The sequence below is a fragment of the Microbacterium faecale genome, assembly GCF_014640975.1.
In the GTDB taxonomy this organism is placed as follows: domain Bacteria; phylum Actinomycetota; class Actinomycetes; order Actinomycetales; family Microbacteriaceae; genus Microbacterium; species Microbacterium faecale.
Genome location: NZ_BMHO01000001.1, coordinates 538,223 through 653,565, shown reverse-complemented (window position 1 = coordinate 653,565; position 115,343 = coordinate 538,223). Strand labels below are relative to the sequence as shown.

Annotated in this window: 103 protein-coding genes (2 of these 103 running past the window's edge); 45 read left to right on the top strand and 58 right to left on the bottom strand. The window is 68.9% G+C overall.

Translation table 11 applies throughout. The features are described 5' to 3' along the window. The 5 genes from IEW87_RS02980 to IEW87_RS02960 all read left to right on the top strand — a co-directional run. Nucleotides 1-311 carry the 3' end of an aminomethyl transferase family protein gene (locus IEW87_RS02980; protein ID WP_229730879.1) on the top strand. 1,063 nt of this gene lie to the left of the window's left edge, so the window shows 311 of its 1,374 coding nt (coding positions 1,064-1,374); its start codon lies off the left edge, out of view; the stop codon is at nt 309-311. A gap of 131 nt (nt 312-442) precedes the next feature. Further along, nucleotides 443-1,291, top strand: coding sequence for a methylenetetrahydrofolate reductase (locus IEW87_RS02975; protein WP_229730877.1), 849 nt, complete (start codon nt 443-445; stop codon nt 1,289-1,291). Further along, nucleotides 1,288-2,169: a formyltetrahydrofolate deformylase gene (gene purU, locus IEW87_RS02970; RefSeq protein WP_188710813.1), complete on the top strand. Its 882-nt coding sequence runs from the start codon at nt 1,288-1,290 to the stop codon at nt 2,167-2,169. The genes IEW87_RS02975 and purU overlap by 4 nt, the downstream gene beginning before the upstream one ends. Nucleotides 2,170-2,200: 31 nt before the next feature. Then, nucleotides 2,201-3,610: a vanillate/3-O-methylgallate O-demethylase gene (gene ligM / locus IEW87_RS02965; RefSeq protein ID WP_188710812.1), complete on the top strand. Its 1,410-nt coding sequence runs from the start codon at nt 2,201-2,203 to the stop codon at nt 3,608-3,610. Between the two features lie 58 nt (nt 3,611-3,668). Beyond that, complete coding sequence (locus IEW87_RS02960) at nt 3,669-4,256, top strand: PadR family transcriptional regulator (protein WP_188710811.1); 588 nt, start codon at nt 3,669-3,671, stop codon at nt 4,254-4,256. A gap of 98 nt (nt 4,257-4,354) precedes the next feature. On the opposite strand, the gene IEW87_RS02955 is transcribed toward IEW87_RS02960, so the two are convergent. Continuing rightward, nucleotides 4,355-5,683, bottom strand: a complete 1,329-nt coding sequence (locus IEW87_RS02955; RefSeq protein WP_188710810.1) for an alpha/beta fold hydrolase — start codon at nt 5,681-5,683, stop codon at nt 4,355-4,357. Nucleotides 5,684-5,936: 253 nt separating this feature from the next. On the opposite strand from IEW87_RS02955, the gene IEW87_RS02950 reads away from it, so the two are divergent. Then, entirely contained in the window at nt 5,937-7,142 is a 1,206-nt protein-coding gene (locus tag IEW87_RS02950; RefSeq protein ID WP_188710809.1) for a cytochrome P450, read from the top strand. Further along, nucleotides 7,139-8,359, top strand: coding sequence for a cytochrome P450 (locus tag IEW87_RS02945; RefSeq protein ID WP_188710808.1), 1,221 nt, complete (start codon nt 7,139-7,141; stop codon nt 8,357-8,359). Before IEW87_RS02950 ends, IEW87_RS02945 begins: the two co-directional genes overlap by 4 nt. Nucleotides 8,360-8,410: 51 nt before the next feature. On the opposite strand, the gene IEW87_RS02940 is transcribed toward IEW87_RS02945, so the two are convergent. The 6 genes from IEW87_RS02940 to IEW87_RS02915 form a co-directional block, all read right to left on the bottom strand. Beyond that, nucleotides 8,411-9,433 carry an ABC transporter substrate-binding protein gene (locus IEW87_RS02940; RefSeq protein ID WP_188710807.1) on the bottom strand — a complete coding sequence of 341 codons (1,023 nt, stop codon included), beginning with the start codon at nt 9,431-9,433 and terminating at the stop codon, nt 8,411-8,413. 13 nt (nt 9,434-9,446) lie between these two features. Then, on the bottom strand, nt 9,447-10,301 hold the full coding sequence (locus IEW87_RS02935; RefSeq protein WP_188710806.1) for an MBL fold metallo-hydrolase: 855 nt from the start codon (nt 10,299-10,301) through the stop codon (nt 9,447-9,449). Beyond that, nucleotides 10,301-12,049, bottom strand: coding sequence for an ABC transporter permease (locus tag IEW87_RS02930; RefSeq protein WP_188710805.1), 1,749 nt, complete (start codon nt 12,047-12,049; stop codon nt 10,301-10,303). The genes IEW87_RS02935 and IEW87_RS02930 overlap by 1 nt, the downstream gene beginning before the upstream one ends. Continuing rightward, nucleotides 12,046-13,245: an ABC transporter ATP-binding protein gene (locus IEW87_RS02925; protein WP_188710804.1), complete on the bottom strand. Its 1,200-nt coding sequence runs from the start codon at nt 13,243-13,245 to the stop codon at nt 12,046-12,048. Before IEW87_RS02925 ends, IEW87_RS02930 begins: the two co-directional genes overlap by 4 nt. A gap of 175 nt (nt 13,246-13,420) precedes the next feature. Continuing rightward, nucleotides 13,421-14,407 (bottom strand): PaaX family transcriptional regulator, encoded by a 987-nt coding sequence (locus tag IEW87_RS02920; protein WP_188710803.1) that lies wholly within the window; start codon nt 14,405-14,407, stop codon nt 13,421-13,423. Continuing rightward, nucleotides 14,404-14,916 (bottom strand): HtaA domain-containing protein, encoded by a 513-nt coding sequence (locus IEW87_RS02915; protein WP_188710802.1) that lies wholly within the window; start codon nt 14,914-14,916, stop codon nt 14,404-14,406. The genes IEW87_RS02920 and IEW87_RS02915 overlap by 4 nt, the downstream gene beginning before the upstream one ends. An 84-nt stretch (nt 14,917-15,000) precedes the next feature. Here IEW87_RS02915 and IEW87_RS02910 point away from each other — a divergent pair, with 84 nt between their 5' ends. From IEW87_RS02910 to IEW87_RS02895, 4 genes are all read left to right on the top strand, one after another. Then, the gene (locus tag IEW87_RS02910) at nt 15,001-15,585 is read left to right on the top strand and encodes a MarR family winged helix-turn-helix transcriptional regulator (protein WP_188710801.1); all 585 of its coding nucleotides are present in this window, start codon (nt 15,001-15,003) and stop codon (nt 15,583-15,585) included. Nucleotides 15,586-15,664: 79 nt separating this feature from the next. Then, complete coding sequence (locus IEW87_RS02905) at nt 15,665-16,786, top strand: CapA family protein (RefSeq protein ID WP_188710800.1); 1,122 nt, start codon at nt 15,665-15,667, stop codon at nt 16,784-16,786. A 110-nt stretch (nt 16,787-16,896) separates the two neighbouring features. Then, complete coding sequence (locus IEW87_RS02900; protein ID WP_188710799.1) at nt 16,897-18,216, top strand: alpha/beta hydrolase domain-containing protein; 1,320 nt, start codon at nt 16,897-16,899, stop codon at nt 18,214-18,216. A gap of 8 nt (nt 18,217-18,224) precedes the next feature. Further along, nucleotides 18,225-19,121 (top strand): PaaX family transcriptional regulator, encoded by an 897-nt coding sequence (locus IEW87_RS02895; RefSeq protein ID WP_188710798.1) that lies wholly within the window; start codon nt 18,225-18,227, stop codon nt 19,119-19,121. Here the strand turns inward: IEW87_RS02895 and IEW87_RS02890 are convergent. Beyond that, nucleotides 19,095-20,507, bottom strand: coding sequence for an MmgE/PrpD family protein (locus IEW87_RS02890; protein ID WP_188710797.1), 1,413 nt, complete (start codon nt 20,505-20,507; stop codon nt 19,095-19,097). The genes IEW87_RS02895 and IEW87_RS02890 overlap by 27 nt on opposite strands. Nucleotides 20,508-20,632: 125 nt before the next feature. On the opposite strand from IEW87_RS02890, the gene IEW87_RS02885 reads away from it, so the two are divergent. From IEW87_RS02885 to IEW87_RS02875, 3 genes are all read left to right on the top strand, one after another. Further along, complete coding sequence (locus IEW87_RS02885) at nt 20,633-22,168, top strand: carboxylesterase/lipase family protein (RefSeq protein WP_188710796.1); 1,536 nt, start codon at nt 20,633-20,635, stop codon at nt 22,166-22,168. Nucleotides 22,169-22,276: 108 nt separating this feature from the next. Further along, nucleotides 22,277-23,863, top strand: a complete 1,587-nt coding sequence (locus IEW87_RS02880; RefSeq protein ID WP_188710795.1) for an ABC transporter substrate-binding protein — start codon at nt 22,277-22,279, stop codon at nt 23,861-23,863. Further along, nucleotides 23,860-25,005: a CapA family protein gene (locus tag IEW87_RS02875; protein WP_188710794.1), complete on the top strand. Its 1,146-nt coding sequence runs from the start codon at nt 23,860-23,862 to the stop codon at nt 25,003-25,005. The genes IEW87_RS02880 and IEW87_RS02875 overlap by 4 nt, the downstream gene beginning before the upstream one ends. A gap of 106 nt (nt 25,006-25,111) precedes the next feature. Here IEW87_RS02875 and IEW87_RS02870 read toward each other — a convergent pair whose 3' ends face one another. The 15 genes from IEW87_RS02870 to IEW87_RS02800 form a co-directional block, all read right to left on the bottom strand. Next, nucleotides 25,112-26,725, bottom strand: coding sequence for an ABC transporter substrate-binding protein (locus IEW87_RS02870; RefSeq protein ID WP_188710793.1), 1,614 nt, complete (start codon nt 26,723-26,725; stop codon nt 25,112-25,114). Next, entirely contained in the window at nt 26,722-27,621 is a 900-nt protein-coding gene (locus IEW87_RS02865) for an alpha/beta fold hydrolase (protein WP_188710792.1), read from the bottom strand. The genes IEW87_RS02870 and IEW87_RS02865 overlap by 4 nt, the downstream gene beginning before the upstream one ends. Nucleotides 27,622-27,669: 48 nt before the next feature. Continuing rightward, nucleotides 27,670-28,524 carry an ATP-binding cassette domain-containing protein gene (locus tag IEW87_RS02860; protein WP_188710791.1) on the bottom strand — a complete coding sequence of 285 codons (855 nt, stop codon included), beginning with the start codon at nt 28,522-28,524 and terminating at the stop codon, nt 27,670-27,672. Beyond that, complete coding sequence (locus IEW87_RS02855) at nt 28,521-30,464, bottom strand: dipeptide/oligopeptide/nickel ABC transporter permease/ATP-binding protein (protein ID WP_188710790.1); 1,944 nt, start codon at nt 30,462-30,464, stop codon at nt 28,521-28,523. Before IEW87_RS02855 ends, IEW87_RS02860 begins: the two co-directional genes overlap by 4 nt. Continuing rightward, nucleotides 30,461-31,402: an ABC transporter permease gene (locus tag IEW87_RS02850; protein WP_188710789.1), complete on the bottom strand. Its 942-nt coding sequence runs from the start codon at nt 31,400-31,402 to the stop codon at nt 30,461-30,463. The genes IEW87_RS02855 and IEW87_RS02850 overlap by 4 nt, the downstream gene beginning before the upstream one ends. A gap of 100 nt (nt 31,403-31,502) precedes the next feature. Continuing rightward, complete coding sequence (locus IEW87_RS02845) at nt 31,503-33,086, bottom strand: ABC transporter substrate-binding protein (RefSeq protein ID WP_188710788.1); 1,584 nt, start codon at nt 33,084-33,086, stop codon at nt 31,503-31,505. A 12-nt stretch (nt 33,087-33,098) separates the two neighbouring features. Then, nucleotides 33,099-34,232 carry a CapA family protein gene (locus tag IEW87_RS02840; RefSeq protein WP_188710787.1) on the bottom strand — a complete coding sequence of 378 codons (1,134 nt, stop codon included), beginning with the start codon at nt 34,230-34,232 and terminating at the stop codon, nt 33,099-33,101. Continuing rightward, complete coding sequence (locus IEW87_RS02835) at nt 34,229-35,770, bottom strand: carboxylesterase/lipase family protein (protein ID WP_188710786.1); 1,542 nt, start codon at nt 35,768-35,770, stop codon at nt 34,229-34,231. The genes IEW87_RS02840 and IEW87_RS02835 overlap by 4 nt, the downstream gene beginning before the upstream one ends. A 106-nt stretch (nt 35,771-35,876) precedes the next feature. Next, the gene (locus IEW87_RS02830; RefSeq protein WP_188710785.1) at nt 35,877-37,082 is read right to left on the bottom strand and encodes an MFS transporter; all 1,206 of its coding nucleotides are present in this window, start codon (nt 37,080-37,082) and stop codon (nt 35,877-35,879) included. 3 nt (nt 37,083-37,085) lie between these two features. Then, nucleotides 37,086-38,336 carry a 2-hydroxyacyl-CoA dehydratase family protein gene (locus IEW87_RS02825; protein ID WP_188710784.1) on the bottom strand — a complete coding sequence of 417 codons (1,251 nt, stop codon included), beginning with the start codon at nt 38,334-38,336 and terminating at the stop codon, nt 37,086-37,088. Beyond that, nucleotides 38,333-39,388: a 2-hydroxyacyl-CoA dehydratase family protein gene (locus IEW87_RS02820; RefSeq protein ID WP_188710783.1), complete on the bottom strand. Its 1,056-nt coding sequence runs from the start codon at nt 39,386-39,388 to the stop codon at nt 38,333-38,335. The genes IEW87_RS02825 and IEW87_RS02820 overlap by 4 nt, the downstream gene beginning before the upstream one ends. Continuing rightward, nucleotides 39,385-40,620, bottom strand: a complete 1,236-nt coding sequence (locus tag IEW87_RS02815) for a CaiB/BaiF CoA transferase family protein (RefSeq protein WP_188710782.1) — start codon at nt 40,618-40,620, stop codon at nt 39,385-39,387. The genes IEW87_RS02820 and IEW87_RS02815 overlap by 4 nt, the downstream gene beginning before the upstream one ends. A gap of 64 nt (nt 40,621-40,684) precedes the next feature. Continuing rightward, entirely contained in the window at nt 40,685-41,515 is an 831-nt protein-coding gene (locus IEW87_RS02810) for an amino acid ABC transporter ATP-binding protein (RefSeq protein WP_308420908.1), read from the bottom strand. Next, the gene (locus tag IEW87_RS02805; protein WP_188710781.1) at nt 41,515-42,423 is read right to left on the bottom strand and encodes an amino acid ABC transporter permease; all 909 of its coding nucleotides are present in this window, start codon (nt 42,421-42,423) and stop codon (nt 41,515-41,517) included. Before IEW87_RS02805 ends, IEW87_RS02810 begins: the two co-directional genes overlap by 1 nt. 7 nt (nt 42,424-42,430) lie before the next feature. Next, a complete protein-coding gene (locus tag IEW87_RS02800) occupies nt 42,431-43,357 on the bottom strand; it encodes a transporter substrate-binding domain-containing protein (RefSeq protein WP_229730875.1) in 927 nt (308 codons plus the stop codon). A gap of 162 nt (nt 43,358-43,519) precedes the next feature. On the opposite strand from IEW87_RS02800, the gene IEW87_RS02795 reads away from it, so the two are divergent. Continuing rightward, nucleotides 43,520-44,233, top strand: coding sequence for a Pr6Pr family membrane protein (locus IEW87_RS02795; protein ID WP_229730874.1), 714 nt, complete (start codon nt 43,520-43,522; stop codon nt 44,231-44,233). Then, nucleotides 44,230-45,438, top strand: a complete 1,209-nt coding sequence (locus IEW87_RS02790; RefSeq protein ID WP_188710780.1) for a cobalamin-independent methionine synthase II family protein — start codon at nt 44,230-44,232, stop codon at nt 45,436-45,438. Before IEW87_RS02795 ends, IEW87_RS02790 begins: the two co-directional genes overlap by 4 nt. 144 nt (nt 45,439-45,582) lie before the next feature. Here the strand turns inward: IEW87_RS02790 and IEW87_RS15175 are convergent, their stop codons facing one another. Further along, nucleotides 45,583-47,037, bottom strand: coding sequence for a flavin monoamine oxidase family protein (locus tag IEW87_RS15175; RefSeq protein WP_188710779.1), 1,455 nt, complete (start codon nt 47,035-47,037; stop codon nt 45,583-45,585). A gap of 80 nt (nt 47,038-47,117) precedes the next feature. Here IEW87_RS15175 and IEW87_RS02780 point away from each other — a divergent pair, with 80 nt between their 5' ends. Beyond that, nucleotides 47,118-48,398, top strand: a complete 1,281-nt coding sequence (locus IEW87_RS02780; RefSeq protein WP_188710778.1) for an L-fuconate dehydratase — start codon at nt 47,118-47,120, stop codon at nt 48,396-48,398. Continuing rightward, nucleotides 48,391-49,365 carry an aldo/keto reductase gene (locus IEW87_RS02775; RefSeq protein WP_188710777.1) on the top strand — a complete coding sequence of 325 codons (975 nt, stop codon included), beginning with the start codon at nt 48,391-48,393 and terminating at the stop codon, nt 49,363-49,365. Before IEW87_RS02780 ends, IEW87_RS02775 begins: the two co-directional genes overlap by 8 nt. Nucleotides 49,366-49,460: 95 nt before the next feature. Here IEW87_RS02775 and IEW87_RS02770 read toward each other — a convergent pair whose 3' ends face one another. After that, nucleotides 49,461-50,213, bottom strand: a complete 753-nt coding sequence (locus IEW87_RS02770) for an SDR family NAD(P)-dependent oxidoreductase (RefSeq protein WP_188710776.1) — start codon at nt 50,211-50,213, stop codon at nt 49,461-49,463. After that, complete coding sequence (locus tag IEW87_RS02765) at nt 50,210-51,049, bottom strand: fumarylacetoacetate hydrolase family protein (RefSeq protein WP_188710775.1); 840 nt, start codon at nt 51,047-51,049, stop codon at nt 50,210-50,212. Before IEW87_RS02765 ends, IEW87_RS02770 begins: the two co-directional genes overlap by 4 nt. Nucleotides 51,050-51,285: 236 nt before the next feature. On the opposite strand from IEW87_RS02765, the gene IEW87_RS02760 reads away from it, so the two are divergent. Beyond that, the gene (locus tag IEW87_RS02760) at nt 51,286-51,681 is read left to right on the top strand and encodes a cupin domain-containing protein (protein ID WP_188710774.1); all 396 of its coding nucleotides are present in this window, start codon (nt 51,286-51,288) and stop codon (nt 51,679-51,681) included. A 30-nt stretch (nt 51,682-51,711) separates the two neighbouring features. Here the strand turns inward: IEW87_RS02760 and IEW87_RS02755 are convergent, their stop codons facing one another. From IEW87_RS02755 to IEW87_RS02740, 4 genes are all read right to left on the bottom strand, one after another. Beyond that, a complete protein-coding gene (locus tag IEW87_RS02755) occupies nt 51,712-52,386 on the bottom strand; it encodes a FadR/GntR family transcriptional regulator (RefSeq protein ID WP_188710773.1) in 675 nt (224 codons plus the stop codon). 9 nt (nt 52,387-52,395) lie between these two features. Next, nucleotides 52,396-53,352 (bottom strand): ribokinase, encoded by a 957-nt coding sequence (locus IEW87_RS02750; RefSeq protein ID WP_188710772.1) that lies wholly within the window; start codon nt 53,350-53,352, stop codon nt 52,396-52,398. 51 nt (nt 53,353-53,403) lie between these two features. Next, nucleotides 53,404-54,159 (bottom strand): M56 family metallopeptidase, encoded by a 756-nt coding sequence (locus IEW87_RS02745; RefSeq protein WP_188710771.1) that lies wholly within the window; start codon nt 54,157-54,159, stop codon nt 53,404-53,406. Between the two features lie 205 nt (nt 54,160-54,364). Continuing rightward, on the bottom strand, nt 54,365-54,715 hold the full coding sequence (locus IEW87_RS02740) for a BlaI/MecI/CopY family transcriptional regulator (protein ID WP_188710770.1): 351 nt from the start codon (nt 54,713-54,715) through the stop codon (nt 54,365-54,367). A gap of 166 nt (nt 54,716-54,881) precedes the next feature. Here IEW87_RS02740 and IEW87_RS02735 point away from each other — a divergent pair, with 166 nt between their 5' ends. The 4 genes from IEW87_RS02735 (at nt 54,882) to IEW87_RS02720 (ending at nt 62,674) form a co-directional block, all read left to right on the top strand. Next, nucleotides 54,882-56,450: a cytochrome ubiquinol oxidase subunit I gene (locus tag IEW87_RS02735; RefSeq protein WP_188710769.1), complete on the top strand. Its 1,569-nt coding sequence runs from the start codon at nt 54,882-54,884 to the stop codon at nt 56,448-56,450. A 13-nt stretch (nt 56,451-56,463) separates the two neighbouring features. Beyond that, nucleotides 56,464-57,501 carry a cytochrome d ubiquinol oxidase subunit II gene (gene cydB / locus IEW87_RS02730; RefSeq protein WP_188710768.1) on the top strand — a complete coding sequence of 346 codons (1,038 nt, stop codon included), beginning with the start codon at nt 56,464-56,466 and terminating at the stop codon, nt 57,499-57,501. Nucleotides 57,502-57,752: 251 nt separating this feature from the next. Continuing rightward, entirely contained in the window at nt 57,753-61,391 is a 3,639-nt protein-coding gene (cydC, locus tag IEW87_RS02725; RefSeq protein WP_188710767.1) for a thiol reductant ABC exporter subunit CydC, read from the top strand. Between the two features lie 62 nt (nt 61,392-61,453). Next, the gene (locus IEW87_RS02720) at nt 61,454-62,674 is read left to right on the top strand and encodes an MFS transporter (RefSeq protein WP_229730872.1); all 1,221 of its coding nucleotides are present in this window, start codon (nt 61,454-61,456) and stop codon (nt 62,672-62,674) included. 22 nt (nt 62,675-62,696) lie between these two features. Here the strand turns inward: IEW87_RS02720 and IEW87_RS02715 are convergent, their stop codons facing one another. Next, nucleotides 62,697-64,661: a M13 family metallopeptidase gene (locus IEW87_RS02715; protein ID WP_188710766.1), complete on the bottom strand. Its 1,965-nt coding sequence runs from the start codon at nt 64,659-64,661 to the stop codon at nt 62,697-62,699. 30 nt (nt 64,662-64,691) lie between these two features. Between IEW87_RS02715 and IEW87_RS02710 the strand changes: the two genes are divergently transcribed. Continuing rightward, nucleotides 64,692-66,008 (top strand): MATE family efflux transporter, encoded by a 1,317-nt coding sequence (locus tag IEW87_RS02710; RefSeq protein ID WP_188710765.1) that lies wholly within the window; start codon nt 64,692-64,694, stop codon nt 66,006-66,008. 10 nt (nt 66,009-66,018) lie between these two features. On the opposite strand, the gene IEW87_RS02705 is transcribed toward IEW87_RS02710, so the two are convergent. Then, nucleotides 66,019-66,660 (bottom strand): GntR family transcriptional regulator, encoded by a 642-nt coding sequence (locus IEW87_RS02705; RefSeq protein ID WP_188710764.1) that lies wholly within the window; start codon nt 66,658-66,660, stop codon nt 66,019-66,021. A gap of 40 nt (nt 66,661-66,700) precedes the next feature. Further along, nucleotides 66,701-68,173 carry an FAD-dependent tricarballylate dehydrogenase TcuA gene (tcuA, locus tag IEW87_RS02700; protein WP_188710763.1) on the bottom strand — a complete coding sequence of 491 codons (1,473 nt, stop codon included), beginning with the start codon at nt 68,171-68,173 and terminating at the stop codon, nt 66,701-66,703. Nucleotides 68,174-68,373: 200 nt separating this feature from the next. Between tcuA and IEW87_RS02695 the strand changes: the two genes are divergently transcribed. Beyond that, nucleotides 68,374-69,018, top strand: a complete 645-nt coding sequence (locus tag IEW87_RS02695; RefSeq protein WP_188710762.1) for a GntR family transcriptional regulator — start codon at nt 68,374-68,376, stop codon at nt 69,016-69,018. On the opposite strand, the gene IEW87_RS02690 is transcribed toward IEW87_RS02695, so the two are convergent. The 6 genes from IEW87_RS02690 to IEW87_RS02665 all read right to left on the bottom strand — a co-directional run bounded on the left by IEW87_RS02690 (nt 68,982) and on the right by IEW87_RS02665 (nt 75,636). Next, nucleotides 68,982-69,836, bottom strand: a complete 855-nt coding sequence (locus IEW87_RS02690) for an N-acyl homoserine lactonase family protein (protein WP_188710761.1) — start codon at nt 69,834-69,836, stop codon at nt 68,982-68,984. The two genes, IEW87_RS02695 and IEW87_RS02690, sit on opposite strands and share 37 nt — an antisense overlap. Further along, on the bottom strand, nt 69,833-70,732 hold the full coding sequence (locus tag IEW87_RS02685) for an NAD(P)-dependent oxidoreductase (RefSeq protein ID WP_188710760.1): 900 nt from the start codon (nt 70,730-70,732) through the stop codon (nt 69,833-69,835). Before IEW87_RS02685 ends, IEW87_RS02690 begins: the two co-directional genes overlap by 4 nt. An 8-nt stretch (nt 70,733-70,740) precedes the next feature. Next, nucleotides 70,741-72,228, bottom strand: coding sequence for an aldehyde dehydrogenase (locus tag IEW87_RS02680; RefSeq protein ID WP_229730870.1), 1,488 nt, complete (start codon nt 72,226-72,228; stop codon nt 70,741-70,743). Next, the gene (locus IEW87_RS02675) at nt 72,221-73,471 is read right to left on the bottom strand and encodes an alpha/beta fold hydrolase (RefSeq protein WP_188710759.1); all 1,251 of its coding nucleotides are present in this window, start codon (nt 73,469-73,471) and stop codon (nt 72,221-72,223) included. Before IEW87_RS02675 ends, IEW87_RS02680 begins: the two co-directional genes overlap by 8 nt. Then, nucleotides 73,471-74,832, bottom strand: a complete 1,362-nt coding sequence (locus tag IEW87_RS02670) for an MFS transporter (RefSeq protein ID WP_229730868.1) — start codon at nt 74,830-74,832, stop codon at nt 73,471-73,473. Before IEW87_RS02670 ends, IEW87_RS02675 begins: the two co-directional genes overlap by 1 nt. A gap of 213 nt (nt 74,833-75,045) precedes the next feature. Continuing rightward, entirely contained in the window at nt 75,046-75,636 is a 591-nt protein-coding gene (locus IEW87_RS02665; protein WP_188712625.1) for a TrmH family RNA methyltransferase, read from the bottom strand. 151 nt (nt 75,637-75,787) lie between these two features. Between IEW87_RS02665 and IEW87_RS02660 the strand changes: the two genes are divergently transcribed. Further along, on the top strand, nt 75,788-77,020 hold the full coding sequence (locus tag IEW87_RS02660) for an Nramp family divalent metal transporter (protein WP_188710758.1): 1,233 nt from the start codon (nt 75,788-75,790) through the stop codon (nt 77,018-77,020). Between the two features lie 64 nt (nt 77,021-77,084). Here IEW87_RS02660 and IEW87_RS02655 read toward each other — a convergent pair whose 3' ends face one another. From IEW87_RS02655 to IEW87_RS02640, 4 genes are all read right to left on the bottom strand, one after another. Continuing rightward, nucleotides 77,085-78,347, bottom strand: a complete 1,263-nt coding sequence (locus IEW87_RS02655) for an RNA polymerase sigma factor (RefSeq protein WP_188712624.1) — start codon at nt 78,345-78,347, stop codon at nt 77,085-77,087. A gap of 82 nt (nt 78,348-78,429) precedes the next feature. After that, nucleotides 78,430-78,849, bottom strand: coding sequence for a YciI family protein (locus tag IEW87_RS02650; protein WP_188710757.1), 420 nt, complete (start codon nt 78,847-78,849; stop codon nt 78,430-78,432). A gap of 221 nt (nt 78,850-79,070) precedes the next feature. Beyond that, nucleotides 79,071-79,706 carry a metal-dependent transcriptional regulator gene (locus IEW87_RS02645; protein ID WP_188710756.1) on the bottom strand — a complete coding sequence of 212 codons (636 nt, stop codon included), beginning with the start codon at nt 79,704-79,706 and terminating at the stop codon, nt 79,071-79,073. Between the two features lie 9 nt (nt 79,707-79,715). Continuing rightward, nucleotides 79,716-80,702 carry an SDR family NAD(P)-dependent oxidoreductase gene (locus tag IEW87_RS02640; protein WP_229730864.1) on the bottom strand — a complete coding sequence of 329 codons (987 nt, stop codon included), beginning with the start codon at nt 80,700-80,702 and terminating at the stop codon, nt 79,716-79,718. A gap of 63 nt (nt 80,703-80,765) precedes the next feature. On the opposite strand from IEW87_RS02640, the gene IEW87_RS15130 reads away from it, so the two are divergent. The 3 genes from IEW87_RS15130 to IEW87_RS02630 all read left to right on the top strand — a co-directional run bounded on the left by IEW87_RS15130 (nt 80,766) and on the right by IEW87_RS02630 (nt 82,466). Continuing rightward, nucleotides 80,766-80,891, top strand: coding sequence for a hypothetical protein (locus IEW87_RS15130; RefSeq protein WP_268234587.1), 126 nt, complete (start codon nt 80,766-80,768; stop codon nt 80,889-80,891). A 395-nt stretch (nt 80,892-81,286) separates the two neighbouring features. After that, nucleotides 81,287-81,544: a hypothetical protein gene (locus IEW87_RS02635; RefSeq protein ID WP_188710754.1), complete on the top strand. Its 258-nt coding sequence runs from the start codon at nt 81,287-81,289 to the stop codon at nt 81,542-81,544. Nucleotides 81,545-82,319: 775 nt separating this feature from the next. Then, nucleotides 82,320-82,466 carry a hypothetical protein gene (locus IEW87_RS02630; RefSeq protein WP_188712809.1) on the top strand — a complete coding sequence of 49 codons (147 nt, stop codon included), beginning with the start codon at nt 82,320-82,322 and terminating at the stop codon, nt 82,464-82,466. 110 nt (nt 82,467-82,576) lie between these two features. On the opposite strand, the gene IEW87_RS02625 is transcribed toward IEW87_RS02630, so the two are convergent. Together IEW87_RS02625 and pyrE are read right to left on the bottom strand one after the other, a co-directional pair. Further along, a complete protein-coding gene (locus tag IEW87_RS02625) occupies nt 82,577-83,491 on the bottom strand; it encodes an ROK family protein (protein ID WP_188710753.1) in 915 nt (304 codons plus the stop codon). A gap of 41 nt (nt 83,492-83,532) precedes the next feature. Further along, the gene (pyrE, locus tag IEW87_RS02620; protein ID WP_188710752.1) at nt 83,533-84,111 is read right to left on the bottom strand and encodes an orotate phosphoribosyltransferase; all 579 of its coding nucleotides are present in this window, start codon (nt 84,109-84,111) and stop codon (nt 83,533-83,535) included. 66 nt (nt 84,112-84,177) lie between these two features. Between pyrE and IEW87_RS02615 the strand changes: the two genes are divergently transcribed. Further along, a complete protein-coding gene (locus IEW87_RS02615; RefSeq protein WP_188710751.1) occupies nt 84,178-84,447 on the top strand; it encodes a hypothetical protein in 270 nt (89 codons plus the stop codon). 9 nt (nt 84,448-84,456) lie between these two features. Further along, on the top strand, nt 84,457-85,296 hold the full coding sequence (locus tag IEW87_RS02610) for an exodeoxyribonuclease III (RefSeq protein ID WP_188710750.1): 840 nt from the start codon (nt 84,457-84,459) through the stop codon (nt 85,294-85,296). 27 nt (nt 85,297-85,323) lie between these two features. Here the strand turns inward: IEW87_RS02610 and IEW87_RS02605 are convergent, their stop codons facing one another. The 3 genes from IEW87_RS02605 to IEW87_RS02595 form a co-directional block, all read right to left on the bottom strand. Then, nucleotides 85,324-85,974, bottom strand: coding sequence for a response regulator (locus tag IEW87_RS02605; protein ID WP_188710749.1), 651 nt, complete (start codon nt 85,972-85,974; stop codon nt 85,324-85,326). A 7-nt stretch (nt 85,975-85,981) separates the two neighbouring features. After that, nucleotides 85,982-87,286 carry a sensor histidine kinase gene (locus IEW87_RS02600; protein WP_188710748.1) on the bottom strand — a complete coding sequence of 435 codons (1,305 nt, stop codon included), beginning with the start codon at nt 87,284-87,286 and terminating at the stop codon, nt 85,982-85,984. A gap of 115 nt (nt 87,287-87,401) precedes the next feature. Next, nucleotides 87,402-87,959 (bottom strand): NADPH-dependent FMN reductase, encoded by a 558-nt coding sequence (locus IEW87_RS02595; RefSeq protein ID WP_188710747.1) that lies wholly within the window; start codon nt 87,957-87,959, stop codon nt 87,402-87,404. A 195-nt stretch (nt 87,960-88,154) separates the two neighbouring features. Between IEW87_RS02595 and IEW87_RS02590 the strand changes: the two genes are divergently transcribed. Continuing rightward, nucleotides 88,155-89,039, top strand: coding sequence for an ABC transporter ATP-binding protein (locus IEW87_RS02590; protein ID WP_188710746.1), 885 nt, complete (start codon nt 88,155-88,157; stop codon nt 89,037-89,039). Then, on the top strand, nt 89,036-90,124 hold the full coding sequence (locus IEW87_RS02585) for an ABC transporter permease (protein WP_188710745.1): 1,089 nt from the start codon (nt 89,036-89,038) through the stop codon (nt 90,122-90,124). Before IEW87_RS02590 ends, IEW87_RS02585 begins: the two co-directional genes overlap by 4 nt. Nucleotides 90,125-90,189: 65 nt before the next feature. Here IEW87_RS02585 and IEW87_RS02580 read toward each other — a convergent pair whose 3' ends face one another. Continuing rightward, entirely contained in the window at nt 90,190-91,119 is a 930-nt protein-coding gene (locus tag IEW87_RS02580; RefSeq protein WP_188710744.1) for a sugar-binding transcriptional regulator, read from the bottom strand. Between the two features lie 192 nt (nt 91,120-91,311). Here IEW87_RS02580 and IEW87_RS02575 point away from each other — a divergent pair, with 192 nt between their 5' ends. The 6 genes from IEW87_RS02575 (at nt 91,312) to IEW87_RS02550 (ending at nt 97,748) form a co-directional block, all read left to right on the top strand. Then, nucleotides 91,312-92,907 carry a sugar ABC transporter ATP-binding protein gene (locus tag IEW87_RS02575; RefSeq protein ID WP_188710743.1) on the top strand — a complete coding sequence of 532 codons (1,596 nt, stop codon included), beginning with the start codon at nt 91,312-91,314 and terminating at the stop codon, nt 92,905-92,907. Then, nucleotides 92,904-93,890, top strand: coding sequence for an ABC transporter permease (locus tag IEW87_RS02570; RefSeq protein WP_188710742.1), 987 nt, complete (start codon nt 92,904-92,906; stop codon nt 93,888-93,890). Before IEW87_RS02575 ends, IEW87_RS02570 begins: the two co-directional genes overlap by 4 nt. A gap of 72 nt (nt 93,891-93,962) precedes the next feature. Next, nucleotides 93,963-95,021 (top strand): substrate-binding domain-containing protein, encoded by a 1,059-nt coding sequence (locus IEW87_RS02565; protein WP_188710741.1) that lies wholly within the window; start codon nt 93,963-93,965, stop codon nt 95,019-95,021. Nucleotides 95,022-95,102: 81 nt separating this feature from the next. Further along, a complete protein-coding gene (locus IEW87_RS02560) occupies nt 95,103-96,155 on the top strand; it encodes an NAD(P)-dependent alcohol dehydrogenase (protein ID WP_188710740.1) in 1,053 nt (350 codons plus the stop codon). Next, nucleotides 96,152-96,916: an SDR family NAD(P)-dependent oxidoreductase gene (locus tag IEW87_RS02555; protein WP_188710739.1), complete on the top strand. Its 765-nt coding sequence runs from the start codon at nt 96,152-96,154 to the stop codon at nt 96,914-96,916. Before IEW87_RS02560 ends, IEW87_RS02555 begins: the two co-directional genes overlap by 4 nt. Nucleotides 96,917-96,986: 70 nt before the next feature. Further along, entirely contained in the window at nt 96,987-97,748 is a 762-nt protein-coding gene (locus tag IEW87_RS02550) for an SDR family oxidoreductase (RefSeq protein WP_188710738.1), read from the top strand. Nucleotides 97,749-97,759: 11 nt separating this feature from the next. Here IEW87_RS02550 and IEW87_RS02545 read toward each other — a convergent pair whose 3' ends face one another. Next, complete coding sequence (locus IEW87_RS02545; RefSeq protein ID WP_188710737.1) at nt 97,760-99,886, bottom strand: ATP-dependent Clp protease ATP-binding subunit; 2,127 nt, start codon at nt 99,884-99,886, stop codon at nt 97,760-97,762. A gap of 77 nt (nt 99,887-99,963) precedes the next feature. On the opposite strand from IEW87_RS02545, the gene IEW87_RS02540 reads away from it, so the two are divergent. Further along, entirely contained in the window at nt 99,964-100,326 is a 363-nt protein-coding gene (locus tag IEW87_RS02540; RefSeq protein WP_188710736.1) for a hypothetical protein, read from the top strand. Nucleotides 100,327-100,337: 11 nt separating this feature from the next. On the opposite strand, the gene IEW87_RS02535 is transcribed toward IEW87_RS02540, so the two are convergent. The 3 genes from IEW87_RS02535 to IEW87_RS02525 form a co-directional block, all read right to left on the bottom strand. Further along, nucleotides 100,338-101,552: a glycosyltransferase gene (locus tag IEW87_RS02535; protein WP_229730862.1), complete on the bottom strand. Its 1,215-nt coding sequence runs from the start codon at nt 101,550-101,552 to the stop codon at nt 100,338-100,340. After that, entirely contained in the window at nt 101,549-102,700 is a 1,152-nt protein-coding gene (locus IEW87_RS02530) for a glycosyltransferase (protein WP_188712622.1), read from the bottom strand. Before IEW87_RS02530 ends, IEW87_RS02535 begins: the two co-directional genes overlap by 4 nt. 102 nt (nt 102,701-102,802) lie before the next feature. Continuing rightward, nucleotides 102,803-104,230, bottom strand: a complete 1,428-nt coding sequence (locus tag IEW87_RS02525; RefSeq protein ID WP_188710735.1) for a CCA tRNA nucleotidyltransferase — start codon at nt 104,228-104,230, stop codon at nt 102,803-102,805. An 83-nt stretch (nt 104,231-104,313) separates the two neighbouring features. Here IEW87_RS02525 and IEW87_RS02520 point away from each other — a divergent pair, with 83 nt between their 5' ends. Beyond that, nucleotides 104,314-105,831 carry a DUF7059 domain-containing protein gene (locus tag IEW87_RS02520; RefSeq protein WP_188710734.1) on the top strand — a complete coding sequence of 506 codons (1,518 nt, stop codon included), beginning with the start codon at nt 104,314-104,316 and terminating at the stop codon, nt 105,829-105,831. A gap of 36 nt (nt 105,832-105,867) precedes the next feature. Here the strand turns inward: IEW87_RS02520 and galK are convergent, their stop codons facing one another. Beyond that, nucleotides 105,868-107,058 carry a galactokinase gene (gene galK / locus IEW87_RS02515; protein ID WP_188710733.1) on the bottom strand — a complete coding sequence of 397 codons (1,191 nt, stop codon included), beginning with the start codon at nt 107,056-107,058 and terminating at the stop codon, nt 105,868-105,870. Continuing rightward, nucleotides 107,055-108,245, bottom strand: a complete 1,191-nt coding sequence (gene galT, locus IEW87_RS02510; protein WP_188710732.1) for a galactose-1-phosphate uridylyltransferase — start codon at nt 108,243-108,245, stop codon at nt 107,055-107,057. The genes galK and galT overlap by 4 nt, the downstream gene beginning before the upstream one ends. Nucleotides 108,246-108,416: 171 nt before the next feature. Between galT and IEW87_RS02505 the strand changes: the two genes are divergently transcribed. From IEW87_RS02505 to trxA, 4 genes are all read left to right on the top strand, one after another. Continuing rightward, a complete protein-coding gene (locus tag IEW87_RS02505) occupies nt 108,417-110,489 on the top strand; it encodes a DUF6049 family protein (protein ID WP_188710731.1) in 2,073 nt (690 codons plus the stop codon). Further along, nucleotides 110,486-112,081, top strand: coding sequence for a murein biosynthesis integral membrane protein MurJ (gene murJ / locus IEW87_RS02500; RefSeq protein WP_188710730.1), 1,596 nt, complete (start codon nt 110,486-110,488; stop codon nt 112,079-112,081). Before IEW87_RS02505 ends, murJ begins: the two co-directional genes overlap by 4 nt. Before the next feature lie 116 nt (nt 112,082-112,197). Further along, the gene (trxB, locus tag IEW87_RS02495) at nt 112,198-113,148 is read left to right on the top strand and encodes a thioredoxin-disulfide reductase (protein WP_188710729.1); all 951 of its coding nucleotides are present in this window, start codon (nt 112,198-112,200) and stop codon (nt 113,146-113,148) included. A gap of 17 nt (nt 113,149-113,165) precedes the next feature. Then, complete coding sequence (gene trxA / locus IEW87_RS02490) at nt 113,166-113,489, top strand: thioredoxin (RefSeq protein WP_188710728.1); 324 nt, start codon at nt 113,166-113,168, stop codon at nt 113,487-113,489. A gap of 56 nt (nt 113,490-113,545) precedes the next feature. Here the strand turns inward: trxA and IEW87_RS02485 are convergent, their stop codons facing one another. The 3 genes in view from IEW87_RS02485 to IEW87_RS02470 are tightly spaced (at most 45 nt apart) and all read right to left on the bottom strand, a layout consistent with a single transcriptional unit that may run on beyond the window. After that, the gene (locus IEW87_RS02485; protein ID WP_188710727.1) at nt 113,546-113,893 is read right to left on the bottom strand and encodes a tryptophan synthase subunit alpha; all 348 of its coding nucleotides are present in this window, start codon (nt 113,891-113,893) and stop codon (nt 113,546-113,548) included. 45 nt (nt 113,894-113,938) lie between these two features. Beyond that, on the bottom strand, nt 113,939-115,093 hold the full coding sequence (locus IEW87_RS02480; RefSeq protein ID WP_229730860.1) for a ParB/RepB/Spo0J family partition protein: 1,155 nt from the start codon (nt 115,091-115,093) through the stop codon (nt 113,939-113,941). Further along, nucleotides 115,093-115,343: the 3' portion of a ParA family protein gene (locus tag IEW87_RS02470; RefSeq protein WP_188712620.1), read on the bottom strand. It continues 619 nt past the right edge of the window; the window shows 251 of its 870 coding nt (coding positions 620-870); its start codon lies beyond the right edge, outside the window; its stop codon occupies nt 115,093-115,095. The genes IEW87_RS02480 and IEW87_RS02470 overlap by 1 nt, the downstream gene beginning before the upstream one ends.

Below are 115,343 nucleotides of genomic sequence, written 5' to 3'. Positions count from 1 at the left end.
CCGGTGCGAAGTACTTCAACCTGCCGATGTCGCTCTACGACACCTTCCACGCGGATCGCGTCGAATCAGGCGGACGCGTCGTCGGCCAGTCGACGTGGACCGGCTACTCCGCGAACGAGCGGGCGATCCTGTCGCTCGCGGTCGTCGAGCCGGAGCTCGCTGAGCCGGGCACCGAGGTGACGGTCATCTGGGGCGAGGACACGCCGTCCTCCAAGCTGCAGGTCGAGGACCACGTGCAGGTGAAGATCCGCGCCACGGTGCAGCCCGCGCCCCTCACCACGAAGGCGCGCACGAGCTACCGCGCGGACTAATCCGCCCCTCAGATCGCGCCCGTCTCGCCACTGTCGAGGCGGGCGCGATTTTCCCTCTTCCCTTTACCTATGCATATAGGTACTCTGTAACTCGACGCGCGACGACGCGCACCGATTCGAAAGGATCACCCGTGAACGCCGGTATCAACCTCATCGACGACTACTCCCTCGAGATGACGGGCAAGGATGTGCCCGGACTGCTCGAGGCCCAGCACGCCCTCCCCGCAGGAACGCGGATCAACGTGACCTTCCTCGGCAACGAGGATCTCGAGATGCGCATCGCCGCGGCCAAGGCCGTGAAGCAGGCCGGATTCACTCCGGTCGCGCACATCTCGGCGCGCCGCATCGCGTCCCCCGGACAGCTCGAGGAGTTCCTCTCCGCGCTGCGCGAGGTCGACGCCATCGAGAACATCTTCTGCGTCGGCGGCGACCCCGAGACCCCGATGGGTCCGTACGCGAGCGCGCTCGACGTGATCCAGTCGGGACGGCTTCCGGAGTTCGGCGTCAAGGAGGTCTCGATCGCGGGATACCCCGAGGGCCACCCGGACATCTCGGACGCCGACCTCTGGGACCACCTCGAGCGAAAGTCGACCGCGCTCAAGGAGCAGGACCTCGACCGCGTCGTGCTGACGCAGTTCGGCTTCGACACGGATCCCGTCATCTCGTGGATCCGCGAGGTGCGTCAGCGCGGCATCGACGCGCCGCTGCGCATCGGTGTTCCCGGCCCGGCTGGCATCAAGCGACTGCTCGCGTTCGCCCGCCGATTCGGCGTCGGCGCGAACGCGATGATCGTCAAGAAGTACGGTTTCTCGCTGACCAACCTCATGGGCACCGCCGGACCGGACCGCTTCGTGAACGAGCTCGGCGCCCTCGTCGAGGACGACCCCGCAGCCGGGGACGTCGGCATCCACCTCTACACGTTCGGTGGCCTGCTGGCGACGGCCGAGTGGGCGCAGAAGTTCCGAAAGGATGCGTCATGACCGCACCGATCCCGCACCTTGTCGATCACGCCAGCCTGATCGTCCACGGTCCGGACCAGGCCGGCATCGTGAACGAGATCGCCTCGCTCGTGGCGCGTCGCGGCGGGAACATCATCGCGCTCGATCAGCACTCGACCGGCCCGTCGGGCGGCGACTTCTTCCAGCGCATCGTGTTCCACCGGCCCGACCTCGTCGCGGCACTCCCGGACATCCGCGCCGACCTCGACGAGACCGTCAAGCCGATGGGCCTCGAATGGCGGCTGCGTGACCTCTCCCTCCCGCTGCGGATGGCCGTGCTCGCATCGAAGAGCGACCACTGCCTGCTCGACCTGCTGTGGCGTCACCGTCGCGGCGAGCTGCCGGTCACGATTCCGATGACGATCTCGAACCACACCGATGTGGCCGATGACGTGCGCACCTTCGGCGTGCCGTTCTTCCACGTGCCGTCGCAGTCGGGGTCCGACAAGTCGCAATCCGAGGCCGAGATCCTCGGGCTGCTCAAGGGCAACGTCGACTTCGTCGTGCTGGCGCGCTACATGCAGGTCATCTCGAACGACTTCCTCGAGAAGATCGGCGTGCCGGTCATCAACATCCACCACTCCTTCCTGCCGGCGTTCATCGGCGCCGGGCCGTACCGCAAGGCGAAGGAACGGGGCGTGAAGCTCATCGGCGCCACCGCGCACTACGTCACCGAGGAGCTCGATGAGGGCCCCATCATCGAGCAGGATGTCGTGCGCGTCACGCACGCCGAGACCGCGGCGGACCTTCAGGCCCGCGGCGCCGACGTTGAGCGGGCCGTGCTGTCTCGCGCCGTGCTTTGGCACGCGCAGGACCGCATCATCCGGCACGGCAATCACACCATCGTCTTCAACACCTAAACCCTCCACCACGTACAGAGAAAGGTTCACCGTGGCACCTCAGAATCTCCAGCAGGCGCTTGACCAGGCAGGCAATGCCGTCGACATGCTGCGTAATTCGCAGATCGGCTCGTATATCTACCCGGTCGTTCCCGCCGACTTCCAGAACTGGATCAAGGAACAGCGCGCGTGGCGCGAGACGGCCGTCCTCTACGACCAGTCGCACCACATGGACAACGTGTTCCTCAAGGGATCCGACGCCATCAAGCTCATCAGCGACACCGCGATCAACTCGGTCGCGAACTTCGCGGTGAACAAGGCCAAGCAGTACGTGCCGACGACGGCCTCGGGCCACGTCATCGGCGACGGCATCCTCTTCCGTGAGGCCGAGGAAGAGTACGTCTACGTCGGACGTTCACCCGCGTCGAACTGGCTCATGTACCACGGTGAGACCGGCGGATACTCGAACCTGGACGTCGAGGTCGACCGCCGCTCGCCGTCGCGGCCCTACGGCCACGCCGTGTCGCGCCAGTACTACCGCTTCCAGATCCAGGGCCCGCGCGCCTGGGACGTCATCGAGAAGGTCAACGGCGGCCCGCTCGAGCAGCTGCGGTTCTTCAACATGTCGACCATGACGATCGCCGGCAAGAACGTGCGCACGCTGCGTCACGGCATGGCCGGCGCTCCCGGTCTCGAGATCTGGGGCCCGTACGAGGACCACGACCTGATCCGCGACACGATCGTGGAGGCGGGCGCCGAGTTCGGTCTCGTGCCGGTGGGTTCGCGTGCGTACCCGTCGAACACGCTCGAGTCGGGCTGGATCCCCTCCCCGCTCCCCGCGATCTACTCGGGTGCCGAGGAGGCCGCGTACCGCAGCTGGCTGCCGGCCGACGGTTACGAGGCGACGGGCACGCTCGCCGGATCCTTCGTGTCGGACGACATCTCCGACTACTACCTCACGCCGTGGGAGCTCGGATACGGATCCTTCGTGAAGTTCGACCACGACTTCATCGGACGCGACGCGCTCGAGAAGATCGACCCGGCAACGCAGCGTCGCAAGGTCACGCTCGAGTGGAACGCCGAGGACCTCACGAAGATCTTCGGTTCGCTGTTCGACGTCGACGGCCCGAACTACAAGTTCTTCGACCTGCCTCTCGCGAACTACGGCTCGGCGAACTACGACTCGGTCGTTGACGCTGACGGCAACAACGTCGGCTTCTCGATGTTCACCGGCTACAGCTCGAACGAGCGTCGCGGCCTGTCGCTCGCGACCGTGAACCCGGATGTCCCCGAGGGCGCCGAGGTCAAGGTCGTCTGGGGCGAGCCCGGCGGCGGAACGTCGAAGGCGTCGGTTGAGAAGCACGACCAGATCGAGGTCCGCGCTGTCGTCAGCCCGGTGCCGTTCTCGTCGGTCGCGCGCGAGACCTACCAGGGTGGATGGCGTACCGGATACACGGACTGATTTCTCCCGACGGGGCCCGAGCGCAAGCTCGGGCCCCGTCTCTTACGAAGGTCATCGCATGAGTCTCCGATACGCCCTCCTCGCGCTCCTCCGCGTCGGCGCGACCTCGGGGTACGACCTGCAGAAGCAGTTCGACACGTCCGTCGGTTACCTCTGGCACGCGCCGGACAGCCAGATCTACCCCGAGCTGCGCAAGATGGAAGCCGCCGGTCTCATCGAAGGCGAGTCGCAGGTGCGCGGCACCCGTGCGACGCGGCGCGTCTATCACGTCACCCCCGCTGGCGAGAACGACTACCGAGGCTGGCTCAATGGTCCCCTGACCTACGCGCGCGTGCGCGAGCCGGCCTCACTCAAGGCCGCCTATCTCGAGGCCGCAGAGCCGGCGGCCGCGCGCACGTTCCTCTCCGAGCACATCGCCCATTGGCAGGGAGAGCTCGCGCAGTGGGACGCCGAACTCGAACGGATCGACGCGCGGTCCAACCCCGCGCTGATGAAGCGCCTCGGCGCGACCGAGCCGGACGACCAGGATCGTGTCGTTGCCTTCAAGCGGCTCGGCTACGAGAACCTCGTCGACCGCGCCCGTGCCGAGATCGCCTGGGCTGAGCGCGGTCTGCGCCTGCTCGACGATCTCGACTACCCCGCCTGACCCCGAGTACCCGCGCCGACCGTTCGTGTGACGCAAACGACCCTTCCCGGCCGAACGAAGGGTCGTTTGCGTCACACGAACGAGTGGCCGGCGGCGGCTCACCTATTGAAGCGCTCGAGGCGGTAATTGATGAAGCGCGCCTCGCCCATGTCGAGCCTCTCGGCGGCCGCGTTCAGGTGATGCGGAACTGTGGATCCGCCCCAGCGGCCCGTGTCGAGCCGATCGAGGAGCACGTTCGCGGCGGTGACCACCTCGGCGTCGCTGAACGCGCAGTGTCCCGCCGAGCCGACGTATACCTGGCGCAGCAAGGGCGCGTTCCCCGCGCGTCGCACGCGCTGCTCGTAGGCCGACTGCTGTGCGACGGTCGAGATCTGGTCGCCGACGTTGTTCAGCGTCAGCGTCGGCACGGAGATCTCGCCCGTGAACTCGTAGCTCGCGGCGAAGCGCTCCACGGCCTCCGGATCAGCCTCGATCCGATCCGCGCCGTTGACGGTCGCGAGGTCCTTCTCGAGCGACAGCCCCGCGTCGCGGTAGAGCGCCTTCACCACGCGACGCGCGTCGGCCGAAACCATCCGCAGCTGCCTCTTGTAGTCGATGCCGACGTTCCACGACGGCAGGCCGCCGAACTGCTGCGTGCTCGCGTACCGGCTGCTCATGGCCTGGCCGATGTACGGCAGCGGATCACCCGAGAGGGATCCGTACCACCCGGCCTGGTACTCGTGCGGATCACGCGGATCCGGGTCCGCGACGCTCTGCGACCATGCGGGCAGCTGCCCGATCGCCGACGCGAGGGCGATGCGTGCGCGTCCCTCCGGCGTCTGCTGCGCCTCGGCGAGCGCGTCCTGCCAGAGGGAACGGGCGGCCTCGATGTCCTCCGGGATGTCGACGACGGGCAGGCTCGGATCGATGAGCTGCGCCAGCGTGAAGACGGTGTCGAGCTTCTGGTTCCACTGCGAGACCGTGCCGGAGAGTCCGCCGCACGCGGCGACCACGCCGTCGATGCGGTCGGGGTGCAGCTCGCCCGTCGTCGCGGCGATCATGCCGCCCATCGACGACCCCATCGCGATGGTCCGCGACGGCTCGCCGACCGCGGCGGCGAATGCGTCGAGCGCTTCGAGCTGGTTGTCGACGGCGCCCGCGAGATCCCAGCCCGTCACGTCGCGCGTCGTGCCGCCATAGGCAGCGCCGTCGTCGATGAGCGCCTGCTGGGCACCGGAGGGGCCGCCTGAGGCGAAGTCGAGCTCGACGAAGACCGTGCCGTTCCAGTCGCCCGGGACGACGAATCGATACGGCGCCGAGTCGGCGAGGCGCCCCTCGATCGTCTGATCCGGCTCATCAGCCGCTGCCGGCGCCACCGTCGTCACGGCCAGCGTCCCGACCGCTACCGCCGCAGCGGCGTGCGTCCATCGGCGCGTCACAGGCTTCATCGCTCTCCCTCGTCCCACACCATCGTCGTCAAGGTCCCGCGAATCGCGGGTCGGTACGAGGATGACACCACCTCCCCCTAATATCAACCCGGTTGATATCATTTTCGACGCCAGGCGGCACCGCCGAACCTGCTCTTGACGCTCGCCTGAGCCGTCCACATGCACCCGATGCAGCACGCGCATTACTTGACAAATTTCCGTCCGGTCGGCACGATGAATGTAATGCCAAAGGTGGCACGACCCGGAGGTGCGCATGGACGACGACTTCGACCTGACGGCGGACGACGGCCCGGTCGCAGCCCACGCAATGTACGCCCGACTGCGCGAGGAGTGCCCCGTCGCGTACACCTCGGCATACGGCGGCTTCTACGCGCTCACGCGCTACGACGACGTGAAGGCCGCGGCCATGAACCCGCAGACCTTCATCTCGTCCGTCCGCGCGGTGGTTCCGAGTGACCCGCGCGGCCTGCGCCGCCCCCCGCTCAACTTCGACGCTCCCGCGCACACGCCGTTCCGCCGCGCCCTCGAGCGCACGTTGCAGCGGACGCGTCTCGAGCGCCTCGAGCCCGCCCTGCGGAAGCACGCGCGCCGCGCGCTTCGCCCGCTCCTCGAAGCCGGCGAGGGCGACATCGCCACGGGGTTCGGCGTCGAGTTCCCCGCCTGGGTGACGACGGAATGGCTGAACCTCGAGCCGCACATCGCGCCCCACCTCGCCGAGACGTCGTTCGCGTGGATCACCGCGTGGCGCGAGCAAGACAGTGAGACCACGACCGTGATGAGCGAGAAGATGTACGACATCGCTCGCGACCTCGTGCGTCGCCGCCGCGAGCACGCGCTCCCCGTTGACGAGGATCCCGCCAGCTCACTGCTCGCCGAGCGCGTCGACGGTGAGCCGCTCTCGGAGGAGCACCTCGTCGGCTGCCTTCGCCAGAGCCTCGTCGTCGGCATGGTCGCCCCGCCGATCCTGCTCGGATCCACGCTGCGCCACCTCTCGAACGACACGGCCCTGCAGGACCGGCTGCGCGCCGAGCCGGAGCTCATCCCCGGCGCGGTCGAGGAGTTCCTTCGCCTCTACGCGCCGTACCGCGGGTTCGCGCGTACCGCGTCAAGGCCCACCGAAGTGCGCGGCCGCACGATCCCCGTCGAGGTTCCCGTGACGCTCCCGTACGCGGCGGCCAATCGGGATCCGCGCGTCTTCGAGAACCCCGACACGTTCATCCTCGGCCGCGAGAACGTCGCACAGCACCTCGGCTTCGGGCGCGGCCCGCACCGCTGCGTGGGCTCGCCGCTCGCTCGCATGGCGATCCGGATCGCCCTCGAAGAGCTGCTGGCCGGAACCGACAGCTTCGCGACGCACGGCCCGTACACCTACGCACGGATGCCGGAGGTCGGCCTCACGTCGGTTCCGGTCACCGTGCGCGAGAACCGCACGGCGATGGAAGAAGGAAGCCTCGTATGACGAACACCGACCTCACCTGGAGCGACGCGCGCCGCGCCGATCACGACTTCGATCCCGTGCGTGACGGCGAGACCTTCACGAGCGCGCACGAGGAGTTCCGCGCGCTCCGAGAACGCCACGGGGGCCTCGTGCGCAGTCAGGAGTACGACGGGTTCTGGGCGGCGGTCGGCTACGACGAAGTGCTGAGCGTGATGACCGACATCGAGCGATTCACCACGCGCAAGCAGAACGCCATCCCGAAGTTCGCGTTCACGGGCGTGCGCCCGCCGCTCCACCTTGATCCCCCAGAGCACACGGCGTACCGCCGTGTCATCAACCGCTTCTTCACGCCGCCGCGCATGCGAGCCCTCGAGCCCGCCGTGCGCGCCGCGTCGACGGCGCTGCTCGACGAGCTCGTAGCCGAGCGCTGGGTGGACGTGTGCAAGCAGTACGCGCACCGGTTCCCCGCCTACGTCTTCGCCGAGTTCTTCAATCTCGACGTCGAGACGAGCGAGCTCATCAAGAGCGTCAGCGGCACCTACGTCGACGCGATCCAGGTGCTCGACCACGAGACCGTGAAGTCGCTCAGCGGACGCCTGTACGAGATCGCCCAGGGGATCATCGACAGCCGCGCCTCGGGCGACTACGACCCGGAGGAAGACCTCACGGCGGGGCTGCTCGCCGCCGAGCACGACGGAGAGCCGCTGCCGGCCGACATGATCCTCGGCTGCGTGCGCCAGCTGATCGTGACCGGCATGGTCGCGCCGAGCGTCTTCACGGGCAACATGTTCGTCCACCTCGCGCGCGACCCCGAGCTGCAGGCGCAGCTGCGCGCGGATCCGTCGCTCATCCCCGACGCGGTCGAGGAGATGCTGCGTCTCTACTCGCCGTACCGGGGGATGGCCCGGACCGCGCGCGAGGACACCGAGCTCGGCGGCGTCGCCCTGAAGAAGGACGACCCGATCGCGCTCGTCTACACGTCGGCGAACCGCGACGAGAGCGTTTTCGAAGACGGCGAGAGCTTCGTTCTGAACCGCCCGAACATCACGAAGCACATCGCGTTCGGGCGCGGCACGCACAGCTGCCCGGGTGCCCCGCTCGCCCGCATGATGATGCGGATCACGCTGGAGGAAGCGCTGGCGCGGACGTCGTCGTGGAACCTCACCAGCGAGCCGGAGATGGCGATCTGGGCCGAGTGGGGCACCCGCTCCGTCCCCCTCGACTTCGTGCGCGCCTGAGCGCGCCGGCGTCGCCGGCCGATGATCCGATCGGCCGGCGACGTGCAGTGCTTACAGACCGAACAGCTCGTTGATCTTCGCCGCGACGTCGTCGCCAACCGGTCCCGGACGGTGCCACCCGGACACGCGCTCCGTGTCATAGAGGGAGATCGCTCCTGACTGCTCCGACAGGTAGTCGTTGCCCTCCTGGCCGAGGATGTAGTGGGCGAAGAGCTTCGCGGCATTCGGGTGAGGCGAGTCAGCCGAGAGCCCTAACGCGATCTCGGGGCCGGTCGTCGGGAGAAGCGCGACGGACTCGACCGGCGCGCCTTCCGCCTTGAGGTTCTCGACGATCGCGCGAACGCCGGGATGAGCCAGCACGCCTTCGCCAGCCGCGACACCCTGTGTCGTGTTGACCGCGCTGTTCATCCAGGTCGGCTCGTTGGCCGCGATGTCCTCGAGGAGCCCCTCGCCGTACTCGTCGATCATGAGCGACCAGAACGTGAGGTTGGCGGGAGACGAGGCGGGTTCGGTCATCAGGACCTTGCCCTGATAGTTCGGGTCGGCATAGGCCTCCCAACTCGTCGGCTCCTCTGCGACCTCGTCGGTGTTGTACACCATCTCGGTCGGCACCAGGCTGGCGATCGGGGTGCCGTCATCCTGTACGAAATCCTCGGGAAACTCATCCATGACGCCGGGGATGTCGGCCTCCGTAATGGGCGTGAGCCACCCTTCCGCGTATGCCTCCTCAAAGAACGGCGAGTAGGTGAGCAGGATCGCGTCGGCCTCCGTGGAACCGGCCGATGCCTCGGCGGCGTACCGCTGTGAGAGGTCGGCCGAGACGAGGCGGAGAATCGTGACGTCGATGCCGTACTTCGCGGTGAACTCGTCCGCGACTGCCCTCTGGACTGCTTCCTCGGGGATGCCGTAGACCGTCAGGCTGCCCTCCTCACGGGCGCTGTCGATCAATGTCTGGAGTTCGGGATCGTCGACCTCGGTGGCGGTGCCCTCTCCCGCACCTCCTCCGGAGGCGCACCCGGTCGCGGCGATCAGTCCCACGGCGACGACGATCGTTGATGCAAGGCGAAACTTCATCGTTCTTCCTTCCTCAGTGCCTTCGCCCCACGGTGAATTCCATGAGGTCGGTACCCTTCACGATGTCGCCCGTGAAGGAACGTGCGAGCGCCGCTTTCCAATCGATGCGATCGAAGGTGGCGGCAGGAACGATATGGCTCAGGGTGAGCCGTGCCACTCTCGCACGCTGTGCGATCTCGCCGAGGTCGTGCACGCTTGTGTGCGATTCGACGAGGTGCCGATGCAGGTCCTGCCACGACGAGTTCGTGGCATCCGCATCGAACGGGCGCAGAAGTTCGGGCGCAATGACCTCGTGCACGAGGTCGTCCGCGCCGGCGGCGAGCGCAACGAGCTCCTCCGACGGCCCCGTGTCGCCGGAGAACACGACGGAGACGCCATCGGCGTCGAACCGATACGCGAGCGCCGGCTCGACGGGCGCATGCCGCACGCGGGCCGCGCTCATGCGCACCGAGCCGAGCTGGCGCGTGTCGCCGCCGTCAATCGTCGACACGACGACCAGGTCGCGAAGATCAGGGCGCCCCTCGTCGGCCACGCGGATGTCGATGTCGTACACGTTGGCCTCGAGGTGAGCCGCGACGATCCGCTCGATCGGCTCCGGTCCGTGCACGTGCAACGGACGACGGAGGCCGTGCGCCCACGCCGCCATCAGAACGGTGCCGAGGGCGGTGTTGTGATCCGAATGATGGTGCGTGATGACGATATCGGTGACGCTGTTCGGCTCAATCCCCGCCCGCAGTAACTGCTGCGGGACGCCCTGACCACAGTCGACGAGCACCACGCGGTCGCCGGAGAGCAGCACGTGCCCCGGGCCGCAGTCTGTCGCCGAGACGCGCGGGCCGCCCTTCGTCCCCAGGAGGATGACGCGCATTAGCCCACCTTCGTCTCGACGCCGAACCGCGACGCACGTCGCGAGTACGCGAGCACGGCCGCCAGCACGACACCCGTGATCACCACGAGCACCGTCGACAGAGCGGCCAGCAACGCGTATGAGCCGCCGTTGAACACCTCGAGAATGCGGAACCCGACGACCGAGTTGCCTGTTCCCGCGAGGATCGCCGACGCGGTCAGGTCGCCGACCATGCGAATGAAGAGCATCGCCCACCCCGCCACGAGACCGGGGATCATCAGCGGCAACTGCACCCGGATGAAGGTGCGCGACGGAGACGCGCCGGACACGGCCGAAGCCTCGGGGAGTTCCTTGCCGACGCCCGCGACCGCGGCATCGGCGGCGATCGATGCCTGCGGCAGATAGAGCGCAAGATATCCGATGAGAAGGATGAGCAGAGTGCCGGACAGCCCGAACGGCGGCCCCGCGAGCAGGAGAAGAATGCCGACCGCGATGACCATGTTCGAGATCGCCGCCGGCATCTTGATCGCGAGGTCGATTCCGCGCGCCAGCGCGGAACGCGTGCGGTGTACGTACAGCGCGACCATCGCGGCGGCGACGACGCCGATGAGACCGCCGACGACGCCGAGTCCGAGGCTGTTGCCGAGCGCCTCGCGCGTGAGTCTGTCGTCGATGACGGCCGTCCTCAGTGCGTCGAGACTCAGCCCGGCCCAGTCGATGTTCGGCGTCCAGTAGCCGTTCAACGCGACGATCACGAGCGCAAAGATCGGCAGCAGCGTCGACACCGCGATATAGCCGAGCACGATGAGGCGAACCGGCCATTTCCACGATCCGAGTCGAATGATCTGCGAACGCGCACCCTTGCCGGTGATCGTCGCGTTCTTTCCGCTGCGAAGGATCCGAACCTGCAGCAGGTAGGCGATGCCGACGAAGATCACGACGAACCCGCTCAACCCCACGGCGACGTCGGTCTCCGGCGGATAGGTGAAGGTCAGCAGCTCGACGATTCGGGGCGCAATCAGGTCGATGCCGGCGGGCGTGCCGATCAGCGAAGGAATGGAGAACATTCCGAATCCGAACCACACGCACAGCAGGGCCCCCGCGCCGATGCCAGGCAGGATCGACGGAACCGTGACGCGCCAGACGGTGCGCCATCCCGAGGCGCCGCTCAGCCGGGAGGCCTCTTCGAGACTCGAATCGAAGTTGCGCAGGCTCGCCGCGGCGTTCATGTAGATGAACGGCACCGCATACACCGCGAAGACCCAGATGAGGCCGTACCAGCTGTTGATGTCGAACGGACCCGACTCGAGCTCGATCCCGACGAGTCCGAGAACGTTCCGAATCGCGACATTCGCGAGGCCCGCGTTGGGCGACAGGAGCATGGTCCATCCCACCGCGCCGGCCACCGGCGGCAGCAGGAAGGGAAGGAGCGGGAGCGCGTCGGAGAGCACGCCCATGCGCGCGTCTGTCCGTTCGCTCACCCACGCGAGAAGCACGCCGATGACGAGCGCGGCGATCGTGCTCAGGACGACGACGATCACGGTGTTGCCGATCAACTGCGGGAGATCGGGGACCGCGAACGTCCGCACGAACACGTCGAAGGAGAGGGCGCCGTCCACCCAGAACAGGCCGACGAGCACGCGGCCGAGCGGAACGATCACCAGCGCGATGAGCACGGCCGCGACCAACAGCGTGACCGCATCGAACACGCTGATCCGTCGACGAGGCCGGCGGGGCGTCAGTCGAAGGGTGGCGATCGAACTGGTCACGCGACATCCTCCTGCTGCACGCCGGTCGAGTCGGTCGCCGGCAGCACCTGCACGTCCTCCGGGTCCACGCCGACGACGGCCTCCTCGCCCGGCCGCGCGCGTTCGCTGCGCGCGCTCCAGATCCGGATCGGCTGCTCGCCGCTCGTCAGACTGAACTCGGTGTGCGAGCCGACGAACATCGCGGCGTCGACGGTGCACGACCAGCGGTTCGCGCGATCATGCGCGGCGTCGCCGAGATGACCGCGCTCCGGGCGCCACAGCGCAACGACCTCATCGCCGACAGAGACGCCGGTGTGATCCCGTGCAGAGACGATCTCGCCGCTCGGCGTGTCCACCGTCACCCTGTCGCCGTCTACCGCCGTGACGCGCCCCTCGAACTCGTTGATCGCGCCGATGAATCGCGCCACATAGCGCGACGCCGGGCGGTGGTAGATCTCGTGCGGCGTGCCGAACTGTGCGACCTTCCCGCGGTCCACGACGGCGATACGCGAGGCGAGCTCCATCGCCTCGGTCTGATCGTGCGTCACGAAGATCGCGGTGAATCCCAGCTCCCGCTGCATCTCCGACAATTCCGCCCGCAGCTGCTCGCGCACCTTGGCGTCGACGTTCGACAGGGGTTCATCGAACAGCACGAGGCTGTCTTGACTGACCAGCGCGCGAGCGAGCGCCACGCGCTGCTGCTGTCCGCCCGACAGCTGAGCGGGATGCTGGCGTTCGAGTTCGCCGATCCCCACCTGGGCGAGGGCGCGACGCACGCGGTCGGCGATGTCGCCTCGGGCCACGCGGCGTCGCGACTGCAGTGGGTAGGCAACGTTCTTGAACACGGTCATGTGCGGCCACAGCGCATACGACTGGAAGATCATGCTGATCCCCCGCCGCTCGGGCGGCTCGGCGATGCCCTTTTCGCTCGAGAAGAAAGTGCGCCCGGAGATGTCGATACGCCCTCGATCCGGTGTCTCGAGCCCGGCGATCGTTCGAAGCAGAGTGGTCTTTCCACAACCGCTCGGGCCGAGCAACACGACGAACTCACCCGGCTCGACGTCGAGATCGACGTCGTCGATTGCTCGCACGATCGCGCCATCCGCCCGCCGGAAGCTCTTGCTCAGGCCGCTCAACCTGACCGCGGGCGCCGGCCGGTCATGATCGGCGTCGACTCCACCGCGCGTGTCTTCGGCCACTGGCAACCTCTCAGCCACTCGGTCTCCTTCGATCGAGATTTATGTAACGCAATGTTAGACGCGCGTCACATTTTTCGTCAAGGATGCCGGATGGGTCGCCGTCAGAGCCCGGCGCCGACGTCGATGACGTCGAGGCGCGACGGAAGACACCGACCGAACCGGACGGATGCCTCAGGACGACGAATCCGGGCCGTCACCACATCCCGCGGCGATCGCGCGACACGGCGCGATTCATCTCCGGCGTCAGCCGGAAGGAGACTGACGGCGATGAGTGATGCGTCACGATTCGGGACAGTGACTCGTCATGTGCCGCGAGGATCTCACGCACCCGCGAAGCGGCCGCCGGGCCGAGCAGGTCGTATAACCGGAGGAACATTTCTCGCGCGCGCCGCCTCGGCCACGAATCCGGCAACAGGCTGGCTGGCAGTTCCGGATCGACGAGACGGAACGCCAACCAGGCATTGGTGAGCTGTGTCCGCACACGAAGCGCGTCGCGCGGGTCCGCGCCGGCCGCTGCCCATTCGAGCTTCGGCGCAAGCTCGTCGATGAAGCGCTGGTAATCGTCGGCGAGGCTGGCAAGATCGAATGCCTCGGCGATCTCCTCTGTGGCGGAATCCCGCAGTGCCCACGAAGCTCGCATCACATGACCACGACTCACGCCGAGCTCGTCGAGCAGGTGCAGCGCTTCGCTTTCTCGGTCGTGGGGGGTAATCCAGACGCCGTCCTGCAGATCGCCGAATGCGAGTTCACGCAGGCCGTTGCGCAGCACGCGCCGGACATCGCGCTCCGGCTCCGGGATCGAGAACGAGACGACGGTCCATTCGCCGTCCCAGTCCGTGAAATCCGCGCCGAATGTGACCGCGCGAGCCAAGCGGAGACGCTGGCTCGCGACGATCTCCTGGGGGATCCCGTACGACGTCGTACGCCCCTGCTTCTGCTGCACGAGCATGTTCCGCTGCATCAGCCGCCGCATGGCCTGTCGGGAGGCGTTCTCTTGGGATCCGAACTCCGCGAGAAGGTCCACGAGCGCGGCGGAGGGCAGGAGTTCATCTCGCGCGAACCAGTAATCTCCGAGCAACGTAATCAGCAGGTGCCGCGCTCCGCCGCCGGAGTGCGCGCGGTGACCGCGATGATCGCGCTCGTCCGGATTGGCGGTGGCGCGGTTTCCCGCGACCGTCATGCGGTCCCCGCGTCGGCCGGCAACGCGACCTGCAGGGGGGCAAACGGCTCGCCCGCCGCGTAGACGTCGCCGAACAGCGCGGATCCGGCGGGCGTGAGCTGTGCAGCGAGGGGCGGAAACACGCGCCATCCGCCGTCGACCTCGACGGGGGCGGCAGGCGTGACGTCGAGGATCGCGACCTCGCGATCGCCGACGGCGACGTAGAGTGACCCCTTCTCGGCATCGAGGTCGAGGACGGGGGAGGCGAGCGTCACGTTGAGCATGCCGCCGTGCGCGAGGAAGCGCACCGTGCCCTCGAAGCGAATCCGCCATCGCGCGCCGTGATGCTCGGTCGCCACGAGCGGAAAGCGGAAGGTGCCCTGGCCGTCGGTCTCGGCCCCGTCGTCGCCGAACACCTGGCCGTCCGGGGTGCCCGCGACGTACCCGACGAAGCTCTCGCGCACCGCCCAGTAGAGCCCCGACACCATCTCCGGTCCGCGCAACGCTGCGCGGTCTCCGCTGTCGTCCATGACATCGATCATGACCAGCGGCGCGCTCTCGGTCAAATGTGCTCCCGCGGACGAGTGTTCAGACGACAGGACTAAGATCTCAGTGTGGATGAGATCACGCGCGACCCGCGCGGCGAACTGGCGACGGGGCGACTCGGATACAGTGCCTACCGCCTTGCCCGCGCGTTCACGCGCTTCACCGAGAACGTCGCGCTGGCCGAGGGGATCACCCTCTCGCAGTTCACCGTGATCCAGGTGCTCGGCGAGGGCCTCCCGCTGTCGAACGCCGCGCTCGCCCGCCGCACGTTCGTCAGCGCCCAGGCGGCCCACACGGTGTCGAACGAGCTGATCGAGCAGGGGCTGATCGTGCGCGGCGACCACCCGCACAACAAGCGGATCCGGCTGGTGCAGCTGACCGAAGAGGGCTGGGCAGTCCTCGCGCGCTGCACGGAGCAGCTCCGCGAGCAGGAGGAGCGCCTGATCAGCGCGATGGGCACCAACCCCGAGGGGACGCTCCGGGAGATCCTGCAGTCGGCCGCGGAGGTCCTCGCCGGTGGATACTTCGACGACGACGAAGCCGAGGCCGAGGCCATCTCGCGGCGCACGTCGAGCGTGCGCCCCCGCCACATCCCCTCCCGCCTGGCGGCCGCGCGACTGAGGTCGGCCGACCACAACGGCGACGCGAGCTGACAGGACGCCCGAGTGACCGCGCGTTGACCTCGCGGCGCCCCTCCGATAATATCAATCTGGTTGATATCAAAGGAGATTCATGACGATGCGAATCGCAGCCGTTGGAGACATCGTTCTTCAGCTCGACGAGCACGACGAACGTTTCGTTCCGAGCGCACCCGCGATCAAGGCCGCCGATGTGGCAATCGGCCAGATCGAGGTGCCCCATACGACCGAGACGGATGTCGTGGGCATCACCGTCCCCGCCCCCCCGGCCGATCCCGACGCCCTCGGCGCCATGGCGCGCGCGGGGTTCACCGTCGGCACCGTGGCCGGCAACCACGCGTACGACCTCGGCACGCGCGGCGTCCTCGACACGCTGCGTAACGCCGAGCGATTCGGGATCGCGACGACGGGCACGGGCGCCAACATGGCCGAGGCCCTGCGCCCGGCCATCGCGGAGGCGAAGAACAAGACCGTCGGCGTCCTCAGCTTCAACTGCGTCGGACCGCGCGAGTCTTGGGCGACGAGCAAGAAGGCCGGATCCGCGTACGTCAAGGTGCTCACGCACTACGACCTCGACGACATGAACCCCGGCAACCCGCCGCAGGTGTACACGTTCTGCGACCGCACGTCACTCGAGCAGATGAAGACCGCGATCGCCGAGACCCGCGAGAAGGTGGACATCGTCGTCGTCGCCCTCCACAAGGGCTACGGGCACACGCCGGCGCGGATCGATGACTACGAGTACGAGGTCTCGCACGCGGCGGTCGACGCTGGCGCGGATCTCGTCGTCGGGCACCACTCGCACATCATGCGCGGCGTCGAGATATACAAGGGCCGTGCCATCTTCCACGGGCTCGGCAACTTCGTCACCGTCACCTCGGCGCTGACACCCGACCCCGACAGCGACTCCGAGGAGCTGAAGGCGTGGGCACGACGGCGCGAGGAGATGTTCGGCTTCTCACCCGACCCGAACACGCCCGGTTATCCGTTCCACCCCGAGAGCCGCAACACCGCGATCGCCGTGCTCGATGTCGACGACGACGGCACCCTCGCGGCGGGCTTCATCCCGTGCTGGATCGACGAGCGCGCGCGCCCCGTGCCACTCGGCGAAGGGCAGGAGGGCGACCGCGTGACGGAGTACATCCGCTCGATCACCAGCACTGCCGGGCTCGGCACCCAGTTCACCTGGGACGGTGACACCGTTCGCGTCACCTGACCCGGGAGCGCGGAGGGCGGAGTCGTCGCGCGCCCAGCAGATATCCCTTGAGAGTACGATCGATCATGTCATTGTTATGAATATTGATCCGTGCGAAGGGGCATCCGATCATGGGCGCAGACCGCATCACCGTCAGACTGCATCCGACGCGGGAGGGTTCGCTCCCGCTCGGACATGACGACATCGGCTCCGAGGAGCTCGGCGCGGCGGGCTACGTCGAAGCCGAGCTTCTCGTCTCCGGCACCGCGGCCGGTGAACCGTACACAACGCGCGCACTGCTCCGCTATCCCGAAAACGGCGCGCTTTTCAGCGGCGCCGTTCTCGTCGAGCCGATGCACTGGATGGGAGTCCGATCCGTGTGGCGCGCGGCCCGGCGCTACCTGATCAGCGGGGGTCACGCCTGGGCGGAGATCGCGTCCCAAGCAACGGCACCGGCGAGGCTGAAACGATTTGACCCGTCGCGTTACGCCGACGTCGTGCTCGTCGACGGATCCCCCGACGAAGGACCAGCCGAAGCGAGCATCGGCGCGGACGCGGCCACCGGACGCACCTTCGAGAATGTCCAACGCGAGTCGGACTCCTTCCGCGCCAAGTGGTCGCGCTCGAACCTCCAGTCTCCGGAGATCATCGCGCAGTTCGCGCGGGCGGTGCGCGGCGGTGCCACTCCGCTCGAAGGAGTCACGCACGTTTTTCTCGGAGGACTATCGCAGTCAGGCGGAATCGCGCGCGCGTTCGCCGCCGAGCATCACGCACGCTTCAGTGACGGCCGCGCCATCTTCGATGGTTACGTCCCAATGTCCTCGGGCGGCGATGCGCCGGAAGACCTGGATGTTCCGGTCATCGAGCTGCTCGGCGAGTCTGAACTCGAAGAGATCCGTGCCGCACACCTGCTCCCCGGCCAGGTGCGCGGATTCTCTCACCGGCGTCCGGATTCCGAGCGGTACCGCCTGTACGAGGTTGCGGGAATGGGCCACAACGACAGCAGGGACGATCCCCCGCCCCATCCCTCCGTCACCCTCCCGGAAGGACGGCGCTGGAGCCGCTTCCCGAACTCTCACGTCGTACACTTCGCGGTCGACGCGCTGCTTCGATGGTCGCTCGAGGGCACGCCGCCGCCGCCAGGGCGGGTGATCAGCACCGACCCGCGCGGGCGCATCGCGCGCGACGAACACGGGCACGCGCGCGGCGGCCTTCGCTCGCCCCACGTCGACGTGCCGACCGCGTGCGTGTCGGCCGTCGCAGGTCCCGGCCCCGAGTGGCCCTGCGGGGCGGAGACGCCGTTCGACCACAGCACGCTCGAGGAACTATACGGAGACGAGGACGCGTACCGGCAGCGCGTGAGCGCGCGCGTCAGCGAACTCGTATCTGAGGGATACTACCGACCAGACGATGCCACCAACTACATCGCGCGCGCCACATGGACAGACTGAGGAACGACATGGACACGACCGCAGAGGATCTCGCTCAACTCGCGATTTCGGTGCCACAGAGCGTGAGCTCCCAGAACATCCTCGTCACTCTGGTCGCTGATTTCGATTTCGCCCACGCGGGCGCCGTGCCGTCGGCCGCCATCGTCGACGTGCTCGGTGATTTCGGGATCACGTCGGCCGGTGCGCGCATCGCCCTCAGCCGCGTGGCGCGAAGCGGGAGGCTCGAGCAGGTGCGCAACGGCCGCCAGACGTCGTACAAGGTCAACCCCTCCGGCCTCGACGACCGCGAGCAGCGCCTGCGCACCTACGTCGGGTTCGGGGCGGAGCCGACTCGCTGGGACGGGAAGTGGACGGTCGTGACGTTCTCGATCCCTGAGGAGGTCCGGGGCCTCCGCCCGAAGCTGCGCCGCGAACTCGAGCGGCTCCGATTCGCCCCGCTCACCGACGCCGTGTGGGTGCAGCCGCGGGATCACGCTGCGCGGATTATTGAGATCGGTGACGACCTCGATGTCAGCCTGGCCGTTATGCGCGCCACGTTCGAGTCGCCGGAGAGAAGCGGCCTCGATCCGCTCGGCGCCTTCCCCCTCGACGAGATTCGCACCCTCTACGACCAGTACCGTCGAACGTTCGAACCGTGGCTCTCGCTTGTTCGGGCAAACCGCGTCGACGCGCACCATGCGCTTGTTCTGCGCGCGAATGTCCTCGCCTCGTGGCGTCACATCGCGCTCACCGATCCCGATCTGCCACGTGAGCTCCTTCCGGACGACTGGCCACAGTCTGCGGTGCGTGACATCTTCGTCGAGCTCTGGGAGGGACTGGGCCCCATCGCACTGCAGCGCATGCGCGACTTGGTGAGGCCTCACGACGCGGAACTGGCCTCACGGTTGCGAGTTCGGCACCGCTAACGATCCCGCGCCGACGATCTCTCCGAGCTCGCCACGCAGCCCGGCTGCGCCGCGCAACGCGAGGATCCGATCTGCCATCTGGTTCGCCGCTGAGCGACCGAGCGGGCGCGGCGCACGCGCCGCGCAGTCGACGAACTTCTCCCGGAGCCCGTCGATCCCGAGCGGCGAGGCCGGGTTGCCGAGGGGGGTCGGAACGTCCTCGTGAAGGCGTCGGCCGTCGGTCAGCTCGATGGCGATCTCGCCGTGCGTCATCGACTCCGGCACGTCCTTGTCCGGATCCGAGATGAAGGTGACACGCTCCGCGAGTGCGAGCACGCGCGTGTCGCGCATGGCGGCATCGGTGAAGGACGCGAGGGACAGCTCTCCGTGCACGAAAGCGCTGGCGACCGTGAAGGGCAGGCTGAACTTCGCGTTGATCGCCTCGGTCGGCCGCCGCTTCGCCTCGATCGGCTCCGCGAGCATCGCGTTCACGGGCGCCCCCCACAGCGTGATGCGCTCGATGTCGTCGACGCGGATCTGGTCGCGCATCCGCAGCGCGCCCTCGACGAAGGAGTGGGTGCCGCGGCAACTCGGCCAGGGCTTGTAGCTGACCTGCGTCCCCCAGAAGCGGGTGCCGAGCCCGTCGAGGATCGGATCGGGATCGTACACGCCGCCCGCATACGTCGCAAAGAAGCCGTACCGGCCCTCGAGCGGCGCGTCGAATCCGGTGATGCCGCGCCGCGCGAGCTCGGCCGCGCGCACGGCGGCGTGGGCGGCGAAGGAATCGCGTACCCCGCGCACGATCGACCGCGGGCTGAACTTCACCTCGCCGCTCGCGGTCGCCTGTGAGATCACCAGCGAGAGCGCGTCGAGCGTTTGCGCCTCGTCGAGGGAGAGCAGGTTCGCGGACGCGACCGCGGCGCCAAGCGCCCCGAGGATCGGGGGCGGGTACCAGCCGCGGCGCCCCATCTCGTCCCCGGCGGCGGCCGCGATGCGGGCGGTCACATCGCACCCGATCGCGATAGCCGTGATCAACCGGTCTCCCGGCACGTCCTCGCGTTCCGCGAGCGCGAGGACCGCGGGGACGGTCTGCGCATGGGGGTGGATGGGGAGGCCGTCGACGGAGTCCTCGTAGTCGAGCGCGTGCGCCATCGCACCGTTGGCGAAGGCCGCGGCAGCCGCCGGTACGCGATGCGCGGTTCCGAACACGGTCGCATCCGGCCGGCCGCCCTCGGCGATCGCCAACTCGGCGAACTGTGCGGCGCCGGCGTCCTGCCCGGCGGCCGCCAGCGACACTCCGACCGCGTCAAGCAGCGACTGTTCGGCCGCGCGGATCGCGTCGGCCGGCAAATCATCGATCCGCAGGCGAGCGGTGACGCCGACGAGGTTCTTCGAAAGACCGTTCATGTTCTCCTCCACCAGATCCATAATAGATACCATTTTTGGGTTCGATAGTCATTTATGGTGTTATCTATCGACGAGTGGCAGGATTGTCACGCCCGAGCGCGACACTGATGTCCCGGAGGAACACCGTGAGAGATCCCATCGTGGAGACAACCGCCGGACGGATTCGCGGCCGGAGCATCGACGGAGATGTTCTGCGATTCGCCGGCGTGCCGTACGCCGCACCGACGGGGGGAGCCGGCCGCTTTCGCCCACCGCAGCCACGCGCGCCCTGGGCCGGCATCCGCACGGCAGTCGCGTTCGCGCCCATCGCGCCGCAGCACGGCGCCCACGCGAAGCCGGGAGGCGCAGAGGTGATGTCGGAGGACTGCCTCGCGCTGAACGTCTGGACCCCCTCGACCGCGGGGCGGCGCCCGGTTCTCGTGTGGCTCCACGGCGGCGGCTTCGCCTCAGGCATGCCGCACCACCGGCCGGCCGACGGCACCGCGCTCGCGCAGACGGGCGACGTCGTCGTGGTCAGCGTCGCCCACCGCCTCGCGCTCCTCGGGTTCCTCCACCTCGACGAGCTCTGCGGCGGCGAATACGCGGGCTCGGGCAACGCGGGCATGCTCGACCTCGTCGCGGCCCTCACGTGGATCCGCGACAACATTGCGGCGTTCGGCGGCGACCCAGACGCCGTGACGATCCACGGCCACTCCGGCGGGGGCGGGAAGGTCGCCGCGCTGTGCTCCATGCCGGCCGCACGCGGACTCTTTCGCAGCGCCGCCATCCACGGCGGCCCGCCGTTCGGCTTCAAGCACGCCGCGACCGCCCACGAGACGGCGGAGCAGGCGCTCGCCCTGCTCGAGATCCCGCCGACCCGCGCGGATCGGCTGCGCGATGTCCCCCTCCAGCGCCTCTTGGCCGTTCAGCGTGATCTCGGCGTGCACGGCGCCCCCGGCCCGGACGGGATGCGCTTCGCACCGACGGTCGCCACGCCGGAGTTGCCTGCCGACCCGCTCCAGGCTTTCGCGGCCGGGGCCGCAACCGACGTCGCCCTCATGGTGGGCACCGCGCTCGACGAGTCTCGCGCTGCCGCCTTCGCCCACCCCGCCTATCTGACCGGCGACGAGATCAGCGACGACGACCTCGTGGCACGCGTGCGGCCCGGCCTCGACGATCCCGACGACGCCGAGGGTCTCGTCGCCGCGTACCGCGAACTCGATCCTGCGGCCGGAAACGTCGACCACTTCTTCGCGATCACGAGCGATCAGTTCCGCATCCGGTCACTCCGCCTCGCCGACGCGAAACACCTGGGGGATGGCCGACCGTCGTGGGTGTACCTCTGCGAGACCGCCCACGACACTCCGCACGGCGCCTTTCACGGCATCGAGATGCCCCTCTTCTTCAACAACACCACGCCGGCCACACCGGGGCGTGCCGTGGCCTCCGCGCTGAGCGCCCAGCTCGTCGCATTCGCGCATGACGAGCTGGGCGCATCCGAGACATGGGCGCCGTACACGCCACCCCAGCCCGACCAGCTCGTCATCGAGGACGACGCGCTACAGACTGCCCGCGCGCCGCGGCACGAACGGGTGCGCCTGTGGGACGGGATCGTCGTCACACCCAGCACGGATCCCTGGACCACGCTCTGGCCGCAGCCACAGGAACATCATTCTGCTTGACACTCCGGTGGGCCAGCCCATAATATGACACCTGACGCGTCGATCGTCTCTATGGACGATATATAACCCAGGCGCGTCGCCACGCACCTGCCGTCAAAGGAGATCGCGATGCGGCGTGAACGAAACAAGGTCCTGCGCGGATTCGCGCTCGTTGTCACACTCTCCGCCGCGCTGGCCGCGAGCGGCTGCGGCGCCGGGGGAAGCGAAGGGCAGACCGCGGAGGCAACCGACATCACGTTCCAGTTCGCCGGGCCTCCGCTGTCCGGGCTGAACCCGGCGGCCACCGGAGGCACAACCTCGGCCTACGCATACGCGACGCCCGCCTACAGCACCCTCCTCTCGCAACGCGTCACGGGCGAGATCGTCGGCGACCTCGCGACTGAATGGGGGTACCCGGAGGGGGACAACCTCCGTTTCGATATCACGCTGCGCGACGACGCCACGTTCGCCGACGGCGGCGAGGTCGACGCGGCCGCCGTCCAGAAGTCGCTCGAGTACGTGCGGGATGGCAACTTCTACCTCAGCTCGCGGTTCGCGGCGTTCGAGAACATCGAGGTCACGGGCGACTACGCGCTGACGATCGAGCTCTCGGAGCCCGTCGCGAACCTGCCCTTCGTCCTGACGGCGTCGGGCGGAGCGGGTTTCATCATCAGCCCGGACGCCATCGACGACCCTGACTCGCTGGAGAACGCGACGTCGGGCTCCGGACCGTACGTGTACTCGCCCGAGAAGAGCGTCATCGACACAACCTATGTGTACGAGCGCAACCCCGACTATTACAACCCCGATGCGATCAAGGCCGACACCCTCACCGTCCAGGTGATGAACGAATCGAGCACGATCCTCGCCGCACTGCAGACCGGTCAGATCGACGTGGCACAGGGGAGTTCGATGACGGCCGACGCGGCGGCGAGCGCAGGCTTCGGGGTCGAGCAGGTCGGCGGATCCGTGCACGGGATCGGTCTCCTCGACCGGAGCGGCGAGATCGTGCCCGCGTTGGGCGATGTGCGCGTGCGTCAGGCGATCAACATGGCGCTCGACCGCGAAGCGATCACCGAGTCGATGCTGCCCGGGGGATACGGAGTCCCGACGGAGCAGATCCTGGCGGAGGGCCAGCCCGGGTATGATCCGGACCTCGTCGGCCGCTACGCGCACGACGTCGACGCCGCCAAGGACCTCCTCGCTGAGGCCGGCTACGCAGACGGGTTCGAGATGACGCTCATCTGCGCCGAAACGGTCGGCAACTGCACGTCCGCCGAAGCCGTGATGGGCGACCTCACAAACGTGGGGATCTCGGTGAACCTCGAGACCGTCGCGGTGAGCACGTCCGCGTTCGACGAGAAGGTCGCGAGCCGCGAGTATCCGGCGGCAATGCAGCGCATGCGCACTGTCGCATCCGAGTTCGCGCCGCTGCTGCTCGAGGACGTCGGGGGCTCCGCGAACCCCTTCCAGTCGGAAGACGACCAGATCGCGCAGCTGTGGCGCGAGGCGACGGACGCGATCGACCCCGACGCGCAGGCGGAGGCGTACCGTGCGCTCTCCGAGCGTGTCGTCGAGGAGGCCTGGTTCGCGCCGCTGTATGTGCAGTCGACCGTCTACTACGTCAATCCCGAAATTGAAGGCTTTCTGGTGACCGACGAGAATTCGCTCTACAGCCCGATCGATGTGGAGGGCGAGTACACGTGGTCGAAGTGACGCGCACAGACGTCCCCACGGTCCGGTTCTGCGCGGTCGGGGACGTCGGTCCCGAGCGGCGCGACGTGGACACGCTTTTCGAGAAGACGGCGGACGAGATCCGCTCGGCCGACCTCGCGTTCATGCAGCTGGAGATGACCCTCACCGAGCGCGGGGCGCGTGTGCCGCAGACCAAGCACACGTCGCGCACGCACCCCGATGCGGCTGAGGCGTTCGCCCGGGCGGGGTTCGACGTCGTCTCGTGGGCCTCGAACCACTCGCTCGACTGGGGCACCGAAGGGTTCCTCGACACCGTCGAGGCGATCGAGGCCGCGGGGCTCATCCCGCTGGGGACGGGGCGCAACATCGACGAGGCACGAGCACCGCGCATCGTCGAACGAGGCGGCCTCCGCGTCGCCTTCCTCGCGTATTGCAGCATCCTCCCGGACAGCTATTGGGCGACGGCCGAGCGCGCGGGCATCGCGCCGCTGCGCGCCTTCACGCTTCACGAGGCGATCGAACCCGATCAGCCGGGCACGCCGCATCGCATGTACACGGTGCCGCACCCCGGTGACGAGGCGGCAATGGTGGCCGACATCGAGGCGGCCAAGGAGAAGGCCGATGTCGTGATCGTGTCGTGCCACTGGGGAATCCACTTCACGCGCGCGGAGCTGGCCGATTACCAGCGGGCGCTCGGACGGGCCGCGATCGAGGCCGGCGCGGAGATGGTGCTCGGCCACCACGCACACATCCTGAAGGGCGTCGAGTTCCATCGGGGCAAGCCCATCTTCCACAGCCTCGGCAACTTCGCCATCGAGCTCCCGATGGACGCCGAGCACGCCGCGCGGCCGTCGTTCCGACACCTGCTGAGCCTCCACCCCGGGTGGGAGCCCGACATCGGCGGGATGTTCAACTTCCCACCCGATGCGCGGATGTCGATGATCGTGCACTGCGACCTCGACGCGGCGGGGGCCTCCCGCGTCCGGTACCGGCCCGTCATGATCGACCGCATGGCGGTTCCCGAGCCGCTCTCGGCCGGCGACCCACGCTTCGACCGCGTCGTCGACTACGTGCGCGACATCAGCCGCGAGGCGGGACTGGACACGGGCTTCACCGTCGACGGCGACGAGGTATTTCTGACCCCCGGCGACCGCCAGCGCTGAGACGCACACGCGAAAGGTCCCGCCGGCGTTCCGGCGGGACCTTTCGCGTCGGTGCCGCGCACTACAGCGGTGGGGCACGGACGCTCGCCGTGCCCCACCGCCGTGTTCAGCTCGTCGGCTGCCAGTTGTACTCGGGCTGGGGACCGACCGGGAGCATGACCGGGTTCGCGGGCGAGGAATTGATGTTCGTCACGTCCGCGCCGATGTAGTTGACGTAGTACTCCGTCAGGACCGGGATGGAGTACGCCAGCTCCTGCCAGCGCGCGCTCATGTCCTGATAGACGGCGTCGCGGTCGTCCCCGGCGACCCGCAGGCTCTCGGCGTAGAGCGACTCCATCTCGTCGTCGACGAAGCCGAAGGGGTTCGTCATCGATCCGGTCGAGCGGTAGCCGCGGTAGGTGTTCCCGACGTCGCCGTTGGACGCCCAGATCGTCGCCTCGTACTCCAGCGTCTCCGCCTTCTCGATGAACGACGGGATGCTCACCGTGTCGACCACGAGATCCACCTCGATCCCGACCTCCGAGAGGCTGCTCGAGACGGCCTGGGCGATGCGCGAATCCGGGTCCTGCAGACCGCTGTCGAGCAGCTTCATCTCGAATCCGTCCTCGTACCCCGCCTCGGCGAGCAGGTCGCGGGCACGGTCCGGATCGTGCTCCCATCCGATGTCGGCGTTGTGGCCCTCGATGCCCTCGACGACCATCTGGTCGCTGACCGCCATGTACTCGCCGCCCAGCGCCTCAACGATGGTCTCGCGGTCGATCGCGAGACCGATCGCCTCCCGTACGCGCTCGTCGCCGAGCGCCGGATTGATCTCGCCCTCGGTGTCGGCGAGCCGCAGCTCCCAGTTGTAGAAGGGCACGGAGGCGATCTCGAGCCCGGCGCCTTCGGCCGCCTCCGCCATCAGCGCGGATCCGAGACCGAAGTCGATCTGGCCGGTACTGGCCGCGTTGAGCACCGCGTTCTGATCCGAGATGATCTGGACCGTGACGCGCTCCCACATCTGCGCGTCCGGGTTCCAGTAGTCGGGGTTGCGGTCGTACACGTACTCCGAGTCGGGCACGGACGCGTCGGGGTTGTAGAGGTACTGTCCGGCTCCGTCCATGCTCCGCAGCAGGCTGTCCGGATCCGCCAGCCCCTCCGGCCCGATGACGTTGCCCATCATCGACAGCTGGTTCAGCGAGGCCGGCGCATCCGAGAACGGCTCGGAGTAGTGGATCGCGACCGTGAGGTCGTCGACGACCTCGACGGAGTCGATCGGCCCGACCGAGGACAGGTTCGGCCCGCCCTTCTCGAGGAAGTACTCGAACGAGGCCTTGACCGCCTCGGCGTCCATCGTCTCGCCGTCGGCGAAGGTCACCCCCTCCCGCAGCGTGACCTGGAAGGTCGTCATGTCATCGGAGGTGAACTCCCACTCGGTCGCGAGGTTCGGCTGGAGGCTGCCGTCGGGGGCCTTGTAGATCAGCGGGTCGTAGGCGAGCACCGTGAAGATCGAGCCGCTCGCCGTGCCCTGCAGGGCGGGGTCGAGACTCATGGGCGCGCCGCGGAACTGCAGGGCGAGCTCATCACCGCGCTCGCTCGCGCCGGCGGCGGGATCCGGCGCCGAGTCTCCCTCAGCGGAGGGCGCGCAGGCGGCGAGCGCCGCGCCCACTCCGATGGCCGTCACGATCGCCGCTGCTCTGCGGGCGCGCGATCCGGGTCGCTTCGGTCGATTGTTCGTCATATCGTGTCCACCTTCGTTCGGTCTGTGTCATGACGTGCTGTGGGCTCGGCGCGCCCGTTGATCTCGTCGACGAACAGCGCCACCTCGCGGATGAGGCGCTCCGGCACCTCCTGGGTCATGAAGTGCCCCTCGCTCTCGAAGAACACCGCCTTCGCGTCGCGCACGCTCATCACCGCGCGCAGCGAGGCCTCCGGCGACACGATGCCGTCGCGCATCCCGGCGAGCATCAGGGTCGGCACGCGCACCTGCTTGAGGATCTCGGCGAGCGCCTCGTTCGTCTTGGCCTCGGGAAACGGCATGCCCTGGTTGATGCGGGACTCGTCGTCGTCGCGCTCCATCGTCGCCGCGACGGCGCCGTCGAGGAAGGCGTCGCGGCGCGCGCGGCGCTCGGTCTCGTCCGGGTGCAGCCACCCGCCGAGCACCTCGAGCTGACCGCGCACGGTGTCGACGTCGCCGTTCATGCGCGCCTCGATCACCGCGCGGCGCCCCTCGGAGGAATCGGTCACGCCGTACCGGTCGTGCGGCGCGCCGACCACCGAGACGAACGCCTTGAGCCGCTCGGGACGGCGCATCGCGATGTACCACCCGATGCCGGCGCCGTGCGAGGCTCCGGTGTAGATGAAGCGGTCGATCCCGCGCGCGTCGGCGAAGGCCACGACGTCGTCCGCCCACTGGGCGAGCCAGCCCTCGCTCGGCGGCCGGGTCGGCCGCGTCGAGCGCCCGAAGCCCCGCGCCTGCACGGTATAGACCTTGTACCGGGACGGCGCCTCGGCGAGGCCCTCGGGATATCCCACGCCCGCGAAGCCCATGGCGGAGGAGATGACGGTCTCTCGCGCATCGTCGTCTCCGTACTCGTCGAACCACAGCTCCGCGTCAGCGATCTTCTGAATCGGCACAGCTCTCCCTCTCGTTGTGTCCTTCGGTCTCTGCCTTCGCCGCCCGTGTCACGGCGCGCTGAGCACCGTTTCCTCGCTCTGCCGCCGCGGGGCCTGCCCCAGCCGGGCCGCGTTCCGGCGTGCCTGCTCGTCCGGATCGGGCACGGGCGCCGCCGCGATGAGTCGTTTCGTGTAGTCGTCTTCCGGCGCCCGGTAGATCTCGGCTGCGTCGCCCTGCTCGACGATCTGGCCGTCCTTCAGCACGACGAGGCGGTCGGAGATGTGGTGCACGATCGAGAGGTCGTGCGAGATGAACAGGAAGCTCGCGCCGCTCTCGCGCTGCAGCCCCGCCATGAGGTTGATGACCTCGGCCTGGATCGAGAGGTCGAGCGCGCTCACGGGCTCATCGCAGACGACGAGCTTGGGCGAGAGGATCAGCGCGCGGGCGACGGCGATCCGCTGCCGCTGCCCGCCGGAGAACTGCGCCGGGTATCGCGTCGCCGCGTCCTCGCCCAGCCCGACGCGACGCAGCATCGCGAGGACGCGCTCGGCGACCTGCTCCCGCGGCCCCGGATCGTGCACCTGAATCGGCTCGGCCAACGTGTAGCCGATCGGCTTGGTGGGGTCGAGCGAGCTGTACGGATCCTGGTACACGACCTGGATGTCGCTCGTGAGGGCGTTGCGCTCCGTGCGCGGAAGGTGCGTGATGTCCCGCCCGGCGAAGCGGATCGTGCCGCGGTGCGCGGCCACGAGCCCGAGGATGGCCTTGCCGATCGTGGACTTCCCGGATCCGGACTCGCCGACCAGGCCGAGCGTCTCGCCCTCGCCGATCGTGAAGGACACGTCGCGGACCGCCATCGTCCGCTTGCGGCCGCGTCGATACTCGACCGAGAGGTCGTCGACGTCGAGCAGGGGGGTCGTCATCGCGTCATCACCGCATTTCGTCCTTCGTGTGTGCCTTCGGCGGGGATGCGGATGCATCGCCCGGTGCGCCCGTGGTCGAACACGCGCTCCTCGATGCGCGACTCGCGGCAGGCCGCCGTCGCGACCGGACAGCGCGGCGCGAAGTGGCACCCGGTCGGCCAGTCGGTGGGCGGCGGCACCATCCCGCCGATCGCCGGCATGGGCTCGCCGCGACGCGCGTGATGCGGACTCGACGACCGCAGGCCCTGCGTGTAGGGGTGCAGCGGATCCGCGAACACCTCGCGCACGGTCGCACGTTCGACGACCTGGCCCGCGTACATCACGACGGCCCGGTCGCAGATGTCCGCGACGACCCCCCAGTCGTGCGTCACGAACATGATGGACATCTCGGTGTCTCGCTGCAGCTGGCGCAGCAGGTCGAGGATCTCGGCCTGCACCGTGACGTCGAGGGCGGTCGTCGGCTCGTCCGCGACGAGCAGGCGAGGGCGGCCGGCCAACGCGATCGCGATCGACACGCGCTGCGCCATCCCGCCGGAGAGCTGATGAGGGTAGAGCTTCGCCACCGCGCGCGGATCCGGCAGGCGCACGTCGGCGAGCAGCTCGAGCGCCCGCTTCTTCGCCGCGGCCGGGGAGCAGCGCTCGTGGGAGCGCACCGCCTCGGCGACCTGGAACCCCACGCGGAACGCGGGATCCAGGGCCACCATCGGCTCTTGTGAGATCAGCGCGATCTCCTTGCCGCGGAGCTTGCGGTACTGCGCTCGCGAGTATCCGGAGATGTCCTCGCCGTCGAACCAGATCTCGCCCGACACGATGCGGCCACCCGCGGCGAGCAGCCCCAGCACCGCGAGCGCCGTGACCGTCTTGCCGGATCCGGACTCGCCGACGAGCCCGACCGTCTCGCCCGGATGGACGTCGAAGTCCACCCCGTCGAGGACGACGGTCTCCGCGGTCCGCGTTCCGAACGCGACCGTGAGGCCGCGCACCGACAGCAGCGCCCGTTCGTCGCGGGATCCGGCGGGCGCGATCGTGCGCGTCGCGGCCTCTTCGCGGTGGTGCGCCCGCGGTCCGCCGGTGAATCGCTCGGCGTTCGCGTCGCGCACGGCGTCGCCGAGCAGACCGAACGCCAGCGTCGTGATCGTGATGATGCCCGCTGTCGGGAAGATCATCCACATGTGCAGCTGCAGCATCGTGGAGGCCTCGCCGACCATGCCGCCCCATGTCGGCGAGGGCGGCGGCGGACCGAAGCCGAGGAAGGCGAGACCCGTCTGCACGCCGAGGGCGATCGCGGCCAGCAGCGCGGTCTGCACGATGATGACGCCGAGGGTGCGCGGCAGCACGTGCCGCACGAGGATCTGGGGGTTCGTCAGACCGATCGTGCGCGACGCGTCGATGTAGAGCTCCTCGCGCACGCCGAGCACCGAGCTGCGGATCACGCGGATGACCGCGCCGCTCGCGAGCGCGCCGAAGGTGACCATCGCCGCCGTCATGCTGTTGGCGAAGATCGCAAGCACGGCGAGCGTGACGATGATGCCCGGCACCGCCATCGTCACGTCCACGACGCGCATCACGAGGCGATCGACCCACCCGCCGAGGAAGCCGGCGGCGATGCCGAGCGGGATCGCGAGCGCGAGGGCGACGATGAGCGCCTGCGCCACGCCGATCATCGTCTCCTGTCCGCCGTGCAGCAGACGGCTGAGGATGTCCCGTCCGAGCGCGTCCGTGCCGAGCAGGAACTCGGCGGACGGCCCGAGCCGGACGCTGTCCAGACGCTGCTGGAGCGGGTCGTGGGGCGCGAGCCACGGCGCCGCGACGGTCGCGGCGACGACGATCGCGAGGTAGACGAGCGAGACCGCGCCGAGGGGCTTGCGGATCGTGGCCGCGAAGAGATTGCGGCCCGTGCCGCGGAAGACGCGGGGCGAACCCTGCCGACGTGCCGTCATGAGATCCTCACCTTCGGGTTGAGCACCCCGTACATCACGTCGACCACGAGGTTGATCGCGATGACCATCAGGGTGAAGAAGACGCCGAGTCCGAGCAGCACCGGCAGGTCGTGGTTCAGCGTCGACTGCGTCGCGAGCGTGCCGAGCCCCGGTAGCACGAAGACGTTCTCGACGAAGACCGTCGACGTGAGACAGGCGACAGCCCCGACGCCGACGATCGTCATCGACGGAATCGATGCGTTCTTGACGACGTGCCGGAAGATGATCGACCGCTCGGGGATCCCGTTCGCTCGCATCATCCGCACGTAGTCGCGGCTGAGCGCGTCGAGCACCGAGTCGCGCATCTGCTTGGCGACGAGCGTGGTTCCCCCGAGACTCAGCGCGAACACGGGGAGCACGAGCGCCCACAGCCATCCGACGGGGTCGTCGGAGAACGCGACGTAGCCGGTCGCGGGAAAGATCCGCACGGTCACGGCGAACACCGACACGAGCAGGATCGCGATGGCGAAGCTCGGCACCGCGAGCCCGACGAGCGAGGCCGTGTCGAGCATGCGACCGACCCAGCCACCGCGCAGCGCGCTCATCAAGCCGAGCCCGCCGCCCACGACGGCGATCGTGATCGTCGCCAGCAGCATGAGCGACCCGGTGACGGGGAAGCGCGCACCGACGATCGTGACGACCGACTGCCCGCTGTAGATCGATGCGCCGAGGTCGCCGCGCACCGCGTCCCACGCCCAGTTCAGGTACTGCAGGTAGAGCGGCAGATCGAGTCCCATCTGCTCACGCAGCGCGGCGACCGCCTGTGGGGTGGCGTTCTCTCCCAGGATCGTCCGCGCCTGATCGCCCGGGACGATCGAGGACAGGATGAACATGACGACCGAGACGATCACCAGGATGGGAATCGCCATGAGCACACGCCTCGCGAGGACCGCGACCATCGGCTCAGCTCCTTTGCTAAACACGTTGAATTACTGTCGTAACTGATTGTGAAGAATATCATTGGCTATGATATTCGACAAGACCCGTTTCGGGTCGGGCTCACCCGGCCGGGTGCCAGGCGAAGCCCGGGTCCGGGGCGACCGTGATCGGGATCGGATTGAGGTTCGTGACCTCGACCCCGGCCAGGTCCGACCCGACGTAGTGCAGGTCGTTCGCCGTGAAGACCGGGATGTGCCACGCGGTCTCATAGGCACGCTCACTCATCTGCTCGTACAGGGAAAGGCGCGCCTCGTCGTCGAGCGTCACCGACTCGTCGAACAGGGATTCCATCTCGTCATCGAGCGTGGCGGACGGATTGCGCGGACCCGATCTGAGCGTCTGGTACAGCAGACCCATTGTCGTTCCGCTCATCGGGAAGATCGTGGCCGCATACTCACCGGACTGCGCCTTCTCGACGAATCCCGACACACCCGTGGAGTCCGCCGTCAGCTCGACGTCGATGCCGATGTCCTCGAGGTAGCTCACGATCGCCTGCGCACGGATCGCGTTCTGGTCGAGCGCGTTCGTCGAGAGGATCGGCATCGAGAATCCGTCCGCGTATCCGGCGTCCGCGAGCAGCTCGCGCGCGCGATCCGGGTCGTAGGGGTACTCGAGGCCGTCGACGAAACCGATTGCGCCTTCGTTCATGATCTGGCTGCTCGGCTGCGCGGTCTTCGGCGCGATCGCGTCGACGATCGCCTGCCGATCGATGGAGAGCGCGATCGCCTCGCGCACCTGCGGATCCTCGAGCGCCGGCACAAGGTCGCCACTGCGGTCGGCAATGTGAATGCCCCAGTTGAAGAAGGGCACCTGGAGCACCTCGATTCCGGCGGCCTCCGCGGCGTCGAGGGTTCCCGGGGCCCCGAGCGTGTAGTCGACCTGGCCCGTCTGGATCGCCGACAGGGCGGCGTTCTCGTCGGTGATCGCCTGCACCGTGACGCGCTCGTACATCTGCGCCTCGGGGTTCCAGTAGTCGGGGTTCCTGTCGAAGACGTAGGTGGCGTTCGAGACCGATTCGTCGGCGTTGAAGATGTACTGCCCCGCACCGTCCATCTCGGTCGAGAGCGTTGAGGGATCCTCGAGGCCGTCCGGCCCGATGATGCTGCCGAACTTGATGTACTGCGACAGCGTCCACGGTGCGTGGGGGAACGGTTCGGCGTACGTGATGCGCACGGTGGCGTCATCAATCGCCTCGACCGTGTCGATCTCGCCGACCTCCGCGACGGCTCCGCCTCCCGAGCTAAGGAAATACTCCATCGAGGCGACCGCTGCGTCCGCGTCGAGGTCGGCGCCGCCCGCGAAGGTCACCCCGTCGCGAAGGGTGAACTCGAAGACCGTGTTCTCGTCGTCGGCGTATCCCCACTCGACGGCGAGGTCAGGGATGTAGTCGCCCTGCGGGGTCATGTAGATGAGCGGGTCGTACGCGAAGGCGATGATGTTGGCGCTCGGGCCCTGGCCGGATAGCGCGGGATCGAGCGTGACGACATCACCGAAGTACTGGATATTTAGGTCGCCGCCGGCAGCTGCTGCGGCCGGATCATCGGGTGCGGGGGCGTCGTCGGCCGCGCATCCGCTGACGACAAGTCCGCCCGTGACAAGCACGGCAGTGATCAGGGCCCTGCGGCCCGTGTGACGGTGGAACATCTTTGTTTCCTTTCAACGGGTGAAGAAGGCGGCGCGCGCACCATCCCATTCGATGTCTGCGGCGAGCCCTGCCTCGGTGGTGATGTCTCTGACGTACTGCACGATCTGGGCGCCGCGCTCGCCGTGCGCGACGTGCGTGCGCGCGTTCTCGTCGATCCAGCACGGCACGAAGCCGGCTCGCGCAACACCGCTCGCGTCGACCTCGACGGTCGCGATCATCGTCTGGCGTGCGTCGCGCGAGAAGGGGAAGTTCTGCACGTCGCGATCCGGATCCACGAGCGAGAGGATCGGCGACCGGGTCGGGCGCGTACGCGCCCGCGACGCCGAAGACTGCGGGTTCGCCGAGTCCGGGTATGCCGTGACGAAGTGGTTCACGCCGTGGAAGATCGGCCGCCCCTTGTACACCTCGACCCCGCGCAGGATGTGAGCGTGGTGGCCGATCACGACGTCCGCGCCGGCGTCGATCGCCGCATAGGCGAGGGGGCGTTCGTACTGAGCGAGCCGAGCGCGCTCGAACACGAGGCCCTTGTGCAGGCTCACCGCCACGACGTCGACGCGCTCCTTCAGTTCGCGGATGTCCGCGCACATCGCGCTCAGCGTCTCGGCGTCGATCGCCGTGAACTCGGTCGGAGGGCTCCCCGGCGACGCCATCTCGACGTCGTAATGCGCGTGGATCCGCACGTAGGCGGCGCCGGCCTTCGAGGGGGTCGCCCACGATTCGCGCGGCCCGACCGCGTTGTAGCTCAGCAGCCCGATACTCAACCCCGCGCGCTCAACGGTCGCCGCCTCGCGCGCGGCGGCGCTGTGGGATCCGGCACCGGTCGTCGCGATGCCGAGCTCCCGCAGGGTGCTCACCGTGTCCTCGACGCCATTCTGGCCCTGGTCGAAGATGTGGTTCGCGGCGAGCGTCGCCACGGTGATTCCGACGTCGCCGAGGACAGCGAGGTTGTCCGGGGGCGCTGCTGGCGCGGGGAGGTCGGCGGAGGACACCTGGCCGCGTCGCGTGTGCGGCCATTCGACGTGCCCCACCGCAACATCGGCGCCGCGCAGGGTGTCGCCGGTGTCGCCGAAGTGCCCTCGCACCTCGTCCGCGCCGAGGATGAGATCCCCGACGAACATCATCTCGGCCGAGCGCAACGTGCTCATGCGAACAGCCGCGCCCACGGATCCACGCGCGAGGTCGCGACGACGTCGCGCCAGAGCTCGTGCCGATCGCCGTATGGATCGTTCACGACCGCGCTCCCCGATTCGCCGAACACGTACTGCGCTTTGTCGTCGCGGCCGTATGCGCGCCAGGCGTCGCCCGGCAGCGCGGGGCGGCCGGTTCGGGCGAACTCGGCATGCGCGTGTCGGGCCTCCGCGGCGAGCGCGAGGTTCTCCGGAGTCGCCGCGATCGGCATCCGCTCGGAGGCCTCCGTCACGGTGTCGAAGAAGAACGGCATCTGCACACCGTGGAATGCGCCGATCTCCTGGCCGTGGTTGACGTCGCACGCATAGAGGAACGCGTCTTTCCCATCCCCGCCGATCTTCGCCTCGACGAGCCGACGCGTGCGCACGAGGAACTGGTCGCTCATGATGTCCCGCAGCAGATCGATGTTGCGCGCGTCGCCCTGCGCCCGGTAGCCGGCGACGAGCTCGTCGGCACGGTCGGGGCTGTCGATCGAACTCGCGACGCGGGCCACGAGATCCGCCGCGCTGATGTCGAACTCGGGTTCCAGCCAGGCCGGATTCGCGAAGAGAACGTAGTCAGCCTCGTCCACGGACGTTCCCGCCATGAGGTCGATGCCGGCGGCAGCTCCGGACGCCAACGCGTTCTCGGGGCGCTCGGGAAAGTGTTCGGTTCCGACGACAGGAGCGAACAGCATGCCGTTCACCCCCGGGACGGCGCCCACCCCCAGTGCGGCCTGCGCCTCCAGCAGTCGTTCGCCGGGGATGTCGGCGATGGAGTCGATCGTGTCGGGGCGGAGGCCGAGCTCACGGATCAGGCGATCGGCGGCGTCCGCGGCCGCCGGGATGTCGCGATACCCGAACGGGGGGCCGCCGTGGATGACCGCCCGGTGGAACAGTTGCCGCGCGCGCGGCATCGCCATCAGTGTGGCGACCTTGCCGCCGCCGCCGGAGTGGCCGAAGATCGTCACGTTCTCGGGATCCCCGCCGAAGGCCGCGATGTTGTCGCGGACCCACTCGAGCGCGCGCTCGAGATCGAGCATGCCCGCGATGCTCGATCCCGCGAAGCGCTCGCCCGCCACGTGCTCAAGATCGAGGTATCCGAACAGCCCGAGCCGATGGTTGACACTCACGACGACGACGTCCTCCGCCATCGCGAGCCGTGCACCGTCGTTGACATCCGAATGGCCGACGCCCTGGCCGAATCCACCGCCGTGGATCCAGAAGAGCACCGGCCTCGAGCCCGAATGTTCGGGCGTCCAGACGTTCAGTACGAGGCTGTCGTCCCCCATCGGCCCGATGTCGTTCGCGCGACCCGGGCGGATCAGTTGGAATGCCGCGGGTCCGAAATCGTCCGCGTCGCGCACGCCGGACCACGGCGTCACGGGCTGCGGCGGACGGAAACGGTGACGTCCCGCGGCCGGCGCCGCATACGGGATCCCGGCGAATCGCATCGCCTCGCCGCACCGAACGCCGCGCACCCGGCCGGCGTCCGTCTCCACCACGAGCTGTTCCACGCTGTCTCCTCATCACCGTTGACGAGCCGGTTTATAAATCACATGGCATAGCGATCGTAATCTATAGTGACACGCTTTGGGAAGAGGGCTCTCGGCGTGAGTTCCCTCACCCGTGGGGTACGGTGCGGCCGCCCCCGTCACGCGGCGCCCGGAGCGCGACGAACACCGTGCACAGCAGCGCGGTGAGGCCACCGACGAGCAGGGAGACGCGACCGGACGACGCGTCGATCACCCACCCCATGAAGAGGGCGCCGAAGGGTGTCATGCCGAAGTTGCCGAGCGTCACGAGCGACATGAGGCGACCGATCGCTTCGGGAGGCGCCGACGACTGGGCCGCCGCGTTCAGCACGCCCTGGTAGCAGCCGATTCCGAACCCGAGAAGCGGCGACACGGCGAGGAACACCCCGAGGGTCGGGGCGGCCGCGTTGACGAACAGGGCGCCGCTGAACACCGCAAGCGCGACGATGAGGGAGCGCACGCCGATCGCCGGCCGTGCGGCCGCGAGGATCCCGCCTGCGATCGCGCCGACGGCGTTGAGCGCGTGCACGAAACCCACGCTCGCCGCATCACCGCCGAACGAGAGATCGACGATCGACGTCAGCACGAGGCCGAAGTTGAGCGCGAACAGCGCGATCACGACGTTCACGATGAGGAGCGTCGAAATCGACCTGTCGCGCAGGAAGTCCGTCAGACGCACCGCCGGGCCGGATCCCCTCGTCACACGCGCGTGCAGGTCCCGACGGCGGATCAGGAGCAGCATCGTCCCTGCGAGCAGGTAGGAGGCCGCGTTGAGAAGCATGCACGCGGGCGCCCCGAGCGCCTGGAATGCGAGCCCGGCGAGGCCCGGCCCCACCGAGCGGGCGGCCGCGATCGCGATGGTGCTGATCGACACCGCTCCCGGGTGCGTCTTCGGCCCGACGAGCTCGTAGATGATCGTCTGGCCCGCGACACGCTCGAACGCCTGGACCGTGCCGAACACCCCGATGAGCGCGTAGATCTGCCAGAGCTGCGGATCATCCCCCGCCACGACGAACGCGACGCATACCGCGACGCAAGCCGCAAGGATCGAGGTGACGATGAGGATCGTGCGGGGACGGATCCGGTCGGCCAGACGCCCCGCGGGCACGCCCAGCAGGAAGATCGGCAGGAACTGCGCGACGGTGACGCCGCTCAGCGCCTGTGCGCTACCCGTCGCACCGAGAACCACGAGCTGCAGCGCGAGGTTCTGAAACCACAGCCCGACGTTCGACGCGACCTGCCCCGTGAAGAACAGCGAGAAGCTGCGCTGGCGGAACGGCCGGAAGACACCCACCCGTCAGCGGCGCGCGGACACGCGCGTGCGCAGGAAGTCCGCGATGCGCTCCGGAATCCGCGCGGCGCCGCTCGAGCGTTGGTCGGCGTTGTTGGCGCGGATCTCCAGCACCGGGATGCCCTGCTCCTCCAACGCCTCGGTGATGAGACCAGCGCCCGGTGTGTCGTCCGCGACGAGGTGCACGACGCCGTCGACGCCGTGAGAGAGCGCCTCCTTCACGTACCACTCGCTCGACCACGGCGGTACGTAGAGCTGGTCGGTGATGCCGACGAAGCGCGCCGCGAGCGTGCGCATTGCGTCGTCACCGTGCCGCGCGTAGCCGTCCGCGGCGATCGCGAGGTACATCGACCACACGAACACCGCACCGAACTCGTCCTGAAACCGGCGATACATGTCGAGGTCCGACCAGAGCCCGCGGCCGACCCACATGAGGCGCACGCGCTCGTCCGCGCAGACCGCCTGGCCGCTGTCGATCCGCTCGACGACCTCTTCGTAGAGGGAACGCGCCGCGCCCACCGCCCATTCGCTTCCGCGATGCCACTGCGGCACCATGACGGCCGGCATCGAGTCGTTCACGGCGATCGGCGTCGGCCGGGCCGCCGCAATCGCGTCTCGTGTCTTCTTGTTCCACCCCGCCTGCTCGTTGCCGAGCTCGAGGATCCGCCGCAATCGTGCGTGGTCGAGCGTGCGGCCCGTGCGCTCCTCGAGCCAGGCCACCAGCTCGCCGATCTCGTCCTGCAGGAGATCGATGCGGTCCGATCCGAAGGCCTCTTCCCATCGATACGGGACAAGCTCCCACCACCGGGGGGGCACCGGATCCGCGCCCGTGCGCGAGAGGAGGAACGTCTCGGTTCCGTCGCGCTCGCCCCACTGCTCGAAGATCTTCTGCGTCACGTCGCCACTGCGCTCCGCGATGGCGAAGGCCGGCTGCGGGAGCCCACCCCACGGCCGGTCGTCACTCGGGAGATCCTGCTCGCCGAGTGGGATGGCGTCGTACTGCAGGCTGAAGTCGGGCAGGCCTTGCGCGGCGACACGCTCGAGTGCGGCTGCGCTCATCCGCTTCGCGGCGACGATCGACGACCACCATTGCGTCACGACGTACGGGATGTCGAGCGCCCGCAGGATCTCGTGCGGCGCGTCGGCGTTGACGATCGCGATCGGCTCTCCCGCGCGGGCGCGCTCGGCCACGTCCTGGAACCAGGCCTTCTGGAAGCGCGTCGCCTCAGCGGCGGCGCGCAGGCGTTCGGTGCTCATGCAGGCTCCTTCACGATCCGGGCGCGCAGGGCGATGGCGGCCTCCGACGCGTCACGGGCGGCGCTCTCCGGCGCGATGCGCACGCGTTCTTCGAGCGGCAGTCCAACATCGCTCATCGCGGTGCGCTGCGCGGCAAGATCCCATGCGGGTGCGTCGTCCAGGTCGCGAGCGAGCGCGAGCACGCCGCGCGCATCGACGCGCGAGACGACGGCGGCGAGGGCCGCGGCCCGCTCGCGGGATCGCGACCTCGCAGCCAACGGAGGCCGCCGAGCATGTTCACGTGCGAGAGACGCGCAGACCTCCTCGAGGGAAGAGCCGTCGGCGGCCTCGCCGATCCAGGAGGCGTCGCCCGCGTCGTGGTCCTCGGCGCGCACGACCAGGCCGGTCGCTTCGATGGCGTCGTACACGGTGTGATCGGGATGCGATGATCCGGTCACGACGATCGGCGCCGCGTCTGCCGCCGGAGCCGTGCAGGCCGCGTCGATGAACGCGACCGCGTCTTCCGGAGCGCGCGTCGCCGCGGCGGCATAGGCGGCGAGCGCCGCGGATCCGGTGCACTCGCCGCCGACACGCCGCGCGCGGAGCCTGGCCAACGCCTCGCCGAGCGCGCGCTCGCGAGTCGCGGCGGACGCAAGGGAGTGCGCATCGACGGGCTCGCCGGTGAGCGACGAGCAGAACGCCGCGAGTCGCGCGTACTGGCGCGCCACGAAACGCTCCCGGGGAGCGCCGAGGCCGCGGGGAGCGTCGAGCAGCGTGATGGGAAACCTCACGCGCCCGCGACCAGCCAAGACGCGCAGAACGTAGAACAACCGCAGATTCGCGGCGGAGTCGTTACAGACGACCAGGCCGTCGAGTCCGTCGTGCGCGCCGCCGAGGAGCTCATCGAGCAGGCGCAGCGCGACGGCGTCGGAGACTCCGAGCAGCTCCGACGCGTCACGCGACACCTCGCCGTGCCACGCGCCATGCAGGCGGACGGGCACGGCACCCGCCGCCAACACGATCTGGCGCGGGGCGTCGGCGCCGATCATGCCGATGTGGCGGCGCGTGGTCATCCCACGCGCTCCAGGCGCAGGCTGGCGATGCGCTCCTCGTCGTACCCCAGCTCGCGCAGGATCGCGTCGGTGTGCTCGCCGAGCTTCGGCGCCGGCCCCGACAGATCGGACGGCTTGCCGGAGAACACGACGGGCAGACCGGAGCCGTACAGGCCGTCGAAGTGACCGAACTTCGGGTGCACGAGCGGCACGACCTCGCCGCGCTGCTGGACGTCGGGGTCGCGGACCGCCTCGGCCGTCGAGCGGACCGGCGCCGCTGGCGCGCCGTGGGCGGACAGCGAGGCCATCGCCTCGTTGAGCGTGCGCTCGGCGGCCCATCCCGCGATGAGGCCGTGGAGGCGATCGGCGTTCGCGACGCGCGCGTCGCGGCTGCCGAACTCGGCGCCGCCCAGCAGGTCGGAGCGCCCGATCGCCTTCAGTACCGACGCCGAGAACTGGTCTGTCGGGGCCGTGACGGCGAACCATCCGTCGATCGCACGGAACGTCCCGAAGGGCGCGAGGCGCGGCACGTAGGCACCGGTACGAAGCGGGAAGCCGACCGACTCGAGCGCATCGAACGGCTCGCACGCGACCAGCGAGGTGAGGGCGCCGAGCATCGAGACGTCGACGTGCTGGCCCTCGCCCGTGTGCTCCGCCTGGAGGACTGCGGAAAGTGTGCCGATGACGGCGAAGAGCGGGGCGACGAGGTCGCCGACGGGCAGGCCGAAGCGCACGGGGGGTTCCCCGGGCTCGCCCGCGGTCGTCATGACGCCGCTGAGGGCCTGCACGATCGTGTCCATCGCCTTGCGGTCGCCGTGGTCGCCCGTCGCGCCGAAGCCGCTGATCGACGTGTAGACGATCTTCGGGTTCAGGGGCCGCACGGTCTCGTAGTCGATCCCGAGGCGCTTGGTGACACCCGCGCTGTAGTTGTCGACGACGATGTCCGCACTCTTGATGAGGTCGAGCAGCACGTCGCGGTGCTCGGGATCCTTCAGATTGAGCGCGATCGACTCCTTGCCGCGCCCGCGCAGCATCATCGACACCGACATGTCGTCGTCGGAGGTGCGGCTGAGGCTCAGCCCGCCCTCGGTGACATACGGCGAGTTGTTCCGCGACGTGTCGCCGCCGCGCGTGGGGTTCTCGACCTTGATCACGCGCGCCCCGAGCCCCGCGAGCAGCAGGGTCGCGTACGGCCCCGACAGCGCGGTCGTCAGGTCGATGACCGTTTTTCCTTCGAGCGGCCTCGTGGTCATGTCGTCTCCTTCACAGAGTGGTGGGCAGGTCGGCGTCGCGCGGACTCGATCGCGAGTCTCGGCATCAGCTCTCCCGCTGCGTGGTGCGGCCCGATCGGGCGAGGAATGTCCGGAGACGTTCGGATTGTGGGTCGTCGAAGAAGGCGTCGGCGGGACGATCCTCGACGACGCGGCCGTCCGCCATGAACACGCAGCGGTCCGCGACGTTCCGGGCGAACTCGAGTTCGTGGGTGACGACGACCATCGTGCGGCCGGTGTGCGCGAGCTGCTTCATCGTCTGCAGCACCTCGTCGACGAGCTCCGGGTCGAGCGCGCTCGTCGGCTCGTCGAAGAGGAGGATCCGGGGGTCGACGGCGACCGCACGCACGATCGCGACGCGCTGCTGTTGCCCGCCCGAGAGGTGGCGCGGGTAGGCGTCGGCCTTGTCCGAGAGGCCCACGCGCTCGAGCAGCTCGAGCGCGCGCGTGCGGGCGGCCGCGGGCGTGGCGCCGTGCACGTGCACGGGGGCCTCGGTGATGTTCCGCAGCACCGTCCAGTGCGGGAAGAGGTTGAACTGCTGGAACACCATGCTCATGCGCCGTTGCTGGCGCTGCTTCCCGGAGGGCGTCATCGGCCGCAGGTGGCCGCCGAGGCGCTCGTAGCCGAGCAGCTCGCCGTCGAGGCGCATGGATCCGCCGTCGATCGTCTCGAGCTGGTCGATGCATCGCACGAGCGTCGACTTGCCGGATCCGCTGGGGCCGAGGATCGCGACGACCTCGCCTTCGTAGACGCTCATCGAGACGCCATCGAGCGCCTTCTGGTCACCGAAGCGCTTGCGCACGTCGGAGACCTCGATCACGGGGGTCTCGTCGGTCACCTTCGGCTGCACGATGAGTCCGGACGAATCTGCGGACATCACACGGCCTCCTTCGATCGCGGCCGCTGGGGCCGGGTGGGGGTGCGGGTCGAACCGCGGCCGAAGTGGTCCTCGACGCGGCGCTGGACGAGGGTCAGCAACGTCACAGCGATGAGGTACCAGACGACCGCCACGAGCAGCATGGGGACGACTTCGTAGGTGCGGTTATAGATCACCTGCACGGAGTGGAGCAGGTCGCCCATCGCGATGACGCTGACGAGCGAGGTGCCCTTCATCAGCGCGATGACCTGCGATCCGGCCGGGGGCAAGATCACGCGCATCGCTTGCGGCAGCACGACGCGCGAGAACGTGCGCCAGCGGCCGAAGCCCATCGCTGCCGCGGCGTCCCGCTGGTCCTGGCCGACCGAGAGGATTCCGCCGCGGATGATCTCCGCCATGTAGGCCGACTCGTGCAGCGACAGCCCGATGACGGCGGCGGTCAGCGGAGTGATGATGTCGTTGGTCGACCAGCTGAACAGTTCGGGGCCGAAAGGCACGCCGAGCTCGATCCGCGGGATCAGGTAGGCGAGGTTGTACCAGAAGATGAGCTGCACGAGCGGCGGGACGCCGCGGAAGAATCCGACGAACGTGATGCATGCGACGCGCAGGGGCAGGAAGTCGCTCAGCTGGCCGGCCGCGAGGAACGTGCCGAGCAATGATCCGAGGATCATGCCGACGGCGGTCAACGCGACGCTCATTCCGAGCCCGACGAGCACGCTCGGGTGGAAGAGGTACTGCCCGACCACGTCCCACTCGAACCGCTCGTTGCTGACGAGGAACCAGATGACGCTGAGGGCGATGATCGCGAGGATCGCCGCGCCGAGGATCCGACCGGGCCGGATCCTCGCGCGCGCGGCAGCGACGTCGACGGGGGCAGTCGTTCCTGCCGACTGCTCCAGGCGTGTCATCAGTGCGTCACCCACTCGTCATCGGGTTGAGCGCCGGCTCGTCGACGGTGACATCGGTGATGTCCCAGTCGGACATGATCCGCTCGTACTCGCCGTTATCGAACAGCGCCTGGAATGCCTCGAGCATCGGCTCGGCGAGGCCGGACTCCTTCGGCATGAAGATCGCCAGCTGGTCGACGCCCGCCCCCTGCTCGTCGGTCTGCACGAGATAGTCGTACTTGTCGGGGTCCGCGGCCATCAGGTCGATCGCGCCGCCCTGCGTCGTGGCGGCGTAGTCGGCACGGTCGGAGTTGACGGCGAGGAACGTCGCGTTGCTGTCGGCGAGCCCCACGAAGGTCGGCTCGTCGAGGCCGTTGTCGGCGCACCACTGCGCGTAGAGCTCCAGCTGGGACTCGGACACGGATCCGGACACGCCCGACACGCGCGATCCGCACAGTGCCTCGGGGTCCGACAGCTCGTCCTCCCGCTCGGTGAGGTACACGTACGACGTGCGGGTCGTCATCCACACGACGGTGTCGAACTCCGCTTCGCGCTCCTCTGTCGTGCGCAGCGGGCCGTTGAAGGCGTCGTAGCGGCCGGACAGCATGCCGGTGAGCATGGCGTCGAGCCCGGAAGCGGTCTCGATGACGAACGGCACGCCGAACTGCTCGGACAGAGCCGCCTGGATGTCGGGGTCGATGCCGGTGAACGAACCGTCAGCTTCGATCGTCCGGTACGGGGGGTGCGTGTCGCCGGCCATCGTGATCTGGCCTGCGTCCTTGATGTCGTCCGGCAGCGCGTCGTACAGCGGCGCGTCCGTATTGACGGATCCGTTCGCGTCGCCGCCCTGGCTCGCGTCGCCTCCGGTTTCCGAGGAGGCATCGCTCGCACATGAGGCGAGCGCGAGGGCCGACAGCGCGACGAGAGCCGTCGGCGCGATTCTGCTGAGTCTCATGGGTATCTCCACATCCTTGTGTTCGGGGCGCCGCAGCGCATCGCCAAAGTATCATACCGATTGATATTCAGTAAGTGCCTTCTGCGCGGCGACCCCCGCGCGCCGGGAGGCGGGCTGGCGCACTCCGTAGACTCGACTGCACGCCGAGAGGGAGGGCGGTCGGTGACGGCACGGAAGTGGTTTGCAGCGGTCCGGTTCGGAGCCGCAGCGCTGTGCGTCGTTGCCCTCGTGCACCGCCAGCTGTGGGGCCTGAGCTCCCAGACCATCGCCGGGCAGAACTTCTTCGCGTACCTCACGATCCAATCCAACATCGCGTTCGCGATCATCGCCGTCATCGGCGGAGCGATCGCCATGCGGCGCGACGAGGATCCGCGGTGGTTCACCGACGCGCGCACGGTCGTCCTCAGCTGGACGATCACGGCGGGCCTCGTGTTCGCGCTCCTGGTATGGCAATCGGGCGTGCGCGGCGTCCCGATGACCGTGCCCTGGTCCGACCACGTTCTGCACTTCCTCCTGCCGGCGATCGCCATCGTCGCGTGGAACATCGGACCCGGCCGGCGCGCGGCGCGCTGGCGCCTCGTCGCCTTCGTCCTGCTCTATCCCGTGCTGTGGGGCGTCTTCACTTTGTGGCGCGGGTCGCACATCGGCTGGTACCCGTACTACTTCCTCGACCTGCGGCAGGTCTCCGGGATCCCGGAGTTCCTCGGCACGTGCGTGATCGCGCTGTCCGTATTCGCCGCCGTCGCGTGCGGCCTCATCGCGCTCAGCCGCTGGCGCGAGACGGTTCCGGACAGTCACACGAGGTCACGCGACATGCGGTGGCGGTGGCCGGCTCGGTACCGTCGAATCACCACCCACCCCAAGGAGATGCTATGACGCGGATCGAGACCACCACCGCCGGGAGCCTGCCGCGCACTTCGCAGCTGATCGAGGCCAACGCAGCCCGCACCTTCGAGGACGACGGCTTCACCCTCACCTCTACGCCGGAGTACCGCGAGCTCGTCGCGGCGGCCGTCACGGACGTCGTCGAGCGGCAGCGCCGCGCCGGCATCACCCAGCCCGGAGATGGGGAGTTCGGCAAGGCCATGTCGAACCCGATCGACTACGGCGCCTGGTGGGGCTACTCGTTCCAGCGCGTGTCGGGACTCGAGCTGACCGACAACTCCTTCTTCACCTATGAGCGCGTCGAGAGCACGCCGGGCAACATTCAGCTGACCTCGTTCCTCGACCGGCGCGATCGCGAGCTGTTCGCGGAGGCGTACGCGGACCGCTCCGCCGGCATCGGCACCGGCCGGAACGCCACCGCGTTCCCGACCAACACGGGCGAGATCACCTACACGGGGCACGACAAGGTCGCCAGCGATGTCGCGCACCTGACGGGCGCGCTCCGCGACGACGAACGCGGATTCATCACCGCGATCGCCCCGGGATCCGCGGCCCGCATCACGACGAGCTTCTATGAGACCGAGAACGAGCACATCACGGCCTGGGCGCGCGCGCTGCGCGAGGAGTACAAGGCGATCACCGACGCGGGCCTCATCCTGCAGCTCGACGACCCGTCGCTCGCCGAGAACTGGGACCAGATCCAGCCCGAGCCAACGGTCGAGGATTACAACGCCTTCACGCAGTTCCGCATCGATGCCATCAACGAGGCGATCAAGGGCCTCCCGAAGGAGCAGATCCGCCTGCACCTGTGCTGGGGCTCATGGCACGGCCCGCACGCGACCGACATCGAATTGAAGCACATCCTGAAGACGGTGCTGGGCGCGAACGTCGGGCAGATCTCTTTCGAGGCCGCCAACGCCCGCCACGAGCACGAGTGGACGGTGTGGGAGGAGAACAAGGACCTCATCCCCGACGATCTCGTCCTCGTGCCCGGCGTCGTCGGCCATTCGACGAACCTCGTGGAGCACCCCGAGCTCGTCGCCCAGCGCATCGAACGCTTCGCGCGGATCGTCGGCCCCGAGCGGGTTGTCGCCGCGACCGACTGCGGGCTCGGCGGTCGCGTGCACGAGCAGATCGCGTGGGCGAAGCTCGCCTCCCTCGGCGAGGGTGCCCGGATCGCCGGCGCACGCATCTGATCTGCGACGTGGCCCGCTCCGCTGTCGCGGAGCGGGCCACGTCGTGTTGCCGAGCATCGGGAAATTCGCCGAGCGTCTCGAGAAGCTCGCCGGACCCGCGGATTCTCGGGAGATTTCGAGACGCTCGGCGAGGGCGGCCGCTTGTCAGTCCTCGGCAGCGTCCGGATCCGTGAACGGCATGAGCGACTCCGCAGCAAGAGTCAGCAGTGCGTCGTCGTCGAGCTCTGCCACGACGCGCGCCGCAGGGCCGCCGACGAGGCCGACGAGGATCGGCTCGCCCGTGGTCGGGAGCAGATTGATCCAGGTGCGAATCGTCGGATCGGTCGGTTCCTCGGTCTCGTCTTCGGCGGCAGGATCCTCGTCGGTCGGCTCCGGGGTCGGCGTCGGTCGCGCGGGGCCGACGACGTGCCAGATCGCCGCCGACGTCGCCCAGAACGGCGCGTCGTACCGCAGCCAGATCGACTCGATCGCGCCCATCTCGAGTGCGGAGATCGCACCGCGATGGGCAAAAGACAGCGGCGGGTCGAACTCGATCGCGCCCGCCTTGAGCACGCCGAGCGGCACGGTGACGATCACGCGGTCGTAAGTCAGCGCCTCGCCGCCCGCCAGGCGCAGGCTCACGCCGGAATCGTCGTGGACGACGTTCGAGACGGTGGTCGAGTACGTCACGTCGAGGTCGCCGAGCGGCGCCTCGACGAACGGTGCCACGTCGCTCGCGAGCGCGTCAAAGGATCCGTCGGGCAGGGTCGGCGCGTACCAGCTGGAGGCCGTGGCGGGATCGATGCCCGTCATCGCCGACAGGCTCGCGACGAATGCGTCGTGCTCGTCAGAGTCGGCGAGGCCCGCCTCTGCCATCGCGTCGGCCAGGGAAACATCGGAGGACGCGGCCCTCACATCGGCGATCGCGCTCGCGATGTCCTCCCCCGACGGGGGCGCGACCTCGCCGTCGCGCGAGAATCCCGCGACGCCGGAGACGGCCACGGAGCCGACTCCGAGCAGCGCCATCCGCGATGCCGTCTCGGTGTCGTCGGATCCGAGCAGCCACGCGCCCGCCTGGGGCGGCACGGGCCAGTCGTCGCTATCGTGCGTCGCCAGACGGCCGCCGGCGCGATCACGCGCCTCGAGAACCGTGACGTCGATACCCGCTTCCAGGAGGCTGCGCGCCGCGGTCGCTCCGGCCGCGCCGGCGCCGACGACGGCCACCCGCTCGCCTTCGCCCATCGCCTCGGAGACCTCGCGCGCGGCGCGCTCACCCGACTCGACGGCACCGCGGATCGTGCCGGGCGCCGATTGGCTGGTCGCCTCGCCCGCGAAGAACACGCGGTTGCCGAGCGGGTTCGCAAGCGTCTCGCGGTCAGCGGTCGTCGCACCCACGGGCGTCACGCTGCGCGCGCCGTAGGCGTAGGGATCCGTGGTCCACGCCGTGCGGAAGTACGCCGCCGCCGCGGGAATCTCCCCCACAGGCGTCGGCGTGACGGTGGGCTCGCGCGTGGGCGTCTCCTCCGGCGGAGGGGCCGGAGTCGGCGTGCACGACGCCAGCAAGACGGTGAGCGCCCCAGCCCCCGCGCCCAACAGCATCGTGCGACGTGTGATCCTCATCGCTCGTAAGGTTACCCGTCGCGCGATTGACCGCACAGACATCGGATGTCTACGCTGTAACAAGAACCCGAGGAGATCACGTGAGCACGATCGTCACCGTCGACACCGTCGACATCCGCTTCCCGACATCCGAGCAGCTGGACGGCTCCGATGCGATGAACGCCGACCCCGACTACTCGGCGGCATACGTCGAGATCACCACCGATGCGGACGACGGGCACTCCGGCCACGGCTTCGTCTTCACGATCGGGCGCGGCAACGACATTCAGACTGCCGCCATCCGCGCCCTCTCGCCGCATCTTGTCGGGCGCGACGTGGAGGCGATCCTCGACGACATGGGATCCTTCTGGCGCGGACTCGTCGGCGACTCGCAGTTGCGCTGGCTCGGACCGGAGAAGGGCGTCATGCACATGGCGATCGGCGCCGTCGTCAACGCCATGTGGGACCTGAAGGCGAAGCGCGCCAGTCTTCCGCTGTGGCGCCTGCTCGCGCGGATGAGCCCGGAGGAGATCGTCGATCTGATCGACTTCCGCTATCTCACCGACGCGCTCACGCGCGATGACGCACTCCAGATCCTGCGTGCTGCCGAGCCGGGCCGCGCCACGCGCGAGGCCGAGTTGCTCGAGCACGGTTATCCCGCGTACACGACCACGCCCGGCTGGCTCGGCTACTCGGACGAGAAGCTCGCGCGCTTGTGCCGCGAGGCCGTGGCGGACGGGTTCCGCATGATCAAGCTCAAGGTCGGCGGTGACGTCGACGATGACATCCGACGTATGCGCCTCGCGCGTGAGACCGTCGGACCCGACATCCGCATCGGCACGGACGCGAACCAGCGATGGGGCGTCGACGAGGCGATCGAGTGGATGGGGCGCCTCTCCGAGTTCGACATCGCCTGGATCGAAGAACCGACGAACCCGGACGACATCCTCGCCCACGCGGCGATCGCGAAGGGCGTGGCGCCGATCCCGGTGGCGACCGGCGAGCACTGCGGCGGTCGCGTGATGTTCAAGCAGCTGCTGCAGGCGAATGCGCTGAGCGTGCTGCAGATCGACGCGACTCGGGTCGCCGGTGTGAACGAGAACATCGCGATTCTGTTGCTGGCGGCGAAGTTCGGCGTTCCGGTCTGTCCCCACGCAGGCGGCGTCGGACTCTGCGAGGCCGTGCAGCACCTGTCGATGTTCGACTTCATCGCCGTCACCGGCACGACGGAAGGTCGGGTGATCGAGTACGTCGATCACCTCCACGAGCACTTCGTGACGCCCACCGACGTGAGCGGCGGCGTCTACCACGCGCCCACCGCCCCGGGCAACGGCATGGAGATGCTGGCGGCGAGCCGGGAGGAGTACACCTTCCGTGGGTGAGGTCTCTCGCCGAAGCGACCTGGCGTTGCCATCGTTCGGTTTCGGCGCCGCGGGAATCGGCAACCTGAATCGCCCGGTGACCGATGACGACGCGCTTGCCGTACTGGAGGCCGCGTGGGACGCCGGCGTGCGCTACTTCGACACCGCCCCGCACTACGGCCTCGGCCTCTCGGAGCGACGGCTCGGCGCGTTCCTCCGCACGAAGCCTCGCGACGAGTTCGTTCTCTCGACGAAGGCCGGGCGGCTGCTCGTGCCCAACCCCGGCGGTGAGAACCAGCTCGACGTCGAGAATTTCTACCACGTGCCCACCGTCGTCAAGCGGCAGTGGGACTTTTCCGCGGACGGCGTGCGCCGGTCGATCGAGGAGTCGCTCGAGCGGCTCGGCCTGACGTCGATCGACCTCGTCTACCTGCACGATCCCGAGCAGTCCGGCGATCTCGAACGCCACCTCGCGTCGGGAACGGCCGCGCTCGCGGATCTGAAACGCGAGGGTGTCGTCCGGGCGTCCGGGCTCGGATCCATGGACGCGGGAGCGCTCGCGCTCGGCGCGGCATCGGGCGGGCTGGACGTCCTGATGGTCGCGGGTCGGCTCACACTGCTCGAGCAGCCGGCGCTCGCCGACACGGTTCCGGCCTGCGAGCGCACGGGGACGGGCATCGTGACGGCGTCGGTGTTCAACTCGGGCCTGCTCGCAAGCGACCAACCCGCCGACAATCCACGCTACGACTACGGCCAGGCGCCGCGGGAGCTCGTCGACCGGGCGACCCGCATCGCCGACGTCTGCCGCTCCTACGGTGTTCCGCTGCCGGCGGCGGCGCTGCAGTACACGACGCGCATCTCCACAGTGCGCACGGTCGTGACCGGCAGCAGCCGCGCCGCGCAGATCCGCCAGAACGCCGAGTGGATGCGCCTGGAGATCCCCGAGGATCTCTGGGCGGAGCTCGCCGCCGAGTCGCTCATCGCGTAGTCCCCACGCGCTGGTCTCACGCGCTGGGTCGCCAAAGTTTGCGGCGACGCGGCACGCGCGCCCGCAAACTCTGGCGACCCACGTTCCCGCGCGGACTACTCCGGACGCAGGCGCAGGCCCTGCATGCCGCCGTCGACGGCGAGCGAGGTTCCGGTCGTGGATCCGGCCCGCGGGCTCGCGAGGTACGCGACCGCGTCGGCCACCTCGTCCGCCCGCACGAGCCGCCCGTGCGGCTGGCGCGCGTTGAGCGCCGTGCGCTCTGCGTCGGGATCCGGAGCCGAGTCGAGCAGCCGCCCCACCCATGGTGTGTCGGCGGTTCCGGGGTTCACGCAGTTCACGCGGATCCCCTCGCGCAGGTGATCAGCCGCCATCTGCTGGGTCAGCGACAGAACCGCGCCCTTCGTCGCCCCGTAAAGGGCGCGCGCGGGAAGGCCCGCGGTCGCCGCGATCGAGCACGTGTTGACGATCGATGCCGCTGCAGACTGACGCAGGTGCGGCAGGGCGGCACGCGAGACGCGCACGGCCCCAACGACGTTCACATCGTAGACGCGGTGCCACTCATCGTCGTCGTTGTCCTCGATCGTGCCCTGCGCACCGATGCCGGCGTTGTTCACAACGATGTCGATGCCGCCGAAGTCCTCCGCGACCGCGGCCACGCCCTCGCGGACGGTGCGGTCATCGGTGACGTCCACACGGTAAGCGTCGACGAGACCGTCGGTCACCTCGCGGTCGAAGATCGCGACCTGCGCACCCTCTGCGCGCAGGCGCTCGACGATGGCCGCGCCGATCCCGCTCGCGCCGCCGGTGACGATCGCCTTCAGCCCGTCGAACGTTCCGCCAGCGCTCACGCGAACACCTGCTTCTGGGATCCGAGGCCCTCGATGTCGAGCTCGACGACGTCGCCGGCCTTCAGGTAGGGGAAGCGACCCGAGAGGGCGACACCCTCCGGCGTGCCTGTCATGATCACGTCACCCGGCTCGAGAGTGAGGTGCTGCGAGAGATGCCACACGATGTAGGGCACGTCGAAGATGAGGTCGGAGGTGCGCGAGTCCTGTCGCGGCTCACCGTTGACGAAGCTGCGCAGCCGCAGGTCCGACACGTCGACCTCGTCCGGGGTGACGAGCTCGGGGCCAAGGGGCGAGAAGCCGGGCGCCGACTTGCCCTTGCCCCACTGCCCGCCAGACGTCTCGAGCTGCCACGTGCGCTCTGACAGGTCGTTCGCGATCGTGAAGCCGGCGATGTGGTCGATCGACTGCTCCCGGCTGTCGAGGTAGCTCGCCCGCTTGCCGATGACGATGGCGAGTTCGACCTCCCAGTCGGTCTTCGAGCTCGAGCGCGGGATCTGCACGTCGTCGAACGGTCCGACCACGGTGTTGGGAGCCTTCATGAACAGCACGAGGTTCTCGGGCGGCGCGGATCCGGATTCGGCGGCGTGCGCCGCGTAGTTCATGCCGACGCAGTAGACGGCGCTCGGGCGCGCGACGGGGGCGCCGACGCGCGTGCCGTCTATGTCGGCGACGGGGAGCGATCCGGCGGCGAGGGCCTCACGCACGCGCTCGATTCCGCCCGATTCGAGGAAGTCGCCATCGATATCGGTGGTGAGCGGGGTCAGGTCGAAGGCCTGGTCGCCCTCGAGAACAACGGGCTTCTCCGCGCCCGGTGCGCCGCGTCGCGCAAGTCGCATGAATTCTTCTCCGAACATCTGAGGTTTACGGACCGCGTGGTGCAATCCCCGCCCAGATTACCACTTGGAGCCCCCATAGATCGGATGTCTACACCACCAGCCAGCCACCGGCGTGGCCTGTACCCGTCGCCAACCAATGCGCCAGCGCCAAGTCCGCAAGTCTCCGACAAGTCCGTTGTGAACCGCGCCGGACTTGTCGGAGACTTGCGGACATGGGCGTCGGATAGCGTGAGGGCATGAGTGGATACAGCGTCACCCAGATCGGCCGCCTCGACTCCTGGAGCGGCAAGGCATTCCTCGAAGGAGACCTCGGCGCGGAGAACACGGGGCTCTCGATCAACGCCACCGAACCGGGCGGCGAATCGCCGTTCTGGCATTCCCACGCGAACTCCGAAGAGCTCTACATCGTGCTCGACGGCACGGGTGAGATCGTCCTCGGCGAGGACATCGTGCCCCTGAACGCAGGCACGGTCGTCCGCGTCGCGCCCGGCACGATGATGGCGCTTCGCTGCCTGCCGGACAGCCCGGCGGCGATGAAGTGGATCTGCGTGCGCTCGGGCGCCGATTCGCTCGAGGGAGTCGGCAAGGATGCGACCCTCGACTCCGACCGCCCATTCCCCTGGAACGCGTGATCTCCCGCGCGCACTGAGACCGCCACCGCCTCAGGCGGTCGCTCCCTTCAGCCACTGCTCGATCCCCGCGACGTGGGCGACGGCAAGGGCGTGGGCGAGGGGCGCGTCGCCGCGGCGCAGCGCGCCAACGATCGCGCGATGCTCGTCGATGGTCCGATTCGTCGCCCCGGCCTCCGTGATGCCGCGCCAGACGCGCGCTCGCACGGTGGGCCCGGACATCGAGTCGAGCAGCCCGGCGAGGTAGGAGTTGCCCGTCGTCGTCGCGATCCGCGCGTGGAAGGCGAGGTCGTGGGCGACGAGCACGTCAATGTCAGGCTCGCTCACGACGTCATCGATGAGACCGTCGAGCGCGTCGAGGTCGTCGACCGTCGCCACGTGAGCGGCCGCCTCGGCGGCCGCGGGCTCGAGGATCCGCCGCACCGCGAAGATCTCGAGCACCGAATCGTCACGGTGCAGGTCGACCACGAAGCTCATGGCCTCGAGCAGCAGGTTCGGCTCGAGGCTCGTCACGTACGTGCCGTCGCCGCGGCGCACGTCGAGCACGCGGATCACGGCGAGCGCCTTGACCGCCTCGCGCAGGCTGCTGCGGGACAGACCGAGCTCCTCGCTGAGCTCCTTCTCCGGGGGCAGCCGGTCGCCGGGGGCGAGCCGGCCCGACACGATCATGTCCTTGATGCCCGCGATCGCCTCGTCCGTGACAGCCATGGCTTGACCTTATCGAGAGATCGGATGTCTTGGGGAGTGTTCCGCGAGGAACGCGTCGACCTCGGCGGCCGTGGGGATGCTCGGCGCCGCGCCCACCCGCGTGACCGCGATCGCGCCGGTCGCCATCGCGCGGCGCACGGCGGCGTCGAGATCGGATCCGGAGGCCAGCGCGGACGCCAACCCTCCCGCGAACGCGTCGCCCGCGGCGGTCGTGTCCACGGCGTCGACGACGAACGGCTCGTACTCCCGGGCGCCCTCGCGGGTGACGGCGACGGCGCCGGATCCGGCCATCGTGATCAGTGCGGTCGCGACGCCACGGGCGACGAACCACTCGCCCGCGCGGATCGCCGAGGCCCGGTCGGTGACGGCGATCCCCGTGAGCACGGCGGCCTCGGTCTCGTTGGGCGTAACCATGTCGACCGTCTGCCAGACCTCGTCGGGCATCGCGGCGGCGGGCGCCGGGTCGAGAATCACCGTGAGACCCGCCTCGTGGGCGCGCGCGAGAGCGTGCCGCCCGGCGTCGAGCGGCGTTTCGAGCTGCGTGAGCAGAACCCCGCCCACGGCACCGATCTCGTCGATCGCGGCGTCGACGTGATCGCGGCTGAGGCGTGAGTTCGCGCGCGGCACGATGACGATGTAGTTCTCGCCCGTCGTGGCGTCCACGCGGATGTGCGCGATGCCTGTCCCCTCGCCCGGGATCTGACGCACGTATCGCGTCTCGACTCCGGCCTCGGTGAGCGCGTCGGTGACGATGGCCTCAAACGGGTCGTCGCCGACGCACGCGACGAAGAACGTCTCGGCTCCTGCGCGAGCGGCAGCCATCGCCTGGTTGGCGCCCTTGCCGCCGGCGGCCAGCGAGAAGGCGTTGCCGAACATCGTCTCTCCGGGGGCGGGCGAGCGATCGGCGAACGCGGTGACGTCGGCAGAGACGCTGCCGACGACGATGACGGGGTGGGATGAGGCCATGCCGATACGTTAGCCCGCCAGCGGGTCGCGACTCACATCAGGTGACGCGCGTCAGCCCGCGAGGCGGCGGAAGCGATCGACCTGTCGGTTGCGGCGGCTCGAGCCGCCCTCGCCGCCGTGCACCTGGCCGACCTGCAGGATGGCGCGCGCCAGCACCCCGTCGGGCTGCGTGCGGCGCGCGTGGTCGTCGGCAAGCATCTCGACAAGCGCCTCGACCTCGCTTTCGGCACTCGCGGCGATCGGGAACCACGGCAGCGCCTGCCGCCACGCGCGGAACGAGACGAGGAGGACCTCGTGACGCTGCTCGACGTGCGCGCGCTCGTGCGCGATCACGGCGTCGAGCTCGTCCTCGGAGAGCGTGTCGAGCAGCCCCTTCGACAGCACGGTGACGGATCCGATGCCCCGCGGCAAGCAGTAGGCGACCGGCGCGCTGTCGTCGAGCAGGAGGGTGCGCTTGCGCGTGGGATCCGGCTGGCTCAACAGCAGCAGCAGCTGAAGGTGACGGCGGCGCTGGCGCTCGAACTGCACGATCGTGACGACGAGGTGGCCGACAAGGTAGAGCGCGAGGGCGAACGCCGGGATCCCCGCGAGCCACGGATGCGCCGGAAAGAACGCGTCGCCCAGCAGCCAGAGCGCGCCGACCATCGACAGACCACCGGCGAGCGCGACGACCTGCCAGAGCAGCAGGGCTCGGGCCGGGGCGCGGGCGGGCCATGCGGCGCCCGACAGTACGATCGGCACCGGCCACGCGAGCACGACCGCGACCAGCGCGAGCGCGACGGCTGCGATCAGCGCCGGAAAGGACATGTCACGAGCCTACGCACCCGCACAGTGGATCCCCCCTCATCAATGGGTCGCCAGAGTTTGCAGACGTGGGGCGCCGAGAGTGGGAATCTCTGGCGACCCATAGGGTCGGGCGCACCTCAGGTGGCCTGCGGAGGGCGTCGCAAGGCGGACGCGGAAGGCGCACAGGCGTGCGTCGACGAGGACAACGCAGCGAGGCGCCCGCAGGTCAGCTGAGGAGGCTGCGAAGGTAGGCGGCGTCTTCGGGGGAGACGCCTCCCACGAAGCGGGCGAGCACGGCGGTGCGATCGCCGGATCCGCCGAGGACCTCGTGCATGAGCTCTGCCTGGTGCTCGGCGCGCGATCCGATCGCGCTGTAGCGGTGCGGGCGCACGGACTTGTCGGGCGAGACGAGGCCCTTCTTCTCGAGGCGCGACAGGACCGTGAGCACGGTCGTCGCGGCCATCTCGCGTCCGCGCATAGCCTCGATCGCGTCCTTGATGTCATACGCGGTGAGCGCGTCGTCGGCGTCCCACAGCACGTCCATGACCCCGCGTTCCAGGTCTCCGAGATGGTTCAATCTGCCCCCGTGTGCATTCCGGCCGCGTGGGATCCGCGGCGTCCTGCTTTGATTCTACCGCGTGTCGAAGGAAGATCTACTTCGCGTCGAAAAACTTCTACACGCTGTCGAAATGTGGTCTACACTCGATCGCGAGTCTTCTACGTCGTGTAGAAAAGGAGCGTTCGTGGATCCCCTCGACATCGCCAGGTGGCAGTTTGGCATCACGACCGTCTATCACTTCCTCATGGTGCCGCTCACGATCGGCCTCGGCGCCGCAGTCGCCCTGATGCAGACGCTGTGGGTCAGAACCGACGACGAGAAGTACCTGCGTGCCACGAAGTTCTGGGGAAAGCTCTACCTGATCAACTTCATCGTCGGCGTCGCGACCGGCCTCGTGCAGGAGTTCCAGTTCGGCATGGCGTGGAGCGAGTACTCGCGCTTCGTCGGCGACGTGTTCGGCGCCCCGCTCGCGCTCGAGGGACTGCTCGCATTCTTCGTCGAGTCGACGTTCCTCGGCGTGTGGATCTTCGGCTGGGGCCGGATCCGCAAGGGCCTGCACCTCGCCGCGCTGTGGATCGCGGTGATCGGCTCGTGGATCAGCGCGTACTTCATCATCGTCGCCAACTCGTGGATGCAGCATCCGGTCGGCGTCGAACTCGCGCCCGACGGCCGCCCCGTGATGACCGACGTGTGGGCCGTGCTCGGCAACAGCACCGCGATCGCCGCCTACACGCACACGCTCTTCGGCGCGCTCGTGGTGGCGGGCATGTTCCTGCTCGGGATCAGCTGGTATCACCTGTGGCGCCGACGCCACGACGGCATCGACACGGTCGGATCCGATTGGCACGTTGTCGTCGGGTCCGGCACCGCGCCCGGGCGCGACCGCACCGACCACGGCATGTGGATCTGGTCGCTCCGCCTCGGCGCGATCATCGCGATCCTCGGCTTCGCCGGAACGGTCGTCTCGGGTGACGTGCAGGGCAAGCTCATGTATGAGCAGCAGCCGATGAAGATGGCCGCCGCCGAGGCCGCATGCCACACGGGCGGATCCTTCTCGGTGCTGTCGATCGGCGACCCCGGCGGCGACTGCGACGACGTCGTCACGCTCATCGAAGTGCCCGGCGTGCTGGGGTTCCTCGGCACGGGCGAGTGGGGCGCCGACATGCCCGGCATCAACGACCTCGAGCCTCACTACATCGACCAGTACGGCGAGACGATCCCCGACGACGCGCTCGCGGGTGAGCACGCCGGCCGCACGATCGACTACGTGCCGACGATGTGGGTGACGTACTGGGGCTTCCGGCTCATGATCGGCCTCGGCGGAATCGTCGCGGCGGGCGGTGTCGTCGCGCTCTGGCTGACGCGCCGCGGCACGGTTCCGACCTCGCCCTGGATCATGCGTCTCGCGATCCTCGGCATCGTGGCGCCGTTCGCGGCGAACATCGCCGGCTGGATCTTCACCGAGATCGGACGTCAGCCGTTCGTCGTCGCGCCCAACCCGGATCCGTCCGGCATCGACGGGGTGTTCATGTTCACCGCGGCCGCCGTCTCCCCCGGTGTGACGGCGGGCGAGATGCTCTTCTCCGTGATCGCGCTCACCGCCGTCTACGCGGTGATCCTCGTCTTCGAGTTGTATCTGCTCGTCCGCTACGTGCGCGGCGGGGCGGCGAGCGCGATGCCCGAACTGTCGCGCGACGAGACCCCCGACGGATCCGACGACCGGCGCGACGACGTGCTCGCGTTCGCCTACTGAGATGGGAGACACCATGGACGTCCTTCCCCTCGTCTGGTTCTGCGCCATCGCGGTGCTGTGGATCGGCTTCCTCGCGCTCGAGGGCTTCGACTTCGGCGTGGGCATGCACATGCTCTTCAGCACGCGCGACGAGAAGACCCGGCGCACGATGCTGAACACGATCGGACCCGTGTGGGACGGCAACGAGGTCTGGCTGATCACCGCCGGCGCCGCGATCTTCGCGGCGTTCCCCCACTGGTACGCCTCCCTGTTCTCCGCGCTGTACCTGCCGCTGACGATCATGCTCATCGCGCTCATCGCCCGCGCGGTGGCGATCGAGTTCCGCGGCAAGGTGCACACGCTGCGGTGGGCGACGTTCTGGACACGCAGCCTCGGCGTCGGATCCCTCGTGGCGTCGTTCTGCATCGGCGCGATGCTCGCGCTGACCTCCACCGGCCTGCCGCTCGACGGAAACGGCGACCGCTCGGGTGGTCCGTTCGCATGGTTCTCCTTTCCCGCGGTCCTCGGCGGTCTCGCTGTCGTCTGCTTCGCGCTCGCCCACGGATCCGCGTTCCTCGCGCTCAAGACGGACGGCGAGATCCGCGCGCGAGCCGGGCGTTTCAGCGGCACGTGGGGGCCGTTCCTGCTGCTGCCGGCGGCCGCGTGGGCGGTGTGGGTGCAGCTCGCCCACGGCGGATCCGTGCTGTCGTGGGCGCTCGTCGCCGCCGCGGTCGTGGCGGCAACGGTCGCGACGACCGCGGCCCGGCGCCGGCGGGAGGGCGTGGCCTTCGGCGGGTACGTCGGCTTCATCGTCGCGGGCGCCGGGGCGGTGTTCGCGGGCATGTTCCCGTACGTGCTGCCATCGACGCTCAGCGACGCGTACAGCCTGACCGTCGCGAACGCGTCGAGCAGCGACTACACCCTCGGGGTGATGACGATCGTCGCGGCGTTCGGGCTGCCGCTGGTCATCGCCTATCAAGCGTGGTCGTACTGGATCTTCCGCAAGCGCCTCGAGCCCGGCATGATCCCCGACCCGCACATCGTCGTCCCGGCGATCCTGCGCCCGAAATAATTTGGGTCGCCAGAGATTGCAGCCCCACGGCGCGAAAACCTGCAAACTGTGGCGAGGCATTCGGGGGCGACGGGCGTCATGCGGGCGCGGGCGTCACGCGGGCACGCGTGTGCATGCGGGCGCGCGTGTGCACGCGGGCGGGTCCCCCCTCGATGGGTCGCCAGAGATTGTCGCGCGGGGCGGCCAAGACGTGCAATGTCTGGCGAGGCATCGGCTGAGGCGACGGGCCGTCGGGTAGGCATGGAGACACAATGAGCAGCGATCCGTGGCACACATCCGCAGGGGACGCGGCACCGACGCCCCGGCCCGCACTGGGCCCGGTGCCGCCGGTCGCCCTCGTGGGCCTCGGCGTGCTCGCCGTCCTCAAGGGCGCAGGGCTCGTGCTCGTCGCCGCCGCCGTCGCGTCGGGTATCGCGGGCGTCATGTCCGGCGACCTCGACACGCGGTCGGTGCTGCTGCTCGGCCTCATCGGTGGTGGCCTTCGCGCGCTCGCCGTGTGGGGCACGCGCGTCGTCGGCCACAACATCGCGATTGCCGTCAAGCGCGACCTGCGGGGGCGCCTGTGGGATCGCCTCGCCGCCGGCGACGCGGAGGGCGCGGAGTTCGCGGAGGACGACGACGATCCGCGTCCGATCGCCCCGGCGCGGATCGCCCGCGAGCGCGAGGGCGAGGGATCCGTCTCGATCCTTGCCGCGGACGGCCTTGACGATCTCGACGAGTACTACGCCACCAGCCTGCCCGCGATCATCCAGGCGGTCGCGGTCCCGCTCATCGCGGGCCTGTGGATCCTCGGCGCCGATTGGCTGAGCGCGCTCATCGTCGCGCTCACGGTGCCGCTGGTGCCGCTGTTCATGGTGCTCATCGGCAAGCACACGCAGGAGCGCACCGACGAGGCCACCGGATCCCTCGCCCGCCTCGCGAACCACCTCACCGAGCTCGCGCGCGGCCTGCCCGTGCTCGTCGGCCTCAACCGCGCCGACGAGCAGGCGCGGGCGCTCGACGACATCCAGCGCGAGTATCGCACGCGCCTGCAGCAGACGCTGCGCACCTCGTTCCTCTCGGCCCTCGCGCTGGAGCTCATCGCGACGATCTCGGTCGCCATCGTCGCGGTTGCGCTCGGCCTGCGGCTCATGAACGACACGGTCGGGCTCGAGACCGCGCTCGTCGCGCTCCTGCTCGCGCCCGAGTGCTTCACGGCGCTGCGGCAGGTCGGATCCGCCTTCCATTCCTCGCAGAACGGGCTGTCGGCCCTCGCTCGCGTGCGCCGCATCCTGTCGGGCGCGCGGCGCGGCGACGTGCGCGGATCCGAGCTGCCGGTCGTTGCCGACATCACGAGCCCCATCGACCTGCCGCTCGTGCGCACGGAGCCGCAGCGGACGGAGGCTCCGGAGGACTTCCCGACGCTCGACGAGATCGCCTCCGGCGCGGCCTGGGCGGATGAGCCCGACGTCGTGCCCGACTATGCGCCGGCCCCCATCACGATCCACGACCTGAGCGTGCGCTACGCCGACCGTGCGGCGCCGACCCTCGACCGACTGTCGGCGGACATCGGTGGGATCACCGCGGTCACGGGCCCGTCGGGCAGCGGCAAGTCGACGCTGCTGGCCGCGATCGCCGGCACGCTGCCGCCGGGCGCCGACTCGTCGGGCTGGATCGTCGGCATCGATCCCGCGCTCGTCGCCTACGCACCGCAGGTGCCGCGGGCCTTCACGGCGACGCCGTGGGACGAGCTCGTGCTGTACGGATCCGAGAACCCCGAGGCCCCGCTGCGCGAGGTGGGCATCGCGCGGCTCGCCCATTCGTCGATCGCGGAGATGAGCCCGGGAGAGCTGCGGCGCCTCGCCGTGGCCCGCGCGCTGGTGCGCGTCGACCATGGTGCCCGGGTCCTCGTTCTCGACGAACCGACCGCGCACCTCGACGAACGCTCGGCGGGGCGCGTGCGCGACGCGATCCGTCGCCGCGCATCGGCCGCGACGGTGATCCTGGCGACACACGAGCCCGCCACCCTCGCGCTTGCGAAGCGGACGGTCGCCGTCGATGTGGCCTCAGCGCATCCGAGCGACGCGGTCGCCGTGTCGAGCCCGCACGCCGCACCGGCCGCGCCCACCGTCTCTCCCGCGGATGGCGCCCGGCAGGAGCCGACGTCGACGACCGTCGGGATCCCGGTGATCACCGACTCCATTCGCCTCCCCGACGCGCCCGACTCGGGATCCCTCCGCCTGCCCAGCCTGCGCGGGCCCCAGCACTACGCGCTGAAGCCCGACCGTCCGGCCCGGTGGCGAGCGCTGTTGCGCCTCCTGCGCCCCACGACCGCGCGGTGGGCGCTCGGCATCCTGCTCGCCACCGCGACGACCGGGATGGGGCTCGCGCTGACTGCCGTGTCCGGATGGCTCATCGTGCGCGCGAGCGTCGAGGAGTACATCATGTACCTGCTCGTCGCGATCGTCGGCGTGCGGTTCTTCGGCATCGGGCGCGCCGTGTCGCGCTATGCCGAGCGCCTCGTGACGCACGCCGCGTCGTTCCATGTGACCGACCGACTGCGCCGGCGCCTGTGGCGCTCGATCGCCGCGCGCGGCGCCGGATCCCGCCGCGTGCTCGAGGGCGGATCCCCCGTCGACTACCTCGTCACGCTCACCGACGAGCTGCGAGACCTGCTGCCGCGCACGGTCCCGCCGCTCGCCGTCGGCGCCCTCGCAGTGCTCGGCATCACGGTGACGACCTGGATCACGGTTCCGCAGCTGGTGGGCGTCGTCGGCGGGGTCCTCGCCGCGGCAGCCGTGATCGGTGCCGTGCTCGCGATCGTGGTCGCGCGCGGTGCGCATCGACGACGGATCCACGAACGGTCGACGCTCGTGCGGGGGACCGCGGCGCTCGCGACCTCCGCCGACGACCTGCGGGCGAACGGCGTCGCCCACCCCGCGGTCACGCGCCTCGACCAGGTCAGCGCCCGGCTCGCTCGCGCGGAACGCTGGGGCTCGCTCGGCGCGGGTCTCGGCAGCGCGGTCGCGGTATTCGCCTGTTCGGCGCTCGCCGCCTGGGCTCCGCTCCTGTCCCCGACGACGCCGGCTGAGCTCGTCTGCGTTGTCGCGCTGCTAGCCCTCGCCGCGGTCGAGCCGCTCGATGAACTCATCGTCGCGTGCCACCGGATCCCCGCGCTCCGCGAGGTCGCGCGCCGTATCGCGCCGTTGCTGACCATGCCGCGCCCGGTCTCGACCGGCACCGCGCCTGCGCCCCGCCCCGTCACGCGCCTCGAGATCGACGGCGTCGCCGCCACCTACCCCGGTCGTTCCGAACCAGTCTTCTCCGGGCTGTCGGGATCGGTCGGAACCGGCGAGTGGCTCGTCGTCTCCGGGCGCTCGGGCGCCGGGAAGTCCACCCTGCTGTCGGTGATCATGGGCGCCCTGCCAGCGGCGGAGGGCGCCGTGCGCGCCGACGGCGTCGCGCTCACGGACCTCGATCCGGCCTCCTGGCGCGGCCGCGTCGCCTGGTGCCCGCAAGACGCGTATGTGTTCGACTCGACGTTCCGCGGCAACCTCCTCGTCGGCCGCGCCCGCGACGACGCTCCCGACGACGCCGAGATGCTCACGGCCCTCGCGCGCGCCGGCCTCAGCGACCTCGTCGCGTCGCTTCCCGATGGGCTCGACACGCACGTCGGGGCGGGCGGATCCGCGCTGTCCGGCGGCGAGCGCCAGCGTCTCGCTGTCGCGCGGGCACTGCTCAATCGCGCCGACGTGATCCTGCTCGACGAGCCTGCCGCGCATCTCGACCGGCCGACCGCGGAGGCGGTGATGGCGGATATCCGCGCCGCGACCGAGGACCGCATCGTCGTGCTCGTCTCGCACCGTACAGACGTGCGCGCGCCGCGGGGATCCGCCCGCATCGAGCTGTGACGGCACGCAGCGCCGAGGCGTCCGATGCTCGACCGCGACTCCGACAGGTGTAGCATCCGGTCGTGACCGATCGCCCCACCGACGACCGTCGGATCTCCCTCGCACTGCTGCTCGCGGCGATCTGCCTCATCGGCGTGAACATGCGCACGCCGATCACCGGAATCGGGCCGCTGCTGGAGCAGATGAGCGCCTCGACCGGACAGCCGCTGTCGGTCCTGAGCCTGCTGACATCGCTGCCGGTGCTGTCGTGGTCGATCATCTCGTCGGTCGCTCATCCGCTCACCCAGCGCTTCGGGTTGCGGCCCGTCATCCTCGCCGCGATCATCCTGCTCAGCGTCGGCACGGTCGTCCGCTCGCTGCCCGGCGTCGCGGCGGACGTGGGCCTCTGGGTCGGAACTCTCCTCGTGGGCGCGACGATCGCGATGTTCAACGTCCTGATGCCCGCGGTCGTGAAGCGCTCGTTCGGACGACGGTCTCCCGTCGTCACGAGCATCTACACCGCGCTCTTCGCCGGGTTCGGCGCGGTCGCCTCGAGCCTCGTGGTGCCGGTGTCGTACCTCGTCTCGGGCGGCGAGGGATCCGCGGGCTGGCGCGTCGCGCTCGTCGCGATGAGCGCCACGTTGCCGATCGCCGGCGTGCTGTGGATCTGGCACATGCGGCAGGCCGGCCCGGAGGAGCGCGTGCGCCCGCAGCCGCGGAGCGAGGTCGTCCGACGCAGCGTGTGGGGCGACCGCACGGCGTGGCTCGTGGGCCTCTACATGGGTACGCAGTCGATCCTCTTCTACGCCATGCTCACGTGGACGGCCCCGTTCGCGCGCGACCACGGCCACAGTGAGATCGCGGCCGGCAACGACGTCATGCTGTTCCAGATCACGGGCGTCATCGGATCACTGACGCTGCCCCTGCTCCTGCGCGGTCGCGCGGAGCGGTGGATCCCCGCGCTGCTGCCCGCGTTCGGCGTCATCGGCACAATCGGGCTGATCGTCGCGCCAAACGTGCTCGTGGTCTGGCTGCTCGTGCAAGGCCTGACGAGCGGCGCCTCGATCGCGATGGCCCTGACGCTGATGGCCTCCCGCGCCCGCGACCACCGCACCTCGTCCGCGCTCAGCGGCATGTCGCAGTCGGTCGGCTACGTGATCTCCGGCGCGGCACCGCTGATCTTCGGCTGGCTTCACGCCGCGACCGCGTCGTGGACCTGGCCGCTCGGCTACGTCATCGCGGGGCTGCTCGGGCAGCTCGTGATCGGGCTGTTCGTCGGACGCGACCGCTACGTCTTCGACTGACGCCGGCGCCGTCGCGCCCGGGTCACCAGATCGAGACGCGGTCCTCCTTCGGAAGCCACAGCGCGTCCGCCTCGGTCACGCCGAACGCCTCGTAGAAGGCGTCGACGTTGCGCACGATCTGGTTGCACCGGAACTCGTTCGGCGAATGCGGGTCGATCGCGAGCAGACGGATCGTCTCGGTGTCGCGGCTGGCCTGCTGCCACACCTGCGCGTACGACAGCAGCACGCGCTGCACGCCCGTGAGTCCGTCGATCTCCGGGGCCTCATCACCGTTCAGTGACAACTCGTAGGCCTTCAGCGCGATGCTGATGCCCCCCAGGTCGCCGATGTTCTCACCAATCGTGAGCGCGCCGTTGACGGTGTGCTCGGCGGCCAGCCCAACGGGGGTCAGCGCGTCGTACTGTTCGATGAGGACCTTCGTGCGCGTCTCGAACGCGGCACGGTCGTCCTCGGTCCACCAGTTGTTGAGCGCACCGGTGCCGTCGAACTGCGAGCCCTGGTCGTCGAACCCGTGCCCGATCTCGTGACCGATGACGGCGCCGATGCCGCCGTAGTTGGCGGCGGCATCGCGGTTCGGGTCGAAGAACGGGTACTGCAGGATCGCCGCGGGGAACACGATCTCGTTCATCAGCGGGTGGTAGTACGCGTTGACCGTCTGCGGCGTCATGAGCCACTCGTCGCGGTCGATCGGCTGTCCGATCTTCGCGAACTGACGGTCGTGCTCGAAGACGCTGGCCCGGCGCACGTTGCCGAGGAGGTCCTCCGGATCGATCTCCAGCGCGGCGTAGTCGATCCACTTGGTCGGGTAGCCGACCTTCGGCGTGAAGCGGTCGAGCTTGTCGAGCGCGCGTTCGCGCGTTTCGGCGCTCATCCAGTCGAGCGTCGAGATCGACGCGCGATACGCCTCGATGAGGTTGGTGACGAGGCGGTCGATCTCTTCCTTCGCCTCCGGCGGGAAGTGCCGCTCGACGTAGATGCGGCCGACGGCTTCGCCCATCGCGGCCTCGACGAGGCTGATGCCGCGCTTCCAGCGCACGCGGTTCTCCGGCACCCCGGCGAGCGTCGTGCCGACGAAGGAGAAGTTCTCCGCCACGAGGTCGTCCGTCAGGTACGGCGCGGCGGAGCGCACGATCTTCCAGCGCAGCCAGGCCTTCCAGTCGTCGAGGCGCTGCGGCGTGAGGAGAGTGCCGAGGCCGGCGAGGAACGACGGCTGCGCGACGTTGACCTCGGCGAAGCCCTCCGCGGAGACGTCCTCGCGGAGCATCCCGTCGAGCCACGGGGTGAGGTCGACGCCCGTGAGCTGCTGCACCTCGGCCCACGTCATGAGGTTGTAGGTGGCGACCGCGTCGCGGCACGCGACGTTGTCCCAGTGGTGCTTCGCGACCGTCGTCTCGAGTGCCATGATCCGCGCGGCGCTGTCCGCCGGATCCGACACCCCGGCGAGCGCCAGCATGCGGTCGACGTGCGCGACGAAGGCTTCACGGATCTCGGCGAAGCCGTCCTCGCGGTAATACTGCTCGTCCGGGAGCGAGATGCCCGCCTGGACGAGGAACGGAATGTAGCGCGTCGGGTCGCCCGGGTCGGGCTCCACGAAGGCGCCGATGACGTTAGTGACCCCGGCACGGTCGAGGCGGCTCGTGGTGCGCAGCAGCGAGGGAACGTCGGCGATCTCGTCGACGGCCGCGAGCTGCTCGCGGATCGGCTCGACACCGAGCGCCGCAATGCGCTCGGTGTCCATGAAGCTCGTGAAGAGGTCGCCGACGCGGCGCTCCAGCGTGCCCGGATCGGCGCGCTGCGCGTCCACGACGATCGCCCGAACGTCCTTCTCGGCCTGTTCGGCGAGCTGGTGGAAGGATCCCCACCGCGCCTTGTCGGACGGGATCTCAGTGCGATCGAGCCACGCGCCGTTGACGTAGCGGTAGAGATCGTCTTGTGGACGAATGTCGGTGGAGAAGTCCTCGGTTGCGAGGCCGGACGAAGAGGTCATCTCTCCATCGTAGGAGCCTAGGCTTATCGGGTGACCCGCAGCCTCAATCGAGACATCCTGAGGCTGGCCGTGCCCGCTCTCGGGTCGCTCGTGGTCGAGCCGCTGTTCCTCGCGCTCGACTCGGCGATGATCGGCCACCTCGGCGTCACCCCGCTGGCCGGCCTCGGCATCGCGGGCAGCGTGCTGCAGACGTTCGTCGGCCTGATGGTGTTCCTCGCCTACTCGACCACTCCCGCGGTCGCGCGCCTCTTCGGATCCGGGGACAACGCTCGCGCCGTCTCGCGCGGCATCGACGGCATGTGGCTGGCGCTCGGCATCGGCGGGGTGCTCGCGGTGGTCGGGTACTTCCTCTCGCCGTGGATGATCTCGCTGTTCGGCCCGAGCGCCGCCGTCGCCGAACAGGCCGAGATCTACCTCCGGCTGAGCATGTGGGGCATCCCCGCAATGCTCATCGTGTTCGCCGCGACCGGCCTGCTCCGCGGCTTGCAGAACACCGTCACCCCCCTCTGGATCGCCGGCTGCGGCTTCGCGGCGAACGCCCTGCTGAACTGGCTGTTCATCTACGGTCTCGGCTGGGGCATCGCCGGATCCGCGGCGGGCACGATCGTCGCGCAGTGGGGCATGGTGGTCGCGTACGTCGTGATCGCGGCGCGGCTGGTGCGGCAACACGGATCCAGCGCGGCTCCCTCGCGGGCCGGCGTGCGCGGCACGGCACTGACGGGCGGCTGGCTCTTCCTGCGCACGGTCGCGCTGCGGGCGGGGCTGCTGCTCACCGTCGTGGCCGCCACGACGCTCGGCACCGAGGAGCTCGCGGGCTGGCAGATCGTCTTCACCATCGGGTCCACGGCCGCGTTCGCGCTCGACGCGCTCGCGATCGCGGCGCAGGCGCTCATCGGCAAGCACCTCGGATCCGGCGACGAAGACGGCGTGCGCTACGTGCTGCGCCGCACGGTCGCGTGGGGCGCGATGAGCGGCGTCGTCATCGGGCTCGTCATCGCCGGCCTCTCCCCCGTCCTCGGCGTCGCCTTCACGGGCGAGTGGGGCATGTCATGGCTGACTCTGCCGGCGTTCATCCTGATGGGCGCGCTGCAGCCGATCGCGGGGGTCGTCTACGTGCTCGACGGCGTGCTCATGGGCGCCAACGACTCGCGCTACCTCGCGCTCGCCGGCCTCGTGAACCTCGTGCCCTTCGTCGCCTACCTGCTGATCGTGCTGATGGCCGCCCCCCACGGATCCTGGGGCCTGTTCTTCGTCGCCTTCGCCTTCTTCGGCGTGCTGATGGCCATGCGCTGGTGGACCCTCGGTCGCCGCGTCAAGGGCACGGCCTGGCTCGAGAACGCCGCCTGACGCCGTCGGCTCAGGACCGCGTCGGCCGCCCGCCCTGCTCGGCGTACATCTGCATCCGCACCTCGCGCGCGGCGGTCATATGCGTTTCGGCAATCTGGCGCGCCCGCAGTGCGTCGCGCGACTCGATCGCCTCGAGCAGCTCCTCGTGTTCCGACAGCACCGCGGTCCAGCGGTCGTCCCCCTCGAGAGTGGTCGTCGGGTAGCGCACGAGATGCACGTTCAATCGATGCAACAGGTCGACGAGCGTCGGGCTGTGGCTGGCGGACCAGATCGCCTCGTGGAAGTGCCGATTCGTCTCCGCACGCTGCCGCGGGTCGCTCCCGGCGGCGACCATCGCGTCCTGCGCGACGCGCAGGCGCCGGCGGTCGAGCTCGGTGGCTCGCTCCGCCGCCGCCCGCGCGGCAGCACCCTCGAGGGTGATGCGCACGTCGTAGATGTCGATGATCTCCTCCGGGCTCGTCTCGCGGACGCGCACCCCGCGCGGCAGTCGCTCGACGAGGTCCTCGATCTCGAGGCGGTGCAGCGCCTCGCGCACGGGGGTGCGTGACGTGCCGAAGTCGGTCGCCAGCTGGTTCTCGGACAGCACCTGCCCCGGCACGATGGCGCCGACCACGATGGCCTCGCGGATCTCGTCGTACACGCTCGTCGCCATCTCGGCCTCCTCGGTCTCGTACGAACCTACCCCGGGACGATCAGGCTGCCGCCCCCGCGCGACGGCCGAAGACCATGCCGGCCGCGAGCCCTGAGCCGCCCGGATAGTTGCCCGAGAAGAGTCCGCCGAGCATCTCGCCGCACGCGAACAGACCGGGGATCGGTTCGCCGTGCTGGTCGAGCACCCGACCGTTGAGATCTCCCTTGACACCCCCGAAGGTGAAGGTGATTCCGCACGTCACGGGATAGGCGTAGAACGGGCCGGTCTCGATGGGCGCCGCCCAGTTCGACTTCGGCGGGACGACGTCCGCGCGACGGTCGTCCTTCACCGTCGGGTCGAAGGTGACGCCGCGGTCGATGGATGCATTGAACGCGTCCACCGTACGGCCCAGTGCGGCGCGCTCTACGCCCATCGCGTCTGCGAGCTCGTCAAGCGTGTCCGCCTGGTGCACGCCGATGCCGGGCATGTCGTACTCCTCGGTACGCAGCATCGGTCGCAGCGAGGCGTCGAAGATCTGCCAGGCAATGGATCCGGGCTGCTTGAGGATCTCGCGACCGTACTTCGCGTACGTGTAGTTGCGGAAGTCCGCACCCTCGTCCAGGAAGCGTTCGCCCTCCCGGTTCACGATCATGCCCAGCGGGTAGCTCTGGCGCGTGAGCCGGTTGGTGAGCTCGCGGTTCGACTCGTTGTTCTCGGCGCCGGCATCCCACTGCACCGAGTGGCATGTCGACCAGTCGCCGCCCTCCGCCGCGCCGACGGCGAGCGCCGCCGAGATCATGTCGCCCAGGTTGTAGGGCGTGCCGCGAACCTTCGCGTTCGACCATCCCGAACCGAGGTGCTTCTCGCGCAGCTCCGGACTCGCTTCGAAGCCGCCCGCGGCGAGGATGACGCTCTCGGCGCGTAGTTCCAGCTCGTCCTCGGTGGTCTCGTCGGTGGCGCGGACGCCCACCACGCGTCCCTCCTCGACCACCAGCGACGTCGCACGGACGCCGTAGCGGACTTCGGTTCCGAGCTTCTCGGCGACCGCGGTGTGGTCGGCGATGAGACCCTCGCCGCCGCCGACGTTACCGATGTGCAGGCCTCCCCAGAACAGGTAGGTGCCGTCGGGTCGGTCGTAGGCCTGTCGCTCGTACATGAGGCGGTACTTGAGGCCGAGCCCGTGCAGCCAGCGCACGGCGTCCTGCGACTCGTGCACGAGCACCTCGGCCATGGCGCGATCGGTCTTGCCGTCGGTCACCTTGATGAGGTCTGCGAGGTACTCCTCCGACGAGTACGGCGGTACCTCGGTGCGGTCGTGTCGCTCGTCCGAGTCGACGATGTCTTTGAGATCGTCGAAGCCGCCGTGGTTGATCCGCGTCGCGCCGGCGGTGTAGAAGCTGTTGCCCCCGGACATGTCTCGCTGACCGCGCTCAAGCAGAACCACGCGGCGTCCACGCTCGGCTGCCGCGTGCGCGGCGGCGAAGCCAGCGTTACCGCCGCCGACCACGATCACGTCATAGCTGGAATCCGTCATCTTCGATCCTTCCCGTGGCCGCACGTCGGCCGTCATTGTCGGATGCCCCTGAGGTCACCATCAGTCCTATTGTATACATATGTATGCGATGCTCCGTTCGTGGCGCGAGCGAGCGGTCATGCGCTAGCCCGGTACCGTGGGGAGGTGGCACTGCGAACGGCCGCGGTGCCCGAGGCAGGGCCAGGAAGGGGGCGAGGTGCTTGACAGACACGGTGTACGACCGGATCCGAGCAGCAATCGTCTCCGGGGAGCTTTCCGCAGCGCAGCGCCTGGCGGAGGTCGCGCTCGCGGAGCGCTTCGGCACGTCGCGCACCCCGGTGCGGGAGGCGTTGCAGCAACTCGAATCTGAGCGTCTCATCGAGCGTACGCGGCGCGGCAGGTTCGTCCGGCAGATCCAGCCGGAGGAGGTCTTCGACATCTACGACGTGTTGAAGGTGCTGGAAGCCTCTGCCGCTCGCATGGCATCCGAGCGTGCCACCGCCTGGAACCTCCTGCAGTTGCGGACCGTGCACCAGTCGATGGTCGACTTGACGGAGCCGAACGCGCCGCGGAGGGCGGAACTCAACCGGGAGTTCCACGAGGTGCTCGCGGCAGCCGCGCACAGCCCGACGACCGCGCGCGTGCTCCTGCAACTCAATTCGAGTCTCATCGTGACAGCGCGCACGACGCTCGCGGTGGAAGAGCGGTGGCAGGCTGCCCTCGCGGAGCACGAGGAGCTGGTCGACGCGATCGCCCGTCGCGACGGGGACGCTGCGGCGCGCATCGCCGAGGAGCACATGGTCGCCGCCCGCGACGTCCGTGTGCAGTTCTACTCCGACACCGCGGCGTCGCTCGGCGCGCGCTGACCGGCTGTCGCACCGGCGTCGCGATCAGCGCCGCCCTCGACCCGCAGCCGGATGATGCGGTCGTCGTCCAGCGGTTCGTGCCGCGAGGGCACGGCCGGGTCGTGGCCGGGCACGATGACGCCGTTCTCGCCCGCAAGCTCATGCAGCGTGTCGAATGCCGCGTACATGCGATCGAGCTGATGCACGGCCCCGTACGGCCGGTCGTCCTCGACGTTGCCGTAGAAGTGCGACGCGTCCGATGCGAGCACGATCGGACCGTCCGCCGTCTCGACGCGCATCACCTGAGTCCCGGCGGTGTGGCCGCCCACGAAGTGCACGGTGATGCCCGGCGCGACTTCGGCATCGCCCTCGAGCAGCTCGACGCGCCCGGCGTCGGCGAGGTCGCGCAGCGCGAGAAGATCATCATGCGGGCGCAGATGCACATACGCGCCGCGGTGCGAGAACGGACCCTCCCAGAACTCGAGCTCGGAACGCTGCACCAGGATCCGGGCATTCGGGTAGTCGGCGAGATGACCGGTGTGGTCGTAGTGGAGGTGCGAGAGGACGACGATCGGTACGTCCGCCGGCGAGAAGCCGAGCTCGCGCAGGAGCTCGATCGGCGAGCCGAGATAGGTGCGGGCTCCGCGCGCCGCGGCCTCGTCTCGCGTGAACCCGGTGTCGAACACGAACGGCACACCGCCCTGAACGATCAGCCAGGTGTAATAGTCGATCGGCCAGCGGTCGTGGCAGTCCGCGGCATAGCCGTGGAAGTGCTCGCCTTTGAACGATTCGGTGCGATACGCGTAGCGCAGCGCGTAGACGCCGTCGGCCGCCGTCATGCGTCGGCTCCATACTTCAGTTCGCGGCCCGTCCATCCTTCCCAGAGCTTCGCGAGCGCCGAGTAGTCCTCGCGCCCGAAGCCCTGTCCGGCCGCGATGTCGTACACCGACTGCGCCGCCTGCGTGGCGAACAGCGGCGTCTCCGAACGTTGCGCCATCGCGAGGGCCAGCATCGAGTCCTTGCGCGCGGCGTCGAGCGGCATGCCTCCCTCGTAGTCACCGGTCGCCATCCGCTGCATCACCCGGTGATTGAGCGGTCGCTGCAGTCCGCCGTCCTCCCGGTCGAGCATGGCGGCGATGTCGTCAAGCGCCACGCCTTCGGCGCGTGCCATGGCGAACGCCTCCACGAGCACGACCATGACGGCGTGCGCGACGCCGTTGTTGACGACCTTCGCGGCCATGCCTGCTCCCAGAGCGCCGAATCGCGAAACGCCCGCACCACCGATAATGGCGAGCACGTCGGCCACTTCGTCCACGTCACGGTCATCGCCGCCGACCAGAAGCGTCGCGTTTCCGGACGACATCTGCCCGACCCCGGAGAGCACGGCGGCGTCGATGATGCGCGCACCGGACGAGCCGAGGATCCGCTCGGACTCGCGCACATCGTCGGGCAGCACCGTACTGGTCTCGATGATGAGGGTGCCCGCCGCGAGGCTCGGCGCCAGCTGCTCGAGCACACCGCGCGAGACGGCAGGGTTCGGGAGAGAGAGCACGATGATCGCGGATCCCGCGAGCTCTGCGAGGTCGTCGGTCGCCGTGATGCGATCGTGCTCCGCCGCGAGGGCGCGGCGTTCGGCGCTGATATCGAATGCGACGACGTCGAAGGCGGTCGCTAGCCGGGTCGCGATGGGAAGGCCCATCTGGCCGAGCCCGACGAGTGCGATGCGGTTTTTCATGTGTGCCCCTATGCCTTGATCGCGAACGGATCGCGGATCTCGTCCGAGAGATCCATCAAGACGTTCTTCGTACGCAGGTATTCGTCGAGTGCCTCCAGGCCACGCTCCCGCCCGTAGCCCGACTGCTTCACGCCACCGAAGGGCGCCTGCGCCGCAGAGTAGCGGTAGGTGTTGACCCAGACCGTGCCGGCGACGAGGTCGCGGGCCACACGATGAGCGCGCGCGACGTCCTTCGTCCAGAGTCCGGAGGCGAGTCCGAAATCAGTGCCATTGGCGATGGCGATGGCTTCCTCGTCCGTGCGGAACGTCGTCACTGCGAGCACGGGGCCGAAGACCTCCTGCTGCGCGAGCCGCGAGTCGGGCGCGACGTCCGCGAAGATCGTCGGCTCGACGAAGGCGCCGTCGGCCAGTTCGGCAGCTGCAGGTACGCCTCCCCCGGCGACGAGCCGCGCGCCGTCAGCCTTGGCGTCATCGATCATGGCGAGGATCCGTTCACGTTGCAGGGGCGATGCGACCGGGCCCATCTGCGTGTCGGGGTGCGCGGGGTCGCCCACGCGGATCTGCCGTGCGATCTCCGCGACCCTGGCAGTGACATCCTCGGCGATCGACTCGTGCACGAGCAGACGCGAGCCCGCGATGCACGTCTGACCACCCGCGGCGAAGATGCCGGCAACGACGCCCGGAACGGCGCGGTCGAGGTCGGCGTCGGCGAAGACGATGTTCGCACTCTTCCCGCCGAGCTCGAGCGTGACGGGCACGAGCACTCCGGCGGCGGCCCGCGCGATCGCCTGACCCGTCTCCACCGAGCCCGTGAAGGAGATGCGGCCGACGCGTGCGTCCGTCGTCAGCGCGACACCCGCTTCCTTGCCGCCGGTGACGATATTGACGACGCCGGGTGGGAAGCCGGCCTCCTCGACGAGGTCGGCGAGTCGAAGAGTGGTCAGCGGGGCGATCTCGCTGGGCTTGATCACCACGGTGCAACCCGCGGCGAGCGCCGGGGCGAGCTTGTTCGCCAGCAGCTGCATGGGCGAGTTCCAGGCAGTGATGAGAACGGCGACGCCCACGGGCTCCTTGCGCGTGTAGTCGAACGTCTCCCACGCGTCGAGCGGGATCGTGTGACCGTAGATCTTGTCGGCGGCACCCGCGAAGAAGCGGTAGTTGCGCACGGTGAAACGTGCCTGTGTTGACGTCTCGCGCAACAGCTTGCCGTTGTCGGCACTCTCCAAATGCGCAAGTTCCTCCGCATCACGTTCCAGGAGGTCGGCGAGCCGGTGCAGGAGGCGTGCGCGCTCGGCACCGCTCGTCCTCCGCCAGTCGTCGAAGGCGGACTCAGCAGCGCCGATTGCGGCCGCCGCCTGCTCAGCCGTCGCGTCGGGAACGCGCGCAAGCGCCTTCCCTGTGAGCGGGCTATGCACGTCGAGTTCCCGTCCGGGCTCCGCGGCGACACGAGCGCCGTCGATGAGCAGTCGGGTGTCAGGGATGGTGATGTCAACCACGCGTGTCTCCGATCAGAGTGAGGGCGCGCTCGAGATGAGGCGCGAATGCCTCGGGGTGCTCGCAGATGGGGAAGTGTCCCATGCCGGGCATCGTCCAGAAATGCGCGCCGGGAATCTTCGCCGCCGTCGCTTCGGACATCGCGGGCGTGCAGGAGTAGTCGTACTCGCCCGTCATCATGACAACCGGGCACACCGCCGTGTCGATCTCGCTCACGATGTCACGACCATCCCATCCGCCCGAGTAGAAGTCGATGTCACCGGCGAATGTGCGGTGGCCGCCCTGAGCATAGGTGCGCAGAATGAGGTCCCGCGTCGACGCAGGCGCGGTCGGGGCGATGAGCCCATCGATCCACTCCGGCACGAAGAGCATTTCGTTGACCCGCGGATCTCCTGCCCATGGCGTGACGCGGCCGGGGACGAAGTCCGATGCCTCGCAGGCGACGACGCCGCCCAGCCGGTCGGGAACGCGGTACGCCATCATCAGGCAGGCCTCGCCCGCCATCGAGGCGCCCAGCAAAATCGGCGAGTCAAGTGCCAGCGCGTCGATCACGGCGAGGATCGTTTCGGCATAGCGGTCGGGGGTGAGGGTCCACGCACCGATCGGTTCGGCGAGCGCCGCGGACCGCCCATGACCAGGCATATCGAACGTGATGACCTCATGTCGCGCGGTGAGGTCGGCGTCCGACATGAGCGGATGCGCCTGACGTCCGTCGGCCCCCGCCGTGTGGAGCACGACGATCGGCGCGCCAGCCCCCGCTCCGGCGCGCTCGAAATAGAGGTCGACCTGCTGCCCCTCGACGACGACGGGAACGTGACGGCCGACGATCGCACGGCGATCGAGGACGGGGTCGGCAGCACGGGATACCGGCGCATCGACGACCTCACGGGCGAGTTCGATAAGCCGGCGGATTATGGCCGCGTGCTGGGCGAATACGAGTTCATCACCCTCGACACGTGTGCCGTCGACCCTCATTCTCATCGCGAGAAAGTGGTGCATGGTCGGGGCGGGGTGCCGGGAGAGGAGCTGGGTCCACGCGTCGGCCGGCGCGACAAGGCTGACTTCGGCATCATCGCACGGGATGACCGTGTCCGGAGAGACCGCAACCGTGACGCGGGTCTCGCCGTCGCTGAATGCCACGGCAACGTGCGCGGCACGACGAAGCGCCTGGAGCTGCGCGTCTCGACGGGCGGCTTCGACCCACCCGTCGACGACGGCGTCGAGCGCGGCGAGACCCGCGGCCATCAGCGACCTTCCGTGGGGTTGGCGGTCCGGCCGGATGCCAGGCCCTCGTCTTCGAACCGGCGGCCCGGTCGCGTGGCGTAGAACACCGCGACGAAGGTCAGGACCGAGACGAGGATCATGTACGGCGGGATGACCGCGAGCGCGCCGAGCCCCAGACCGAGCAGCCCCGTGAAGATCATGGGCGCGAACCCGCCACCAAAGATCGCTCCGATCGAGTAGCCGAGCGACGCTCCCGAGTACCGCACCCGCGGAGGGAAGAGCTCGGCGAAGAGCGTCGCCATCGGACCGTACATGAGCGGGTGGATGAAGCCGATTCCGATCACAACGGTGACCGCCATCGTGACGATGCTGGGGAACGCCTCGTTGATGAGGAAGAACGGGTATGCGTACAGCGCGAATGCCGCGGTGCCGAGCAGGAAGACCTTTCCGCGTCCGATCTTGTCGCTCCACGCCGCCGCGAGCGGGATGGTGATGATCTCGATCGCCGCGGCGACTGCGACGATGACGAGCATCGAGTCACGCGGGAGGGCGAGGTCGGTGGTCGCGTAGGTGAGGTTGAAGGTCGCGAAGTAGTAGAAGCAGACGAAGGGGGCGAGGCACATCGCGATGGCGAGGAAGATGTTCAGCGGGTGCTTGCGGATCGCTTCGAGCGCCGGCATGCGCGATGGCTCGCCTCCGTCCTTGACCTCCTTGAACTCGGGACTCTCAAGAACCGAGAGGCGGATGAAGAGGCCGATGGCGACGAGAGCCGCACTCAGCAGGAACGGGATGCGCCAGCCCCAGCTCATGAACTGGTCATCCGGCAGCAGGGCAACGAGCGCGAACACCACGGTCGAGAGCAGGAGCCCAGCGGGGCTGCCAGCCTGGGTCCAGCTACCGGCGAGACCGCGCTTTCCCTTCTCCTCGTGCTCCACGGACATGAGCACGGCGCCCGCCCACTCGCCGCCGACCGCGAAGCCCTGCACCAGGCGCAGGAAGAGGAGCATGATCGGCGCGGCGATTCCGATGGCCGCGTACGTCGGCACGAGACCGATGAGGAAGGTCGCGCTGCCCATGCCGAGGAGCGAGTACACGAGCATTTTCTTGCGGCCGACGCGGTCTCCGAAGTGACCGAACACGATGCCGCCGATGGGTCGCGCGAGGAACCCAGCCGCGAAGGTCGCGAATGCGGCGAGCGTTCCGACCAGAGGGTCGAACTCAGGGAAGAAGAGCGAGCCGAACACCAGCGCGGACGCGGTGCCGTACAGGTAGAAGTCGTACCACTCGATCGCGGTACCGATGAATGACGCAAGGACGACCTTGCGGGTCATGGCCTTCGAATAGCCCTGCCCAGCTGTCGTCGCGGGTGTCTTGTTCGACATTGAACGCCTCTCGTTTCTGTGGCTCTCTCGCCACGCTGCATACGACTGTATACATAGGCATGCACGCACGCAAGAGCGGGTCGGCCGCGCCGCGCATCCGCGGTCACCGGCTCTCGACCGTGGCGGGCGGCGGGGTAACGGTGAGAGCCCCGCGTACGGCGGGCCTCGGGGACTGCAGTCGCGAACAGGCGTCCGCAGAGACGGGCTGGACCCTTACGCCCAGCGGCGGCACCACTCGTACATCACGACGGCCCCGGCTGCCGAGGCGTTCATCGACCGCGTCGAACCGTACTGCGTGATCTCGATGTGCGCGACGGCGGCGGCGAGCGCCTCCTCCGAGAGGCCGGGCCCCTCCTGGCCGAAGAGGAAGACGCAGCGTTCCGGCAGGTCGGCCTTATCGACAGGCACGGCCTCACCGACGTTGTCGACGGCGATGATCGGGATCTCGCGCTCATCCATCCACGCGCGGAACGACGCGACGTCGGGGTGGTGGATCACGTGCTGGTAGCGGTCGGTGACCATCGCGCCGCGACGGTTCCAGCGCTTGCGCCCGACGATGTGCACGGTGTCCGCGAGAAACGCGTTGGCGCTGCGCACGATGGATCCGATGTTCATGTCGTGCTGCCAGTTCTCGATGGCGACGTGGAACCCATGGCGCCGGGTGTCGAGGTCGGCGATGATGGCGTCCATCGTCCAGTAGCGGTACGCGTCCACGACGTTTCGGGTGTCGCCGTGCGCGAGCAACTCGGGGTCGAAGTACTCGCCCTCCGGCCACTCGCCCGGCCAGGGGCCCACGCCGTGCATCGGTTCGCCTGTCACTCCCCCATCGTGCCACCCGCGCTTCGGAAGGAGATTCGGCGCTCGCCGGACCGCATGACCGGATCCGATCCTTCTGAAGCGCGAATCTCCTTCTCCAGATTTTTCGGTGCACCTAAAAATCTGGCACACTGTCGTCATGACGATCACCGACGCACCCAAAAAGCCACGCGCTGCCTGGCTACTAGGGCCGGCGCTTGTGGCGGGCGTGGCGTACCTGGATCCGGGCAACGTCGCGACGAACATGTCGGCGGGAGCGCAATTCGGATACCTGCTCGTGTGGGTGGTCGTGCTCGGCAACGCGATGGCGTGGCTGATTCAGTACCTCTCCGCGAAACTCGGCGTCGTCACGGGCCGCAGCCTGTCGGAGACGCTCGGCACGCGGATCCGTTCGCCGTGGGCGCGGCGCGCGTACTGGCTGCAGGCGGAGCTCGTCGCCATGGCAACCGACGTCGCGGAGATCATCGGCGGCGCGGTGGCGCTCTGGCTGCTGTTCGACGTGCCGCTCGTGGCCGGAGGCGTCATCACGGGCGTCGTCTCGATGGGGCTGCTCTGGATCCAGTCGCACGGCGGCGCGAAGCCGTTCGAATTCGTCGTCATCGGCCTCATGGCCGTCATCACGATCGGATTCACCGTGGGCGTGTTCGTCGGTCCCCCGGATCCCGCGTCGATCGTCGAGGGTCTCGTGCCGCGGTTCGAGGGCTCCGGATCCGTGCTGCTCGCCGCGTCGATCCTCGGTGCGACGGTCATGCCGCACGCGATCTATGCGCACTCCGCGCTCGCCCGCGACCGTTTCGCCGATCACGTCGAGGCGCCGGGGCGGATCCCCCGCCTGCTGCGCGCGACGAAGTGGGACGTGACGATCGCGCTGATCATCGCGGGCACCGTGAACCTCGCGATCCTGCTGCTCGGCGCGGCGAACCTGCCCGGGGTTCCGGGCACGGACAGCCTCGAAGGCGCTCACGCGGCGCTCGCGGATCACCTCGGCCCGCTGGTCGCGACGGTGTTCGCGGTCGGGCTGCTCGCCTCGGGTCTCGCCTCGACATCCGTGGGCGCGTACGCCGGATCCGAGATCATGCAGGGGCTGCTGCGGGTGCGGATCCCGCTGATCGCCCGGCGCATCGCGACCATGGTGCCGGCGATCGTGGTGCTGGCCGTGGGGTTCGATCCGACCCAAGCCCTGATCCTCAGTCAGGTCGTGCTGTCGTTCGGGATCCCGTTCGCGCTGATCCCGCTCGTCGCGCTCACGGCGCAGGCACGGACGCTCGGGTCGCACCGCAATCGCTGGTGGACGACCGCGATCGGCGTCGCATCGAGCGCATTCCTCATCGCGCTCAACGCGCTCCTGCTCTGGTTGACGTTCGTGCCATGAGTCCGTAAGTCTCCGACAAGTCCGGCGAGAATCGCAACGGACTCGTCGGAGACTTGCGGACTCGTCAGAGCGCGAGGTCGGCCGCTTTGCGGAGCAGCACGTCGCGCTCGCGCTCGTTGCCGGTAAGGCGCGCCGCCTCGCGCAGGCAGTCGCGCGCCTCGTCCACGCGCCCGAGACGCGCGAGCAGGTCGCCGCGGACCGAGGGGAGCAGATGGGATCCGCGCAGCGCGCCCGAGGCGGCGATCTCGTCGACGATGCGCAGCGCGCTCGCCGGGCCGGTCGCCATAGCGACCGCGGCAGCGCGGTTGAGGTCGACGGCCGGCGAGGGGGCGATCCGCCCCAGGGCCTCGTACAGCACGATGATGTGCTCCCAGTCAGTGTCGTCGAACGTCGCCGCGACCGCGTGGCACTCGGCGATCGCCGCCTGCAGTCCGTACGCGCCGCGGCCGCGCCCCAGGGCGTCCGCCCGGGCCAGCGCCGCCCGACCTCGCGCGATCAGCGTCGCGTCCCAGCGCGTGCGGTCCTGCTCATTCAGCAGCACCGGGTTCCCGTCCCGGTCGGTGCGTGCCGGGAAGCGCGCGGCGGTGAGTTCCATCAGCGCGGCAAGGCCGTGCACCTCGTGCTCGCCCGGGATCAGCTCGGCCAGCACCCGGACGAGGCGGATCGCTTCCCGGGCGAGGCCGACGCGCATCCACTCCTCCCCCGAACTGGCGACGTGTCCCTCGTTGAAGATGAGATAGAGCACGCTGAGCACGCCGTCGAGACGCTCGGCGTACTCCCCGCGCGGCGGCACTTCGAAGGGCGCGTTGACGGCGGCGAGCGTCTTCTTCGCTCGCACGATGCGCTGTTGGATCGTCGAGGTTGGAACGAAGAACGCCCGGCCGATCTGGTCGGTCGTGAGCCCGCCGACGACGCGCAGCGTGAGGGCGATCCGAGCCTCGCGCGACAGCGCCGGGTGACAGGCGATGAAGACGAGCCGCAAGATGTCGTCGTCGATCGCGTCGGGGTCGTAGTCGATCTCGCCCGTCGCCTCGTCCATCTCCCGTGCGATGGCGGCGTACCGGTCGTCGAGCGCTGCGGCGCGGCGCCACCCGTCGACAGCGCGACGCTTGCCGACGGTGACGAGCCACGCGCCAGGGTTCGTCGGCACCCCGTCGGCCGGCCACTGCTCGAGCGCCGCGGAGAGCGCCTCCTGCGCGAGATCCTCGGCGAGGTCGAAGTCGCCGGTGAAGCGAGTCAGGGTGGCGACGATGCGTGCGGACTCGATGCGCCACACCGCTTCGACGCGGCGACGGGCCGACGCCGTGTCCGGCGACGCGTCATGCATCATCGTTCACGCTCCCAAGTCCGCAAGTCTCCGACAAGTCCGGCGGGAATCGCAGCGGACTTGTCGGAGACTTGCGGACTCGTCACGCGTCGCCGAGCTGCTCGCGCCACTCGGCTTCCTTCTCGATCCACTCGTTGTCGGCGGGGAAGTCCTCGGGGCCCGTGACGCGACGGATCTCGACCTTGTTTCCGGGGCCGAGCGGCGCGCGCTTCGCCCACTCGGTGGCCTCCTCGATCGTGGGGACGTCGAGGATCCAGAACCCGTTGAACAGCTCCTTGGTCTCGCCGTACGGTCCGTCGGTCGCCACCGGCGGCGTGGCGGAATAATCGACGACGACGCCCTCCGCCGCCTCGGCCAGGCCCTCACCACTTGCCAGGACGCCAGCCTTCATCATCGACTCGTTGAACTTCCCCATCGCCTCGATGATCTGCTCGAACGGCACTTCCTTGTACTCCGCGATCGCCTCGTCACTGTTGCGCATGATGAGCATGAACTTGGACATGATGTTCCTCTCTCCGGTGGGCCCGTTCTGACCCTCTCACTGACGCATCGAACGGGGAAGAAGGAAATCGACAGCGCGGCGGCAGAATATTGCTGAGTCCGCAAGTCTCCGACAAGTCCGGTGCGAACAGCTGCGGACTTGTCGGAGACTTGCGGACATGAGCGCCGGGCGCGCGAGCAGGCGCAGGACGATCAGGCAGGGGCGGTCAGGCGGTCAGGCGGTCAGGCGGAGAGCCAGACGACCTCGGCGGCGCCGTCCGGCAGATCGATGGGGGCGCCCGCGAGCTCCACTCCCCCGTCGCGCACGACGAGTTGCGTGCCGACGTCGATGCCGCTCGCGGTGATCGCACGCAGCAGCAGCGGATCCCGGTCGCTGACGCGCAGCACCTCCCCGGCATGCCCGGGCGCGGCATCGGCGAGCAGTACGAACGGCGTGCGCTCGATCGTCCCGTCACGGCTCGGGATCGCGTCACCGTGCGGATCGTGGGTCGGGCGGCCGAGTCGCGCGTCGATCTTCTCGAGCATCCGATCGCTGACGGCGTGCTCGAGCACCTCCGCCTCGTCGTGCACCTCGTCCCAGCTGTAGGCGAACTCGCGCACGAGCCATGTCTCAATAAGCCGGTGGCGTCGGGTCATCGAGACCGCGCGTTCGCGGCCATCCGCCGTCAGCGTCACCGCGCGATACGGTTCGTGATTCACCAGCCCCGAGGCCGCGAGCTTCTTGACCATCTCGGTGACGCTCGACGGCGCCACGCCGAGTCGCGCCGCGAGCACGGACGGCATGATCGGCTGATCCTGCCACTCGGTGTGGGCGTAGATCGTCTTCAGGTAATCGTCGGCTGCGGGGCTCGTGGCCATGGATCTAGGCTACCGAGCCGCGCGCGCGGCCTTCTGGAACGGCCATTCGACGCCCGCAAGCTCCTCGCAGGTCGCCCACACCCGCGCGCGCACCTCGGGGTCGAGGGACGTCGCCGACGGACGCTGGCGTACGGCGGCACCGCGCATCATGTGCTTCGGCCCCCAGTACTCACCGCCCTGGATCGTCGGGTCGATCAGCGCGCGCACGATCGTCTCCGCACCCGACTGCTTGCTCTGCGCGATCGGCGCCTGCACGCCGTCACGGATCCGCTTCCACCTGCTCGGCTCGTTGACCCCCGTCACGCGCGGGGTGCGGCCGCCGATCGAATACCCGGGGTGCGCCACGACCGAGTCGACCGGCACCTCCGCGTCACGTAGCCGTGCGTCAGCTTCGAAGCCGAGCGCCTGCACGGCGACCTTCGACTGCACGTACGCCTTCCACGACGAGTACGACTTCTCGAGCTGCACGTCCAGCGGGTCATACGCTCCCATGCGGGTCGACATGCTGCCGAGCCACACCATGCGGGGCCGCCACCTGGATCCGGCGGCCTTCGACATCGACACGAGCAGCTCGGCTCCGAGCACGAAGTGACCGAGTGCGTTGGTCGAGAAGACCAGTTCGCGCCCGTCGCGCGTGAGCTTGCGTGCGTGAGGCGGGTGCACGATTCCGGCGTTGAAGATCACGCCGTCGAGGCGGGTGCGGTCGAACAGGCCTCCCCGCACGCTCGCGGCCGCGGCACGCACGGATCCGGGGTTCGCGACGTCGAGCAGAAGCGTCTCGACGGATGCGCTCGGAATGCGCGCCTCGAGGGCGTCGTGGGCGGCGGCGAGCCGGTTGGGGTGGCGGCCGCTCATGATCACGTGGGCGCCCGCCTGCGCGAGCTGCTCGCATGCGAAGTAGCCGAGCCCGGCGTTCGCGCCCGTGACCAGGTACGTCCGCCCGTCCTGGGGCGGCAGATGAGACGGATCCCACGCCCCGCCCGCGCTCGTGCTCACGGCTCTGAGCCTATTCTCGTTTACCGTCGCGCCGTGCAGGCGCGCTGGGCCTATCCTGGGCAGATGCCGGAGCTGTTCCTCATCGTGATGGGCCTCACGTGCGTCGCCGTGATCGTGATGGCCGTGCGCGCGCTGCGACGCATGAAGAACGGGCGCGACGACGACGATGCCTTCGGGCCGCGCCGCTAGCGTGCTTCCCACGCTGCCCACAACCACCATGGGAATAACATCTAACAGAGCCGTCGCAGATCACAATGAGAGCCATCGCCGCTGATCGTCACGCCGCGCTCAAATTCCGCACCCGCCCGCGCTCGTACCGGACCAGACCCGCGGCCGCGGCCGCGGCCCCACCGCAAGCGAGAAGAAGGAATGCGCCGCCAATTCCAGGCGGTACGCCGAGACCTCGCGTCTCCTCCGCTATCCAGATAAGGAGCACAAGCGCGGAGATTGCTGTTGCAGCATTGAGAATACTGACACTTGCGAGCGTGCTGGACGTCCGCCGGCTCCGAATCCCTCGCCAAACACGCCATTCGACGACGCAGAGTATCCCCGATCCGATATGCAGTGGCAACATCGTTGCGATCGTGGCGATCAACAACGGCCAGCGGAGGTACGACATCGAGGGCCACGTCGCTGCCAACGTACGTGCGAGTTCGGGCAACACGAGCGCTTCCAAGGCAAGGAACGCAATTGCCGCACAGGCGGCAACACAGGACACCCACAACGATGTGGCGCGTCCAGCACGTACCGACATGTTGACCTCGTCACCCATTCGTGAACTCACGGCTGACATCACGATGACCTACCAGATATCAGGATCGATCCTGGTCGTGCGCATGTGAAACTTCGTAGTAGGCGCGTTCGGGTCAGGCGAGTCCAGGACCAGTTTGCTCACCTCATGCCCCGCAGCCCAGCCGTTTGTCAGGTGTTGCGCATTCGAACACGTCCAATCCACAACGTACGTTCCACCGCGCGAGTGGGTGAAACACACGCCGATGATCCGTTCACCCCCATACACGTTGGCTGCAGCCTTTGCCCACCCGACGTAATGTGCCCATGACGGATGAGTGCTATATGCGTAACTTGAGCCCCAATAGGCATTCGCTCCGTATCCGGAATCTGGTGCTGGGGACAAGTCGACCTCGTCAGCGATAACCGATACGCCCTCGGTCGGCCCATACGTCTGCTCGTCGAGGGTTACGTACGTCGGCTCGCTGTATTTCTCAACAGCTTCACCGGCGACGGAGATACTCGGATCCCATGTGTCGTGCGAGTCTGCCGACGCCGCGGCGCCCGCCTCCGCCGAACCGATAACGCTCCCTGCCGCTACCGCGAACAGCACACCTAACGTCTTCGCACGCCTTGCCTCCTCGCCTCCGTCGTCAGATTGACTCTCACCGTACGTGCGTGCGCCGTCTCGCACCAGGGGGCCAGACGGACGCCGATCAATTCTTGGCCGAGTGCCCGGAGGACACGGCACAGGCGTTCCGGCTGATGGCGAACTGGCGCGAGATCGCCACCGGGTACACCCCCGCGTCGGCGTAATCCGGGCGCGGGCGGCGTGATGAACTGTCCCGGGCTTGATGCCGCATCCTTTCGAGTCGAAAGGATGGCGTCATGCCGAAGAAGATTGATCCGCAGGTGCGTGAGCGAGCCGTCAGGCTTGTGCTCGAGCACCGCGCCGAGTACCCCTCGAACGCGCAGGCGGTCGCGGCCATCGCGCGTCAGGGACGAGTTGGTGCCGAACACGAAGCCGCCTACTAGGAAGCTCTCACCCGAGAGTTCTCCCCGCATAGAAGCGGCAGAGAATCCCGGACGGTTCACATACCGTCTAGCGTGCGACGCTGACCCGTGTGCCGCAACGGCGCCCGGGATCAGAAGAACGCCAGCGCAGCCGCTCCGACGAGCGGGCCGTCGGATCCGAGGCCGCTGCGGACCACGCGCGTCGCCCGTGCATACGGCAGGTCTGCCCAGTCGGCGAGCGTGGCGGAGACGAGCTCGACGTAGTCGTCGGCGACAAACGAGAATCCACCGGAGATCGCGATCACATCGAGGTCCAGCAGCGTGGTCGCGTCGGCGAGCGCCCGCCCCACCGCGTACGCCGAACGCTCGATGGCACCGCGCGCCGCGCGGTCGCCGCGACGCGCGTCCTCAGCGAGCTGCTCCCCCGTGGATCCGCGCCAGCCGTGCAGCTGCGCCCACTGCACGCTCGCCGGCCCCGAGGCGACCTCCTCGAGGGTGAACTCGCCGCCGTCGGTGGGCACGTGCGTCTGGCCGAGGTGGCCGGCGTTGCCCGAGGATCCGCCGATCGGGCGACCGTCGATGACGATGCCGCCGCCGATGCCGGTGGATACGACGATCGACAGCGAGGCACGGGATCCCGCGGTGGCACCGAGCCACGATTCGGCCAGGGCGAGCGCCCCGCCGTCGTGACGCAGCGTCACCTGGGCGTCGACCACGCCCGCGTCCACCACAACGGCATCGCGCACGGCGTCCGCGAGCGGAAAGCCCGCGACCTGAGGCATGTTGACGGGGTGGATTGTGCCGCGGACGAGATCGACGGGTCCCGCGGATCCGACGCCGGCGCCGACCAGCTCGGTGCCGTGCGGCAGTTGCTCGATCGCCCGCCCCACGACGCTCGAGACCGCCGCCCGCAGGCCGTCGGGCGTGACCTGCCGGCCCGTCGGGGCGCGGTTCCGACTCGCGGCGAGCACTCCCCCGCGCTCGTCGACGAGCCCGGCCTCGATCTTGGTGCCGCCGAGGTCGACAGCGAGCGCAACGCGAGTCATGCCGCCAGAGTACCGGCGGTCGCGGGCCCGCGGTCGGGCGGCTACTGCGGCTCGAGCCCGAGGTCGTTCAGGTCGATCGCGGCGCGCCACTCGAGGCCCTCGGCCTCGATCGCAGCCTGAGCACCCGTCGCACGGTCGACGATGACCGCGACCGCCGCGACCTCCGCTCCAGCCTTCCGCAGCGCCTCGACCGCCTTCAGGGCCGACTGGCCGGTGGTCGAGGTGTCTTCGAGCACGACGACGCGCTTGCCCGCGACCTCCGCCCCCTCGATCTGGCGGCCCCGCCCATGGTCCTTGGGTTCCTTGCGCACGACGAACGCATCGAGCGGGCGCGCCGAGTCGGCCGTCGCATGCATCACAGAGTTGGCGATCGGATCCGCCCCCAGCGTGAGCCCGCCCACCGCGATAATGCCGTCGATGTCGGCGATGAGATCGTTCATGATGCGCCCGATCGCCGGCGCCGCCCGGTGGTCGAGCGTGAGCTTGCGCATGTCGACGTAGTACGTCGCCTGCTTGCCGCTCGAGAGCGTGAAGTCGCCGTGGAAGACGGCCTCTTCGGTGATCAGCGCGATGAGGCGCTGTCGGTCGGACTCGAGCGCGGGAGTGGATGCGGTCGCCATGGCCCCAGTCTAAGGCGGCGGATCTCGCGCGCCGGGGCCGGGCGATGGCCCCTATAGGCTGAGCACATGGCGAAGAAGGCGTTGGAACCGCTCGAAGACTGGCTCGCGTCCCACCCCCTGAAGAAGCCGGGCCTCTTCGCCGGCGAGGGCTACTCGCGACGGGCCGTCGACGAGGTCACCGACAAGATCGTCGACCGGCTGCGCTCGAACCGCCAGTTCGCAGACCTGGTCAAGAAGTTCGACTTCCCCACGGCGCCGCGTGCCGAGGCCTATGACAAGCAGGCGGTCGAGGATCTCTTCGACAACCTGAAGTGGGGCGGCGACCCGCGCCGATAGGCTCAGGGCATGCGGATCGCCACCTGGAACGTCAACTCCGTCCGCGCCCGCGTCGAACGCGTCGTCGCGTTTGCGGAGCGTGCCGGCATCGATGTGCTCCTCATGCAGGAGATCAAGTGCAAGCCCGAGCAGTTCCCCTACGCCCCCTTCGAGGAGGCCGGCTTCACGGTCGAGGCGCACGGGCTGAACCAGTGGAACGGCGTCGCGATCGCCAGCAGGCTCCCACTCGAGGACGTCGAGCATTCCTTCCCCGGCATGCCTGGATTCCAGAAGGGGTATGAAGGCGACGACGCCCCGCTCGAGGCGCGCGCGATCTCCGCGCTCGTCGAGGGGGTGCGCTTGTGGAGCCTTTACGTTCCCAACGGGCGCTCGCTCGACGACCCGCACTACACGTACAAGCTCGCGTTCCTCGACGCGCTGCGAGAGTACGTCACGACCACCCTCGCCGCGGATCCGGAGTTGCCGCTCGCTCTCACGGGCGACTTCAACATCGCACCGACCGACGCTGACAACGGCGATCCGACGATCGTGGAGGGCGTCTCGACGCACGTCTCCCCCGCCGAACGCGACGCGTTCCAGGCGCTCGTGGACGCGGGCGTCACCGACGTCGTGAGGCCGCGGATCCCCACCGGATACACCTACTGGGACTACAAGCAGTTGCGCTTCCCGCGCGACGAGGGGCTGCGGATCGACTTCATCCTCGGATCGGCCGCGTTCGCGGACGCCGTCGACAACGCCTCGATCGAGCGCGATGAGCGCAAGGGCGAGGGCCCGAGCGACCACGTGCCGGTCGTCGTCGAACTCCGCCTGGACGACGACGAGGATGATCTCCCGATGATCTTCGGCTGACCGCGCGCTCGCGGGCGGAGGCGGCGCCTACGCCATGGCGTTGCGGTACGCCCAGACCACGGCGGCGACGCGGTCACGCGATCCGGTCTTCTGCAGGATGTTCGACACGTGCGTCTTCACCGTCGCCTCGCCGATGTAGAGCTCTCGAGCGATCTCGGCGTTGCTCATCGCCGTGGCGAGCAGCCGCAGCACGTCGGCCTCGCGTTCGGTGAGCTCAGCGGAAAACTCGCCAGATGCCGTGACCGGCATATGCTCGGCGGCACCGTATCGCTTGATGACGCGTCGCGTCACTTCGGGCGCGAGCAGAGCGTCGCCGGATGCCGCGATCCGCGCGGCCTGGACGAGTTCCTCCGGACCAGCGTTCTTCAAGAGGAATCCGCTCGCACCGGCGTCGAGCGCAGCGAACAGGTAGTCGTCGCGGTCGAATGTCGTGACGATCACGACGCTCGCGCGACTGCCGGCCTCGAGGATCCTGCGGGTCGCCTCGATCCCGTCCATGTCGGGCATCTGCACGTCCATGAACACGACGTCGGGCGCCAGGTGGGCGGCACGCTCGACCGCCTCGACGCCGGTGGCGGCCTCCCCCACAACCTCGATCCCTGACGCCTCGAGGATCATGCGGAAGCCGGCACGCATTGTGGCGTGGTCGTCGGCGAGAAGGATGCTGGGCGCGCTCACCGTTCCATCATCCACCACACGGCACGCGGACGCGGACGAGGTAGCCGCCCTGGTCGCGCGGTCCCGCCTCGAGGTGCGCGCCCATCGCGGTCGCGCGTTCGCGCATGCCGAGAGTGCCGAGTCCCGTCCGGGATCCGAGCACCACGCGACCGGTATTCGTCACCTCGAGCTCGACCGCGTTCTCGGTATATCGCAATCGCAGGTCCGCCGAGACGCCCGGCCCCGCGTGTCGGCGCGCGTTTGTGAGCGCCTCCTGGGCGATCCGGTACAGGTTCACCTGCACGAACTCCGGCACCTCGATGGGCTCGCCGATGATCCGCATCGACGTGGGCGTGCCAGCGGCGCTCGCCGAGCGCACGAGGGGATCCAGATCGTCCAGCCCGATCGTCGAGGGGGCCTCGTGCTCCTGGTCGTCGTCGTGGCGCAGCGTATCGAGTAGATGGTGGAGTTCTCGGATCACCTGCCGCGACGAGTCCTCGACCGCCGCGAGCGCCGTCTTCGCCGCCTCGGGATTCTGATCGATGACGGTGCGCGCGGCGCCTGCCTGTACACCCATGGCCGAGACGTGGTGAGCCACCACGTCGTGGAGCTCGCGGGCGATCCGCACCCGATCCAGCGCGACGGCCTGGGCTGAGGCGATCTCCTGCTGCTCCTCCAGCTCGGCCGTGCGCTCGCGCAGTGCTCGACGCCCGAGCGCCGCCTCGTAGGCGTTGTTTCCCATGACGAAAGCCGCGCCGAAGAACACCGCGTTGATGAGCCACTGGGTCATCATGAGCGCGACAACAGGAGACATCGCGCCGACGGCGTTCTCGACGCTCTCCGGGGCGGGCATCGTGGCGGTGCGGAACGTGGCTGTCAGCAGCCAGACGACCATGACGCCGATGATGACCGCCCGCACGATGTTCGCGCGTCGTCGGTCGTCCACCCAGGCGCCGACGGTGTACATCGAGAGGAAGAGCGCGACCTGACCGACGTAGAGCTCCGTCGCGCCGGCCTCCATGCCGACGACGTACGCCGCGTTCGTGGCGAGCGCCACCATGATGGGGTAGCGCCGACGAACGACGAACGGCAGCGTCAAGGCAGCGGCGTAGAGGATGCCCCACTTCACGTCGAGACCACCCGGCCCCATCACCTGGGAGAAGAACCCCAGCACGACGCTCACGATCGCCCCGAGGAACATCGTGAGACCGATCCAGATGTCGTTGCGGAGCTGCGTGGCCGTGGCCGGATCCCTCGTGAACGCGTCCGCGGCGGGGCCGGCGGCGTTCCGCGAGATCGTACGCTCGCGCGCATCCGTCGTTTGCGTCGTCATGGGTTACACGGTAGGCGTCCGGAGCGCGCAGCGCCTCCGTCGCACGACGGAGGCGCCCGAAACGCCCCGCGCCCCGGACCTCGAGGGTCCGAGGCGCGGTCGCGTCAGGGGACGGTCAGGCGTAGGCCTTCTGAACGCGGCCGACGAGGCCCAGGAACGCGCCGAGGTAGGCCTCGAGGAACACCTTGGTGTCCTCGTTCGTGACCTGACCCTGCTCGTCGATCAGACCCGGGGTGACCTGGATGAACCCCTCGGGCTGGCCCATCACGATGGCGTTGACGTGGCTCAGCACGGCCTTGAGGTGCTGCTGCGCGGCGGCGGTCGCGATGCCACCGGGGGAGGCGCCGATCACGGCGACGGGCGTGCCGCCGAAGGAGAACTCGCCGTACGGACGACTCGCCCACTCGATCGCGTTCTTCAGCACGCCGGGGATCGAACGGTTGTACTCCGGCGTCACGATGATGACGCCGTCGAGCGACTCGATGAGGTCCTTGTACTCCCGCGCGATCGGCGGGAAGTCCGTCTCGAGGTCCGTTGAGAAGAAGGGCAGCTGCTTGATCGGGACGTCGACCACCTCGACGCCCTCGGGGAACAGGTTCTTCAGCGCGCCAGCGAGCGTCTTGTTGATCGAGGTCGTACCGATGGATCCGACCAGGATGCCGATCTTCGTCACGGGGTCTCCTTCATGTGAGGAATGGGAAAACGTACGGAGGCGACAACCGCGTCCGGGCCGACTCTATTCCACTGAATTCAAATGTTTCTTCATGTTCCACCGCGAAGGGGAGGGGAGGAATCCGTCGCGCGGCGGATGTGCGCGCTCCGACCGCGGCCGTAACGTCAAGTCGTACCCAAGCAGAAGGGATCCGCGATGCTCACCGTCTCGGAAATCACGAAACACTACGGCGACAGAACGGCGCTCGACAACGTGTCGTTCAACGTCGAGCGCGGCAGGCTCACCGGCTTCGTCGGCGGGAACGGCGCTGGCAAGACCACGGCGATGCGCATCATTCTCGGGCTACTCGAGCGCGACGGGGGAGAGGTGACGCTCGATGGCGCGCCGCTCACCTCGACGCAGCGCCGCACCTTCGGCTACATGCCCGAAGAGCGCGGCCTCTACCCGAAGATGAAGGTGCTCGAGCAGATCACCTATCTCGCCCGGCTCCACGGGTTCGACAAGCCGGCGGCCGAGAAGAAGGCACGGGGGATCCTCGAGGAACTCGGCTTGGGTGAGCGGCTCTCGGATCCGATCGAGGCGCTCTCGCTCGGCAACCAGCAGCGCGCGCAGATCGCGGCCGCTCTCGTCCACGACGCAGACGTGCTGATCCTCGATGAGCCGTTCAGCGGGCTGGATCCGATGGCCGTTGAGACCGTGGTCGCCGTGCTGCACGAACGCGCGCGTCAGGGCGCGGCCGTGCTCTTCTCATCGCACCAGCTCGACGTGGTCGAGCGTCTCTGCGACGACCTCGTCATCATCGCGGCGGGCAGCGTCCGCGCCGCTGGCGATCGGGAAGGCATCCGCGCCGAGCACTCGTCCAACCGGTACGAGCTCGTCTCGAGCGGAGACGCCGGCTGGCTGCGCGAGGAACCCGGTGTTGCGGTGATCGAGTTCGACACCGGACGAGCGGTCTTCGACGTCGACGGCGCCGAGACCGCTCAGCGAGTGCTGCGTCGTTCCGTCGCCGAAGGATCCGTCACTAGCTTCGCTCCACAGCACCCGTCGCTCGCGCAGATCTTCAAGGAGGTCGTCCGATGAACCCCACGTCCCTCTCCACGTCCCGCGCCGCGTACCTCGTCGGCGAGCGGGAGGTCGTCACGCGCGTGCGCAGCAAGGCCTTCATCATCTCGACGGTGATCCTCGTACTGGGCATCGTCGCCGGCATCATCATCATGAACATCGTCGCCGGGCATCAGTCGACGACGACGGTTGCCGCACCGGAACCCGCCGCTGGTCAGATCTCGTCGGTCGACGGCGTCGACGTGACCCGTACGGCGTCCGCCGACGCCGCGCGCGACCTCGTCGTGAACGACGAGGTCGATGCCGCGGTCGTGCCTGACAGCAACTCCGCAACCGGCCTGACCATCATCGCGCTCACCGACGCGCCGTCGGAGCTCATACAGGCGCTCTCGCAGTCCCCCGAGATCGAGTTGCTCGATCCCGACGGGGGACTGACCCCCATGCGGTTCATTCTGTCGATCGCCTTCGGCATCGTCTTCATGATGGCGGCCATGTCCTTTGGCGCGCCGGTGGCGACGAGTGTCGTGGAGGAGAAGCAGACGCGCGTGATCGAGATCCTCATCACAGCGATCCCGGCGCGCGCCCTGCTTGCGGGGAAGGTGCTCGGCAATACGCTGCTCGCACTCGCACAGATCGTCGTGATCGTCGCCGCCGTCGCGGTCGCCCTCATCGCGACCGATCAGATCGAGGTCCTCGCGGGGCTCGGCGCTCCACTGCTCTGGTTCGCGCTGTTCTTCGCGATCGGGTTTCTGCTGATCGCGACGCTGTTCGCCGCGACGGGCGCCCTCGTCTCGCGCCAGGAGGACATCAGCCAGACGATCACGCCCGTGATGTACATCGTGATGGCGCCGTACTTCCTCGTGATCTTCTTCAACGACAACCCGCTCGTGATGACGATCATGTCGTACGTGCCGTTCTCGTCGCCCGTCTCGATGCCGATCCGCCTGTTCTTCGGCGAGGCGCAGTGGTGGGAGCCGATCCTGTCGATCGTCATCTCGCTCGCGACCTTCCTCGGAGTGATCGCCATCGCCGCGAAGATCTACGAGAACTCGCTGCTGCGGATGGGCGCGCGCGTGAAGTGGAAGGACGCGCTCCGCGCCTGACCACCCCCCTCCGGCGAGCTCATTGCGGCACGCAGTGGGCTCGTCGGAGGCCTGTGTGGAGCAATTCAGGGGGTGGCGAGAAGCCGCTCCGCCAGCGCGGCGTCCGTCACCAGCGAATCGATGAGGCCGGTGCGCAGAGCCGCGCGCACCGCGTCCGTCTTCGTCGGTCCGCCCGCGACGGCGATCACCTCCGGGACCGCGCGCAACTGGTCGGCCGTGATCGATATCGAGCGATGATCGATTGCGTCGATGATGTGGCCGTCGCGATCGAACAGCGTCGCGCACACCTCGCCCACCACGCCAGCGGCGACGAGATCGTCGGCGACGCCCTGCTCGGCCGCGGCGTCGTAGAGCTGGGAGTCGGCCGGATCCCAACTGCCGATCGCGACGACGCCCTTCGAGATCGCATCGAACTTCGCATACGCGTCCACGATGATGCGGTCGTTTCGCAGGGCGTGGGCGGTCTGCTCATCCTGGACGAGCATCGGTGCGAAGATCGGGTAGCTCTCCCCGCCGCTCGCCCGTGCGACGCGGCGGATGATCTCCACACCGTGCTCCCGGACAGGGCCGGCGACGCCGCCGAGCGCGACGACGTCGCAGGACGGCAGCTCCTCAAGGTGATTGACTGCGGCGCCGAGGGTGCGACCCGCGGTGAACCCGAGCAGGTCTTCCTCCGTGACGATCTCGCGAAGCAGGCCCGCCGCCGCCTTGCCCAGCGCCTGCTGGATCGTCTTCGGCGCCTCGCCGGCGGTCGTCACCGCCACCGCGTGCGTCAGCCCGAACCGATTCTGCAGCCCGATCGACAGTTCCGGATCGATTGTGTCGGGAGCGGCGATCTCGATTCGCACGATGCCCAGGTCGCGGGCCTTGTCGAGCATGCGCGCCACCTTGAAGCGAGACAAACCGAGTTCCGCCGCGATCTCGATGCGGCTGTGCCCGTCGCGGTAATGGCGCTGCGCGACGTACGCGACGCGAATCAGCTCATCGGGTCCCATGGCTTCCCTTCTCGCTTCTCGCGCGGTCCCGCGACCTTCGTGCAGACTCTACCCTCGCACCGAACACGGTCTTCCTGTGTGCTCATATGAGCGGCCCCTCTGCGCATATGGGCGTCATGCGGTACAGTCTTCGACGGCGGTGCGAATCTCCGCACGGTGCGATGACGCGACTGTCGCAGAAAGGACTTCGGCATGACGGATCCGCAGACCACGGCGGTCTCGGCTCGTGCAGGCGACCACCCGGTCGCGCTCGAGGCACGCAACGTCCACAAGGCCTTCGGCGGCATTCCTGTGCTGCGCGGCGTCTCCCTGAGCCTCCGCCCCGGAAGCATCACCGCCCTGGCCGGGGAGAACGGCGCGGGCAAGTCCACACTGATGAAGATCGCGTCCGGCCAGCTCCGCGGTGACGAGGGGGAGGTCCTCGTGCGCGGCGCAGAGCTGCCGACGGGAAACCCCCAGGCGGCGACGCGCGCCGGCGTCGCGATCGTGCCGCAGGAGCTCGCCTCGCTGCCGGAGATGACCGTCTACGAGAACATCTTCATCGGGCGTGAGCTCCGCGGACCGCTCGGCCTGCGACGGCGCGACATGATCGCTCGCTCGCGGGAGAATCTCGCAGAGTTCGGGCTCGATCTCGACCCGACCACCGTCATGGCGACGCTCCCGGTCGGCGTCCGACAGATCATCGAGATCATCAAGGCGACGAACACCGGCGCCCACGCGATCCTGCTCGACGAGCCCACCAGCGCCATTGCCGCGCGCGAGGTCTCGCGGCTCGTCCACGTGATGCGGACCCTGCGGGACTCCGGCGTCGCTCTGCTGTTCACGACGCACAAGATGGAGGAGATGCGCGAGTTGGCCGATCAGGTCGTCGTGATGCGCGACGGCCGGCTCGTCGCCGACTCGGCCATGGGCGACATCAGCGATGACGAGATCGTCACGGCCATGATCGGCCGCGAGCTCGAGGATCTGTTCCCCGACCTCCCGCCGCGCAGCGACGAGGTCGTCCTCGACGTGCGCGGCCTCGAGGTCGACGGCGCTCCGGAACCGATCGACCTCACCGTCCGCCGGGGCGAGATCGTCGGTCTCGCCGGACTCGTGGGCGCCGGTCGCACCGAACTCATCGAGGGGATCTTCGGCAATCGCCGCACTCATCGCGGAGAGATCCGCGTGGCCGGGAAGTCGATCATCCGCAATCAGCCGGCCGCATCCATCGCCGCGAACGTCGCGCTCGTGCCAGAAGACCGCAAGGGCACGGGCGGGGTGCTCACCATGGACATCCTCGACAACGGCAGCCTGCCTCGGCTGTCATCGTTCACGATCGCCGGGTGGCTGCGCCAGCGCGCGCGCCGAGAAGCCGTGAGCACCGCGACGGGCTCCGTCCGGCTGAAGAGCCGCGGCCTGGGGCAGCAGATGGAGACCCTCTCCGGAGGGAATCAGCAGAAGGTCGTCTTCGCGCGCTGGCTCGTCGGCGACGTCGACGTCCTCCTGCTCGACGAGCCCACGCGCGGCGTCGATGTCGGCGCCCGCAGCGAGATCTACCGCATCATCGTCGACCTCGCACAGCGCGGCATGGCGGTGCTGATGGCGTCCAGCGATATGCCCGAGATCCTGAGCCTCTCGCACCGCGCGCTCGTGATGCGCGGCGGCGAGATCGTCGGCGAACTCCCCCGCGAGGAGCTGCACGCCGACGACGTGCAGGATCGCATCTTCCGGCTGTCAAGCGGCCTCACCACCAGCGGGAACCCCATACCCACCGCCCAGGACCTCGGGAAGGACACGGAGCGATGAGCACCGAAACAGTTGTGGACACGAGCCGCCGTCGATTCAGCACTGCGTGGTTTCAGAGTCTTGCGATCCGCTATGCGATGGTCATCGTACTTCTCCTCGTGATCGCGTTCTTCGCCTACCGCAGCGCCCGCTTCGGAACGGTCGACAACGTCGTCACGATTCTCGTCGCCGCTGCGCCGTTCGCCCTGATCGCCCTGGGCCAGACACTCGTCATCCTCACCGGCGGTATCGATCTGTCGGTGGGCAGCGTGATCGCACTCAGCTCCATGGTGGGTGCGCTCGTGGCGAAGACCAATCCCGAGCAGATCTGGCTCGCGCTGATCGCCGCGGTGGTGGTGGGAGCCGCCGCCGGAAGCGTCAACGGCTTCGTCGTCTCGGTGATGAAAGTGCCCCCATTCATCGCGACGCTGGGAATGCTGACGCTCGCCTCCGGTCTGGCGTATGTCGTCGGCAGCGGCGCACCGATCAACGGGCTCCCGTCGGGGTTCGGCAATCTCGCCAACACCGAATTCTTCGGCCTCACCATCCCGGTCATTCTCATGATCGTCGGGATCCTCGGACTCGGCATCATCATGCGTCGCACCGCGTTCGGGATGCGCATCTACGCGGTCGGCGGCAACGAGCTGGCCGCCCGCATCGCCGGCGTGAAGACCGGCCGCGTCCTCTTCAGCGTCTACGCCATCAGCGGCGCGCTCGCCGGACTGTCGGGCGTGATGCTCGCCTCGCGCGTCATCACGGGCTCGCCCTCATTGGGCGTCGGGTACGAGCTCGACGCCATCGCGGCCGTCGTCATCGGCGGCGCGAGTCTGCTCGGCGGGCGCGGCACAGTCTGGGGCACGGCGCTCGGCCTGCTCCTGATTCAGACCCTCAACAACGGTCTCGACATCCTGACGGTCCCCGCCTACTGGCAGGACGTGATCAAGGGTGTGCTCATCGTCGCGGCAGTCTCCGTCGACGTGTGGGCGACGAAGAGGCGCACATGATCCCACCAGACACCATTTCCGACACGCGACGACCGTCGCACACCCCTGCATAGATTGCTACGGAGGAATCTCATGACACTCAGTTCGAAAGCCCGCGGCGTCGCGGGCGCGAGCACCGCCGCCGTCGCCGCCATGGCCCTCGTCGCCTGCGGCGCCGGGGATCCGAACGCGGGCGACGACGACACCATCACCATCGGCGTGAGCGTGTACGACATGTCGTCCTTCATCACGGAGGGCAAGGAGGGGATCGACCGCTACGCCGCGGACAACGACATCGAGATCCTGTGGAACTCCGCCGGCATGGACGTCAGCGCCCAGGCCGACCAGGTCGACCAGTACATCAACGCCGCTGTCGACGCGATCATCGTCGTGCCGGTGCAGGCGGAGACGCTGGAGCCGCAGGTGAGCGCGGCCGCCGCGGCCGACATCCCGCTGCTCGATGTCAACGCGACGCTCAACAACGACGAGGTCGCGGGCTCGGTGCAGCCCGACGATGTCGCCGCGGGCGCGCAAGAGGCCGAGATGATGATGGAGGAGCTCGGGGGAGAGGGCAACGTGGTCATCCTCCAGGGCCCACTGGGCGGCTCCGGAGAGATCAACCGCGGTGCCGGGATCGACCAGGTGCTCGAGGAGCACCCCGACGTCGAGGTGCTCGCGAAGGACACCGCGAACTGGAGCCGCGATGAGGCCGTCAACAAGATGAAGAACTGGATCTCGGCCTTCGGCGACGACATCGACGGCGTGATCTCGCAGAACGACGACATGGGCCTCGGCGCGCTGCAGGCACTGCGCGAGGCGAACATGGGCGATGTGCCGATCGTCGGCATCGACGGCATCGAGGACGGACTGCGCGCCGTCGAGAGCGGCGACTTCATCGGCACCTCATTGCAGAACGGCACCGTGCAGCTGGCGACCGGTGTCGCCGTCGCCGCCAAGATCGTGCGTGGCGAGGACGTCGATCTCAACCCCGTCTATCTGATGCCCGAGATCACGCAGGAGAACGTCCCCGAGGCGATGGAGCACGTGGTCACCGACCGCGAGACGTTCCTCGACGGGCTGTCTGACCTCATCAACAGCAACCTCGAGTCCGGTGACATCGCGTTCGAGGGCCTGACGGGCCAGGGCGAATAGTCCGCCTCGTCCGGGCTCACGGGGCGCCGACGCGCCTCGCGAGCCCGGATTTACCGCCGTATCCACCGAGAGGATTTCGCCATGACCACCCCGTCGCCTGCCACGACCATGCGCGCCAGCGTGCTGCTCCGCGAGAACGAACTCACCGTCGAAGAGCGTGCGGTCCCCCAGCCAGGACCAGGCGAGGTGCTCGTGCGCGTCGCCGCCGTCGGCATCTGCGGTTCGGACGTGCACTATTACCGGCACGGCCGCATCGGAGACTTCGTCCTCGACGAGCCGCTCGTCCTCGGCCACGAGCTGTCGGGGCGCATCGCCGCCGTGGGGGAGAACGTCGACGCCGCCCGAGTCGGCGAGCGCGTCGCGGTTGAGCCACAGAAGCCGTGCCGCCGCTGCCGCGAGTGCCTCGCCGGTCGATACAACCTGTGTCCGCGCATGGAGTTCTACGCGACCCCACCGATCGACGGCGCGTTCGCGGAGTACGTCGTGATCGATTCTGAGTTCGCCCACGCTGTCCCCGACTCGATGTCGGACGAGGCCGCGGCACTTCTCGAGCCGCTGTCGGTCGCGATCACGACGATGCGCAAGGCGCACGTCGTGCCGGGGTCGCGCGTCCTCATCGCCGGGGCGGGCCCGATCGGCGTGATCTGCGCGCAGACGGCGCGCGCCTTCGGCGCTGCCGAGGTGATCGTGACAGACCTCGTCGCCGAACGTCGTGAGCGCGCACTGGAGTTCGGCGCCACGCAGTCGCTCGATCCGCGTGAGGTCGACGTCGCTACGGCGGGCTTCGACGTCGACGCGTTCATCGACGCCAGCGGCGCGCCGCGGGCCGTGTTCGACGGCATCAAGGCGGTGCGACCCGCCGGGCACGCCGTGCTGGTCGGGCTCGGGAACGCTGAGATGCCGCTTCCTGTCGAGCACATCCAGAACCTCGAGATCTCGGTGACCGGTGTCTTCCGATACACCGACACGTGGCCCGCGGGCATCCACCTCGTCACCACGGGACAGGTGGATCTCGACGCGCTCGTGACCGGAAAGTTCGATCTCGATCACGTGGCCGAGGCACTCGATAGCGACCAAGATCCCACCGGCCTGAAATCCATCGTCTACCCCACCTCCACGAAGGACACGCCATGACCTCGGTCTTCAGCCTGGAGGGCCGGTCCGCTGTCGTCACCGGCGGCAATCAGGGACTCGGCAAGGCGTTCGCGTTCGGCCTCGCCGAGGCGGGAGCGCGCGTCGCGATCGTCGGCCGGAGTGCCGAACGCAATGCGTCCGTGGCAGCAGAGGCCGCGGAGGCTGGCCACACGTTCGTCACGATCACGGCCGACATCACCGACGACGCTCAGGTCGAGCGCATGACGAGCGAGGCGGTGGAGGGGCTCGGCGGGCGCGTCGACGCCCTCGTCAACAACGCCGGCACCTGCTACCACAACGAGGCGTTCGCGGTCACGGACCAGGAGTGGGACGACGTGTGGAATCTCAACGTCCGCGCGCTGTGGAAGGCGACGGTGGCGTTCGGCGCGCACATGCGCGAAAACGGCAGCGGCGCGATCGTGAACATCGGCAGCATGTCCGGGCTCATCGTGAACCGCCCGCAGATGCAACCGGCGTACAACGCCTCCAAAGCCGCCGTCCACCAGCTGACGAAATCGCTCGCGGTCGAGTGGGCCCCGTACGGTATCCGCGTCAACGCCGTGGCACCCGGCTACGTCAAGACCGAGATGGCCCCGGTCGATCGCCCTGAGTTCCGCAAATACTGGATCGACGATGCCCCGCAGCAGCGGTTCGCGATGCCCGAGGAGATCGCGCCGAGCGTCGTCTTCCTGGCCAGCGACGCGGCGTCCTTCGTGACCGGATCGGTGCTCGTCGTCGACGGCGGCTACACCGCGGTGTGAGGTCGATCGACCACAGTCAGCCAGGGAGCGAATCGTGCGGCGCGGAAGCGCCGCGACGAGAGGAGATCAGATGGATCAGACACTCGGCCCGGTCGTCGTGACGGGTGGCGGGCGCGGGCTCGGGCACTCGATCGCGTCGGCCTTCGCGGCGCAGGGTGCGTCGGTCGCGCTGCTCGACGTCCAGGAGGGCGCCAGCGAGGTGGCGCGCGCGCTCGGAGACGAGCATGGCGTCGACGCGATCGGCGTCGACGCGGACGTCACCGACCCCGCCGACCTCGAGAGTGCGTTCGCGCTCGTGCGTGAGCGCCTGGGCGTGCCGCGGATTCTCGTGACCGCCGCGGGCATCACGCAGTTGAAAGACGCGCTCGAGGTCTCGCCCGACGAGTGGCGCCGCGTGATGGCGGTGAACGTCGACGGCACGTTCTTCGCCGCGCAGGCCTTCGCCCGCGGCCTCCTCTCCACGGGAGCGAGCGGGAGCGCCGTGTTCATCTCCTCGATGTCGGGGTCGATCGTCAACGTCCCGCAGCGACAGTCGGCCTACAACACCTCGAAGGCGGCCGTGTCGCATCTCGCGAAGTCGCTGGCGGTCGAGTGGGCAGACTCCGGGATCCGGGTGAACGCGATCGCTCCCGGGTACTTCCTCTCCGACATGACGCGCCAGTTCACCGATGAGAATCCCGAGCTCGCGCGGGACTGGACCTCTCGTATCCCCCTCGGCCGAATGGGTGACCCCGCCGACCTGCACGGTCTCGCGCTGTTCCTCGGATCCGAGGCCTCCGCGTACGTCACCGGGCAGGTGCTCGGCATCGACGGCGGCTACACCGCGATCTGACGCCGCGCGGCTCAGGCGCCCGTGAGGGCGAGCGCCGAGCCGTCGGCGGCGACATCCACCTTCACGGTGTCTCCGTCGTGAATCGTGCCGGCGAGGATCCCGCGGGCCAGCAGATCCTGGATCTCCTTCTGGATGAGGCGGCGCAGCGGCCGCGCGCCGAACGAGGGGTCGTACCCGCGATCCGCGAGCCACGCTCGCGCGTCCGGAGTGACGGCCAGCGTCAGGCGGCGATCCGCGAGGCGCTGCTGCAGCAGGTCGACCTGCAGCTCCACGATCTGTGCGAGGTCGTCCTGGCCGAGCGCGTCGAAGATCACGATGTCGTCGAGGCGGTTGATGAACTCCGGCTTGAACGAGGCGTTCACGAGATCTGTTACTCGCGCCTTCTTCACGTCGGGCGCGATCGTGGGGTCGACGAGCACCGGGGATCCGATGTTGCTCGTCAGGATGAGGAGCACGTTCTTGAAGTCGACCGTCCGGCCCTGGCCGTCCGTGAGCCGGCCGTCGTCCATCACCTGCAGAAGGACGTCGAAGACCTCGGGGTGCGCCTTCTCGACCTCGTCCATCAGCACGACGCTGTAGGGCCGGCGGCGCACCGCCTCGGTGAGCTGGCCGCCCTGGTCGTAGCCGACGTAGCCCGGAGGGGCGCCGACGAGGCGCGAGACCGAGTGCTTCTCGCCGTACTCCGACATGTCGATGCGCACCATCGCGTGCTCATCGTCGAACAGGAACTCCGCGAGGGCCTTCGCGAGCTCGGTCTTGCCGACGCCTGTCGGCCCGAGGAACAGGAAGGATCCGGTGGGCCGGTTCGGGTCGCTCAGCCCGGCACGCGAGCGGCGCACGGCGTCCGACACGGCGACGACCGCGTCGCGCTGGCCGACGAGGCGACGCCCCAGCTCGGCCTCCAGGTGCAGCAGCTTCTCGCTCTCACCCTGCATCAGACGGCCAACCGGGATCCCCGTCCACGCGGCGATGACGCCCGCGATGTCTTCGTCGGTGACCTGGTCGCCGACCATCCGGTCGTCCGACTGCTCGGCCTTCTCGGCCTCGACGAGCTGACGCTCGAGGTCCGGGATCTCGCCGTAGAGCAGGCGAGAGGCGCGCTCGAGGTTGCCCTCACGCTGTGCACGCTCCGCGTCGACGCGCGCATCGTCGAGGCGCGTCTTCAGGTCGCCGACGCGGTTGAGGGAAGAACGCTCCTTCTCCCACCGCGCCTGCAATTCGTCGAGCTCGGCCTGCTGCGCCTGGATGTTCTCGCGCAGCGCGGCGAGGCGCTCCTTCGACGCCTCATCCTTCTCCTTCTTGAGCGCGAGCTCCTCGAGCTTCAGACGGTCGACATGGCGGCGCAGCTGATCGATCTCGAGAGGCGCGGAGTCGATCTCCATACGCAGTCGGCTCGCGGCCTCGTCAATGAGATCGATCGCCTTGTCGGGCAACTGCCGGCTCGGGATGTACCGATGCGAGAGCGACGCCGCCGCGACAATCGCGCCATCGCTGATCGCCACCTTGTGGTGCGCCTCGTACCGCTGCTTCAAGCCGCGCAAGATCGCGATCGTGTCCTCGACCGTCGGCTCGCCCACGTACACCTGCTGGAAACGACGTTCAAGCGCCGCGTCCTTCTCGATGAACTCGCGATACTCGTTTAGGGTCGTGGCGCCGATCATGCGCAGCTCCCCGCGCGCGAGCATCGGCTTGAGCATGTTCGCGGCCGCGACGGATCCCTCGCCGCCGCCCGCACCCATGAGGACGTGCAGCTCGTCGATGAAGGTGATCACGCGCCCCTCAGACTCGGTGATCTCCTGCAGCACCTTCTTCAGCCGCTCTTCGAACTGGCCGCGGTACATCGCACCGGCCACGAGTGCGGAGATGTCGAGCGTGATGAGTTCACGACCCTTGAGCGACTCCGCCACGTCGCCGGCGACGATGCGCTGCGCCAGGCCCTCCGCCACGGCGGTCTTGCCGACGCCGGGCTCGCCAATGAGCACGGGGTTGTTCTTCGTGCGACGGGTGAGTACCTGACTCACGCGTCGGATCTCGGCGTCTCGCCCGATCACCGGGTCGAGCTTGCCGTTTCGAGCGCGCTCGGTGAGGTTGATGCCGAACTGCTCGAGGGCGCTGGTCTGCTCCTCGTTCTCCGCCACGAATGCCTCCTACGGTGCGAACTTGAGTGGGGTCGACTCAAGTTTAGCACCGATTCGATGACGCATAGGGTGTGAAGATGACGTCTCCAGCCACACCCGCGCCCTACGGGTACGCCAGCCCCACGCCGCGCGGATCCGGTCGATCGGGGCTCGCGATCACGGCGCTCGTCATCGCGATCGTGGCGGTCGCGATCAGCACGAGCATGTCCGTCGTCCAGTTCACGATGTACGACGCGTCCTTCGAGACCATCCGGCTGTGGGCGTTCATCGCGAGCGCGACGAACGTGGTCTCGGCGATCGTCTCGCTGGTCGCGCTCATCCTCGGGATCCTCGCCCTGCGCGGATCCCGGCCCGCCGTCTCGGGCGTCGCCGTCGGCATCTCTGCGGCACACATCTTCGGCACGGTCACCACCACGCTGTTCTCCCTCGTGGTGATCTGACCCGACGCGCGTCAGCCGCGCAGCACCCGCTCGTAGACGGCGATCATCGCCTCGGTGCGCGAGGACTGGACGAACTCGCGCCGCACGCGCTGCGACGGTTCCGGCAGGGATCCAGACTGCGCGTCGCGCTCGACGGCGCGCAGCGTCGCCGCGAGGGCCTGGATCCGCCCCGTGTGCGTGGGAGCGGGGTGCACGCGCCACACGCCGCCGCGCATCTCGCGCGCGACGTCGGGATCCGAGACGACCGACGGGGTGCCGAGCTGCGCCGCCTCGAAGGGCGTCATCCCCTGCGTCTCGAATCCGATCGACGTCTGCACGAGCGCCGTCGCCGCCGCGATCCGCTCGAGCGTCTCGCGATACGGCAGTCGGCCGAGAAACCGCACGCGGTCGCCCAGGGCGCGGGCCGCGACGAAACGTTCGGCGTCCTCCCGCTGAAAGCCCGCGCCCACGATCTCCACGGGGAGTCTTATGCGGCTCGCGGCATATGCTTGCAGGAACGGGAGCAGACGCTTCTCGGCGCTCATCCGCCCGACCCAGATCAGCCCGCCCGACGGGGCGGGCGCGGCGAGATCGGCCAGCACGTCGTCGTCGATGCCATTCCAGATCACGTCGACGTCATCGAAGACGCCGTGACGCTCGAGGCGGCGCGCGAAGTGCGCCGAGGGCGCGGTGACGGCCGCCGCACCGGCCGCGATGCCGCGCAGGTACGCCCAGCCGTCCGATCCGCGGCCCGAGCCCGGCAGCGCGCGGCGTCGCCACACGTTGAGGGCGGCGAGCACGAGACCCGGCAGCGGCGCTGTCGCTTCGATCCCCACATCGACGCGGTTGTGCATCGTGTGGACCACGGGGAGACGAGACCGCACCGCGAAGCGGTGACCCAGGACCGCGCCCCAGTAGTCGGCCTGGACGTGCACCACGTCGGGCAGTCGGATACCGTCCCGCCGCAAGCGGCGCGCGAGCGCGGCATCGACGCGCCGATCAGCCCGAGCGCCGGGCCAGAGCGCGGAATACTCGGGATCGGACGGCACCGGAACGGACGGCAAATCAACGTATGCCTCATCATGCATGTTCGACAGATTCCGGCCGTGGCGGCGCGGACCCACGATCGTGACGGTGTGCCCGGCGCGCTCGAGGAACTTGCGCTGCAGACGCATCGCGACCTGCGCGCCGCCGGACGTCTCGACGTGCTGGTCGCCGAACATCACGACGTGCAGCCCTCGAGTCATGCAGGAAGCGTATCGCCCCGGTACAGCGCCTCGAACGTGTCGAGCGTGCGGGTGATGTCGTGGACCGCCACGAGCCGGAGCGACGCCCGCTGCATCTGCTCGTAACTCTCGGGAGAGGCATCGAGCACGTCGCGCAGGCGCGCGGTGAGCGCGTCGACGTTACCCGGCTCGAACAGATGGCCGTTCACGCCGTCCTCGACGAGGTGGGGAAGCGCCACGGCGTCTGCTGCCACGACGGGGAGACCGGAGGCCATCGCCTCCATCGTGGCGATGGACTGCAACTCCGCGATCGACGCGATCGCGAAGACCGACGCGCGCGTCAGGGCGGTCCGCAGCTCCTCGTCGGTCACGTGCCCGTGGAACACGACGCGGTCGCGGATCCCGAGCTCCTCGGCGAGCTTCTCCAGCGCCACTCGCTGATCGCCGTCTCCGATGAGCTCCACGGTCGCGCCATCGATGCGCGCGGCAGCGCGGAGCACCTCATCCACGCGCTTTTCGCTCGTCAGGCGCCCCACGAAGACGATGCGCTTCTCGGTTCGCGGCGCCAACTCAGCCGTGTACTGCGCCATATCGATGCCGCAGCTGATCGGAATCACGCCCGAGACGTCGATCGTGCGCTCGAGGAAGTCGGCCGCCTTGCGCGTCGGCGTCGTCACGGCCGCGGTCATGTCGAACGTCCGCGTGGCGTCGGCCCATGCCGCCTTCACGAAGAGGCGGTTGCCCCACGCGGGCAGACGGGTGAAGTCGAGGATGTTCTCGGCCATCGTGTGGTTCGTCGCGATCACGGGGATCCCCCGGCGGCGCGCCTCGCGCGCGAGGCCGCGGCCGATGACGATGTGTGACTGGATATGCACGACATCCGGCTTCACGCGGTCGAGCACCTGGCGCGCGTAGTGGCGCGAACGCCACGGCCACACGAAGCGCAGCCAGTCGTGACCCCACAGTCGCACCGACGGCAGCCGGTGCATGGCGAGGTCCTCGCCCTCGATGCGCTCGGCGCGCGGCTGCACACGTCGCCACCGGTCGTTCGGTGCCGCGACGTGCACAGCGTGTCCGCGGCGCACAAGACCGGCAGCGAGGCGTTCGGCGAACCGCGCGGCACCGTTGATGTCCGGGGCGAACGTGTCACACCCGAGCAGAACCGTCATGGGGCGGTGGGTGATCTCTGGCACGTTAGGAGACGCTACCGGTGCGACCCCGGATGGGTCACCCAATCGCCGAGAATTCGGGGGTTATCCAGAAACACGCCGTCACGGCTGCTCCGCCCACCACGCGCGCAGACGTTCCTCGGCGTCCTCGGGGCTCATCGGCCCCTCGTCCAGCCGCAGCTCGAGGAGGAAACGGTAGGCCTTGCCGACCGCGGGACCGGGGGAGATGCCGAGGATCCGCTGGATCTCGTTGCCGTCGAGATCGGGGCGGATCGCGTCGACCTCCTCCTGCTCGCGCAGCTGCGCGATGCGATCCTCGATGTCGTCGTACGCGGCCTTCAGCCGCCGCGCCTTACGCTGATTGCGCGTCGTCACGTCCGCGCGCGTGAGGATGTGGAGGCGCTCGAGCTCGTCGCCCGCATCGCGCACATAGCGCCGAACGGCGGAGTCGGTCCAGGCGCCCTCGGAGTATCCGAAGAACCGCAGGTGCAGGCCGATCAGCTTCGCGACTGACTGCGTGGTCGCGGTGTCGAACTTCAGCTTCTTCAACCGCTTGGACGCCATCCGGGATCCGACGATGTCGTGGTGGTGGAAGCTCACGATGCCACCCGGCTCGAGCCGGCGGGTGCGCGGCTTGCCGATGTCGTGCAGCAGCGCCGCGATGCGCAGTGTCACATCGGCATCCGCGTCGGGGCGACGCTCGCGCTCCAGGTCGATCGTCTGCTGCAGCACCGTCAGCGAATGCTCATAGACGTCCTTGTGATGGTGATGCTCGTCGACCTCGAGCCGCATCGCCGAGAGCTCCGGCAGGAACTCATCAGCGAGGCCGGTGTCGACCATCGCCCGGACGCCGCGCACGGGGTCGTCCGTCTGCATCGTGCGCACGAACTCCGACTGGATCCGTTCGGCGCTGACGATCTCGAGGGTGTCGGTGAGCTCCGCGATCGCGTCGCGCGTGCCCTGTTCGATCTCGAACCCGAGCTGGGCCGAGAAGCGGCAGGCCCGCAGCATGCGCAGCGGATCGTCGCCGAAGCTCACGCGGGGGTCGTCGGGCGTGCGCAGCGCGCCGGCAAGAAGATCCTCGACTCCGCCCGTCGGGTCGACGAGCTTGACCTCCGGTACCTTGAGCGCCATCGCATTGACCGTGAAGTCACGTCGCACGAGGTCGCCCTCGAGGTTGTCGCCGAACGCGACGACCGGCTTGCGCGTCTCGCCGTCGTAACTGTCGGCACGGTACGTCGTGATCTCGACCTGCTCGCCCTTGACGCGCGCGCCGATCGTGCCGAACGCGCGCCCGATGTCCCACTGGGTCGACGACACGGGGGTCACGATCCGCAGGATCTCGTCGGGGTGCGCGTCGGTCGTGAAGTCGAGGTCGTGCGTGGGGCGACCGATGAGAGCGTCGCGCACCGGTCCGCCGACGACCGCCAGTTCGCGTCCGGCTTCGGCGAACGCGCGTCCGAGGATCGCGACCACGGGAGATCTCGCGAGGTCACCGAGCGCAGCGAGACCGGCGGCCATGTTGAGCATGATCTCCAGGATAACGCGGGCGACGGGGGCAGCCGGCACCAGGCGGCGCGGCGCCCGCGGACCTGGGCGGGCAGAATGGTGACGTGGTGAACCCGGATCCCGACCTCTGCCGCTTCCTCGCCCGCGATCTGGCCGCGGCAGACCTCCGTTCGGCCCCGCTGCGCGCGCGATGGGGCGAGGAGGCCGACGACGCGATCGGCCGCACGCTGCGCACGCCCGCCCTCCGCGGGCTCGACGACGCGGACGACCCGCAGGCGGTGCTTGCGCGCCTGCTCGTCTTCGGAATCGCACAACCTGTCCGCAACGTCGACCGAGCGCTCCCGCACACCGGATCCGCCGGGCTCGTCACGCTCGGCCTCGCCGTCACGGACGGTGAGAGCGTCACCCCGACCGCGACGGTGCGACCGCAGTCGTTCGGCGACGACAGCGGCGACGGCGAATGGTGGATCGCGGCCGATCTCGACGAACTCGCGACGGGCGGCGGATCGCTCGCCGCCGACTACGTCCTCGGCGTGGGTGGCGCCTCCATCACCCTGGCGGGCCTCCAGCTGCCGACCCCCGCCACCCGCGTGCTCGATCTCGGGACGGGATGTGGAATCCAGGCGCTCCGCGCCGCGCGATACGCAGACCACGTCGTCGCGACCGACATCTCGGAGCGCGCGCTCGCGTTCGCGCGCATGAACGCGATCCTGAACGACGACCTCGACCTCGACCTGCGTCACGGGTCCCTGTTCGCGCCCGTCGCGGGGGAGACGTTCGACCGCATCGTGTCGAATCCGCCGTTCGTCATCACCCCACGTGCGACCGGCGTGCCCACCTACGAGTACCGCGACGGCGGCCTCGTCGGCGATGCGCTCGTGGAGCAGGTGGTCACGGGCGTCGGCGCGCACCTCGCCCCCGGCGGCGTGGCGCAGTTCCTCGGCAATTGGGAGACGACCGACGGCGAGGACGGACTCGACCGCTTCCGTTCATGGATCGCCGCGTCCGATGTTCCCCTCGATGCGTGGGTCGTCGAACGCGAGCGGCTGTCACCGATCGCGTACGCGGAGATGTGGATCCGAGACGGCGGCACCGCGCCCGGGACGCCGGAGCACGACCGACTGCTCACCGCCTGGCTCGACGATTTCGCCGCGCGCGACGTGTCCGAGATCGGCTTCGGCTACGTGCTGCTGCGACGTCCGCACGCGGATCCGACGCTCGCGCGGTACGAGCACCTACCGCAGGCGATTCCCGCACCGGGAGCACTCGGATCCCACCTCGCCGACGCGCTCGCGGCGCACGACCGGCAGGCGGACCTCTCCGACGACGAGCTCGTCGACTGCGCGCTCGTGGCGGCGTCCGATGTCACCGAGGCCCGCCACCACCTGCCCGGCGAGGAGAACCCCACGGTGATCGAACTGCGTCAGGGCGGCGGCTTCGCGCGCACTCTGTCGGCGGATCCGGCGCTCGCGGGCCTCGTCGGGGCGTGCGGGGGCGAACTCACGGTCGGTCAGATCGTCGGCGCGCTCGCCCACCTGCTCGACGTCGACGTCGACGACCTCCGCGCGTCGCTGCTGCCCGCCGTGCGCACGCTACTCGTCGACGGTTTCCTGCGGTTCTAGTGTCCTTGCTCGCGCGGCCCCGATGAGAACGCAGAGTTAGACGTCGCGCAGCACGCCGTGCGAGGGCACGACCGTGAACTGGTGCGGATCCGTGAAGTCGGCATCCGCGAACGCGGCGGCGATCGCGGCCGTGGTCTCGCCGACGCGATCGGACTCGACGATCGCGATCGCGGCGCCGCCGAATCCGCCGCCGGTCATCCGCGCACCGAGCGCACCGGCGGCGAGCGCCGACTCGACCGCGAGGTCGAGCTCGGGGGTGGAGATCTCGAAGTCGTCGCGCATCGATACGTGCGACGCGACGAGCAGGCCGCCGAGCGCACGCGGACCTTCGGCGCGCAACGTGTCGACCGCGTCGAGCACGCGCTGGTTCTCGGTGACGACGTGCCGCGCGCGCCGGAATGTGACGTCATCGAGCTGTGCGCTCGCGCGCTCGAGATCGCCCGTCGTCACGTCACGCAGGGCGGCGACGTCGAGCGTCTCCGCGGCCCGCATGCACGCGTCGCGGCGATCCCGATAGCCGCCGGTGGCATGGGAATGCGAGACGTGCGTATCGATGACAAGCACGCTCAGGCCCTCGCGGGCGAAGCCGAGGTCGACGCCCTGGGTCTCGAGCGAACGGCAGTCGAGGAATGTCGCCGCGTCGTTCTCGCCCATGATCGAGGCGACCTGGTCCATGATGCCCGTCGGGGCGCCGACCGCCTGATTCTCGGCGGTGCGGCCGATCTTCGCCATGTCGAGCGGATCGAGTCCGAGCAACCAGAGGTCGTTCAACGCTCCGGCGGCCGCGCCTTCGATGGCGGCCGAGGACGACAGTCCCGCGCCGATCGGCACGTCCGACGAGATGGCGATGTCGACGCCGGAGGTGTGGGGCGTACCGGCGAAAGCGAGCCCGGCCCACGCGACGCCGAGCGGATACGCGGCCCATTCCGGTACGGATCCGCTGCGCACCGCTTCGCCCGGCGCGCCGCCGAAGAGCGCGGAGAGCTCGACGAGTGCGACCTCGACCGGGCTGTCGTCGAAGGTCGACGCGACGCGGATGATCCCGTCGCCGCGGTGGCCCACCGCCGCGTACGTGCGGTGCTCGATCGCGAACGGCAGCACGAAGCCCTCGTTGTAGTCGGTGTGCTCGCCGATGAGGTTCACGCGGCCCGGGGCCGACCAGACGCGCGTCGGAGCATATCCCGTCATCCGCCCGAACAGCTCGGTCGCCCGCGAGAGGGCTGTCATGTCGTCACCTCGCCGACGGCGGCGAGCGCCGCGCGCAGCCGCTCCGCACCGACCTCCGGCGGGATCTCCGCGGTCCACGCACCCATGGCGGCCTCGGATCCCGCGAGGAACTTGAGCTTGTCGGCTCCTCGGCGGGGTGAGGTGAGCTGCAGGTGCATGCGGACACTCTCTCTCCCGACCGACACGGGCGCCTGGTGCCACGCCGCGATGTAGGGGGTCGGCGTCTCGTACAGCGCGTCCACGCCGCGCAGCAGGCGCAGGTAGACACGGGCCAGCTCGTCCCGTTCCGCGCTCGTGAGCTCGGCGAAGTCGGCGGCGTGGCGCCGCGGCACGAGGTGCACTTCGACGGGCCAGCGCGCCGCGAACGGCACGTAGGCGAGCCAGTGCTCGGCGGAGAGCACGACGCGCGGCCCGGCGTCCTCGAGATCGACGATGCGCGCGAACAGATCGGCACCCTCGAGATCGATCTGCGTCAGCAGCGCGCGCGTGCGCGGCGTGATGTACGGGTAGGCGTAGATCTGGCCGTGCGGGTGCTGCAGCGTGACGCCGATCTGCTCGCCGCGGTTCTCGAACGGGAAGACCTGCTGCACGCCGGGCAGGGCGCCGAGGTGCATCGTGCGATCGGCCCACGCTTCGATGACGGTGCGGGCGCGGCGCACGGTCTGCGTACCGAAGCTGCCCGTGCGCTCGGGGCTGAAGCACACGACCTCGCAGCGGCCGACGGCGGTACGCGTCCGGCCGATACCCGGCGCGATCAGGTCGTCGAGATCGCGTGGCGCATCCTCTGCGGCGGGAGCGTCACCGGCGGCGCGCGCGAGCGCCGGCCCCAGCGAGGGGGAGCGGTTCTCGAAGACGGCGACGTCGTACTGGTCCGGCACTTCGGAAGGGTTCGTCTCACTCTGCGGTGCGAGCGGATCCAGTTCCGCCGGGGGCAGCATCGCCCGGTTCTGTCGGTTCGCGGCGACGGTGATCCACTCCCCGGTGAGCACGTCCCGCCGCATCGTCGCGGTCCCCGGGCGCGCGTCCAGCTCCCGGGCGTCGATGCGTCGCTCGGCTGGCAGGGTCGTCTCGGCGTCGTCGAAGTAGATCAGCTCGCGACCGTCGGCGAGACGTGAGGGCCGCTTCACGACCCCTGCCAGCAGTTCGGTGGCCGCGTCGGAGACGAAGGCGGATGCGTCAGCGGGCATTCCAGTGTTCCTTGAGGGGGAGGGGGATGCTCTGATCCTATCGACGGCGGCCCAGCATCCCGACGGCGCGCTCGCGGTCATCCCAATCGTTATGCGGAGCCCGCCTCCCAGCCTCCCCGTGTCTTCATCCGTAGAATCACATGCGGTCCTCCGACGCAGGGCCGCTCTCCTATGGACTCTTCGATCGTCTCGCCGCGACGCAGGCACACGCGGCTGCGCATAGGCGCCATCGCCAGCGCCAGCCTGCTGCTTGCGCTGGGCGCGACGCCGGCCGCGGGCGCGGTGCTGGACCCGGCCCCCGCAACGGTCGCGGGCATCGACGACGATCAGGATCCGGCGGAGCGCCCGTTCACGATGGAGCTCGCGGACCGTGGCATCGCCACCGGGTCTACGACAACCGCCACCTTCTCGCTCGCGAACGAGACGGCCGACGACTTCGCCGCCGGAACGATCAGCATCTCCGTCGGCGAGCCGATCGGCGCCGACGCCGTCGACACGTGGCTCAGCGGTGGTGCCGCTTCGGGACTCGAGGAGGTCGACGAGATCAATGCCCCTGATGTGGTCTCGGGCGCCACGCAGTCCGTCTCGGCGACGCTGCCGCTCGCGGATATGCCGCAGGGCGTATATCCCGTCGAGGCCACGTACGACGCCGGAACGGAGCCCGAGGCGGACCGTGCGGCACTCGTCGTCGCGGGCGACGAGCGCGGATCCGTCTCGCTCGTCGTGCCGATCACGGGTCCCGTCACGACGCGCGGCCTGTACGCCTCCGACGCGCTCGCGATCCTCACCAGCCCGGACGGCCTGCTCACGGCGCAGCTCGATGCCGTCGACGGCACCCCGGCGATTCTCGCGGTCGACCCGTCGATCCCCGCCTCCATCCGCGCACTCGGCGACGCGGCGCCGGCGAGCGCGACAGACTGGCTGGAGCGCCTCACCTCGCTCGACAACGACCGGTTCGCGCTGCAGTTCGCCGACGCCGACGTCACGCCGCAGATCGCCGCGGGACTCGACGCCCCGCTCGCGCAGACGCACCTCGGCGCGTTCCTCGACGACAGCGCCGCGGACGACGATCCCTCGCTCCACTCGCTGACGCGGATCGGCCCGTCCGCGAACAGCACGATCTTCTGGCCCGCTCCCGGTTCCGCCGGAGCCGACACGGTGGAGGCGCTGGTCGGCGACGGATCCGCGCGCGTCATGGTGCCGTCCTCGTCGACGACCGATGGATCCGCGCGCCTCGGCGGACAGGTGCTCGCGTACGACGACGCGCTCTCGGACGCGCTGCTCGATGCCGCGCGCGAGATGGACCCTGATGCGAGGGAGCGGGCGCTAGCGGCCGCGACCGTGCGCGTGTGGGCCGCGGCCGCCGAGCGCGACGAACCGCTGCTGCTCGCGTTGGACCGCATGGGATCCGACGAGCTCGCGACGAACGACGACGGCGCGATCGTCGCGGACACGCAGCTGCCGCTGTCGGCGAGCGGCCTCATCGACGCGGTCGCCGCCACGACGGACGGCGCGGTTGCCGAGTTCGCCCATCTCGACGACGTGCTGTCCGTCGATGGCGGCGCCGTGGAGCTGACCGAGACCGCCGCGGACGCCGGTCGCGTGGACGCCGTGGCGACCTATCTCGCGACCGAGCCCGCGCTCGACCACATCGCGACGGCTCTCGAGAATCCCGATCTGTTCACCGGACAGGTCCGCAGCGAGCTCCACCGGATCCTCGCCGTGACGTGGGCGTCGAACACCGAGGGCTGGCAGCAGACCGCGGACGACTTCGCGTCACTCAACGACGATCGCGCCGTCGCGATCGACCTGCAGGATCAGCAGCCGGTGCAGCTGCTCAGCGCCGAGGCTCCGATGCCCGTGTGGATCCGCAACGATCTTCCGTTCACCGCGATCGTCACGGTCGTCGCGATCCCGGACGACCCGCGGCTCTCGATCGAGCGGCGCACCGAGGTCATCGCGCAGCCCGACAGCGTGACCCGCACGACGATTCCGATCGAGGCCCGGGTGGGCTCCGGGGACGTGACGGTGCACTACACGCTCGAGGCCCGGTCGGGCGGCAAGATCGGCCCGACCCGCGACCTGCACGTCACCGTGAGAGCGGATTGGGAGCGGATCGGCATCGGCATCCTCGTCGTCGTCGTGGTGGGGCTGTTCGGCCTCGGCATCTACCGACAGGTGCGCCGCCGTCGACGCGAGTCCGTGGCACATTCCGACGATGGCATACAGGAGACGGACGCATGAGCCTCGGGCGATCCAGTGCCGTGATCGCGGCAGGCACGCTCGCGTCGCGCGTCACCGGCCTGCTGCGCAGCATCGTGCTCGTCAGCGCACTCGGCGCGATGGGGCAGGCGGCCGATGCGTTCACGATCGCGAACCAGCTGCCGAACTACGTCTTCCAGGTGATCTCGACCGGCGTGCTGACGGCCGTGCTCGTGCCGCAGATCGTCAAGTGGTCGCAGGCGGAGGACGGCGGGCAGCGCCTCATCTCGAAGCTCTTCACGCTCGGCACCGTCGTGCTGTTCGGCGTCACGGCAGTCTCGGTCGCTCTCGCCCCGGTGCTGGTCTCGCTGTTCTCGTCGTTCGACTCACGCGAGCAACGCGATCTCGCCGTCGCGTTCGCGCTGTGGTGCCTGCCGCAGGTCTTCTTCTACGGGATGTTCGCGCTGATCGGCGAGACGCTCAACGCGCGCCGCATCTTCGCCCCGTACGCATGGGCACCGATCGCGAACAACGTCGTGTCGAGCGCGGGCTTCGGCGTCTTCATGTGGCTGTTCGGCGGCGACCGCGGCGAGATCGCCGGCTGGGATCCCACAATGGTCGCGGTGCTCGGCGGCACCGCGACCTTCGGCATCCTCTCGCAGACCGTCACCCTCGCGATCTTCTGGCGCCGCACCGGCCTGCGGCTGCGCCCCGACTTCCGCTGGCGCGGCTTCGGGTTCGGCGAGATCCGGAACCTCGCCGGCTGGAGCGTCGGGATGCTGCTCGTCGGCCTCGTCGTGTCCGCCGTGCAGCAGCAGGTCATCACGACCGCGTCGGGTGACGACGCCTCGAGCACGATCTGGTTCAACTCGTGGCTCGTGTTCATGCTTCCCTACTCGCTCATCGTGATGAGCATCGGGACGCCCTACTTCACGCAGCTCAGCGAGCACGCGCACGCGGGACGCGACGACGAGGTGCGCGCAGACATCGGTCGCGCGATGCGCGTGCTGGGGCTGCTGATCGTCATCGCGGCGGCCACCATGATCGCGGCGGCGCTGCCGGTCGCGCGCGTGTTCGCGAACTCCGCGACGCAGGCACACGCGATGGCGCCGGTGCTCATCGCGTTCGTCGCGGCACTCGTGCCGATGGCCGCGCTCTTCATCATCCAGCGCACGTTCTACGCCTACGGCGACACGCGCACGCCCTTCTTCTTCACGGTGTTCCAGGCGATCATCGCGATCTCCGGATCCCTCGTGGCCGCCGCTCTCATCGGATCCGGCTCACTGACGTGGACGGTCGCGCTGTCGCAGTCCGTCTCCAGCGTGCTGCAGCTGATCGTCGCGTGGGTCCTGCTGCGTCGGCGCATCGGCTCACTCGGCTTCGCGCAGACGGCGACCGCCTATCTGCGCTTCGTCGCCGCTGCGATCCCCGCGGGCGTCGCCGGCTACGCGATCCACCTCGCAGCAGGCGGACCCGACGGGTGGATGACGACGTCGAAGCTCACGGCGTTCGCGGGCTGCCTGATGATCGGCGCGGTGAGCGTCGTCGTCTACGCCGTCGTGTTGGCGGTACTGCGATCTCCGGAACTCAAGGCCACGACGGGCCAGATCCGCCGGCGCCTCCGCGGCCGATGATCGCGCCGCGGCGCTCTCACTGTTCGTCTGAGCGCGTCATCGCCGTCCACGAGGGAATACGCGCGACGTAGCATGGGTTGTAGCACCTATACCCGCTCTCGAGGGAGGCACCGCACGTGCGAGACGTCATCATCATCGGCTCCGGCCCCGCGGCATGGACCGCCGCGATCTACACCGCGCGCGCGAGCCTGAATCCGGTGGTCGTCGCAAGCCAGGTCGAAGTGGGCGGTGAGCTCATGAACACCACCGATGTCGAGAACTTCCCGGGCTTCCCCGAGGGGATCATGGGCCCCGACCTCATGGCGAAGATGCAGCAGCAGGCCGAGCGGTTCGGCACCGAGGTGCTGTACGACGATGCGACCGAGCTCGATCTGGCGGGCGCCGTCAAGAAGGTGACGCTCGGATCCGGCGACGTGCTCGAGGCGCGCTCGGTGATCTACGCGACCGGGTCCGCCTACCGCAAGCTCGGTCTACCGCGCGAGGACGAGCTGTCCGGCCACGGCATCTCCTGGTGCGCGACGTGCGACGGTTTCTTCTTCCGCGACAAGGAGATCGCGGTCGTCGGAGGCGGCGACTCGGCGATGGAAGAGGCGACGTTCCTCACGAAGTTCGCCTCGAAGGTCTACATCGTCCACCGCCGTGACGAGTTCCGCGCGTCGAAGATCATGCAGAAGCGCGCCCTCGCCAACGAGAAGATCGAAGTCATCTGGAACAGCGAGGTCGCTGAGATCCAGGGACAGAGCGGTCTGACGGGCGTCGTGCTGGCAGACACCGTGACAGGAGAGAAGCGGGAGCTCGCTCTCGACGGCATGTTCATCGCCATCGGAAACGACCCGCGCACCCACCTCGTGCACGACAAGCTCGACCTCACCATCGACGGCACGATCGCGGTCGACGGGCGTTCGTCGCGCACGTCACTCCCGGGCGTCTTCGCGGCCGGCGACGTGATCGACCCCACCTACCGCCAGGCTGTCACCGCTGCCGGAACCGGCACCGTGGCTGCCCTCGACGCCGAGCACTTCCTCGCGGCCCTCGACGACAACGAGCCGGCCCTCGCCGCAGTTTGAGATCTAAGGAGAACACTATGACCGCGCAGACCACGACCTCCGCAACCTTCGAACAGGACGTCCTGAAGGCCGACGGCCCGGTGCTCGTCGACTTCTGGGCGGAATGGTGCGGCCCGTGCCGCATGGTCTCCCCCGTGTTGGACGAGATCCAGTCGGAGAACTCCGACAAGATCACCGTGATGAAGCTCAACGTCGACGAGAACCCTGATCTCGCCATGAAGTACCAGATCACGTCGATTCCGGCGATGAAGGTCTTCCAGAACGGCGAGGTCGCGACGACGATCATCGGCGCGAAGCCGAAGCAGGCTCTCGAGCAGGATCTCGCCGAGTACCTCGCGTAAGACTCGTGCCGCCCAGGCGCTCATCCGGCTCCGACCGGGTGGGCGCCTGTGTCGTCTCAGTCGCCGATCACGCGCACGACAGCGTCCCAGCGGCGATGCGTGTTCCACGCTCCGAGCATGCCGTCGACGGCGGGTGCAAGCTCGGGGTACTGTGCCGCGATGATCCGCAGTAAGCGCTGATTGCGTGCGTGCGTGGGCATGAGACCGCCGTCGGCCTCGATGTGCTCCGCGCGCAACGACAGCACGACGAGCTCATCGACCGTGGGCAGCTCCTCCATGAAGTCCCACGGATCCTCGCCCGCGCGCAGGCGTTCGTGCTGGAGCGTGGAGAGCTCGTCGATCGCCTCCGCGCGCAGCACCTCGACGCTCGCGCGTCGGGGGAGGAGGGAATCGGGGTTGCTCACCCTTCCAGCGTACGTCCCGCCAGCGGGGTGACGGCCCGGAAACGGCTACTGGTCGTAGCCGGACTCGCCCATCTCGCCGAGGATGCGGTTGAGATCCTGGATCGTTGCGAAACTGATCTTGATCTGGCCTTTTCGCGCCGTCAGATCGATCTTCACCTTGGTGTTGAGGCGGTCGCCGAGCTTATCGGAGACCTCATCGAGGTACGCGCGGCGCGCTCCCGCGCGTGGCTTCGACGGCGCACGTCCGCCGCCACCGAGCATCTGCTTCGCGGCGGCCTCCGCCGCGCGCACGGAGAGCTCCTCGTTGACGATCTTGTCGGCGAGCTTCTGCATCGCCTCGGGATCCTCGAGAGACAGGATCGTCCGCGCGTGCCCGGCCGTCAGGACGCCCGCCGCGACGCGCTGCTGCACGGCCTCCGGCAGTCGAAGCAGCCGGATCGTGTTCGAGATCTGCGGCCGCGAGCGCCCGATGCGGTCGGCGAGCTGATCCTGTGTGATGCCGAAGTCGTTGATGAGCTGCTGGTACGCGGAGGCCTCTTCGAGCGCGTTCAGCTCGGCGCGATGGATGTTCTCGAGCAGCGCGTCGCGGAGAAGATCCTCGTCCGCCGTTTCCCGCACGATGGCGGGGATCCTCTCGAGCTTCGCCTCTCGTGCGGCGCGCGTGCGGCGCTCGCCCATGATCAGCTCGTACGTGCCGTCCTTCTTGTCGCGCACGACGATCGGCTGGAGCACGCCGAACTCTCGCACCGAGTGAACGAGTTCTCCGAGGTCGTGCGGGTCGAAGTGTGTGCGAGGCTGACGCGGATTAGGCACGACCGTGTTCGGGTCGACCTGCACCAAGTGCAGACCGGGTACCTCCGTGAGGTTCTGCTCGGGTTCAGCCGGGGCGGTAGCCGGCTTCGCCGCGCGCGCGGCGGTTGCCCGTGTACTGGTGGCCTTCGGGGCCGATTTCGTCGGTGAGGACTTCGTTGCTGTCGACTTTGCCGCCGGTGTCTTCTTCGCCGGAGTCTTCTTCGCGGAGCCCTTCGACGTCGCCGTCGACGTGCGGGAGGGTGTCTTCTTCGGTGCGGTCTCGTCGTGCGTCGGCTCTATCGGCATCGCCGACCCGGCGAAGAACACATCCGTGGGGCGTTCCCTCGCCTCAGTCGCCGTCGGAATGAGTGCTCCGATTCCTCGACCGAGGCCCGTGCGCTTCGCCATCATCTCCGCCCTTTCCTGCGCGGAGCTCCGCGCTTTACGATCTCTACAGCGGCCTCTTTATAGGCGACAGCGCCCGCGGACGCTTCGTCGTACCCGATCACCGTCTGGCCGAAGCTTGGTGCCTCCGACACCCGCACGGACCGGGGAATGACCGTTTTTAGCACCTCATCAGGGAAATGTTGCCGCACTTCCGCGGCCACCTGCTGCGAAAGCTTCGTCCGTCCGTCGTACATCGTGAGAAGGATGGTCG

Excerpts from the sequence above, each read along its gene's own strand:
- IEW87_RS02920 (WP_188710803.1), bottom strand. The coding sequence starts at position 14,407 with ATGACGGTCGCGGGAAACCGCGCCACCGCCAATCCGGACGAGCGCGAT.
- IEW87_RS02845 (WP_188710788.1), bottom strand. The coding sequence starts at position 33,086 with ATGTTCCACCGTCACACGGGCCGCAGGGCCCTGATCACTGCCGTGCTT.
- IEW87_RS02945 (WP_188710808.1), top strand. The coding sequence starts at position 7,139 with ATGACGAACACCGACCTCACCTGGAGCGACGCGCGCCGCGCCGATCAC.
- IEW87_RS02675 (WP_188710759.1), bottom strand. The coding sequence starts at position 73,471 with ATGGCCGCGGGTCTCGCCGCGCTCGACGCCGTCGTCGACGGGTGGGTC.
- IEW87_RS02870 (WP_188710793.1), bottom strand. The coding sequence starts at position 26,725 with ATGACGAACAATCGACCGAAGCGACCCGGATCGCGCGCCCGCAGAGCA.
- murJ (WP_188710730.1), top strand. The coding sequence starts at position 110,486 with ATGAGCCTCGGGCGATCCAGTGCCGTGATCGCGGCAGGCACGCTCGCG.
- IEW87_RS02860 (WP_188710791.1), bottom strand. The coding sequence starts at position 28,524 with ATGACGACCCCCCTGCTCGACGTCGACGACCTCTCGGTCGAGTATCGA.
- IEW87_RS02825 (WP_188710784.1), bottom strand. The coding sequence starts at position 38,336 with ATGAGCACCGAACGCCTGCGCGCCGCCGCTGAGGCGACGCGCTTCCAG.
- IEW87_RS02750 (WP_188710772.1), bottom strand. The coding sequence starts at position 53,352 with ATGGCCTCATCCCACCCCGTCATCGTCGTCGGCAGCGTCTCTGCCGAC.
- IEW87_RS02480 (WP_229730860.1), bottom strand. The coding sequence starts at position 115,093 with ATGGCGAAGCGCACGGGCCTCGGTCGAGGAATCGGAGCACTCATTCCG.
- IEW87_RS02715 (WP_188710766.1), bottom strand. The coding sequence starts at position 64,661 with ATGACCTCTTCGTCCGGCCTCGCAACCGAGGACTTCTCCACCGACATT.
- IEW87_RS02815 (WP_188710782.1), bottom strand. The coding sequence starts at position 40,620 with ATGACCACGAGGCCGCTCGAAGGAAAAACGGTCATCGACCTGACGACC.
- galT (WP_188710732.1), bottom strand. The coding sequence starts at position 108,245 with ATGCCCGCTGACGCATCCGCCTTCGTCTCCGACGCGGCCACCGAACTG.
- purU (WP_188710813.1), top strand. The coding sequence starts at position 1,288 with ATGACCGCACCGATCCCGCACCTTGTCGATCACGCCAGCCTGATCGTC.
- IEW87_RS02745 (WP_188710771.1), bottom strand. The coding sequence starts at position 54,159 with ATGTCCTTTCCGGCGCTGATCGCAGCCGTCGCGCTCGCGCTGGTCGCG.
- IEW87_RS02530 (WP_188712622.1), bottom strand. The coding sequence starts at position 102,700 with ATGACGGTTCTGCTCGGGTGTGACACGTTCGCCCCGGACATCAACGGT.
- IEW87_RS02590 (WP_188710746.1), top strand. The coding sequence starts at position 88,155 with ATGCTCACCGTCTCGGAAATCACGAAACACTACGGCGACAGAACGGCG.
- IEW87_RS02805 (WP_188710781.1), bottom strand. The coding sequence starts at position 42,423 with ATGACACGCCTGGAGCAGTCGGCAGGAACGACTGCCCCCGTCGACGTC.
- IEW87_RS02915 (WP_188710802.1), bottom strand. The coding sequence starts at position 14,916 with ATGGACGACAGCGGAGACCGCGCAGCGTTGCGCGGACCGGAGATGGTG.
- IEW87_RS02540 (WP_188710736.1), top strand. The coding sequence starts at position 99,964 with ATGACGTCTCCAGCCACACCCGCGCCCTACGGGTACGCCAGCCCCACG.
- IEW87_RS02670 (WP_229730868.1), bottom strand. The coding sequence starts at position 74,832 with ATGTCGAACAAGACACCCGCGACGACAGCTGGGCAGGGCTATTCGAAG.
- IEW87_RS02955 (WP_188710810.1), bottom strand. The coding sequence starts at position 5,683 with ATGAAGCCTGTGACGCGCCGATGGACGCACGCCGCTGCGGCGGTAGCG.
- IEW87_RS02580 (WP_188710744.1), bottom strand. The coding sequence starts at position 91,119 with ATGGGACCCGATGAGCTGATTCGCGTCGCGTACGTCGCGCAGCGCCAT.
- IEW87_RS02600 (WP_188710748.1), bottom strand. The coding sequence starts at position 87,286 with ATGACGACGCAAACGACGGATGCGCGCGAGCGTACGATCTCGCGGAAC.
- IEW87_RS02585 (WP_188710745.1), top strand. The coding sequence starts at position 89,036 with ATGAACCCCACGTCCCTCTCCACGTCCCGCGCCGCGTACCTCGTCGGC.
- IEW87_RS02550 (WP_188710738.1), top strand. The coding sequence starts at position 96,987 with ATGGATCAGACACTCGGCCCGGTCGTCGTGACGGGTGGCGGGCGCGGG.
- IEW87_RS02645 (WP_188710756.1), bottom strand. The coding sequence starts at position 79,706 with ATGGCCACGAGCCCCGCAGCCGACGATTACCTGAAGACGATCTACGCC.
- IEW87_RS15130 (WP_268234587.1), top strand. The coding sequence starts at position 80,766 with ATGCCGGAGCTGTTCCTCATCGTGATGGGCCTCACGTGCGTCGCCGTG.
- IEW87_RS02840 (WP_188710787.1), bottom strand. The coding sequence starts at position 34,232 with ATGAGCACGTTGCGCTCGGCCGAGATGATGTTCGTCGGGGATCTCATC.
- IEW87_RS02570 (WP_188710742.1), top strand. The coding sequence starts at position 92,904 with ATGAGCACCGAAACAGTTGTGGACACGAGCCGCCGTCGATTCAGCACT.
- cydB (WP_188710768.1), top strand. The coding sequence starts at position 56,464 with ATGGACGTCCTTCCCCTCGTCTGGTTCTGCGCCATCGCGGTGCTGTGG.
- IEW87_RS02820 (WP_188710783.1), bottom strand. The coding sequence starts at position 39,388 with ATGACCACGCGCCGCCACATCGGCATGATCGGCGCCGACGCCCCGCGC.
- IEW87_RS02655 (WP_188712624.1), bottom strand. The coding sequence starts at position 78,347 with ATGCATGACGCGTCGCCGGACACGGCGTCGGCCCGTCGCCGCGTCGAA.
- IEW87_RS02525 (WP_188710735.1), bottom strand. The coding sequence starts at position 104,230 with ATGCTCAACATGGCCGCCGGTCTCGCTGCGCTCGGTGACCTCGCGAGA.
- IEW87_RS02900 (WP_188710799.1), top strand. The coding sequence starts at position 16,897 with ATGGGCGCAGACCGCATCACCGTCAGACTGCATCCGACGCGGGAGGGT.
- IEW87_RS15175 (WP_188710779.1), bottom strand. The coding sequence starts at position 47,037 with ATGAGGATCACACGTCGCACGATGCTGTTGGGCGCGGGGGCTGGGGCG.
- IEW87_RS02555 (WP_188710739.1), top strand. The coding sequence starts at position 96,152 with ATGACCTCGGTCTTCAGCCTGGAGGGCCGGTCCGCTGTCGTCACCGGC.
- IEW87_RS02755 (WP_188710773.1), bottom strand. The coding sequence starts at position 52,386 with ATGGCTGTCACGGACGAGGCGATCGCGGGCATCAAGGACATGATCGTG.
- IEW87_RS02660 (WP_188710758.1), top strand. The coding sequence starts at position 75,788 with ATGACGATCACCGACGCACCCAAAAAGCCACGCGCTGCCTGGCTACTA.
- IEW87_RS02690 (WP_188710761.1), bottom strand. The coding sequence starts at position 69,836 with ATGACGGCGGCCGACGGCGTCTACGCGCTGCGCTACGCGTATCGCACC.
- IEW87_RS02765 (WP_188710775.1), bottom strand. The coding sequence starts at position 51,049 with ATGCGACTTGCGCGACGCGGCGCACCGGGCGCGGAGAAGCCCGTTGTT.
- IEW87_RS02895 (WP_188710798.1), top strand. The coding sequence starts at position 18,225 with ATGGACACGACCGCAGAGGATCTCGCTCAACTCGCGATTTCGGTGCCA.
- trxA (WP_188710728.1), top strand. The coding sequence starts at position 113,166 with ATGACCGCGCAGACCACGACCTCCGCAACCTTCGAACAGGACGTCCTG.
- IEW87_RS02705 (WP_188710764.1), bottom strand. The coding sequence starts at position 66,660 with ATGGCGACGAGCGTGTACGACGAGATCCGCGAGGCCATCGTGGTCGGC.
- tcuA (WP_188710763.1), bottom strand. The coding sequence starts at position 68,173 with ATGACGGATTCCAGCTATGACGTGATCGTGGTCGGCGGCGGTAACGCT.
- IEW87_RS02560 (WP_188710740.1), top strand. The coding sequence starts at position 95,103 with ATGACCACCCCGTCGCCTGCCACGACCATGCGCGCCAGCGTGCTGCTC.
- IEW87_RS02800 (WP_229730875.1), bottom strand. The coding sequence starts at position 43,357 with ATGAGACTCAGCAGAATCGCGCCGACGGCTCTCGTCGCGCTGTCGGCC.
- IEW87_RS02615 (WP_188710751.1), top strand. The coding sequence starts at position 84,178 with ATGGCGAAGAAGGCGTTGGAACCGCTCGAAGACTGGCTCGCGTCCCAC.
- IEW87_RS02665 (WP_188712625.1), bottom strand. The coding sequence starts at position 75,636 with ATGCACGGCGTGGGCCCCTGGCCGGGCGAGTGGCCGGAGGGCGAGTAC.
- IEW87_RS02625 (WP_188710753.1), bottom strand. The coding sequence starts at position 83,491 with ATGACTCGCGTTGCGCTCGCTGTCGACCTCGGCGGCACCAAGATCGAG.
- IEW87_RS02535 (WP_229730862.1), bottom strand. The coding sequence starts at position 101,552 with ATGACTCGAGGGCTGCACGTCGTGATGTTCGGCGACCAGCACGTCGAG.
- IEW87_RS02950 (WP_188710809.1), top strand. The coding sequence starts at position 5,937 with ATGGACGACGACTTCGACCTGACGGCGGACGACGGCCCGGTCGCAGCC.
- IEW87_RS02610 (WP_188710750.1), top strand. The coding sequence starts at position 84,457 with ATGCGGATCGCCACCTGGAACGTCAACTCCGTCCGCGCCCGCGTCGAA.
- cydC (WP_188710767.1), top strand. The coding sequence starts at position 57,753 with ATGAGCAGCGATCCGTGGCACACATCCGCAGGGGACGCGGCACCGACG.
- IEW87_RS02850 (WP_188710789.1), bottom strand. The coding sequence starts at position 31,402 with ATGGTCGCGGTCCTCGCGAGGCGTGTGCTCATGGCGATTCCCATCCTG.
- IEW87_RS02505 (WP_188710731.1), top strand. The coding sequence starts at position 108,417 with ATGGACTCTTCGATCGTCTCGCCGCGACGCAGGCACACGCGGCTGCGC.
- IEW87_RS02650 (WP_188710757.1), bottom strand. The coding sequence starts at position 78,849 with ATGTCCAAGTTCATGCTCATCATGCGCAACAGTGACGAGGCGATCGCG.
- IEW87_RS02880 (WP_188710795.1), top strand. The coding sequence starts at position 22,277 with ATGCGGCGTGAACGAAACAAGGTCCTGCGCGGATTCGCGCTCGTTGTC.
- IEW87_RS02575 (WP_188710743.1), top strand. The coding sequence starts at position 91,312 with ATGACGGATCCGCAGACCACGGCGGTCTCGGCTCGTGCAGGCGACCAC.
- IEW87_RS02685 (WP_188710760.1), bottom strand. The coding sequence starts at position 70,732 with ATGAAAAACCGCATCGCACTCGTCGGGCTCGGCCAGATGGGCCTTCCC.
- IEW87_RS02810 (WP_308420908.1), bottom strand. The coding sequence starts at position 41,515 with ATGTCCGCAGATTCGTCCGGACTCATCGTGCAGCCGAAGGTGACCGAC.
- IEW87_RS02940 (WP_188710807.1), bottom strand. The coding sequence starts at position 9,433 with ATGAAGTTTCGCCTTGCATCAACGATCGTCGTCGCCGTGGGACTGATC.
- IEW87_RS02935 (WP_188710806.1), bottom strand. The coding sequence starts at position 10,301 with ATGCGCGTCATCCTCCTGGGGACGAAGGGCGGCCCGCGCGTCTCGGCG.
- pyrE (WP_188710752.1), bottom strand. The coding sequence starts at position 84,111 with ATGGCGACCGCATCCACTCCCGCGCTCGAGTCCGACCGACAGCGCCTC.
- IEW87_RS02630 (WP_188712809.1), top strand. The coding sequence starts at position 82,320 with ATGCCGAAGAAGATTGATCCGCAGGTGCGTGAGCGAGCCGTCAGGCTT.
- IEW87_RS02960 (WP_188710811.1), top strand. The coding sequence starts at position 3,669 with ATGAGTCTCCGATACGCCCTCCTCGCGCTCCTCCGCGTCGGCGCGACC.
- IEW87_RS02890 (WP_188710797.1), bottom strand. The coding sequence starts at position 20,507 with ATGAACGGTCTTTCGAAGAACCTCGTCGGCGTCACCGCTCGCCTGCGG.
- IEW87_RS02760 (WP_188710774.1), top strand. The coding sequence starts at position 51,286 with ATGAGTGGATACAGCGTCACCCAGATCGGCCGCCTCGACTCCTGGAGC.
- IEW87_RS02565 (WP_188710741.1), top strand. The coding sequence starts at position 93,963 with ATGACACTCAGTTCGAAAGCCCGCGGCGTCGCGGGCGCGAGCACCGCC.
- IEW87_RS02855 (WP_188710790.1), bottom strand. The coding sequence starts at position 30,464 with ATGACGGCACGTCGGCAGGGTTCGCCCCGCGTCTTCCGCGGCACGGGC.
- galK (WP_188710733.1), bottom strand. The coding sequence starts at position 107,058 with ATGACAGCCCTCTCGCGGGCGACCGAGCTGTTCGGGCGGATGACGGGA.
- IEW87_RS02790 (WP_188710780.1), top strand. The coding sequence starts at position 44,230 with ATGACGCGGATCGAGACCACCACCGCCGGGAGCCTGCCGCGCACTTCG.
- IEW87_RS02905 (WP_188710800.1), top strand. The coding sequence starts at position 15,665 with ATGACGATGCGAATCGCAGCCGTTGGAGACATCGTTCTTCAGCTCGAC.